Annotated in this window: 112 protein-coding genes and 1 pseudogene (2 of these 113 running past the window's edge); 37 read left to right on the top strand and 76 right to left on the bottom strand. The window is 67.9% G+C overall.

Annotated elements, in window-relative coordinates; all coding sequences use genetic code 11:
- From ACW173_RS07990 to ACW173_RS07970, 5 genes are all read left to right on the top strand, one after another.
- On the top strand, positions 1-514 hold the 3' portion of the coding sequence (locus ACW173_RS07990; protein WP_492084427.1) for an NAD(P)H-dependent glycerol-3-phosphate dehydrogenase. The gene continues 482 nt to the left of window position 1, outside the view; only the last 514 of its 996 coding nucleotides appear in the window; its start codon lies beyond the left edge, outside the window; the stop codon is at positions 512-514.
- Positions 515-532: 18 nt separating this feature from the next.
- Positions 533-817, top strand: a complete 285-nt coding sequence (locus ACW173_RS07985) for a YciI family protein (RefSeq protein ID WP_492084425.1) — start codon at positions 533-535, stop codon at positions 815-817.
- A gap of 14 nt (positions 818-831) precedes the next feature.
- On the top strand, positions 832-1,197 hold the full coding sequence (locus ACW173_RS07980) for a Rieske (2Fe-2S) protein (RefSeq protein WP_492084424.1): 366 nt from the start codon (positions 832-834) through the stop codon (positions 1,195-1,197).
- 45 nt (positions 1,198-1,242) lie between these two features.
- A complete protein-coding gene (locus ACW173_RS07975) occupies positions 1,243-2,022 on the top strand; it encodes a class I SAM-dependent methyltransferase (protein WP_492084423.1) in 780 nt (259 codons plus the stop codon).
- Positions 2,023-2,137: 115 nt separating this feature from the next.
- On the top strand, positions 2,138-3,934 hold the full coding sequence (locus ACW173_RS07970; protein ID WP_492084421.1) for a methyl-accepting chemotaxis protein: 1,797 nt from the start codon (positions 2,138-2,140) through the stop codon (positions 3,932-3,934).
- Here the strand turns inward: ACW173_RS07970 and moaC are convergent.
- The 5 genes from moaC to moaA are packed head-to-tail and all read right to left on the bottom strand — an operon-like array spanning position 3,931 to position 6,675.
- Positions 3,931-4,398 carry a cyclic pyranopterin monophosphate synthase MoaC gene (moaC, locus tag ACW173_RS07965; protein WP_492084420.1) on the bottom strand — a complete coding sequence of 156 codons (468 nt, stop codon included), beginning with the start codon at positions 4,396-4,398 and terminating at the stop codon, positions 3,931-3,933. The genes ACW173_RS07970 and moaC overlap by 4 nt on opposite strands.
- Positions 4,395-4,946, bottom strand: coding sequence for a molybdenum cofactor biosynthesis protein B (moaB, locus tag ACW173_RS07960; RefSeq protein WP_492084419.1), 552 nt, complete (start codon positions 4,944-4,946; stop codon positions 4,395-4,397). The genes moaC and moaB overlap by 4 nt, the downstream gene beginning before the upstream one ends.
- 11 nt (positions 4,947-4,957) lie before the next feature.
- Complete coding sequence (locus ACW173_RS07955; RefSeq protein WP_492084417.1) at positions 4,958-5,401, bottom strand: molybdenum cofactor biosynthesis protein MoaE; 444 nt, start codon at positions 5,399-5,401, stop codon at positions 4,958-4,960.
- Entirely contained in the window at positions 5,398-5,637 is a 240-nt protein-coding gene (locus ACW173_RS07950; RefSeq protein WP_492084415.1) for a MoaD/ThiS family protein, read from the bottom strand. The genes ACW173_RS07955 and ACW173_RS07950 overlap by 4 nt, the downstream gene beginning before the upstream one ends.
- 3 nt (positions 5,638-5,640) lie before the next feature.
- Positions 5,641-6,675, bottom strand: a complete 1,035-nt coding sequence (gene moaA / locus ACW173_RS07945; RefSeq protein ID WP_492084414.1) for a GTP 3',8-cyclase MoaA — start codon at positions 6,673-6,675, stop codon at positions 5,641-5,643.
- A 30-nt stretch (positions 6,676-6,705) separates the two neighbouring features.
- Here moaA and ACW173_RS07940 point away from each other — a divergent pair, with 30 nt between their 5' ends.
- A complete protein-coding gene (locus ACW173_RS07940) occupies positions 6,706-7,326 on the top strand; it encodes a nucleotidyltransferase family protein (protein WP_492084413.1) in 621 nt (206 codons plus the stop codon).
- A gap of 47 nt (positions 7,327-7,373) precedes the next feature.
- Here ACW173_RS07940 and ACW173_RS07935 read toward each other — a convergent pair whose 3' ends face one another.
- From ACW173_RS07935 to ACW173_RS07915, 5 genes are all read right to left on the bottom strand, one after another.
- Positions 7,374-7,598: a hypothetical protein gene (locus ACW173_RS07935; RefSeq protein WP_492084412.1), complete on the bottom strand. Its 225-nt coding sequence runs from the start codon at positions 7,596-7,598 to the stop codon at positions 7,374-7,376.
- A complete protein-coding gene (locus ACW173_RS07930; protein WP_492084410.1) occupies positions 7,576-8,013 on the bottom strand; it encodes a hypothetical protein in 438 nt (145 codons plus the stop codon). Before ACW173_RS07930 ends, ACW173_RS07935 begins: the two co-directional genes overlap by 23 nt.
- 166 nt (positions 8,014-8,179) lie before the next feature.
- Positions 8,180-8,680, bottom strand: a complete 501-nt coding sequence (locus tag ACW173_RS07925; protein WP_492084409.1) for a helix-turn-helix domain-containing protein — start codon at positions 8,678-8,680, stop codon at positions 8,180-8,182.
- Between the two features lie 62 nt (positions 8,681-8,742).
- The gene (locus tag ACW173_RS07920) at positions 8,743-10,920 is read right to left on the bottom strand and encodes a xanthine dehydrogenase family protein molybdopterin-binding subunit (RefSeq protein ID WP_492084407.1); all 2,178 of its coding nucleotides are present in this window, start codon (positions 10,918-10,920) and stop codon (positions 8,743-8,745) included.
- Complete coding sequence (locus ACW173_RS07915; protein WP_492084406.1) at positions 10,917-11,447, bottom strand: (2Fe-2S)-binding protein; 531 nt, start codon at positions 11,445-11,447, stop codon at positions 10,917-10,919. Before ACW173_RS07915 ends, ACW173_RS07920 begins: the two co-directional genes overlap by 4 nt.
- Before the next feature lie 185 nt (positions 11,448-11,632).
- Here ACW173_RS07915 and ACW173_RS07910 point away from each other — a divergent pair, with 185 nt between their 5' ends.
- Positions 11,633-11,959: an MliC family protein gene (locus tag ACW173_RS07910; protein WP_492084404.1), complete on the top strand. Its 327-nt coding sequence runs from the start codon at positions 11,633-11,635 to the stop codon at positions 11,957-11,959.
- 16 nt (positions 11,960-11,975) lie between these two features.
- A complete protein-coding gene (locus ACW173_RS07905) occupies positions 11,976-12,866 on the top strand; it encodes an NAD(P)-dependent oxidoreductase (RefSeq protein WP_492084403.1) in 891 nt (296 codons plus the stop codon).
- 8 nt (positions 12,867-12,874) lie between these two features.
- Here the strand turns inward: ACW173_RS07905 and ACW173_RS07900 are convergent, their stop codons facing one another.
- From ACW173_RS07900 to ACW173_RS07880, 5 genes and pseudogenes are all read right to left on the bottom strand, one after another.
- Positions 12,875-14,515, bottom strand: a complete 1,641-nt coding sequence (locus tag ACW173_RS07900) for an MFS transporter (protein ID WP_492084401.1) — start codon at positions 14,513-14,515, stop codon at positions 12,875-12,877.
- A 69-nt stretch (positions 14,516-14,584) separates the two neighbouring features.
- Positions 14,585-17,281 carry a PAS domain-containing hybrid sensor histidine kinase/response regulator gene (locus tag ACW173_RS07895; protein WP_492084400.1) on the bottom strand — a complete coding sequence of 899 codons (2,697 nt, stop codon included), beginning with the start codon at positions 17,279-17,281 and terminating at the stop codon, positions 14,585-14,587.
- Between the two features lie 101 nt (positions 17,282-17,382).
- Positions 17,383-18,066: a Fe2+-dependent dioxygenase gene (locus ACW173_RS07890; protein WP_492084399.1), complete on the bottom strand. Its 684-nt coding sequence runs from the start codon at positions 18,064-18,066 to the stop codon at positions 17,383-17,385.
- 202 nt (positions 18,067-18,268) lie between these two features.
- Positions 18,269-20,575 carry a TonB-dependent receptor gene (locus tag ACW173_RS07885; RefSeq protein WP_492084398.1) on the bottom strand — a complete coding sequence of 769 codons (2,307 nt, stop codon included), beginning with the start codon at positions 20,573-20,575 and terminating at the stop codon, positions 18,269-18,271.
- A 492-nt stretch (positions 20,576-21,067) separates the two neighbouring features.
- Positions 21,068-21,168: pseudogene (locus tag ACW173_RS07880) on the bottom strand (hypothetical protein); the annotation flags it as partial.
- Positions 21,169-21,419: 251 nt separating this feature from the next.
- Here ACW173_RS07880 and ACW173_RS07875 point away from each other — a divergent pair.
- Positions 21,420-22,052, top strand: coding sequence for a LysE family translocator (locus tag ACW173_RS07875; protein ID WP_492084396.1), 633 nt, complete (start codon positions 21,420-21,422; stop codon positions 22,050-22,052).
- A gap of 60 nt (positions 22,053-22,112) precedes the next feature.
- Entirely contained in the window at positions 22,113-22,820 is a 708-nt protein-coding gene (locus ACW173_RS07870; protein WP_492084395.1) for a ribonuclease T2, read from the top strand.
- Positions 22,821-22,850: 30 nt separating this feature from the next.
- Here the strand turns inward: ACW173_RS07870 and ACW173_RS07865 are convergent, their stop codons facing one another.
- The 16 genes from ACW173_RS07865 to rimP all read right to left on the bottom strand — a co-directional run bounded on the left by ACW173_RS07865 (position 22,851) and on the right by rimP (position 38,565).
- Complete coding sequence (locus ACW173_RS07865; protein WP_492084394.1) at positions 22,851-23,687, bottom strand: alpha/beta fold hydrolase; 837 nt, start codon at positions 23,685-23,687, stop codon at positions 22,851-22,853.
- A 127-nt stretch (positions 23,688-23,814) separates the two neighbouring features.
- A complete protein-coding gene (locus tag ACW173_RS07860; RefSeq protein ID WP_492084392.1) occupies positions 23,815-24,426 on the bottom strand; it encodes a hypothetical protein in 612 nt (203 codons plus the stop codon).
- Positions 24,423-24,722, bottom strand: a complete 300-nt coding sequence (locus tag ACW173_RS07855) for an autorepressor SdpR family transcription factor (RefSeq protein ID WP_492084391.1) — start codon at positions 24,720-24,722, stop codon at positions 24,423-24,425. The genes ACW173_RS07860 and ACW173_RS07855 overlap by 4 nt, the downstream gene beginning before the upstream one ends.
- A 204-nt stretch (positions 24,723-24,926) precedes the next feature.
- A complete protein-coding gene (locus ACW173_RS07850; RefSeq protein ID WP_492084389.1) occupies positions 24,927-25,274 on the bottom strand; it encodes a hypothetical protein in 348 nt (115 codons plus the stop codon).
- A gap of 128 nt (positions 25,275-25,402) precedes the next feature.
- Positions 25,403-27,553: a polyribonucleotide nucleotidyltransferase gene (pnp, locus tag ACW173_RS07845; RefSeq protein WP_492084388.1), complete on the bottom strand. Its 2,151-nt coding sequence runs from the start codon at positions 27,551-27,553 to the stop codon at positions 25,403-25,405.
- A 280-nt stretch (positions 27,554-27,833) separates the two neighbouring features.
- Complete coding sequence (gene rpsO / locus ACW173_RS07840) at positions 27,834-28,103, bottom strand: 30S ribosomal protein S15 (protein WP_454713536.1); 270 nt, start codon at positions 28,101-28,103, stop codon at positions 27,834-27,836.
- 14 nt (positions 28,104-28,117) lie between these two features.
- Positions 28,118-29,050, bottom strand: a complete 933-nt coding sequence (gene truB, locus ACW173_RS07835; protein ID WP_492084386.1) for a tRNA pseudouridine(55) synthase TruB — start codon at positions 29,048-29,050, stop codon at positions 28,118-28,120.
- Between the two features lie 3 nt (positions 29,051-29,053).
- Positions 29,054-29,521, bottom strand: coding sequence for a 30S ribosome-binding factor RbfA (gene rbfA, locus ACW173_RS07830; RefSeq protein WP_492084384.1), 468 nt, complete (start codon positions 29,519-29,521; stop codon positions 29,054-29,056).
- A 100-nt stretch (positions 29,522-29,621) separates the two neighbouring features.
- The gene (locus ACW173_RS07825) at positions 29,622-30,407 is read right to left on the bottom strand and encodes a dienelactone hydrolase family protein (protein WP_492084382.1); all 786 of its coding nucleotides are present in this window, start codon (positions 30,405-30,407) and stop codon (positions 29,622-29,624) included.
- A gap of 42 nt (positions 30,408-30,449) precedes the next feature.
- Positions 30,450-30,812 carry a YciI family protein gene (locus ACW173_RS07820; protein ID WP_492084381.1) on the bottom strand — a complete coding sequence of 121 codons (363 nt, stop codon included), beginning with the start codon at positions 30,810-30,812 and terminating at the stop codon, positions 30,450-30,452.
- 72 nt (positions 30,813-30,884) lie between these two features.
- The gene (locus ACW173_RS07815; RefSeq protein ID WP_492084379.1) at positions 30,885-31,463 is read right to left on the bottom strand and encodes a hypothetical protein; all 579 of its coding nucleotides are present in this window, start codon (positions 31,461-31,463) and stop codon (positions 30,885-30,887) included.
- A complete protein-coding gene (locus ACW173_RS07810) occupies positions 31,460-31,975 on the bottom strand; it encodes a DUF2939 domain-containing protein (protein WP_492084378.1) in 516 nt (171 codons plus the stop codon). The genes ACW173_RS07815 and ACW173_RS07810 overlap by 4 nt, the downstream gene beginning before the upstream one ends.
- A 115-nt stretch (positions 31,976-32,090) precedes the next feature.
- Positions 32,091-35,216: a translation initiation factor IF-2 gene (gene infB / locus ACW173_RS07805; protein WP_492084376.1), complete on the bottom strand. Its 3,126-nt coding sequence runs from the start codon at positions 35,214-35,216 to the stop codon at positions 32,091-32,093.
- Positions 35,217-35,509: 293 nt separating this feature from the next.
- Positions 35,510-36,160, bottom strand: coding sequence for an RNA-binding protein (locus ACW173_RS07800; RefSeq protein WP_492084374.1), 651 nt, complete (start codon positions 36,158-36,160; stop codon positions 35,510-35,512).
- An 84-nt stretch (positions 36,161-36,244) separates the two neighbouring features.
- Positions 36,245-37,972 (bottom strand): transcription termination factor NusA, encoded by a 1,728-nt coding sequence (gene nusA, locus ACW173_RS07795; RefSeq protein WP_492084372.1) that lies wholly within the window; start codon positions 37,970-37,972, stop codon positions 36,245-36,247.
- Between the two features lie 2 nt (positions 37,973-37,974).
- Positions 37,975-38,565 (bottom strand): ribosome maturation factor RimP, encoded by a 591-nt coding sequence (gene rimP / locus ACW173_RS07790; protein WP_492084371.1) that lies wholly within the window; start codon positions 38,563-38,565, stop codon positions 37,975-37,977.
- 258 nt (positions 38,566-38,823) lie between these two features.
- Here rimP and ppa point away from each other — a divergent pair, with 258 nt between their 5' ends.
- Together ppa and ACW173_RS07780 are read left to right on the top strand one after the other, a co-directional pair.
- Positions 38,824-39,357 (top strand): inorganic diphosphatase, encoded by a 534-nt coding sequence (ppa, locus tag ACW173_RS07785; RefSeq protein ID WP_013077233.1) that lies wholly within the window; start codon positions 38,824-38,826, stop codon positions 39,355-39,357.
- A gap of 9 nt (positions 39,358-39,366) precedes the next feature.
- The gene (locus tag ACW173_RS07780) at positions 39,367-39,777 is read left to right on the top strand and encodes a DUF5990 family protein (protein WP_492084369.1); all 411 of its coding nucleotides are present in this window, start codon (positions 39,367-39,369) and stop codon (positions 39,775-39,777) included.
- On the opposite strand, the gene trmB is transcribed toward ACW173_RS07780, so the two are convergent.
- The 14 genes from trmB to ACW173_RS07710 form a co-directional block, all read right to left on the bottom strand.
- Positions 39,767-40,447, bottom strand: coding sequence for a tRNA (guanosine(46)-N7)-methyltransferase TrmB (gene trmB, locus ACW173_RS07775; RefSeq protein ID WP_492084368.1), 681 nt, complete (start codon positions 40,445-40,447; stop codon positions 39,767-39,769). The genes ACW173_RS07780 and trmB overlap by 11 nt on opposite strands.
- A gap of 92 nt (positions 40,448-40,539) precedes the next feature.
- Positions 40,540-41,763: a methionine adenosyltransferase gene (metK, locus tag ACW173_RS07770; RefSeq protein ID WP_492084367.1), complete on the bottom strand. Its 1,224-nt coding sequence runs from the start codon at positions 41,761-41,763 to the stop codon at positions 40,540-40,542.
- A 134-nt stretch (positions 41,764-41,897) separates the two neighbouring features.
- Complete coding sequence (locus tag ACW173_RS07765; protein WP_492084365.1) at positions 41,898-42,326, bottom strand: helix-turn-helix domain-containing protein; 429 nt, start codon at positions 42,324-42,326, stop codon at positions 41,898-41,900.
- Between the two features lie 34 nt (positions 42,327-42,360).
- Entirely contained in the window at positions 42,361-43,953 is a 1,593-nt protein-coding gene (lnt, locus tag ACW173_RS07760) for an apolipoprotein N-acyltransferase (RefSeq protein ID WP_492084364.1), read from the bottom strand.
- Entirely contained in the window at positions 43,950-44,876 is a 927-nt protein-coding gene (locus tag ACW173_RS07755) for a transporter associated domain-containing protein (RefSeq protein ID WP_492084363.1), read from the bottom strand. Before ACW173_RS07755 ends, lnt begins: the two co-directional genes overlap by 4 nt.
- A gap of 8 nt (positions 44,877-44,884) precedes the next feature.
- Positions 44,885-45,358, bottom strand: coding sequence for an rRNA maturation RNase YbeY (gene ybeY / locus ACW173_RS07750; RefSeq protein WP_492085944.1), 474 nt, complete (start codon positions 45,356-45,358; stop codon positions 44,885-44,887).
- Positions 45,359-45,392: 34 nt separating this feature from the next.
- Positions 45,393-46,337 carry a PhoH family protein gene (locus ACW173_RS07745; protein WP_492084361.1) on the bottom strand — a complete coding sequence of 315 codons (945 nt, stop codon included), beginning with the start codon at positions 46,335-46,337 and terminating at the stop codon, positions 45,393-45,395.
- Complete coding sequence (miaB, locus tag ACW173_RS07740; protein ID WP_492084359.1) at positions 46,334-47,686, bottom strand: tRNA (N6-isopentenyl adenosine(37)-C2)-methylthiotransferase MiaB; 1,353 nt, start codon at positions 47,684-47,686, stop codon at positions 46,334-46,336. Before miaB ends, ACW173_RS07745 begins: the two co-directional genes overlap by 4 nt.
- Before the next feature lie 64 nt (positions 47,687-47,750).
- The gene (locus ACW173_RS07735) at positions 47,751-48,158 is read right to left on the bottom strand and encodes a Fur family transcriptional regulator (RefSeq protein ID WP_125158899.1); all 408 of its coding nucleotides are present in this window, start codon (positions 48,156-48,158) and stop codon (positions 47,751-47,753) included.
- A 45-nt stretch (positions 48,159-48,203) separates the two neighbouring features.
- Complete coding sequence (rimI, locus tag ACW173_RS07730) at positions 48,204-48,656, bottom strand: ribosomal protein S18-alanine N-acetyltransferase (RefSeq protein WP_492084358.1); 453 nt, start codon at positions 48,654-48,656, stop codon at positions 48,204-48,206.
- Positions 48,653-49,300 (bottom strand): tRNA (adenosine(37)-N6)-threonylcarbamoyltransferase complex dimerization subunit type 1 TsaB, encoded by a 648-nt coding sequence (gene tsaB, locus ACW173_RS07725; protein WP_492084356.1) that lies wholly within the window; start codon positions 49,298-49,300, stop codon positions 48,653-48,655. Before tsaB ends, rimI begins: the two co-directional genes overlap by 4 nt.
- Before the next feature lie 4 nt (positions 49,301-49,304).
- Positions 49,305-49,946, bottom strand: a complete 642-nt coding sequence (locus tag ACW173_RS07720; RefSeq protein ID WP_492084355.1) for a DUF1131 family protein — start codon at positions 49,944-49,946, stop codon at positions 49,305-49,307.
- Between the two features lie 75 nt (positions 49,947-50,021).
- A complete protein-coding gene (locus ACW173_RS07715; RefSeq protein ID WP_492084354.1) occupies positions 50,022-50,609 on the bottom strand; it encodes a malonic semialdehyde reductase in 588 nt (195 codons plus the stop codon).
- Between the two features lie 84 nt (positions 50,610-50,693).
- On the bottom strand, positions 50,694-51,290 hold the full coding sequence (locus ACW173_RS07710) for a NifU family protein (protein WP_492084352.1): 597 nt from the start codon (positions 51,288-51,290) through the stop codon (positions 50,694-50,696).
- A 124-nt stretch (positions 51,291-51,414) separates the two neighbouring features.
- Between ACW173_RS07710 and ACW173_RS07705 the strand changes: the two genes are divergently transcribed.
- The gene (locus ACW173_RS07705) at positions 51,415-52,683 is read left to right on the top strand and encodes a cytochrome P450 (RefSeq protein WP_492084351.1); all 1,269 of its coding nucleotides are present in this window, start codon (positions 51,415-51,417) and stop codon (positions 52,681-52,683) included.
- A 162-nt stretch (positions 52,684-52,845) separates the two neighbouring features.
- Here the strand turns inward: ACW173_RS07705 and ACW173_RS07700 are convergent, their stop codons facing one another.
- The 5 genes from ACW173_RS07700 to ACW173_RS07680 all read right to left on the bottom strand — a co-directional run bounded on the left by ACW173_RS07700 (position 52,846) and on the right by ACW173_RS07680 (position 58,254).
- Entirely contained in the window at positions 52,846-53,349 is a 504-nt protein-coding gene (locus ACW173_RS07700; RefSeq protein WP_492084350.1) for a universal stress protein, read from the bottom strand.
- Positions 53,350-53,395: 46 nt separating this feature from the next.
- On the bottom strand, positions 53,396-54,442 hold the full coding sequence (gene trpS / locus ACW173_RS07695) for a tryptophan--tRNA ligase (protein WP_492084348.1): 1,047 nt from the start codon (positions 54,440-54,442) through the stop codon (positions 53,396-53,398).
- An 81-nt stretch (positions 54,443-54,523) separates the two neighbouring features.
- Positions 54,524-54,571: a hypothetical protein gene (locus ACW173_RS07690; protein ID WP_492085942.1), complete on the bottom strand. Its 48-nt coding sequence runs from the start codon at positions 54,569-54,571 to the stop codon at positions 54,524-54,526.
- 32 nt (positions 54,572-54,603) lie between these two features.
- Positions 54,604-56,238, bottom strand: coding sequence for a murein biosynthesis integral membrane protein MurJ (gene murJ, locus ACW173_RS07685; protein WP_492084347.1), 1,635 nt, complete (start codon positions 56,236-56,238; stop codon positions 54,604-54,606).
- 66 nt (positions 56,239-56,304) lie between these two features.
- Complete coding sequence (locus ACW173_RS07680; protein ID WP_492084345.1) at positions 56,305-58,254, bottom strand: DNA/RNA non-specific endonuclease; 1,950 nt, start codon at positions 58,252-58,254, stop codon at positions 56,305-56,307.
- Between the two features lie 221 nt (positions 58,255-58,475).
- Between ACW173_RS07680 and ACW173_RS07675 the strand changes: the two genes are divergently transcribed.
- Complete coding sequence (locus tag ACW173_RS07675; RefSeq protein ID WP_492084344.1) at positions 58,476-60,917, top strand: glycoside hydrolase family 9 protein; 2,442 nt, start codon at positions 58,476-58,478, stop codon at positions 60,915-60,917.
- 7 nt (positions 60,918-60,924) lie between these two features.
- Here the strand turns inward: ACW173_RS07675 and ACW173_RS07670 are convergent, their stop codons facing one another.
- From ACW173_RS07670 to mutS, 3 genes are all read right to left on the bottom strand, one after another.
- Entirely contained in the window at positions 60,925-61,095 is a 171-nt protein-coding gene (locus tag ACW173_RS07670) for a hypothetical protein (RefSeq protein ID WP_492084343.1), read from the bottom strand.
- Between the two features lie 68 nt (positions 61,096-61,163).
- On the bottom strand, positions 61,164-63,986 hold the full coding sequence (locus ACW173_RS07665) for a [protein-PII] uridylyltransferase (RefSeq protein ID WP_492084341.1): 2,823 nt from the start codon (positions 63,984-63,986) through the stop codon (positions 61,164-61,166).
- Between the two features lie 20 nt (positions 63,987-64,006).
- On the bottom strand, positions 64,007-66,712 hold the full coding sequence (mutS, locus tag ACW173_RS07660; protein WP_492084340.1) for a DNA mismatch repair protein MutS: 2,706 nt from the start codon (positions 66,710-66,712) through the stop codon (positions 64,007-64,009).
- 128 nt (positions 66,713-66,840) lie between these two features.
- Here mutS and ACW173_RS07655 point away from each other — a divergent pair, with 128 nt between their 5' ends.
- The gene (locus tag ACW173_RS07655) at positions 66,841-67,059 is read left to right on the top strand and encodes a hypothetical protein (RefSeq protein ID WP_492084339.1); all 219 of its coding nucleotides are present in this window, start codon (positions 66,841-66,843) and stop codon (positions 67,057-67,059) included.
- Positions 67,060-67,068: 9 nt separating this feature from the next.
- Here the strand turns inward: ACW173_RS07655 and dnaJ are convergent, their stop codons facing one another.
- From dnaJ to ACW173_RS07640, 3 genes are all read right to left on the bottom strand, one after another.
- Positions 67,069-68,229: a molecular chaperone DnaJ gene (gene dnaJ, locus ACW173_RS07650; RefSeq protein ID WP_492084337.1), complete on the bottom strand. Its 1,161-nt coding sequence runs from the start codon at positions 68,227-68,229 to the stop codon at positions 67,069-67,071.
- Between the two features lie 160 nt (positions 68,230-68,389).
- A complete protein-coding gene (gene dnaK, locus ACW173_RS07645) occupies positions 68,390-70,291 on the bottom strand; it encodes a molecular chaperone DnaK (protein WP_492084335.1) in 1,902 nt (633 codons plus the stop codon).
- Between the two features lie 329 nt (positions 70,292-70,620).
- Positions 70,621-73,155: a M1 family metallopeptidase gene (locus tag ACW173_RS07640; RefSeq protein ID WP_492084334.1), complete on the bottom strand. Its 2,535-nt coding sequence runs from the start codon at positions 73,153-73,155 to the stop codon at positions 70,621-70,623.
- 210 nt (positions 73,156-73,365) lie between these two features.
- Here ACW173_RS07640 and ACW173_RS07635 point away from each other — a divergent pair, with 210 nt between their 5' ends.
- The gene (locus ACW173_RS07635) at positions 73,366-73,977 is read left to right on the top strand and encodes an alpha-ketoglutarate-dependent dioxygenase AlkB (protein ID WP_492084332.1); all 612 of its coding nucleotides are present in this window, start codon (positions 73,366-73,368) and stop codon (positions 73,975-73,977) included.
- A gap of 4 nt (positions 73,978-73,981) precedes the next feature.
- On the opposite strand, the gene ACW173_RS07630 is transcribed toward ACW173_RS07635, so the two are convergent.
- Positions 73,982-74,380 (bottom strand): winged helix-turn-helix transcriptional regulator, encoded by a 399-nt coding sequence (locus tag ACW173_RS07630; RefSeq protein ID WP_492084331.1) that lies wholly within the window; start codon positions 74,378-74,380, stop codon positions 73,982-73,984.
- A 74-nt stretch (positions 74,381-74,454) separates the two neighbouring features.
- On the opposite strand from ACW173_RS07630, the gene ACW173_RS07625 reads away from it, so the two are divergent.
- Positions 74,455-75,051, top strand: coding sequence for an NADPH-dependent FMN reductase (locus ACW173_RS07625; RefSeq protein WP_492084329.1), 597 nt, complete (start codon positions 74,455-74,457; stop codon positions 75,049-75,051).
- A gap of 88 nt (positions 75,052-75,139) precedes the next feature.
- On the opposite strand, the gene dnaA is transcribed toward ACW173_RS07625, so the two are convergent.
- The 5 genes from dnaA to mutM all read right to left on the bottom strand — a co-directional run bounded on the left by dnaA (position 75,140) and on the right by mutM (position 80,763).
- Positions 75,140-76,612 (bottom strand): chromosomal replication initiator protein DnaA, encoded by a 1,473-nt coding sequence (gene dnaA / locus ACW173_RS07620; protein WP_492084328.1) that lies wholly within the window; start codon positions 76,610-76,612, stop codon positions 75,140-75,142.
- A 405-nt stretch (positions 76,613-77,017) separates the two neighbouring features.
- Complete coding sequence (gene rpsT, locus ACW173_RS07615) at positions 77,018-77,293, bottom strand: 30S ribosomal protein S20 (protein WP_165258625.1); 276 nt, start codon at positions 77,291-77,293, stop codon at positions 77,018-77,020.
- 195 nt (positions 77,294-77,488) lie between these two features.
- On the bottom strand, positions 77,489-78,277 hold the full coding sequence (locus ACW173_RS07610; protein WP_492085941.1) for an enoyl-CoA hydratase: 789 nt from the start codon (positions 78,275-78,277) through the stop codon (positions 77,489-77,491).
- A 468-nt stretch (positions 78,278-78,745) separates the two neighbouring features.
- A complete protein-coding gene (locus tag ACW173_RS07605) occupies positions 78,746-79,720 on the bottom strand; it encodes a sensor histidine kinase (protein WP_492084326.1) in 975 nt (324 codons plus the stop codon).
- Positions 79,721-79,899: 179 nt separating this feature from the next.
- Positions 79,900-80,763, bottom strand: a complete 864-nt coding sequence (mutM, locus tag ACW173_RS07600) for a bifunctional DNA-formamidopyrimidine glycosylase/DNA-(apurinic or apyrimidinic site) lyase (protein WP_492084324.1) — start codon at positions 80,761-80,763, stop codon at positions 79,900-79,902.
- An 83-nt stretch (positions 80,764-80,846) separates the two neighbouring features.
- Between mutM and ACW173_RS07595 the strand changes: the two genes are divergently transcribed.
- Both ACW173_RS07595 and ubiB read left to right on the top strand, forming a co-directional pair.
- Positions 80,847-81,605 carry a class I SAM-dependent methyltransferase gene (locus ACW173_RS07595; RefSeq protein ID WP_492084323.1) on the top strand — a complete coding sequence of 253 codons (759 nt, stop codon included), beginning with the start codon at positions 80,847-80,849 and terminating at the stop codon, positions 81,603-81,605.
- Between the two features lie 4 nt (positions 81,606-81,609).
- Positions 81,610-83,124, top strand: coding sequence for a 2-polyprenylphenol 6-hydroxylase (gene ubiB, locus ACW173_RS07590; RefSeq protein WP_492084322.1), 1,515 nt, complete (start codon positions 81,610-81,612; stop codon positions 83,122-83,124).
- On the opposite strand, the gene ACW173_RS07585 is transcribed toward ubiB, so the two are convergent.
- A complete protein-coding gene (locus tag ACW173_RS07585) occupies positions 83,121-83,681 on the bottom strand; it encodes a hypothetical protein (protein ID WP_492084320.1) in 561 nt (186 codons plus the stop codon). The two genes, ubiB and ACW173_RS07585, sit on opposite strands and share 4 nt — an antisense overlap.
- 143 nt (positions 83,682-83,824) lie before the next feature.
- Between ACW173_RS07585 and coaBC the strand changes: the two genes are divergently transcribed.
- Together coaBC and dut are read left to right on the top strand one after the other, a co-directional pair.
- Positions 83,825-85,021 carry a bifunctional phosphopantothenoylcysteine decarboxylase/phosphopantothenate--cysteine ligase CoaBC gene (gene coaBC / locus ACW173_RS07580; protein WP_492084318.1) on the top strand — a complete coding sequence of 399 codons (1,197 nt, stop codon included), beginning with the start codon at positions 83,825-83,827 and terminating at the stop codon, positions 85,019-85,021.
- Positions 85,022-85,085: 64 nt separating this feature from the next.
- Positions 85,086-85,556, top strand: coding sequence for a dUTP diphosphatase (dut, locus tag ACW173_RS07575; protein WP_492084316.1), 471 nt, complete (start codon positions 85,086-85,088; stop codon positions 85,554-85,556).
- A gap of 1 nt (position 85,557) precedes the next feature.
- Here the strand turns inward: dut and ACW173_RS07570 are convergent, their stop codons facing one another.
- The gene (locus ACW173_RS07570; RefSeq protein ID WP_492084314.1) at positions 85,558-85,692 is read right to left on the bottom strand and encodes a hypothetical protein; all 135 of its coding nucleotides are present in this window, start codon (positions 85,690-85,692) and stop codon (positions 85,558-85,560) included.
- Positions 85,693-86,082: 390 nt separating this feature from the next.
- On the opposite strand from ACW173_RS07570, the gene ACW173_RS07565 reads away from it, so the two are divergent.
- The 4 genes from ACW173_RS07565 to ACW173_RS07550 all read left to right on the top strand — a co-directional run bounded on the left by ACW173_RS07565 (position 86,083) and on the right by ACW173_RS07550 (position 91,311).
- Complete coding sequence (locus tag ACW173_RS07565; RefSeq protein ID WP_492084313.1) at positions 86,083-87,873, top strand: methyl-accepting chemotaxis protein; 1,791 nt, start codon at positions 86,083-86,085, stop codon at positions 87,871-87,873.
- 131 nt (positions 87,874-88,004) lie between these two features.
- Entirely contained in the window at positions 88,005-89,108 is a 1,104-nt protein-coding gene (locus ACW173_RS07560) for an HlyD family secretion protein (RefSeq protein WP_492084311.1), read from the top strand.
- A gap of 15 nt (positions 89,109-89,123) precedes the next feature.
- Complete coding sequence (locus ACW173_RS07555) at positions 89,124-90,701, top strand: DHA2 family efflux MFS transporter permease subunit (RefSeq protein WP_492084310.1); 1,578 nt, start codon at positions 89,124-89,126, stop codon at positions 90,699-90,701.
- 1 nt (position 90,702) lies between these two features.
- Positions 90,703-91,311, top strand: coding sequence for a TetR/AcrR family transcriptional regulator (locus tag ACW173_RS07550; RefSeq protein ID WP_492084308.1), 609 nt, complete (start codon positions 90,703-90,705; stop codon positions 91,309-91,311).
- A 13-nt stretch (positions 91,312-91,324) separates the two neighbouring features.
- On the opposite strand, the gene ACW173_RS07545 is transcribed toward ACW173_RS07550, so the two are convergent.
- The 5 genes from ACW173_RS07545 to ACW173_RS07525 all read right to left on the bottom strand — a co-directional run bounded on the left by ACW173_RS07545 (position 91,325) and on the right by ACW173_RS07525 (position 94,989).
- Entirely contained in the window at positions 91,325-92,140 is an 816-nt protein-coding gene (locus ACW173_RS07545; RefSeq protein WP_492084306.1) for an enoyl-ACP reductase FabI, read from the bottom strand.
- Positions 92,141-92,214: 74 nt separating this feature from the next.
- On the bottom strand, positions 92,215-92,496 hold the full coding sequence (locus tag ACW173_RS07540) for a hypothetical protein (protein ID WP_492084305.1): 282 nt from the start codon (positions 92,494-92,496) through the stop codon (positions 92,215-92,217).
- An 18-nt stretch (positions 92,497-92,514) separates the two neighbouring features.
- A complete protein-coding gene (fabB, locus tag ACW173_RS07535) occupies positions 92,515-93,729 on the bottom strand; it encodes a beta-ketoacyl-ACP synthase I (protein WP_492084303.1) in 1,215 nt (404 codons plus the stop codon).
- Between the two features lie 77 nt (positions 93,730-93,806).
- On the bottom strand, positions 93,807-94,322 hold the full coding sequence (gene fabA, locus ACW173_RS07530; protein ID WP_492084302.1) for a 3-hydroxyacyl-[acyl-carrier-protein] dehydratase FabA: 516 nt from the start codon (positions 94,320-94,322) through the stop codon (positions 93,807-93,809).
- Positions 94,323-94,464: 142 nt separating this feature from the next.
- Positions 94,465-94,989: an SH3 domain-containing protein gene (locus ACW173_RS07525; protein WP_492084300.1), complete on the bottom strand. Its 525-nt coding sequence runs from the start codon at positions 94,987-94,989 to the stop codon at positions 94,465-94,467.
- A 72-nt stretch (positions 94,990-95,061) separates the two neighbouring features.
- On the opposite strand from ACW173_RS07525, the gene ACW173_RS07520 reads away from it, so the two are divergent.
- Positions 95,062-96,048 (top strand): 2-hydroxyacid dehydrogenase, encoded by a 987-nt coding sequence (locus tag ACW173_RS07520; protein WP_492084299.1) that lies wholly within the window; start codon positions 95,062-95,064, stop codon positions 96,046-96,048.
- A 298-nt stretch (positions 96,049-96,346) separates the two neighbouring features.
- Positions 96,347-98,146: an alpha/beta hydrolase family protein gene (locus ACW173_RS07515; RefSeq protein ID WP_492084297.1), complete on the top strand. Its 1,800-nt coding sequence runs from the start codon at positions 96,347-96,349 to the stop codon at positions 98,144-98,146.
- Positions 98,147-98,150: 4 nt separating this feature from the next.
- On the opposite strand, the gene ACW173_RS07510 is transcribed toward ACW173_RS07515, so the two are convergent.
- Together ACW173_RS07510 and ACW173_RS07505 are read right to left on the bottom strand one after the other, a co-directional pair.
- A complete protein-coding gene (locus tag ACW173_RS07510; protein WP_492084295.1) occupies positions 98,151-99,107 on the bottom strand; it encodes an alpha/beta fold hydrolase in 957 nt (318 codons plus the stop codon).
- Positions 99,108-99,168: 61 nt separating this feature from the next.
- The gene (locus ACW173_RS07505; protein WP_492084294.1) at positions 99,169-99,906 is read right to left on the bottom strand and encodes a HesA/MoeB/ThiF family protein; all 738 of its coding nucleotides are present in this window, start codon (positions 99,904-99,906) and stop codon (positions 99,169-99,171) included.
- Between the two features lie 20 nt (positions 99,907-99,926).
- On the opposite strand from ACW173_RS07505, the gene hslV reads away from it, so the two are divergent.
- The 3 genes from hslV (at position 99,927) to hslU (ending at position 102,728) form a co-directional block, all read left to right on the top strand.
- A complete protein-coding gene (gene hslV / locus ACW173_RS07500; protein ID WP_492084292.1) occupies positions 99,927-100,526 on the top strand; it encodes an ATP-dependent protease subunit HslV in 600 nt (199 codons plus the stop codon).
- 85 nt (positions 100,527-100,611) lie between these two features.
- A complete protein-coding gene (locus tag ACW173_RS07495; protein ID WP_492084291.1) occupies positions 100,612-101,439 on the top strand; it encodes a DUF4440 domain-containing protein in 828 nt (275 codons plus the stop codon).
- Positions 101,436-102,728 carry an ATP-dependent protease ATPase subunit HslU gene (gene hslU, locus ACW173_RS07490; RefSeq protein WP_492084289.1) on the top strand — a complete coding sequence of 431 codons (1,293 nt, stop codon included), beginning with the start codon at positions 101,436-101,438 and terminating at the stop codon, positions 102,726-102,728. The genes ACW173_RS07495 and hslU overlap by 4 nt, the downstream gene beginning before the upstream one ends.
- On the opposite strand, the gene ACW173_RS07485 is transcribed toward hslU, so the two are convergent.
- Entirely contained in the window at positions 102,718-103,635 is a 918-nt protein-coding gene (locus ACW173_RS07485) for a methylated-DNA--[protein]-cysteine S-methyltransferase (protein WP_492084288.1), read from the bottom strand. The two genes, hslU and ACW173_RS07485, sit on opposite strands and share 11 nt — an antisense overlap.
- A gap of 43 nt (positions 103,636-103,678) precedes the next feature.
- Entirely contained in the window at positions 103,679-104,155 is a 477-nt protein-coding gene (locus tag ACW173_RS07480; protein ID WP_492084286.1) for a DUF2244 domain-containing protein, read from the bottom strand.
- 71 nt (positions 104,156-104,226) lie between these two features.
- On the opposite strand from ACW173_RS07480, the gene nth reads away from it, so the two are divergent.
- Positions 104,227-104,934, top strand: coding sequence for an endonuclease III (gene nth / locus ACW173_RS07475; protein WP_492085939.1), 708 nt, complete (start codon positions 104,227-104,229; stop codon positions 104,932-104,934).
- Positions 104,935-105,055: 121 nt separating this feature from the next.
- Here nth and ACW173_RS07470 read toward each other — a convergent pair whose 3' ends face one another.
- Positions 105,056-105,916, bottom strand: coding sequence for an ATP-grasp domain-containing protein (locus ACW173_RS07470; protein WP_492084284.1), 861 nt, complete (start codon positions 105,914-105,916; stop codon positions 105,056-105,058).
- 148 nt (positions 105,917-106,064) lie between these two features.
- On the opposite strand from ACW173_RS07470, the gene ACW173_RS07465 reads away from it, so the two are divergent.
- The 6 genes from ACW173_RS07465 to ACW173_RS07440 are packed head-to-tail and all read left to right on the top strand — an operon-like array spanning position 106,065 to position 110,122.
- Entirely contained in the window at positions 106,065-107,054 is a 990-nt protein-coding gene (locus ACW173_RS07465) for an adenosine kinase (protein ID WP_492084283.1), read from the top strand.
- An 8-nt stretch (positions 107,055-107,062) separates the two neighbouring features.
- Positions 107,063-107,653 (top strand): imidazoleglycerol-phosphate dehydratase HisB, encoded by a 591-nt coding sequence (hisB, locus tag ACW173_RS07460; RefSeq protein ID WP_492084281.1) that lies wholly within the window; start codon positions 107,063-107,065, stop codon positions 107,651-107,653.
- 9 nt (positions 107,654-107,662) lie between these two features.
- Positions 107,663-108,304, top strand: a complete 642-nt coding sequence (gene hisH, locus ACW173_RS07455; protein WP_492084279.1) for an imidazole glycerol phosphate synthase subunit HisH — start codon at positions 107,663-107,665, stop codon at positions 108,302-108,304.
- Positions 108,292-109,026 (top strand): 1-(5-phosphoribosyl)-5-[(5-phosphoribosylamino)methylideneamino]imidazole-4-carboxamide isomerase, encoded by a 735-nt coding sequence (hisA, locus tag ACW173_RS07450; protein ID WP_492084278.1) that lies wholly within the window; start codon positions 108,292-108,294, stop codon positions 109,024-109,026. The genes hisH and hisA overlap by 13 nt, the downstream gene beginning before the upstream one ends.
- On the top strand, positions 109,026-109,802 hold the full coding sequence (hisF, locus tag ACW173_RS07445; RefSeq protein ID WP_492084276.1) for an imidazole glycerol phosphate synthase subunit HisF: 777 nt from the start codon (positions 109,026-109,028) through the stop codon (positions 109,800-109,802). Before hisA ends, hisF begins: the two co-directional genes overlap by 1 nt.
- Positions 109,799-110,122 carry a phosphoribosyl-ATP diphosphatase gene (locus tag ACW173_RS07440; protein WP_492084274.1) on the top strand — a complete coding sequence of 108 codons (324 nt, stop codon included), beginning with the start codon at positions 109,799-109,801 and terminating at the stop codon, positions 110,120-110,122. The genes hisF and ACW173_RS07440 overlap by 4 nt, the downstream gene beginning before the upstream one ends.
- Positions 110,123-110,132: 10 nt before the next feature.
- Here ACW173_RS07440 and ACW173_RS07435 read toward each other — a convergent pair whose 3' ends face one another.
- Together ACW173_RS07435 and mltA are read right to left on the bottom strand one after the other, a co-directional pair.
- Positions 110,133-110,714 carry a Smr/MutS family protein gene (locus tag ACW173_RS07435; RefSeq protein ID WP_492084273.1) on the bottom strand — a complete coding sequence of 194 codons (582 nt, stop codon included), beginning with the start codon at positions 110,712-110,714 and terminating at the stop codon, positions 110,133-110,135.
- A 1-nt stretch (position 110,715) separates the two neighbouring features.
- Positions 110,716-111,016: the end of a murein transglycosylase A gene (gene mltA / locus ACW173_RS07430; RefSeq protein ID WP_492084271.1), read on the bottom strand. 878 nt of this gene lie beyond the right edge of the window; only the last 301 of its 1,179 coding nucleotides appear in the window; its start codon lies beyond the right edge, outside the window — the gene reads right to left on this strand; it ends in the stop codon at positions 110,716-110,718.

The following is a 111,016-nucleotide window of genomic DNA, read 5'->3' as shown; positions in this document are numbered from 1 at the left end:
CGCCATCGCCGAGGCCATCGCCATCCCGACCTTCCGCCCGTACACGGCCAATGACCTGATCGGGGCCGAGGCCGGCGGGGCGGTCAAGAACGTCCTGGCCATCGCCTGCGGCATCGTCGAGGGCAAGGGCCTGGGCCGCAACGCCCACGCCACGGTGATCACCCGCGGCTTCGCCGAACTGACCCGCCTGGCCGTGACCCTGGGCGCCAAACCCGAGACCGTCGCCGGCCTTTGCGGCCTGGGCGACCTGGTGCTCACCTGCTCCAGCCCGCAGTCGCGCAACATGAGCGTCGGCCTGGCCCTGGGCCAAGGCCTGACCCTGGAACAGGCCCTGGCCGGCAAGGTCTCGGTCGCCGAGGGCGTCGCCTCGGCCCCAGCCGTGCGCGCCCTGGCCCGCAAGGTCGGCGTCGAGGTTCCGATCTGCGAGGCTGTCGCCGCGATCCTGGCCGGCGAGGTCGCGGTCGACGCCGCCATCGCCGGGCTGCTCTCGCGCCCCCTCAAATCCGAAGCCTGACCTCATAAGGACCGCCGCATGGCCCTCTTCGTCATCGTCTGCAAGGACAAGCCCGGCGCGCTCGACACGCGCATGGCCACCCGCCCGACCCACCTCGACTATCTGAACGCCGCGGGCCTGGTGAAGGCCGCCGGTCCGCTGCTGAGTGACGCTGGGGACCCGATCGGCTCGCTGCTGATCGTCGAAGCCGAGGACAAGGCCGCCGTGCAAACCTTCCTCGACAACGACCCCTACACCCTCGCGGGCATCTTCGAGAGCGCCGAGATCCAATCCTGGCGCGTCGGCGTCGGCTCGCTCGGCTAGCCCAAAGCTCCATTGTGCGCACCGACCCGGACAACCCCGCCCGGCCGGCCGCCGGCACGGTCCTCTGCGCGCTGGACGAGATCCCCTCGCCCGGCTCGAAAGGCTTTCGCTGGCGGCGGGGCGATGCGATGTTCGCCGGGTTCGTGGTCCGCAAGGATGACCTCGTCTTCGGCTATCTGGACAGTTGCCCTCACGCCGGCTGGCCACTGGCCGGGTTCGCCGGACGCTACCTGACCCGCGAGAACGATCTGATCCTGTGCGCCGGCCACGCGGCCCTGTTCAAGATCGAGGACGGGGCCTGCGTCGCCGGCCCCTGCCCCGGCGACAAGCTGTTTGCCTGGCCCGTCACGGTCCGCGACGGTCAGATCATCGTCGCTTAAGACGTTTGGCCTAGGCTCCCGCCAACGATTGCGGGAGATCAAGCCATGGCCGATGGTGTGGACATGCACTTCGACGCCGAGACGGTGACGCACCGTGGCGGCCTTGCCAAGTTGCGCTCGCTGACCAAGGTCAATCCGCGCCTAGCCGCCAACTTGGCCAGGACCATGCTGGGCGGCCAGCGCGACCACGCCGTGGTCGACGCCTTCAATGCCCACGCGGAAGCGGCCGGTTTCGAGTTCACCTCGACCTGGGCCAGCAACAACATCCCGTTCGTGGCCCCGCTGCTGCGCGACTTCGCTGGCAAGCGCCCCGAGGGCGAGACGATCCGCTATATGGAGATCGGCGCCTATGAGGGTCGCAACCTCGCCTTCATGGACTGGCTGCTGCCCAGCCGCCTGGCGGTCACGGTCATCGACCCCTGGTTCGACGAAGCCCTGAACCCCGAAGAGAAGTACCACGCCGTCGAGCCGCGCTTCCGCCGCAACATGGCCAAGTGCGGCTTCCGCAGCCTTGACACCCACAAGGGTTTCTCGACCTACGTCCTGCCCCAGATGCTGGAGCGCGACGAGCAATTCGACCTGATCTATGTCGATGGCAGCCACACGGCCCTGGCCGTGCTGATCGACCTGTGTTTCTGCGCCAGCCTGCTCAGCGTGGGCGGCATGATGGTGCTGGACGACTACTGGCACGACATCAGCGAAATCGGCGGACCGGGCGTGAAGCAGGCCGTCGACCAGTTCCACGCAGCCTTCGGCCGCTATTTCGAGATCGCCGCCGTCTATCGCCAGGTGGCCCTGGTCAAGACCGCCGAGATCCCGCGCTAGTTTCAGCGCGCGACGTTATGTCACCCGCCCAACACGGTTACGGTTAAGAGCCGTTAGACACCTCGCCCGGCATCCTTCTCCCCGATTTGCGGCCATCCGCACGGAGAAGAACGACATGGCGTCCTTGGGTCAGAAGGTCATGGGAGCCGCCGCCGGCGCGGCGCTGCTGTGCGCGGCCACGGCCGGCACCGGCCTGTGGGTTGCCATCAGCCTCGATTCCGCGCTCACCCGCTCGGAAGCTTCCGCCAGGATCCTGCGCCTGCACATGCATGCCGACATGATGCACGACGCTCTGCGCGCCGACGTCATGGGCGGGATCATGTCCTCCGACCCGGCGCTGGGCGTCGACCTCAAGACGGTTCGCGCCGACTTGGCCGAGCACGTCCAGGCGTTCAAGGAAGACATCGCCTCCAGCGGCAAGCTGGCCAGCGACCCGGCGGTCAAGGCCGCCCTGACCGAGGTCGAGACCCCGCTGACCGCCTATATCGCCTCGGCCAGCGACATCGTGGCTAGCGCCGACACCGACGCGGCCGGCGCACGTGGCAAGCTACCGGACTTCGCAAAGCAATTCTCGGCGCTCGAGGACAAGATGGAAGGCGCCTCGACCAAGATCGAGGCCGCCGCCACCCGCGACGCCGAAGCCGCCCAGTCGCTGGGCTTCCTGGGCCAGGCGGTCATGGGCGCCCTACTGCTGACCGCCGCCGCCTTCGCCGCCTTGCTGATGTTGGCCGCCAAGCGCGGGCTGGTCGCACCGCTGGTCGCCATCACCCACGCCCTGCGCCGCCTGTCGGCCGGCGACCTTTCGGTCGTGCTGCCCAAGAAGATCAGTAACGACGAGATCGGCCAGATGACCGACGCCCTGCAGACCTTCCACGACACCGTGGAAGCGCGCCGCAAGGAACTGGAAGCCGCCGACGTGCGCGACACGCTGGAGATCGAACGCCGGGAGGCCGAGAAGCGCCGCGACGAGGCCGAGGTCACTCAGAGGGCCGTCGTCGAGAGCCTGGCCAAGGCGCTCAAGCACATGTCGGAGGGCGACCTCAGCCACCGAATCACGCACGCTTTCCCGGCCGGCTACGAGAAACTCCGCGTCGACTTCAACATCGCCGTCGAGAAGCTGTCGGGCGTCATCGCCGCCTCACTGGGCGCCGTGACGGCCATCCATGGCGGCACCGCCGAGATCACCGCGGCCGCCGACGACCTGTCCGGCCGCACCGAGCGCCAAGCCGCCAGCCTGGAAGAAGCTGTCGCCGCCCTGGACGAGATCACCAGCACCGTGCGCCTGACCGCCGAGGGGGCCAGTCGCGCCCGCAAGGTGGTCGAGCGCGCCCGCAGCGCCGCCGACGCCTCGGGCTCGATCGTCAGCCAGGCTGTCGAGGCCATGGGCGCCATCGAAAAGTCCTCGAGCCAGATCGGTCAGATCATCGGCGTCATCGACGAGATTGCTTTCCAGACCAACCTGCTAGCCTTGAACGCCGGGGTAGAGGCCGCCCGCGCGGGCGAAGCCGGTCGCGGCTTCGCGGTCGTCGCCCAGGAAGTGCGGGCGCTGGCCCAGCGCTCGGCCGACGCCGCCAAGGAGATCAAGACCCTGATCAGCGCCAGCACGGCCGAGGTCGGCCAAGGCGTGGAATATGTCGGCAAGGCCGGCGAGGCTCTGCGCGCCATCGCCAGCGAGGTCGACCAGATCGATGGTCTGGTCGGCGAAATGGCCGCCTCGACCCAGGAGCAGGCCCGCGGCCTGGCCGAGGTCAACACGACCATGAACCAGATGGACCAGGTCACCCAGCGCAACGCCGCCATGGTCGAGGAGACCACCGCCGCCAGCCATGCCTTGGCCCAGGAAGCCACGCGCCTGGCCCAACGCATGGGTGAGCTGCGGATCGGCGGCGAGGCTCAGCGTCGGGCGGCTTAAGCCTTCCAGTCGCCCGACTTGCCGCCGGTCTTCTCGAGCAGGCGGACGGCTTCGATGACCATGCCCTTCTCGGCGGCTTTCAGCATGTCGTAGATCGTCAGGCAGGCGATCGAGGCGGCCGTCAGGGCCTCCATCTCGACGCCGGTTGGACCGGTGGTCTTGACCCGCGCCGTCACGGCCAGCCCGCCTTCGCCTGGCTCGACCTCGACGACCACCTTCGACAGCGCCAGCGGGTGGCACAGCGGGATCAGGTCCGAGGTCTTCTTGGCGGCCATGACACCGGCCAGTTCGGCCACGGCGCGGACGTCACCCTTGCGGCCCGAACCGGACACGGCCAGCGCCAGGGTCTCCGGGCTCATGCGCACGAACCCGGTCGCCACCGCCTCGCGCGCCGTCGCCGGCTTGTCGGAGACATCGACCATGCGAGCGCGGCCCTCGCTATCGATGTGAGTCAGCTTGCTCACTGTTCCAGAAGCCTCGGCATCAGCTCGACCATGTTGCAGGGCTTGTGGCGACTATCGAGCTGGGCGGCGATGACCTTGTCCCAGCCGTCCTTCACCGCGCCGTTGCTGCCCGGCAGGCAGAAGATGAAGACGCCGTCGATCAGGCCAGCCGTGGCCCGCGACTGCAGGGTCGAGAGGCCGACCGTGGCATAGGACACCAGGTGGAAGATCACCGAGAAGCCGTCGATCTTCTTGTCGAACAAAGGCTCAAGCGCCTGAACCGTGACGTCGCGGCCGGTTAGGCCGGTGCCGCCGGTCGTGACGATGGCGTCGACCGTCTTGCTGTCGATCCAGTCGCGGACCTGGGCGCGTATCGCCTCGACGTCGTCGCGGATCACGGCGCGGCCGGCGAAGTCGTGGCCGGCGTCACGCACACGGTCGATCAGGATCTGGCCCGAGGTGTCGGTGCTTTCGTCACGAGTGTCCGAGACGGTGAGGACGGCGATCCGCACCGGCTTGAACGGCAGTTCCGGCTTGATCCCGCCGCCCGGCTTCAGGCCTTCCGACATTGCGTCACTCCTCAGTCCCAGCGTTGCGCGTCGGTCCTATCGCGGTCCGTCGGCTCGATCCAGCGCGCGCCGTCCGGGCCGTGCTCCTTCTTCCAGAAGGGCGCCCGGCTCTTCAGATAGTCCATCAGGAAATCACAGGCTTCGAAGGCCTCGCGGCGATGGCCAGCGGCGGTGGCGACAAAGACAATCGCCTCGCCCGGCGCGATACGGCCGGTGCGGTGGACGATGTGGACGTCGTGCAGTTTGAACCGCGAGATCGCCGCCTGGGCGATTTCGCCGATCGCCATGTTGGTGAAGCCGGGATAGGCCTCCAGCTCCAGGGCCGCCGCCGCGCCCTTCTCAGCCCGCGCCAGGCCCACGAAGGTCGCCACCGCCCCGGTCTCCTCGCGCCCCGCGCAGAAGGCCGTGACGAGCGCGCCGGGTTCGAATGGCTGATCCGTCAGGGTGACGATCATCCGCCGCTCATCGGGGGAAGGAAGGCGACCTCGGTCGTGGCTGTCAGGGCTGCCTCGCCCCGGACGATGGCCTTGTCGACCGCGACCTGGACACCGGGCGCGGCCAGCGCTTCGCCCAGGTCCGGATCAGCGGCCGCCAAGGTCGCGCGCAAGGCCGCGAGATCACCGGCCTCGACCACGCGGGCGCGCCAGCCGGCCTGGTCGGCCAAGCGTCCGAACAGCAGCACCCGCGCCATCGCCTAGCCGCCCGTCGTGGACATATGGCGCGCCACGGCCGGACGCGCGGCGGCGATCTGGAAGTCGTGACCCCGCGGCTTGGCGCCGATAGCCTCGAAGATCGCGTCGTTCAGCTGGACGTCGCTCGCCCCGCCGCGCATCACCGCCCGCAGGTCGCTGGCGTCGTCGCGGCCCAGGCAGGTGTGCAGCGTGCCGGTGCAGGTCAGCCGCACCCTGTTGCAGGTGTCGCAGAAGTGGTTGCTGAGCGGGGTGATCAGCCCCAGCCGTCCGCCCGTCTCGGCCACCCGGACATAACGCGCCGGGCCGCCGGTGGCGTGGTGGATGTCCTCCAGCGTCCAGAACGATGACAGGTCGCGGCGGACGTCCCGCAGCGACAGATATTGGTCGGTGCGGTCCTGGTCGACCTCGCCCAGCGGCATGGTCTCGATCAGGGTGATGTCACAGCCGCGCCCGTGGGCCCACCGGATCAGCTCCGGCAGCTCGGCGGCGTTGTCGGCCTTCAGGGCCACCGCATTGATCTTGACCGCGATGCCGGCCGCGAGAGCCGCGTCGATCCCGGCGATCACCTGGCCCAGAACGCCGCCGCGCGTCAGGGTGCGGAAGAGATCGGGCTTCAGCGTGTCCAGAGAGACGTTGATCCGCCGCACGCCATGGCGGGCCAGATCAGCGGCGTAGCGCTCCAGCTGGGTGCCGTTGGTGGTCAGGGTCAGCTCGTCCAGCGCGCCCGAGCGCAGGTGGCGCGACAGGCCGCCGACCAGCTCCATGAAGCCCTTGCGCACCAGCGGCTCGCCGCCGGTCAGCCGCAACTTGCGCACGCCCAGGGCCACGAAGGCCGAGGCCAGGCGGTCCAGCTCCTCCAGCGTCAGCACCTCGGCCTTAGGCAGGAAGGTCATGTGCTCGGACATGCAATAGAGGCAGCGCAGGTCGCAGCGGTCGGTGACGGAGACACGCAGATAGGTGACGGCGCGCCCGAACCCGTCGATTAGCCGGGGGGCGGTGAAGACGGCTTGCCTAGGGCTATCGTCATAGGGCGTCATATCCATCTTCTAGAATAGGCGCTGAGAGCCATGACGGAAAGGGATACGACGTCGCTGGAAGCGATCGTGCTGGCGGCTGGCGCCGGCGCCCGGTTCGGCGGCGCCAAGCTGCTGGCCCGGCTCGATGGCGCTCCGCTGGTCGCGGGGGCCTTGCTGACGGCCTTCCTGTCGCCCGTGCGGCGGGTCCATGTGGCGGTCGCAAGCGAGGCCGTTCGCAAGGCGGTCAAGGCGACGGCCGAGCGGCTAGTCGCCAGCGACCGTCTGTCGATCGTCCCCGTCGAGGACGCCGCCGAGGGCATGGGCGCCTCGCTTCGGGCCGCTGCCCGGGCGCTGTCGGACGACGCGGCGGGCGTCTTCGTGTTCCTCGGCGACATGCCGAGGGTCGATCCGGCCACCGTCACCCGACTGGTCCGGGCCCTGACCAGTCCTCACGATATCGTCGCCCCGACCTATCTGGGCCGCCGAGGCCATCCGGTGCTGTTCGGCGCATCCTGGTTCCCGGCCCTGCGCGCCCTGTCCGGAGACGAAGGCGCCCGCGTCCTGCTGGAGAACGCGGGCGCCCAGCTGGCGCGGATTCCCGTCGAGGATCCGGGGATCCACCTTGATGTGGATCGACCCGAAGACCTCACCCGCGCCGTCGAAGGCCGCTGAGGGCCGGACACCTCCCCCGAAACGTCCGGCCACGACCTTCGCCCGTCCTAGTGCAACGCTCCCTCCTCGCGGGTCACCAGCTGCTTGATCTCGGCGATGAGTCGCAAGGACCCGGCGGAGTCGCCCCGGTCCTCCAACGCCACCAGCCTGGGGACCAGGATCATGAGAATGCGACGATGATGCTCGCCGAGCATCGCGTAGCCGCGCCGGAACTCGGCGACGTCCTCCTCGTCGGCGATCGCGTCGAGGTCAGAGCTGAAGAGCGCCTTCATCGGCCCGTCCCCGGGCGCGAACGGTCAGCCCGGTGGCCACCAGCATCACGATGAGTTGGAACACGGCCACGACGTTGTTGGCCGCCAGGTTGTTGTATCTGTGGATGCCCCGGTCGATCAGGCTCACGATCGGAATGATGGTGACGACGATCGTCAGGGCGGACAGTATCGCGCACCACACCCGCCGCCACCGCGTGGAAATCCAGATGAAAATCAGGGCGGCATTCGTGTCGATGATCGTCACCGGATAGTCCAGGCTGGTCCGGCTGCCGTTGCTGACGAGCGGCGAAAGCGCCCAGCTGACGATCAGGACCACGGCCGCGATCCGCAGCGGTCGGTCGCCCTGCCAGTACGCCAAGCCACAGATCACCAGGGCGATCAGATAGGCGATGTAGGGAACCAGCGTTACCGGCAAGCGCGACCCTCGATGCGACCGGCGGCCTGCTCGGCCCGTCGCCTCCAACCGCATTCGACGATGTAACGCATGATCGCTGCATGCAAAGAAAATCCTGTCGCGCGGCGGGGGCCGCGCGTTGTTGAACACTGCGATGAGAAGAACGTTGGGGTTTGGCGCCAGTCGGTCAGCGGTGGGTGATGCGCTGGACCGCCAAGATGAACTCATGCACGCCGATCGCGATCACGGCCAGGAGCACGGCGGTCAGGGCGGTAATCCCAAGCACCAGGCCGAGCCACTGAAGGTTGCTCAGCTCATGACGCCAGTCCCGTCGCGCGGTCGAACGTCCATGGGCACGGCGGTTGGGTTCTGATACGCGGTCATGGTCACTTCCGATCTCACGATCAGAAGGGAGCGGGTCCGGAAGCGCTGCCATCCCGCCTGGTTGCCTACGGTAGTCGCTACCGGGGTCGCCGCCCTCCCAGGCCACGAAAGCCAGGGCGGCGTCGCGGCGACTCATGCCCGACAGACGCCGGCGGGCGCTGAGCACGTGCATCTCGACGGTCTTGGGCGACAAGCCCAGCGCTCGCGCGATCTCCTTGGACTGGAGATGCGCGGCGATGAGCCGGAGGATCTCCCGCTCGCGGGGGGTAAGCTTCTCGAAAGCGGTACTGACGCGATCCACCATACACGCAAGATGCTAGGCCGCTCGGTTCCCGTCTAGCGAGCGAAACGGGTAATCCGAAACTATCAGGTTTCCGAGCGAACGAACGGCAAGCGCGTGGTGGGGACCTTGTCCAGGACCAGCAGGGCGTTGGCCACGGCCGGACCGATCACCGGCGTACCCGGCTCGCCCACGCCACTGGGCGGATTGCCGGACGGCACGATGTTGGTCTCGACGGTCGGCGCCTCGTTGATCCGCAGCACGCGGTAGGTGTCGAAGTTGCTCTGATCGACCTTGCCGTCGGTCAGGGTGACCTCGCCGAACATGAAGCCCGACAGTCCATAGCAGGTCCCGCCCTCCATCTGGGCCGCGATCTGGTCGGGCGAGACGGCGACGCCGCAGTCGATGGCGGTGACAACCCGCCCGACGCGGGGCGCCCCGTTCTCCAGCTTGACCTCGGCCACCTGGGCCACGACCGAGCCGAAGCTCTCATGCACCGCCACGCCGCGCGTCCAGCCGGCGGCCGCCTTGGGTCCGGCCTTTTCGACGGCCAGGTTCAGCGCCGCCAGGTGCCGGTCAGCGCCCGCCTTGGTGTACAGCGTCCGGCGGTACTCGATCGGATCCTTGCCGGCCTTGGCGGCCAACTGGTCGATCGTGTGCTCCATGACGAAGGCCGTGTGGGTCGCGCCCACCGAGCGCCACCAAAGCACCGGCACGCCGACGTCCGGCAGCGCAACCTGGGCGTCGACGATCGGCGTGGCCTTGAGATAGGGCGAGCCCGCCGTGCCTTCGATCGCCGTCTGGTCGGGCCCCTTGCCGCCCATCGGCGACCCCTTCATGATCGACTGGCTGACGATCCGGTGACGCCAGGCGGCCGGATAGCCGTCCTTGTCCAGCTGGACCTTCACGGCGTGAACGGTCAGCGGCCGGAAATAGCCGGCCTGCATGTCGTCCTCGCGCGTCCAGACCAGCTTCACCGGCCGGCCCTTGCCGATCTTCTTGGCGATGTGGACGCACTCGGCGACGTAGTCGGACTGGAAGTTGGCGCGCCGCCCGAACGAGCCGCCGGCGAACAGGGTCTCGATCTCGACGGAACCCGGCAGGCAGCCGACGATCTTGGCCGCCGCCAGCTGATCCAGGGTCTGGCCCTGCGAACCGAAGGTCAGCTTGACCTTGCCGCCGTCGACGGCGGCCACGCAGTTCATCGGCTCCATGGTGGCGTGGGCCAGATACGGGAACTCGTAGGTCGTTTCGAACACCCGCTCGCCCTTGGCGGATTCGAGCGAAGCGGCGTCTCCGCGTTGGTCGAAGGCCTCCCACTTGGTCTCGGCGTTCTTGCCCGCCGCGACGTCCTTGAACAGCTGGGCTATGGCGGCCGAGCCACGCTTCTCGCCCTTGTCCTCGTCCCATTCCAGTTTCAGCGCCTCGCGGCCCATGCGAGCGGCATAGGTGCTCTGGGCGACGACCGCGATCCCAGTCGGGATCTCGAAAACGTCGACCACGCCGGCGACCTTCTTGGCGTCGGCGGCGTCGAAGCTTTTGACCTTGGCGCCGAACAGCGGGGCGTGAGCGACCACCGCCGTCAGCATGTCGGGCAGGCGGACGTCCTGGGTGTAGCGGGCCGTGCCGTCGCTCTTGGCCTGGGAATCCTTGCGACGCACCCGATCGGTGCCGATCAGGGTGAAGGCCTTGGGGTCCTTCAGCTTGACGTCCGCGGGGGGCGGAACCTTGGCCGCGTCGGTCAGCAGCTCACCAAAGGTCGCGGTCTTGCCCGAGGTGTGGGTCAGGACGCTGTCCTTGACCGTGATCTCGCCGACCGGAACGTTCCATTTGTTGGCGGCGGCCTGGACGAACATGGCCCGCGCGCCCGCCCCGGCCTTGCGCAGCTGGTCCCACGAGTTGGAGATCGCCGACGAGCCGCCGGTCAACTGCGCGCCCAGGGCGCCGTTGGCGTAGAGCTTGGCGTTGGCGGGGGCCTGCTCGACCTGGACCTTGGTCCAGTCGGCGTCCAGCTCCTCGGCGACGATGGCCGCGAGGCCGGCGTGATTACCCTGGCCGAACTCGACGTGTTTGGAGATCACCGTGACCACGCCGTCCGGCGCGATCTTGACGAAGGGTCCGAAGGCCCCGACCTCGACCTTCGAACCGGCGCTCATCAGGTCGGCCGGCGAGCAGCCGACCAGCAGCGAACCGCCGACCAGGGCCGAGGCGACGACCACGTCGCGACGGCTAGGGGCGTTCGCGGTTTTGAAAGGCGCGTTCATCGGCCAGCTCCCCGGTTGGTCGCGCCCGAACCGGCGACGATGGCCTCGTCGATATCGGCATGCGGCTCACCCATCGGCGGACCGGTGTCGGCCGCGTCCTTGATCGCCGCGCGGATGCGCTGATAGGCGCCGCAGCGGCAGATATTCCCGGACATGGCGTTGTCGATGTCCTCGTCGGTCGGCTTCGGCTTCTGGGCCAGCAAGGCGCAGGCCGACATGATCTGGCCCGACTGGCAGTAGCCGCACTGCGGCACGTCGTGGCGCACCCAGGCCTGCTGCACCGGATGCTGGCCGCCCAGGCCCTCGATGGTGGTGATCTTGGCCGTCCCGACCGCCTCGATCGGCGTCACGCACGCGCGGATCGGCTGGCCGTCCAGATGGACCGTGCAGGCGCCGCATTGGGCGAGGCCGCAGCCGAACTTCGTGCCCGTCATGCCTAGCTCGTCACGCAGCACCCACAGCAGTGGGATCTCGGGCGCGGCCTGGACCGATGTCGGCTTGCCGTTGATATCGAGGGTTACGGCCATGCGTCTTCGCCTCCAACGAAAAGGGACGCCCCGCGCCCCGGTCGAAACCTAACACCGTTCACACCCGGCTTGGCCAGAGGATTTCGAGCGGCGCGGTTGGCAGGAAACGCGCGGCGGCTGAAAAACGCTGCCGCACTTGCGAAGGCCCGCTATGCTCCTGTTCGCAACCGCCCGGAGGCTTCGTCTTGCGCCGCGTCCTCGTTCCTCTCGCCGTTCTGGCCGTGACGCTTGTTACAGTTTTGGCCGGCTGCGCCACCGTGGCCCCGATGGATTCGACGGACGCGCCGATCCGCTACAGCTGCGAAGGCGGCAAGCGGTTCACCAGCGCCTACGCCTTGCACGGCAAGAAGGCGGTGGTCACCGCCGGCGGCGTCACCAAGACCCTGAAGCTGGCCCGTTCGGCGTCCGGCGCGCGTTACACGGCCGGTGACGCCGAGATCTGGAGCAAGGGCGCCGACGCCATGCTCAAGGGCTTCCCCGGCGGCCCGTACGCCGATTGCCGATCGCAATAGTTCAAGGGACGTCGTGTTGGATTCCTTCCCCGCCTATTTCCCTCTGGCCGGCCGCAAGGTGGTGATCGCCGGCGTCGGTGACGCGGCCGAGGCCAAGGCCCGGCTGTTCGAGGGCTCGCCCGCGACCCTGGTTCGGCTCGAGGGCCACGACGCCTATCTGCCGGGGGCCTATACCGGCGCGACCCTGGCCTTCATCGCCAGTCCCGACGAGGTCTTCGTCCAGGCCGCCGCCAGCGCGGCGCGGGCGGCGCGGGTGCTGGTCAATGTCGTCGACCGGCCCGAGCTGTGCGACTTCAACACGCCCGCGGTGATCGACCGCGGCGAGGTGGTGGCGGCGGTCGGCACCGGCGGGTCGGCCCCGGTGCTGGCGACCATGCTGCGCAACGACATCGAGGCCCAGGTGCCCGAGGGCATGGGCCGCGTCGCCGCCCTGCTGCGGAAATTCCAGAGCGAGGTGCGCGGCGCGCTGCCAGCGTTGCACGAGCGCCGGGCCTTCCTGCGTGACGCCGTCATGGGCGAGGCCGCCGCCGCCGCCAAGGCCGGCGACATGGACCGCGCCGGCCAGCTGTTCCGCGAAGCCCTGGCCAAGGGCACGGCCCGCAAGGGAACGGTCCGCTTCATCGCCGGCAAGGGTCCGGTCGACCTCTTGACCCTGCGCGCCTCGCGAGCCCTGGGCGCGGCCGACGTGCTGGTGCTGGACGGCGACGCCGATCCGGAGATCGTCAAGATGGCCCGCCGCGACGTCGAGCGGGTCGCGGCGGAAAAGGCCGACGCCGAACACCTGATCCAGCTGGCCCGCGAAGGCCGCCAGATCGTCCGGCTGATCACCCACGCCGTCGACCCTGCCCTGATCCACGCCCTGACCCAGGCCGAGATCGCCGTCGAGGTGGTGCCCGCCGCGAGCTAAAGAGTCCGCTAGTTGAGCGACCGCCCCTTGGTCTCTGGCAACAGGAACGCCGTGGTCAGCACGCTGATCAGGGTGAAGACGACCGGGTACCAGAGGCCCGCATAGATGTCGCCGACGGCCGTTACGATGGCGAAAGCGAAGAACGGCACGAAGCCGCCGACCCAGCCGGTGCCGATGTGATAGGGCAGCGACAGGGCGGTGTAGCGAACCCGGGTCGGGAACAGCTCGACCAGGCAGGCGGCCAGCGGGCCGAACAGGGCCGTGGCGGCGATCACGAAGACGAACAGTACGCCCAGGATCAGCGGCTTATTCATCCGCGCCGGATCGGCCTTCGCGGGGTAGCCGGCCTTGGCCAGGGCCGCCTTGATCTGGGTCTCGACGCCGGTCTTCACCGCCTTGACCCGCGCCTTGGACAGACCCTTGGCGCTCTGGGAGACGACTTCCACGCCGCCGACCTTCATCACCGCCGTCGCGCCGGCCGGAGCCTTTTCGTTGGCGTAGGAGACGCCGGCATTGGCCAGAGCGCCCTTGACGATGTCGCATGATGTGACGAAGGCGGCCTTGCCGACGGGATCGAACTGCAGCGAGCAGTCGCCCGGATCAGCCACGACGACGACGGGCGCCTTGGCCGACGCTTCGGCCAGCGCCGGGTTGGCGGCCTTCTCCAGGATGTGGAAGCCGGGGAAGTAGAACAGCAGCGCCAGGGTCATGCCGCCCAGCATCACCGGCTTGCGGCCAACCTTGTCCGACAGCCAGCCGAAGACAACGTAGAAGATCGCGCTGATCGCCGTGGCGGTCATCATCAGTTCGTTGATGGTCACCGGATCGACCTTCAGGAACTTCTCCATGAAGGTCTGGACGTAGAAGAAGCTGGTGTACCAGACGGCGCCCTGGGCGCACATCATCGACAAGAAGGCCAGGATGACCAGCTTCAGGTTCTTCCACTGGCCGAAGGCCTCGGCATAGGGCGCCTTGGAGGCCTGGCCCTCTTCCTTCATGGCGGCGAAAGCGGGGCTCTCGGTCAGCTTCATGCGCATCCAGACCGAGACGGCCAGCAGGCCGATCGAGACGGCGAACGGGATGCGCCAACCCCAGGCGTCGAAGGCCTCGACACCGACGGCGGCGCGGGTGATCAGGATGACCAGCAGCGCGCCGAACAGGCCAAAGGCCGCGGAGGTCTGGACCCACGACGTCGACCAGCCGCGCTTATCGGTCGGTGAGTGCTCGGCGACGTAGATCGCCGCCCCGCCGTATTCGCCGCCCAGGGCGAAGCCCTGCACGCAGCGCAGGATGATCAGCAGGATCGGCGAGATGATCCCGGCCTGCTGGTAGGTCGGCAGGAAGGCGATGGCGAAGGTCGCGCCGCCCATCAGCAGCACCGTGGCCAGGAAGGCGCCCTTGCGCCCGGCCTGGTCGCCGATCTTGCCGAAGACCAGCGCGCCCAGCGGCCGGAACGCGAAGCCGACGCCGAACAGGGCCAGGGCCGCGATATAGCCGGCCGCGTCGGGCAGGCCGGTGAAGAAGGTCTTGGAGATGACCTGGGCCAGGCTGCCGAAGATGAAGAAGTCGTACCACTCGAAGGCCGTGCCGGCCGAAGAGGCCGCGACCACCGTGCGCATCGACGCGCCTTGCTGACTTCCGTCGGCCATTCCGTTCCCCCGTCTTTCGCCCTGCTTAGCGTGGTTCAGGGGCGGCAGAAAGGGGGCGGAGGAACAGGGTTAGGCGACGGCGCCCCGCCTTTCGGGGCCGGCCCGCGACAGGCGGACGATCTCGGCGACCAGGGCGGCGGGCGAGACCGGCTTGGCGGCGACGCCATCCATGCCGGCGGCGTGGTACGAGGCGCGCTGGTGGGCCATGACATTGGCGGTCAGGGCTATGATCGGCGCCTGAGCGGCGGATCCTGGCAGGGCGCGGATCCGGCGAGCGGCCTCCAGCCCGTCCATCCCTGGCATCTGCACGTCCATCAGGATGAGGTCGAAGCCGCCGTCGCGCGCGGCTTCCACGCCCGACGCGCCGTCGTCGGCGACACTGACGGCCGCGCCCAGCTGCTGCAGGATTCGGCGGGCGACCAGTTGGTTGGTCGGGTTGTCCTCGACGACGAGCACCTTGAGGCCCGCCAGGAGATCGTCGCCATGGACCTCGACCGGGCCTGGCGCGGTGGCGACCGGCGCGGCGATCGTCAGGGTGAAGGTCGAACCCTCGCCCGGGACCGAGGTGAACGAGACCTCGCCGCCCAGCATCTGGGCCAGCTTGCGAGTGATGGCCAGGCCCAGACCCGAACCGCCGAAGCGGCGGGTGGTGCTGGCGTCGGCCTGCTGGAAGCGCTCGAACAGGAGGGCCTGGGCTTCCAGCGGCACGCCCACGCCGGTGTCGATCACATCGAAGACCAGGCGATCGGCCTCCCTGTGGGCCCGGACGGTCACCGAGCCCTTCAGGGTGAACTTCACCGCGTTGCCGATGAGGTTGAAAAGGGCCTGGCGGACGCGGGTCGGGTCGGTCTCCACCCAGCCCAGGTCGTCGGTGATGTCGAGTTCCAGCCGCAGCCCCTTGTGCGTGGCCTGGCCAGCCAGCAGACGCGCCACGCCCCGAACCAGCTCGCCCGGGTCGACCGGCTCGCGGTTCAGGTCCAGGCGTCCGGCCTCGATGCGCGAGATGTCGATGACGTCGTCCAGCAGGGTCGACAGCATATGGCCGGCCGCCAAAGCCTCGCCCAGCAGATCGGCGCTGTCGCCAGGGGGCAGCTCGCGCTTGAGCACATGCATGACGCCCAGCACCCCGTTCATCGGCGTGCGGATCTCGTGGCTCATATTGGCCAGGAATTGGGCCTTGGCCTCGTTGGCCGCCTGGGCCGCGCGCTCGGCGGCGACCAGAGCGAGCTCGGCCTTCTTTTTTTCGTCGATGTCCAGGACAAGCCCGAATGCCTTGCGGGCCCGACCCGAGGCGTCGCGGCGTACGTCGTGAAAGACTCGCGCCCAGCGCGGTTCGCGTCCCGGCGACACCAGCCGCACGTCGTACTCGTGCGGCCCCCATTCGCCCGTCCGTCGCCACTCGGCCGCGGCGGCGTAGAGCTGTTCACGATCGTCGGGGTGGATCATGGGCCAGACGGCCTCGCGGACATCCTCGTAGCCGACCCGACGGCCCATCATGCGATGGAACTCGGGCGAGCCCCAGAAACCTTGAGACTCGTGGTCGATCTCGTAGACCCCGGCCCGCGCCGCCCCCAGGGCGACCTTCAACCGTCGGGCGTTGATCCGGGCCTCGCGCCGCGCCGCCGCCAGGGCGGTGACGTCGTCCATGTAGGTGATAACGCCGGCGATCTCGCCCGCGGCGTCCAACCACGGCCGCGCTTCCCAGCGGAACGAACGCTCGACCCCATCGGCGTCGTCGAGGCGGTCCTCGCGGCGGGTGACGATTTCACCGGACAGCGCCCGGGCCACGCCGGCCACGAAGCGGCGGCGGCCGCCATGGGTCAGCTCGGTCAGGGTCTTGCCGATGACCTGGGCCTCGGTCGAGCGGAAGATCTCCAGGAAGCGCGGGCTGACCAGTCGCAGCCGCATGTCCAGGTCGTAGACCGCCACGGCGAACGGGGCGTCCTCGACCAGACGGCGGGCCCGGCGCTCGCTCCAGATGGCCTTGTCGCGGCTGCGGGCCACGTCGGTGATGTTCTGGGTGATGCCCTTGAGGGCGAACAGCGGCCCCGGCCGCGCCTCGGCGCGATAGGTGCTGCGGAAGGTCAGCCAGCGACCGTCATTGCCGCGCAGGTGGAACTCGACCGTGCCGCCCTCGCCCGTCCGGGTCGCCTGGCGAAAGACCGCGTGCACGGTCTCGCGTCGATCTTCGGGTAGACGGCCCAGGAATTTCTCGGCGGTGTCGACGTCGCCGGGCCGGAGACCCAGCAGGGCCAGGATATCCGGCGACCAGGCGATATGTTCGCCTTCGGGCTCGTAGCTCCAGACCCCGATGCCGGCCTCTTCGGAAAGCAGCGCTTGGGTGCGACGGGCGGCTTCAAGCTCGGCCCGGGCTTCGACCTCGGCCGAAACGTCGTGCAGCATGCCAACCAGTTCGCCGTTGGGTCCCAGGCGCCCTCGGCCCTGCAGCCAGATCCAGCGGCCGTCCTTGCGGCGGACCTTCAGCTCGGTGGCGGTCGCGCCGGTCTCGTTCATGCGCCGGGAGATGTCGAGCAGCTCGGGCTGGCTGTCGGGATGCACGAACTTGATCGCCGGCTGGCCGATCGTCTCCTCGGTCGTCCAGCCGGTCAGGGCGCTCCAGGCGGCGTTGACCGTGACGAAACGGCCCTCGGCCGACACGATCGTGAAGAGATCGCTGGCGTTGTCGAAAAACCAGCGCGCCGCCTCCGCCGCGCCGAAGGGCGTGGGGGCGCTGGAATTCGCATCTGTGCTCGACGCCGTGGACATCCGGTCTCCGCGAGGTTGGGCGGATCGTGGAGCGCAACCGTAAACTTTAGGTTCCAGTCGCGTAGCTATGTTCCGTGAACGCGATCTTCCGCGATCGACCCTCAGACCTCGGCCCATTGCCTGAGCAGGTTGTGATAGACGCCGGTCAGCGACAGGATCCCCGGCTCGTCGGCCTCGACCTGGCGGGCCAGGCGCTGGATGGCGACGTCCATCTCCAGCAGGATCGTGCGGCGGGCGTCGTCGCGGATCAGGCTCTGAATCCAGAAGAAGCTGGCCGTGCGGACGCCTCGGGTCACCGGCGTGACGTGGTGCAGGCTGGAGCTGGGATAGAGGATCATGTCCCCCGCCTCCAGCTTGACGACGTGGTCGCCATAGAGGTCGTTCACGACCAGCTCGCCGCCGTCATAGTCGTCAGGCTCGGCCAGGAAGAGGGTCGCCGACAGGTCGGTGCGCAGACGCTGGCCGCTGACCGGATCGCGGCGGATGGCGTTGTCGACATGGTCCTTGAAGCCCATGCCCTCGCCATATCGGTTGAACATCGGCGGCAGAATGACTTGAGGCAGGGCCGCGGAGACGAACAGCGGATTGGCTTCCAGCGCCTGCAGGATGGTCGCCCCCACGCCGCGGGCCGCGTCGCTGTCCTGCGGCAGCTGCTCGTTGGCCTTGGCCCGCGCGGCCTGGAAGCCCGAGGTCAGATTGCCGTCCACCCACGGACCCGCGTCCAGGATCGCCCGGCATTCGGCCACCTGGTCCTTGGTCAGCACTTGCGGGATCTGCAGCATCATGGAGGCGGCTCCTTCGTCCTTTCATCGGCCTAGCCGATGCGACGTCTTCTCTCTTTGATCCGGGTCAGGCCGAAAAATAAAGCGCCCCGCTCGTCGTCCGAGACGAGCGGGGCGCTAAAGTAAAGCTCCGCCGAGCCTGCCTTGGCGGGCTCGGTCCCGAGCGCCGGGAACCTGATGGTCATCATGTTCCCGGAGGGAGGGGTCAGTACTTCACGGCAAGGGTCAGGATCGCCTGACGGCCCGGCGCCGGGTCGGCGTGGTGCACGCCGTTGGTGCGCAGGATGTACTGCTTGTCCGTCAGGTTCTGCACGTTCAGCTGCAGGTCGATCTTGTCGTTGACCTTGTACGAGGCGAAGGCGTCGAAGCGGGTGTACGACGGCGCGAACACCTTGTTGGTCCCGCCGCCGGCGCCGCCCTGGTTGCCGCCGAAACTCTTCGAGACATAGTAGGCCCCGCCGCCCACCGACAGGGCCGGGATCACGCGATAGGTCGTGAACAGGCTGAAGGTGTTCTTGGGCGTGTTGGCCAGCGGGTCGCCGATATTGACGCTGGTGTAGGGTCCCTTCACCAGCTCGCTGTCCATGTAGGTGTAGCCGCCGAAGACCTGCCAGGCGCGGGTCACGTAGCCCGAGACACCAAGCTCCAGGCCCTGGACGCGGACTTCACCAGCCTGGGCGACTTCCGTGGCGCTGAGCGCGATCTGGGCGTTCTTGCGCTCGGTGCGGAAGACAGCGGCCGACAGGGCCAGCTTATCACCGAACACATTGGCCTTGGCGCCGGCCTCGATGCTGGTGGTGTCTTCCGGATCCAACACGACCTGGGCCGCGGTGGCCGCGGTGTTCTGGTCGCCGCCGGCGATGTTCGGCGGGGTCGAGGAGGTGGCGTACGAGACGTACAGGCTGCTCGAGGCGGTCGGCTTATAGTTCAGGCCGACCTGGTAGTTGACGAAGTCCCAACCGCCCTTGGGCAGGCTCGTATAGGTCACGCCGGTGACGACGCCGTTCGCCTGGGTCGCCGTGGCGTTGACGCCCTGGGTCGAATAGTCGTCGTAACGGACGCCGACGTTCAGCAGCAGCTTCTCGGTCAGGTCGATCGTGTCGAAGGCGTAGATCGAGCCATTGCGCGTCTTCGACGACGACAGCGGGCCGCGATTGATCACGCCGGTCCAGGCGTCGCCCGGATTGGGGGCGTACAGACGCGTGCAGCCGACAGTCGCGCCGGTGAAGCCGGTCGGGCAGGCCGAACCGCCCGTGGTGAAGAAGGTGTAGGTCGTGTTGTCGTTGACTTCACGCGACAGCTCGATGCCGACGTTGAAGCGGTTCTTGAACGACCCCGCCATGAAGTTGCCGGTCACATCGGTGACGAAGGCCGTGGTGGTGGCCTCGTTCCAGCGCGACTTGACACCGCGCAGCATCCACCATTCGCCGGCCACGAACTGGGCCGCGCCGCCGTCGCCGGGGTTGGTGACGAAGTAGTCGTTCAGGGTCTTGCCGTAGCGGATGACCTGACGGATCGCGAGGTTGTCGCTCACCTCGTGACGGATGGCGAAGGTGGCGATGTCGGCCTTCGTCTTCATCCAGTCGCGGTCGAGGCCATAATAGGCCGAGCGATCCACATCCAGGATGCCGCTGGCGGGACGTGCGCGGTTGTCCGTGCCAGCCACGCCCCAGGTGCGCTTGCTGGCCAGCGGGATGCCATAGTCCGGATCCTGGTCGGTATCCAGGTGATAGAAGCTCAGGGTCGCTTGCGTGTCGGTGTCGATGCCGACGGCGACCGACGGGGCGAAGCCCCAGCGCTTGAACTGGACGTGATCACGGCCGGGCGTGTCGCCGCCGGTGGCCATCAGGTTCAGGCGCAACGCGGCGTTCCGGCCGAAGGTGTAGTTGCCGTCGGCGGTGACGCGATAATATTCATCGGTGCCGGCGGCGGCCGACCCGGCCGCGAAGTTGCGGGTCTTGGGCGACTTGGACGACAGGTTGATGCTGCCGCCGCCCGAACCGCGGCCGCTGTAGACCGAGTCCGGCCCCTTCACGACCTCGACCTGCTCCAGGTTGAAGACTTCACGGGTCTGGCCGCCGGTGTCGCGGACGCCGTCGACGAAGATGTTGTTGCCCGAGCTCTGACCCCGGATGAATGGGCGGTCGGCCAACGGCTGGCCGCCTTCGCCGGCGCCGAAGGTGATGCCGGGCGAGGTGCGCAGGATGTCTTGCAGCGACGTGGCGGCGGTCTGCTCGATGATCCGCGAGGGGATGACGGTGACCGAGCGCGGCGTGTCCAGCAGCGGGGCGGTGAACTTGCTCGATGACGGGTCGGCGGTGCGCTTGGCGTCGATCTTGACGCCCGAGACTTCGGTGCTGTCGGCCGGCGCGGTGGCGACGGGAGCATCAGCGGCGTCCGGCGCGGCGAGAGCGGCTTGCGCCAGGCCCAGGCCCGCCAGGCCAGCGACGGCGGCGACGCCCAGGGCGCGACGGGGCCGGCTCGTGACACCGGCGGAGTTCAGCTTACGCATTGTTGGTCCTATCCCCAGCAGGCGCCGCCAGGGACGCCTTGAAATTGCGACGCGTTCTTAGCCACGATGCGAAGCTGTCGCAATGATAATCGTTCTCAATTGCGGCGGATATGTCCGAAAAGCGACGCTTTGGCCGCGGACGGCGGCAAGACACGGCGATTCAGCCTCACGCCAGAGCGGCGGCGAGGGGATTCGGAAAGGGACGCGGAGCGCCGGGCCACGCCCGGAGTTTAAGTAGTTTGGTACCGTTTCGACGAAGCCAGACGCTCCGCGCGATCGTTATCCGGAAGCGTGACGTCCCGACGCTGTTCGCGCCTTGCCGCCCTTGAAGCCTCCGACGGGCGGGCCTGGCCGCGAAGCCTGGTCCCGGTCAGGAGCCTTTCGACTCCCCTGTCGCTCTCCTCGGCCCGCATCCACCGTCGTTTCTGTGTTCCAGGGTCGACTACCTCGGGGATGGCGCGGTCGCGGAGTCACCCCCGCGCCGACGAGCGCGCCCGCTCGATCGCCCCCCGTCGCCGCAACGGTCGCTGGCCATGCGCCCTTTCCTCGCGACGAGGTGGGTAGACTGTACGGCGGGTTTTAAGGCCGGGGATAAGTTGGCGTGAATGCTCTTCGGTTCCCCTTCTCCCCTCGCGGGAGAAGGTGGCCGCCGAAGGCGGTCGGATGAGGGGTCGTGCAGGCCTAACCGCTTGCGCCGCAACGCTATTCCGACAGGCTATCAACCCCTCATCCGGCGCTGCGCGCCACCTTCTCCCGCAAGGGGAGAAGGATGAACACCCATCCCCGTCGCTGCGTTCGCCCCTACATGCTAAAGCTCCACCGCACCCTCACGGAGCCCGCGCCCATGCCCGACGCCAAGACCTGGATCGCCTTCACCCTCGTCTGCCTCGGCATGGCCCTGACGCCGGGGCCGAACATGCTCTATCTGGTCAGCCGCTCGATCTGCCAGGGCCGCTGGGCCGGGATCGTTTCGCTGATCGGCACGGCGGCGGGGTTCGTCGTCTATCTGCTGTGCGCGTCGCTAGGCATCACCGCCCTCTTGATGGCCGCGCCGATCGCCTATGACGTCCTGCGCTTCGGCGGCGCGTTGTATCTGGCCTGGCTGGCCTGGCAGGCGATCCGTCCGGGCGGCGCCTCGCCGTTCCAGGTGCGCGAGCTGCCCAAGGACAGCCCCGCCAAACTGATCACCATGGGCTTCGTCACCAACATCCTGAACCCCAAGGCGGCGATGCTGTACCTGTCGCTGCTGCCGCAGTTCATCAAGCCCGAGCACGGCGGGGTCTTCACCCAGTCGCTGGTGCTGGGCCTCAGCCAGATCGCCGTCTCGTTGAGCGTCAACGGGGCCATCTGCTTCATGGCCGGCGGCATCGCCACCTTCCTGGCCACGCGCCCCAGCTTCGCCCTGATCCAGCGCTGGCTGATGGCCACGGTGCTGGGCGGCCTGGCCGTGCGGATGGCCACCGAGGCGCGTCGCTAGACGTTGTCTTGACGACCGGCGCGGCGCGGGGCCTATCCGCGTCGTAGACCGGAGCTCGACATGAAGACCGCCCTCGCCGCCGCCGCCGCCGCCGCCGTTCTCACGCTCGCCAGCGGCGCCCAGGCCTCCAGCCTGAAGTCGTGCGCGGTCCCGCCGGTGGTCACTCCGGCCCCGGCCGAAGTCCCGCCGGCCGACGAGATCCACCCCGACGTACCGATCGCGGCCTACCTCCTGGCCCTCTACTGGTCGCCGGAGGCCTGCCGCGCCGGCATCCCCGAGTCGGACAAGAAGATCCAGTGCCAGACCAACCGCTTCGGCTTCACGGTGCACGGCCTGTGGCCCAACGGCCCGGACAAGGTGCATCCACGCTACTGCAAGCCTAGCCCGCCGATGAGTCCGGCCACGGTGAAGGCCAATCTGTGCATGACCCCCTCGCCCTGGCTGCTGCAGCACGAGTGGCAGGCTCACGGCACGTGCAACTGGGCGACGCCCGAAGATTATTTCAAGAAGGCCCAGAAGGTCCGCGAGGGCCTGAACGTACCTGATCTCGATCCGGGCGCGGACCAGGTGATGACCGCCGGCGAGATCCGCCAGGCGTTCCTGTCGCGCAATCGCGGCGTGCGGGCCGAGGGCCTGAACGTCCGCGTCAAGAATGGCCGGCTGACCGAGGTCTGGGTCTGCATGGACATCAAGTACAAGTGGGCCGCCTGCCGGGGCGGCAATGGCGCGCCGGACCAGGCGGTCGTGACGGTGACGCCGAAGGGGTAAGGGCCGCGCCTTCCGACGCGGCCCTCCGGCTTAGCCCTGGATAAAGGCCAGCAGGTCCTTGTTGATCGTCTCGGCCTGCGTCGTCGCCATGCCGTGCGGGAAGCCCGGATAGGTGATCAGCGTGCCGTTCTTGACCAGCTTGATGGCCAGGCGGGCGCTATCGTCGATCGGCACGATCTGGTCGTCCTCGCCGTGCAGGATCAGCACCGGAACGTCGATGGCCTTGAGGTCCTCGGTGAAGTCGGTCTCCGAGAAGGCGGTGATGCAGTCGTAGTGAGCCTTGGCGCCGCCGGCCATCCCCTGGCGCCACCAGTTCTCGACGACGGCCGGCGACACCGTCGCGCCTTCGCGGTTGAAGCCGTAGAACGGACCGGCGGCCACGTCGTGGAAGAACTGGGCGCGGTTGGCGACCAGGGCCTCGCGGAAGCCGTCGAAGACTTCTTTCGGCAGGCCGCCCGGATTGGCGTCGGTCTTCAGCATGATCGGCGGCACGGCGCCGACCAGCACGGCCTTGCCGACCCGGCCAGACTCGGCGCGGGCCACGTAACGGGCGACTTCGCCGCCGCCGGTCGAGTGGCCGATATGGACGGCGTTCTTCAGGTCCAGATGCCTGGCCAGCGCGATCACGTCGGCGGCGTAGGTGTCCATCTCGTTGCCCGTGTCGGTCTGGTCCGACCGGCCGTGGCCGCGACGATCATGGGCGATGACGCGGAAGCCCTTGAGCGCGAAGAACATCATCTGCGCGTCCCAGTCGTCCGACGACAGGGGCCAGCCGTGGTGGAAGACGATCGGCTGGGCGTCCTTGGGACCCCAATCCTTGAAGAAGATCTGGACGCCGTCGGTGGTGGTGAAGAAGCCGCTGCTCATGTCCGTTGTCCCTCGCTTGGCTAGGCCCCCATCAGGCCGTTACCGCCGTTTGATGACGAGAGATTGCCCGCGACGGATTGGCGCGGATACGGAAATGATCGAAACTCATTGTTTCTATTATTCGCCCCTAGGCGCCGAGCCGCGCCGTCGCCTTGCGCTGGGCCTGACTGACCATCAGCACCAGGAAGAACGCCCCTCCCAAGGCCGCGATCACGCCCGAAATCGGCAGCAGAATGGCGCAGGCCGCCAAGGCCAGACCAGTGACGAACAGGATGATCGCCGAGCGTCGCGCGGTCCGCGACCAGGCGCCCAATGCGTCTTCGGGCGGCGACGGCAGCTTGGCGAAGAAATTGCCGCGCACGCTCATGCCCAGCCCCATGAAGGCGGCCAGCAGGCGGGTGACATATTCGCGGTCGGGAACGGCGCCGCCCAGATAGACCAAGGTCATCCAGGCCTGCATCGCCGCCAGCAGGGCGAAGTGGGTGATCAGGGTCAGGCCTACGAAGCCGGCTTCGTAGCGACCGGGCTCGCGGCCGGCCTGAGCGTTGATCGAGAAAGCCAGGAGGCCGGCCATCACGAACGGCATGGCCAGAAGGATCACGGCGCGGACCGGCTTGGGACCCGCGAACACCGCCGCGACGTCGCCCGCCTCGCGCCAGCGCCAGGCCAGGGCGCCGACCGCGCAGACCAGGGACGCCAGGGTGATCAGGGTCAGGACGGATCTGACGTGGCGGTTCATCGAGGCGCCTCCCCCTTCAGCTCGCCCGCGCTCGCCAGGCCGATGCCGAAGGTCTCGGCGAAGGCCAGCAGAGCGTCTTCCAGCACCGAGAGCCGCAGGCTGTAGGTGATGGTCACCCCGCGCTTGTCGGCGGCGATCAGCCCAGCCTCGCGCAGCACCGAGAAGTGCGCCGACAGCGTGGCCTTCGAGCTCGAGAAGCGCCCCGCCAGCTCACCCGCCGTCATCGGCCGCTCGCGCAGCAGCTGCAGCACGCGACGGCGCGTCGGATCGGCCAGCGCCTTGAAGACCTCGCTCATGGATCGATATTTAGCTAAATAACGAAATAAGAGTCAAGACGGCGCTGGTCCTGGCCGGCCAGGCCCCAAACGCGAAACGAAAAAGGGCGGCGCCGGGAACCGCCCACTCGCTAAGTCAGCCAGAGGCTCTCGTGCTTGGGCACAGGTGCGTCGTCGCGCACCTCGATGGACGGCGCTCAAGCCAGCGGGGCCGCCAACGGCGGTTCAGTAGAAAGCCTCATCCTGAGCTTGTCTTCGGGCTGGCGAAGCCGAACCCGGGGGGACGAGGCTTTCGGCTCCCGCGTCTGATTGTCGATTGCCCACGCGCAGCACCCAGTCGTAGCGGTCGCACGCCCTGTACCCAAGCGCCGCGTTGCTCTGGACGATCTGGCGCAGATTTTCGGGCAGATCGCGCATGACGACGTCGATCAGGGCGCTGCGGGCCATCTGGATGGCCTCGGCCTTCGGCGCGGTCCGCGCGCAAGCGGGACATTTTACGACATCCCCGCCGTGCGCGAGCACAACACGGACATCGACCCGGCAGGCGCCGCATTGCACGACCTGGTCAGCCATCGCCCATCTCCATTCCACAACTCAGGATGGAACAAATGGAGAACAACGGCAACCCCAAAACGCAAAACGGGCGGCCCCTTTCGGAACCGCCCGCTCGCTAGTCACTCAGCTCGGAGAGCCGTTCACCCTCAGGTGTTGACGGCGTCTTCCGGAGCCAGTTCGGCCTTCTTCGACAGGTCTTCGCCGGTCTCTTGATCGACGACCTTCATCGACAGCTTGGTCTTGCCGCGATCGTCGAAGCCCAGGAGCTTCACCTTGACGATCTGGCCTTCCTTCAGCACGTCCGACGGCTTGGCGACGCGTTCGTTGCTGATCTGGCTGACGTGGACGAGGCCGTCCTTGGCGCCGAAGAAGTTCACGAAGGCCCCGAAATCGACGACCTTCACGACCTTGCCGTCGTAGATCTTGCCCACTTCGGCTTCGTCGGTGATCGACTTGATCCAGTCGATCGCAGCCTTGATCTTGGCGCCGTCCGAAGCCGAGACCTTGACCGTGCCTTCGTCGTTGATGTCGACCTTGGCGCCGGTGGTGGCGACGATCTCGCGGATCACCTTGCCGCCCGAACCGATCACTTCACGGATCTTGTCGGTCGGGATGGTGATGGTCTCGATCTTCGGCGCGTAGTCGCCCACGTCTTCACGCGGAGCGTCCATGGCCTTGTTCATTTCGCCGAGGATGTGAGCGCGGCCTTCCTTGGCCTGGGCCAGGGCCTGCTCCATGATCGCGGGCGTGATGCCGGCGATCTTGATGTCCATCTGCAGCGAGGTCAGGCCTTCGCTGGTGCCGGCGACCTTGAAGTCCATGTCGCCCAGGTGATCTTCGTCACCCAGGATGTCCGACAGAACCGCGAAGCCGTCCTTTTCCAGGATCAGGCCCATGGCGATGCCCGAGACCGGACGGATCAGCGGCACGCCGGCGTCCATCATGGCCAGCGACGAACCGCAGACCGTGGCCATCGAGGACGAACCGTTCGACTCGGTGATCTCCGAGACCAGGCGGATCGTGTAGGGGAAGTCTTCCTTGGCCGGCAGCATCGGGCGCAGGGCGCGCCAGGCCAGCTTGCCGTGGCCGATTTCGCGGCGGCCCGGGCTGCCCATACGGCCGGTTTCACCGACGCTGTAGGGAGGGAAGTTGTAGTGCAGCAGGAAGGATTCCTTATAGGTGCCTTCCAGGGCGTCGATGAACTGCTCGTCGTCGCCGGTGCCCAGGGTGGCGACCACGATCGCCTGGGTTTCGCCGCGGGTGAACAGGGCCGAACCGTGGGTGCGCGGCAGGATGCCGACTTCGCCCAGGATCGGACGGACGGTGCGGACGTCACGGCCGTCGATGCGCAGGCCGGTGTCCAGGATGCCGCGACGCACGACGTCGGCTTCCAGTTCCTTGAAGATCGCGCCCAGCTTTTGCGGGTCGTAGCCGGCCGGGTTGGTGTCCGACAGGCCGAGGGCCGCGACGGCCTTCTTCTTGGCGGCGCCGATCGCTTCGTAGCGGTCTTGCTTCTTGGTGATCTTGTAGCCGGCGGCGATGTCGGCGCCGACGAGGCCCTTCATCTCGGCCTTGATCGCGTCGGTGTCTTCCGGCTCGAACGCGAAGGGCTCCTTGGCGGCATGCTCGGCCAGCTCGATGATCGCGTCGATCACGGTCTGCATCTGCTGGTGGGCGAAGTTGACGCCGCCCAGCACGATCTCTTCCGAGAGCTCCTGGATTTCGCTTTCGACCATCATCACCGCGTCGGTGGTGCCGGCGACGACGAGGTCCATCTTGCTTTCCTTCAGCTCGTCGAGCGTCGGGTTCAGCACGTAGCCGTCATTGATCCAGCCGACGCGGGCCGCGCCGATCGGGCCCATGAACGGGGCGCCCGACAGGACGAGGGCGGCCGAGGCGGCGACCATGCCCAGGATGTCGGGATCGTTCTCGAGGTCGTGCTGCAGCACGGTGACGACGACCTGGACTTCGTTCTTGAAGCCCTTGACGAACAGCGGGCGGATCGGACGGTCGATCAGGCGGGAGACCAGGGTCTCCTTTTCCGACGGACGGCCCTCACGCTTGAAGAAGCCGCCGGGGATCTTGCCGGCCGCGAAGGTCTTTTCCTGATAGTTGACCGTCAGCGGGAAGAAGTCCTGGCCCGGCTTCTGGGTCTTGGCGAACACGGCGGTGGCCAGGACGACGGTTTCGCCCATGGTGGCCAGAACGGCGCCGTCGGCTTGACGGGCGATGCGACCGGTTTCGAGGACCAGCGTCTTGCCGCCCCACTCGATCGTCTTGCGCTTGATATCGAACATTTTTCGTCTTTCGGTTCCCGCGAGCGGATTCTCGTCGGGGCGGACAGGGAAGGACGGCTTCAGCTTGAAGAGCTGTTGGGAGCCGGCCCGATGATCCTCATCCAGTTCGACAGGCGGGTTTGAGGACGTGAACCCTCGGACGGACGAACGGTTCTGGCCGAGCTCCCCGAAAGGAATGGGCCGAACCGCCTTGGGATCCCGACGAACGGCCTGTCTCGACCGCCGGGCTCCAAATACGCGATCCGCCGCCCCGCGTGAGCGGGGCGGCGGACCTAGTGCCTTAGCGACGCAGACCCAGCTTTTCGATCAGGGACTGGTAACGGGCGACGTCGGACTTCTTCAGGTGGTCGAGAAGCCGGCGACGCTGGGAAACCAGCTTCAGCAGGCCACGACGGCTGTGGTTGTCCTTCTTGTGCGTCTTGAAGTGCTCGGTCAGGTTCGAGATGCGCTCCGAGAGGATCGCGACCTGGACTTCAGCGCTGCCGGTGTCGCCAGTGGTGCGGGCGTGTTCGGCGATGAGCGCGCTCTTGCGCTCGATGGTGATCGACATCGGGTTGTCTCCGCTCAGGTGAGTTGGAAGACCCGCACCGGATTGAGCTTCCCGGCGCGCATCTCGCACAAGGCCACCAGCCGATCCCCCGACATGGCGGAAACGGTGCGATCACCGGGCGTGAGCTCGGTTTTCAGCGTTTCCACCTGCCTTGGGAGCAGGACGATGGCGCGTCCCTGTGCAAGTCGAAAGGCGTCTTCGTCGGTCACGGCCAACGCCGGGATGTCGTCCAGCGCGGTCTCGACCGGAAGCAATGCCTCCGACAGCCGGGCCTCATAGCTCAAATTCTCGAGAGTTTCCAGCGATATCGAGGTCGCCTCGGTAAACCCGCCCACCCGGGTGCGGCGCAGCTCGGCGACGTGGCCACAGGTTCCCAGCGCCTTGGCCAGGTCGCGGACCACGGCGCGGACATAGGTGCCCTTGCCGCATTCCATCTCCAGGGTGACGTGGTCCGCGTCGGGCCGCGCCACGACCTTCAGGTCGAAGATCTTCACTTTCCGGGTCGGCAACTCGAACTCGACCCCGTCGCGGGCCAGGTCATAGGCGCGCTCGCCGTCGACCTTGATGGCCGAGAAGTTCGGCGGGATCTGGTCGACCTCGCCGATGAAGGCCGGCAAGGCGGCTTCCACCTGCTCGCGGGTCGGACGCACGTCGGAGGTCCCGGTGGTCTCGCCCTCGCGGTCCAGGGTGGTGGTGTCCCGCCCCCAGGCGATGGTGAAGCGGTAGGCCTTGTCGGCGTCCATCAGGAACGGGACGGTCTTGGTCGCCTCGCCCAGGGCGATCGGCAGGATGCCCGTCGCGAGGGGGTCCAGCGTGCCGGCATGGCCGCCCTTCTGGGCGTTGAACGCCCGGCGCACGCGGGAAACGGCCGTGGTCGAGGTCAGGTCGTAGGGCTTGTCCAGGCACAGCCAGCCCGAGACGGCGTCGCCCTTCTTGCGGCGGGCCATGCCTCAGTCCTCGTCGTCTTCGCCGGCGACGTCCGCGAGGGTACGAACGTCCTGCCGCACGCGCGGGTCGTCGAACAGCCGGTCCATATGGGCCGCGGCGCCGAAGCTCTCGTCGTGAATGAACTTCAGGTCGGGCGTGAACTTCATGTCGATTAGCTTGCCCAGGCGCCCGCGCAGGAAGCTCGCTCCCCGGTTCAGGGCCTTGATGACCTCGACGATGTCCTCGTCCTTGCGGCCCGCCTCGCCCCTCAGGCCGGCGCCCAGCGGTTCGACGAAACAGACGGCGTGCCGCAGGTCCGGGCTCATCCGCACTTCGGAGACGGTGATCGAGACGCCGACCAGGACCGGATCGGCCAGGCCTTCCTCGCGGAAGACATCGACCAGGGCGTGGCGGATCAGCTCGCCGGCGCGCAGCTGGCGTTGCGAAGGCCCCGTCGGGGCGCTCTTCTTGGTCTCGGTAGTGCGCTTCATGGCGCGGTATCCTTGCGGCCCGGCCGGCGGATCGAACGCCGGTGCGCGGGGAAAATCGGAAGGCGGGGTGTCTAGGCCTGTCGGGCCCGGAAGTCCAGCCTTACGCCCCCACCCGCGCCTTGAAGAACGCGATCACCTTGTCGCGGGCCCGCATGCTGCCGCTGTCGGGGGCCGAGCGATGCAGGTGCAGGGTCAGCACCGAGTGCGGGGCCATGGGCACGCCGGGCGCGGCGTCTTCGTCGTCCAGCTCGACCACCTCGACCTTGTCGCCGAACTCGGCCTTCAGGCGTTCGAAGCGGGCGTTGGGCGCCAGTCGGTCGGAGGAAAAACGCAGGGCCAAAAGCGACAGGTCCTCGTCCTTGAACCGCTTCCTGGCGCAGGCCAGTTCCGACGCCGAACAGTCCAGGCCACCGGGCTTGTTCAGCGGCAGCGACGGCTGGGACATCACGGGCGCCACGACCGAAGGCTCGGTCATCATCGCCAGGGCGAAGCCGCCGGTGAAACACATGCCGACCGCGCCGACGCCCTTGCCGCCGCATTCGGCGTGGGCCTGGCGGGCCAGCGCCCGCAGCCAGTCGACGATCGGGCTGGAGCGGCCGTCCTTCAGGGCGACGAACTCGCGGCGCACGCAGATGTTCTTGAAGATCTCGCCGATCGCGTAGCCCCGGGTGACCGGCTTGGCGGGCTGGCCGAACAGGCTGGGGCAGAAGGCGGTCAGGCCAGCGTCGGCCAGGTCGCGGGCGAAGGCCAGCACGCCTGGATGCAGGCCGGGCACCTCGTGGATGACGATCACCGCCGGCCCCGCGCCGATGCGGAAGACCTCGCGCGTCCAGCGCCCGTCGTCGAACGCGAACCGCTCGAACCCCGCCAGCACATCGTTGACCATGCCCGCCCCCTCTTTGTTTCGGGAAGGCTAGACCGCGTGGGATCAGAACGCCATCGCCCGCTCCCAGGCAGGACGGGGCCGGCCTTGGACCGGGCGCTCGGAGAGGTCGCCGGGTTCGAGCAGCAGGCGGATCTCGATCTCGGACGAGCCATCAGCCGGCGCGGGGCAGCGGCGCACCCAGGCGGCGGCGTCCTCGCGGGAGTCGAGGTCGAAGACCCAAAAGCCGGCGACGGTGCGGCCCTCGCCCGTCAGGGTCGCTTCCGGCGCGGTGCGCGCGCCCCGGGCCGACAGCCTGGTCCGGTCGGCCACCCCGGCCCGGACCAGTTCGGCGTCATAGGCCCGCATCGCCCGGTTCAGTTCGAGACCAGGCTGGGCCTCGACCTTCAGAAGCACCATGAAGCGCATCACCCATCTCCCGTTCCTCTCTTCAAAGACGCGGGAGGCCGGTCGGATGCGACACGACCGGCGAAAAATTATCTAGTTGGTCGTGTCCGGGTGCTGGGGACTGTCGGTCCAGTCGCTCATCGGATCGGGCGCGCGGTTCTTGGGCAGCCGCCATTCGCCGCGATACGAGAAGTCCAGCGTGCCGCACAGGCGAGCCTTCTTCTCCCCATTCGGGGCTTCAGCCTTGGGATCATCGCCAAACGCCTGGATGCGCAGGTCGCGGCGGATCGCGATGGTGCTGAACGACAGCCACAGCCGCGTCGAGCCGGGACAGAAGGCGCGGACATAGACCTTGCCCTGGGCGGCCTTGGCGTCGACCTCGAACAGCATGGCGTCGGCGTCGACGCCGTCCATGGCGGCGAGGCCGCCGGGGCCGAGGTCCTTCTGGCGTCCGTCCCTAAGCCGCGCCTCGGCCGGCACGCCGGTGGCCAGCACCTTGACCGGCCGGCCCGAGCCCAACAGGCCCTGGTTGAACAGGATCGTCACGCCGGCGCCCGTCAGCCGCTTGGCGTCCGGCGAGATCGGGTCGTACGAGAACATCCGCGTCTCGGCCCGGGCAGTCGTCACTGCCAGCAGGGCCAGGGCCACGCCCCCCCAGATGGCTTGCTTCATCGCTTGAAGTGCAGGTTCGCGGCTTGAGGATCAAAGCCCGACAGGCGCCAGCGGTCGCCTTCCAGGCTGAAGGTCAGCAGGCAGGGTCCGTCCTTCTTGGCCGCGCAGACCCGGCCGTCGCCGACCGGACGCAAGGTGCTGGCGATGGCGATGCGGCCCGGGATCGGACGGTCGGGCGTGTAGCCGTAATAATTGGCGGCGGCGTGGAAGGTCTCAGGCCGGATCAGCGCCTCGCCAGCGACATCGGCCAGTGGGCCCGCCGCCAGGGCGGCCAGGGCCATGACGCCATTGCTCTGCCCGCCGCGCTGACGAGCCTCTTCCATCAGGCGCGACTCGATCTGGTACTTCAGCGCCCGCCGGTCGACATGGGCGTCGAAGGTCGCCCGGTCGTTGTCGCGGATGGCGATCAGCAGGGCGTGCACGTCGCCGGCGGCGTCGTAACGGGTCGCGGTCGCGCAGGCCCCGAGCGAGGCGGCGGCGACGGTCAGAGCAAGAAGAGCCTTGATACGCATGCGGAATGGGTACCCCCGGAATGGGGCGATTTCCAGTCTGGGTTCACGAGCCCCCAACGACAAAGGGCGCGGACCTTGCGATCCGCGCCCCCTGACTTTCGATTTCGCGGCGGCCCTAGTCGAGCTGGCGCTTGATCTCTTCGACGGTGAAGCACTCGATGGTGTCGCCGACCTTGATGTCCTGGAAGCCGGCGAACAGCATGCCGCACTCCTGGCCGACCGGGACTTCGTTGACCTCGTCCTTGAAGCGCTTGAGCGTCGCCAGGGTGCCCAGTTCCAGGACGACGATGTCCTGGCGGATGATCCGGACCTTGGCGCCCTTGCGGACCACGCCTTCGGTGACCTTACAGCCGGCGACCTTGCCGATCTTCGAGATGTCGAAGGCCTGCAGGACCTCGGCGTTGCCGAGGAAGGTTTCGCGCTGGATCGGGGCCAGCATGCCCGAGAGCACGCCTTTGATGTCGTCCAGCAGGTCGTAGATGATCGCGTAGTAGCGGATCTCGACCCCTTCGCGTTCGGCCAGGGCTCGCGCCTGCGCCGAGGCGCGGACGTTGAAGCCGATGACCGGCGCGCCGGCGCCCTTGGCCAGCATGACGTCGCTTTCGCTGATCGCGCCGGCGCCCGACAGGATGATCCGCGCGCGGACCTCGTCGGTGGCCATCTTGTCCAGCGAACCGATGATCGCCTCGGCCGAACCTTGCACGTCGGCCTTGATGATCAGCGGAAGCTCTTTCAGCTTCTTGTCCTGCAGCTTGGCCATCATGTCGGCCATCGAAGCGCCGGCGCCCACCGGGGCCAACGACTTCTCGCGCTTCAGGCGGATGCGGTACTCGGTCAGCTCGCGAGCGCGGGCTTCGTTCTCGACCACGGCGATGGCGTCGCCCGGCGAAGGCACGCCGTCCAGGCCGAGGATCTCGACCGGGGTGGCGGGACCGGCTTCGGTCAGCTGCTCGTTGCGCTCGTTGAGAAGCGCGCGGACGCGGCCCCACTGGCTGCCGGCGACGACGATGTCGCCGCGCTTCAGCGTGCCGCGGTTGACCAGGACGGTCGAGACCGCGCCGCGGCCCTTGTCCAGCTTGGCCTCGATCACGACGCCGTCGGCGCTGCGGTCGGGATTGGCCTTCAGGTCCAGCACTTCGGCCTGCAGCAGGATGCCTTCCAGCAGCTCGTCCAGGCCGGTGCGGGCCTTGGCCGAGACCTCGATGATCTGGGTGTCGCCACCCAGGCTTTCGACGACGATCTCGTGCTGCAGCAGCTCGTTGACCACGCGGGTCGGATCCGAGCCCGGCTTGTCCATCTTGTTGACGGCGACGATGATCGGCACGTCGGCGGCCTTGGCGTGTTTGATCGCCTCGATCGTCTGGGGCATGACGCCGTCGTCACCGGCCACCACCAGCACGACGATGTCGGTGATGTTGGCGCCGCGGGCGCGCATCGACGAGAACGCGGCGTGGCCGGGCGTGTCGAGGAACGTCACGCGCTGGCCGTCCTTCAGGCGAACCTGATAGGCGCCGATGTGCTGGGTGATGCCGCCGTGTTCGCCGGCCGCCACGTCCGTGGAGCGCAGGGCGTCGAGCAGGCTGGTCTTGCCGTGGTCGACGTGACCCATGATCGTCACGACCGGGGGTCGCGGCTCCATGTGATCGTCGATGTCCTCGGCGCCGATGAAGCCTTCTTCGACGTCGGCTTCCGACACGCGCTTGACGGTGTGGCCGAACTCGGTGGCCACCAGCTCGGCGGTGTCGTTGTCGATGACGTCGTTGATCTTCAGCATCACGCCCTGACGCATCAGGAACTTGATGATGTCGACGCCGCGCACGGCCATCCGGTTGGACAGTTCCTGCACGGTGATGACGTCGGGAATGACCACTTCACGCGCGACACGGGCCTGTTCGGCCACGCCGCCGCGGCGCTTTTCCTTTTCACGTTCGCGAGCCCGGCGGACCGAGGCGAGCGAGCGCATCCGATCGGCGGAATCCCCGTCGCCGGCCACGGCCTGGATGGTCAGGCGACCTTCGCGGCGTTGCGGCGCGCCCTTGACGCGCGACACGGCCTTGTTGGGGGCGTTCGCGGCCTTGCGGCGATCGTCATCCTCGTCGGGACGGCGGCTGACTTCGCCACCGGGACGCGGGGCCGAACGCATGGCGCGCTGGATTTCCGGCGTGGCCGGAGCCGAGGCCGGAACACCAGGACGCGGACCGCGCGGCGGACCGCCAGGACCACGCGCGCCCGGGGCCGGACGCGGCGCGAGGGCCGAATAGCGGACGGTCTGCTGCGGACGGTCGCCTTGCGGACGATCACCACGGTCGCCGCCTTGGGGGCGGTCGCCACGATAGCCGCCGCGATCGCCTTGCGGACGATCACCCTCGGGGCGCGGACCGCGCGGACGGTCACCCTCGGGGCGCGGCGCCCGTTGGCCGAAATTGGCGCCGGCGTCGGGACGCGGCGCGCGTTGGTTGAACGGGCGGTCGCCTTGCGGGGCCGGGCGATAGGTCGTCGTGCTGGGACGATCGTCGCGGCGCTCGCGGCTGGGCTCGTAGGTGCGGGTCTGGCCGGGCGCGGCCTGACCACGCGGACCATCATGACGGGGGCCGTCGTGACGCGGGCCCTCATGGCGAGGACCTTCGTGACGGGGCGCATCCTGGCGCGGAGCCTCGGCGCGCGGCGCGGCCGGGGCCGGAGCCGGGGCGACGGGGCGCGGAGCCGGGGCGGCCGCCGCCGGCGGCGGGGTCACCGGCGCGGCGGGCGCGGCCGGAGCCTGAGCGGCGGGAGCAGGAGCAGGAGCAGGAGCCGGGGCGGCGGCGGCGCGTTCGGCCGCGGCCTTGGCGGCGGCTTCGCGCTGGGCGGCTTCCTGAGCGGCGCGGGCGCGGGCTTCGGCGGCGGCCTGATCGGCGGCTTGGCGGGCTTGGTTTTCGCGAGCGGCGTCGACGACGCGCTGACGGGCGCGCAGTTCTTCCTGCGACAGGCCGCCAGCCGAACCGCCGCCACCGCCGCCTTGCGACTGCTGCGGGCGCGGAGCCGGGGCGTCCGGCGTATGGCGACGCTCTGCCGAAGACGGCGCGGCAAGATTGCCGGACGCGGGCGCGTGAGGACGCGTGCGTTTGGTTTCCACAACCACCGTCTTGGTCCGGCCGTGGCTGAAGCTCTGCTTCACGACTCCAGCGCTCACCGAGCCCTGGCGGGGCTTCAGCGTCATCGGGGGTCGATTGCCGGGACGGCCGTTTTCGTTTTCGTCGCTCATGCGCTCGCTTGTACTTCCGCCGGGCGGTACCCGGCTAAAAAACCGTTCGTTCCATGTGAGAAAGGGGCCTGGACGTACCTCCAAAAAGGAAGCGCGTTTCCCGACCCTTCGCTCACGAACGCGACCCGAATAGCCGCGTCCAACATCAAAGATTCTAGAGCTTTTCCATCGCACCGGCGGTTCCCCGGTGGGATGCAAAAACCCTAGAGCCTGTTTCGATCGGCCGGCCAACCCGGGCGAACAGGCTCGCCCTCTTTCATAAGAGCCCTCACCCGCCGACGGCGGAAAGGCCTCTAGCCATCCTCGCGTCCGTTCGCCGACCATTCGGGAGGCAAAAGCGGGCGGAAACCTGACAAACGTTCGACATCCAAGGCCCAACGTTCGATGCCGCGCCCGGCAAGGAGTGCGGTGTGTATCACATTCTCCCCGCCCAAGGCCAAACTCAATTCATCCGAATTGAATGCGCCCAGCAAACGGGGCGCTGTCGGGGCCTTTCGGGCGGCGTTCAGGATCTTTCGGCGACCGTCGGCGGCCGCGTCGGACGCCTCGATCAGCCAGGCGACCTGACCCGTCCCCAGGGCCGCGACCACCTTTTCGAAGCCTGAGATAATGGTCCCCGCCTTCCGCGCAAGACCCAGGCTGTCCAGGATCCGGCGGACCAGCAGGGCCTCGACTTGGTCGGCTAGGTCGGCGGGGGCGGTCAGCTTGGTCTTGGCCGCGCGTGAGAACAGGCCCTTCTTGGCGGCGGTCGTGATCGAGTCCCGGTCGGCGGCGACCCAGATGCCCCGGCCTGGGAGCTTTCTCGCCACGTCGGGCGTGACCACGCCGTCCGGCCCCGCCACGAAGCGGACCAGGCGCGCCTCGTCCGTCGCCTCGCCCAGGACGATGTCCTTGCGCAGGCGGTTGGCTTCGGCGTGGGTCTTGGGCGTGGCGGCTTCGGTCATGTCTCGCTTGGCTAGCAACGGTCCACAATGGCGAACGGCCCCGCGGATCGCTCCGCGAGGCCGTCACGCGTTCGTCGGAGGCCCTTAGGCTTCTTCTTCCGTGGCGGCGTCTTCCGAAGCGACCTCGGCGGCTTCCTCGGTAGCGGCGTCCCCAGAGGCGGCATCTTCGGCGACGTCTTCGGCGACCTCTTCGGGTTCACCCTCGTATTCGCCTTCGTATTCGGCTTCCGGCTCGTATTCCGGTTCCGGCGGGGCCTCGACCCAGCCCATGACGATACGAGCGCGCATGATCAGCGCCTCGGCGTCTTCCGGCGACAGGTTGAAGCTTTCCAGGATGCCCGGCTCGCGCACGCGCTCGCCGCCCTTGTTCTCGAACCAGCCGCGCATGTCGTCGGGGACCAGACCGGCCAGGTCTTCCACCGTCTTCACGTCGCCTTCGCCCAGGGCCACGGCCATGGCCAGGGTCACGCCCTCGACGGCCAGGACCTCGTCGGCGACACCCAGTTCCAGACGCTTGGCGTCCAGGGCGGCGGCTTCCTTGTCGAGGAATTCGCGGGCGCGGGCCTGCAGTTCCTCGGCCGTCTCCTCGTCGAAGCCTTCGATCGAAGCGATTTCATGCGGCTCGACGAACGCCACGTCTTCCACCGCGGCGAAGCCTTCGGTGACCAGCAGCTGGGCGATGACTTCGTCGACATCCAGGGCTTCCTGGAACAGCGACGTGCGCTCGGAGAACTCGCGCTGGCGGCGCTCGCTTTCCTGGCTTTCGGTCATGATGTCGATCTGCCAGCCGGTCAGCTGCGAGGCCAGGCGGACGTTCTGGCCACGGCGGCCGATGGCCAGCGACAGCTGCTCGTCCGGCACGACCACTTCGACGCGCTCGTCCTCTTCGTCCATCACCACCTTCGACACCTCGGCCGGGGCCAGGGCGTTGACGATGAAGGTGGCCTCGTCTTCCGACCACTGGATGATGTCGATCTTCTCGCCCTGCAGCTCGGCCACGACGGCCTGCACGCGCGAACCGCGCATACCGACGCAGGCGCCGACCGGGTCGATCGAGCTGTCGTTCGAGATGACGGCCATCTTGGCGCGCGAGCCCGGATCGCGGGCCACGGCGCGGATCTCGATGACGCCGTCGTAGACTTCCGGCACTTCCTGGGCGAACAGCTTGGCCATGAAGCCGCCGTGCGCGCGGCTCAGCATGATCTGCGGGCCCTTGGTCTCGCGACGGACGTCGTAGATGTAGGCGCGGATGCGGTCGCCGACGTTGAAGTTCTCGCGCGGGATCGACTGGTCGCGGCGCATGATGCCTTCGCCGCGGCCCAGGTCGACGATGACGTTGCCGTATTCGACACGCTTGACGCTGCCGTTGACGATCTCGCCGACACGATCCTTGTACTCTTCGTGCTGACGCTCGCGCTCGGCTTCGCGGACCTTATGCATGACGACCTGGCGGGCCATCTGGGTCTGGACGCGGCCGATCTCGAACGGCGGCAGGTTCTCTTCGTAGACCTTGCCGATCTCGGCGTCGCGCCAGGTGCGCTTGGCGATCGACAGCTGGACCTTGCCGATCTCGCCTTCGAGTTCGGTGTCGTCGGCGACGACTTCGATCACGCGCTTCTGCGTCGTCTCGCCCGTACGCGGGTCGATCTTGACGCGGATGTCGTGCTCGGCGCCGTAGCGGGCGCGAGCGGCCTTCTGGAGCGCGTCCTCGATGGCCTCGATGACGACTTCCTTCTCGATGCCTTTTTCACGCGCGACCGCGTCGGCGATCTGCAGGAGTTCGAGTCGGTTGGCGGCGATGCCGATGGCCATGGTCAGTCCTCTTCACTTTCGGACAGGTCGTCGTTGTCGGATTGGTCGTTTTCGGATTGCAGGCGGGCGGCCCGTTGCTTGGCCCCCCGGTCCATCAGGGCGTCGGTCAGGACGAGCTTGGCGTCGATGATCCACGCGAAGGGGAAGTAGACGGTGACGTCGTCCTCGCCCTCGATGTTCAAACCCACCTGGTCGTCCTCGACACCGGCCAGCTCGCCCTTGAAGCGCTTGCGGCCCTCGGCGACACGGTCGAGCTCGATGCGAGCCTCCAGACCGGCGTAGTCTTCGAAGTCCTTCAGGCGGGTCAGGGGGCGGTCGATGCCGGGGCTCGAGACTTCCAGCGTGTATTCGCCGGAGATCGGGTCGGCGGGATCCAGCACCTCGGACAGGCCGCGCGACAGGCGGGCGCAGTCCTCGACGTTCATGTCGCCGCCGCTGCCGTCTTTCCGCAGCGGGTGCTCGGCCATGATCTGCAGCCGGCGCTGCTCGGCGCCGCCCATCAGGCGAAGGCGAACGATCTCGTAGCCGAGGCTCTCGGCGACGGGATCGAGCAGTTCGATCAGATCACGGTCTTCCTGCGTCTTGCCGCGCACGGTTCTCTCAACTCATTCGGGCCGACCAGCTTCGCCGCCGATCAGCCAAACAAAAAGCGGCAGCCTTTCGGCCGCCGCTCGAAAGCGCCATCTAGCGCTAACGGACGATGTAGAACGCTTTATAGGCGAACTGATGGGCGCTGTCGACTCGGAGTCGGGAAATCTCCTGAGTCCGGCTTCCGCACCGCGGCAATTATCGCCTATAAGCCAGCCCGCGCAGGCCGCCTCCCCGCGGTCCTCATAAGACGAAGAGTCACAATGGACCTCTCCAAGATTCCGACCGGGGCCAACCCGCCTTACGACCTCAACGCCATCATCGAGATCCCGCAGGGCGGCGAGCCGGTGAAGTACGAGATCGACAAGGAAAGCGGCGCCCTGATGGTCGACCGCTTCCTGCACACGGCGATGTTCTACCCGGCCAACTACGGCTTCATCCCGCACACCCTGGCCGATGACGGCGACCCCGCCGACATCATGGTCGTGGGCCCGACCCCGGTGGTGCCGGGCGCGATCATCCGCTGCCGCCCGATCGGCACCCTGATGATGGTCGACGAAGCCGGCTCGGACGAAAAGATCCTGGCCGTGCCGGTCGACAAGCTGCACCCGTTCTACACCGGCGTGTCCAGCTGGCGTGACCTGCCGACCATCCTGACCGAGCAGATCGCCCACTTCTTCCAGCACTACAAGGATCTGGAAAAGGGCAAGTCGACCAAGATCAGCGGCTGGGCCGACATTGAAGAGACCGCCGATATCATCCGTACGGCGATCAAGCGTTACAACGAGACCTACTAGGCGGGACCCATGGCCAGGATCGATCTGACACTGCGGATCATCCTGGCCGACCCGCCGCCCGGCGTGGTGTTTTCCAAGCAGGACGCCAAGAACCATCCGGTCGATCCGGTCCGGGCCGAGGGCGACCTCTCCTTCGACATCCCGATTACGCTGACCCCGACGCCGAACGGCCTTCGCCCCGGCGGCGGCTTCGTGCGCGCCGACGGCCGGGGGCGGTTCGCCTACATCGCCTCGGGCCGCGCGGCGGGCGACCACCAGACGGACTGGCAGCGACGCCTCAAGGTCTACCTGCACGACCTGCCGACCGACGTCGCTTCGGGCGACGTGCTGGAAGCGACCATCGCCGGCCGCGCCAAGGACGGCGGGCCGGCCTGCGCGACCGTCCCGCTGGTCAAGGGCTGGACCCGCGTTACCGCCTGACGAAGTCCAGGAACACCGGGGCGCAGTCGCCCAGCTTTTTTTCCTCGTAGCGCGTCGTGACGTGGTCGGCCGGGATCGCATCGCGGTCGGCCGTCTCGTCGGCGAAGCGGAAGTTCGGATCGGCCAGCACCCGCTCGGTCGTCCACTCGCCATAGTCCGCCCAGTCGGTGGCGAAGCGCAGGGCCGCGCCCGGCTTCATCACGCGGGCCAGGCGGGCGACGAATTCCGGCTGGATCAGGCGGCGCTTGTTGTGGCGGGCCTTGTGCCAGGGATCGGGGAACATGATGAACACCCGGTCCAGGCTGGCGTCGGGCAGCCAGTCCACGACATCACGGGCGTCGCCCTCGTGCACGCGGACGTTCTTCAGCGCCTGTTCCTCGATGTGACGCACGGCGCTGGCCACGCCGTTCACGAACGGCTCGGCGCCGATCACCAGGGTCTCGGGGTTGCGGCCGGCCTGGGTGGCCATGTGCTCGCCGCCGCCGAAGCCGATCTCGAGCCACACGGCCTTGGCGCCCGGCATCAGGTCCAGCGGCTGGAACGGGCCGTTGGGCACGGCGATCTCGGGCAGCAGGGTGTCGAGCAGGGCCTGCTGGCGCGGCTTCACCGGGCGCGCCTTGATGCGGCCGAACGAGCGCAGCGGGCCGTGGGGAATGGGAGGGGAAGTCATGGGCGGCGTCTTAATCGGTTGAGCGTGAAATGAAAACGGGCTCCGACCCGGGAAGGATCGGAGCCCGTTTCGAAAGGGTCGAAGGGTAAGGCTTACGCCAGGCCCTTCAGCTCGCTCACGAGGTCGGTCTTCTCCCACGAGAAGCCGCCTTCGTTGTCCGGCGTGCGGCCGAAGTGTCCGTACGCCGCGGTGCGGGCATAGATCGGGCGGTTCAGTTGCAGGTGCTCGCGGATGGCGCGCGGGGTGGCGCCGCCGATCAGCTGCGGCAGGATCTTTTCCAGCACGGCCGGATCGACCTTGCCCGTGTGGTGCAGGTCGACATGGAACGACACCGGCTTGGCGACGCCGATCGCGTAAGCGATCTGGATGGTGCAGCGATCCGCCAGGCCCGAGGCCACGACGTTCTTGGCCAGGTAGCGGCAGGCATAGGCGGCCGAGCGGTCGACCTTGGTCGGATCCTTGCCCGAGAACGCGCCGCCGCCGTGCGGCGAGGCGCCGCCGTAGGTGTCGACGATGATCTTGCGGCCGGTCACGCCGGCGTCGCCGTCCGGGCCGCCGATCTCGAAGCGGCCGGTCGGGTTGACCAGCCACTGGGTCTTCTTGGTCAGCAGGCCGTCCGGGAACACCGGCAGGATGTGAGGCTTGATCAGGTCCAGCACGCGCTTGGAGGTCGCGGCCTTGCCGCCGATCTTCTTGGCGTGTTGGTGGCTGACGACGATCGAGACGACGCGCACCGGGCGGCCGTCGCCGTCATATTCCAGGGTCACCTGGCTCTTGGCGTCGGGCTCCAGCTCGGACAGTTCGCCCGAGTGGCGCAGCTCGGCCAGGCGCTTGAGGATATTGTGGCTGTACTGCAGGGTCGCCGGCATCAGCTCGGGCGTCTCCGTGCTGGCGTAGCCGAACATGATGCCCTGGTCGCCCGCGCCCTCGTCCTTCTTGTCGGTGGCGTCCACGCCCTGGGCGATGTGCGCCGACTGGCCGTGCAGGTAGTTGGCGAACTTCGCCTTCTGCCAGTGGAAGCCCTTCTGCTCGTAACCGATGTCCTTGATCGCCGCGCGGACCTTGGGTTCCAGCGAGCCCAGGATGTCCTTGGTCAGCTGCTTGTTGGCCTTCTTGTCGCCGTCCGGCTTGCCGGCGCGGACTTCACCCGCCAGCACGACGCGGTTGGTGGTGACCAGGGTCTCGCAGGCCACGCGGGCTTCCGGGTCGACCGTCAGGAAGGCGTCGACGACGGTGTCGCTGATGCGGTCGGCGACCTTGTCGGGATGGCCCTCGGAAACGCTCTCGCTGGTGAAGATGTAGGACGAACGGTTCAAGAGACAGCTCCGGCCTTGAGGATGCGCGGACGCGCACGGGCGCCCAGTTCGGCGTCCAATTAGACCGGAACCATATAAAGATATGTTTATACGATCAAGGCGAGAGAACCTGGGGCCGCTTTAAGCGATCCAGATCAATCCTCTTCGCCGACGTTCGCCTCTTCCTCGGCCATCGACCGGACCAGCTCCAGGATCCGGCGGCGGACCTTGGCGCGGCTGATCTTCGGGAACAGCGCGGCCAGCTCCAGGCCTTCCGAGGTCATCAGGAAGTCGTGGACGAAGGGCTCGCCCGTCTCGGCCACGCCCTCGGCGGTCGGATCGGCCAGGCCTTCGAAGAAATAGCCGACCGACGACTGCAGGCTCTTGGCGATCTCGTAGAGCTTGCTGGCGCTGACCCGATTGGCCCCGCGCTCGTACTTCTGGATCTGCTGGAAGGTCAGACCCAGGTCCTCGGCCAGCCGCTCCTGGCTGACACCCAGAATCTTTCGGCGCATGCGGATCCGGGCGCCCACATGCAGATCGACGGGATTGGGGTGACGCTCGGCGTCCGACGGCTCGCTCATACCTACGCTTGATAGCTGAAATTGCGGTTTTAATTCAGCCTAAGTCTTTCACACGTGCAATAGAAGAAAAGGACTTACCCCTCGGTCGGCGAGCTGACGCAACCGCAGATATCAGTAGAAGCGCGAAAAACGCGAGATCACCGAAGTCGTCGAAGGGTGTAAGCTCACCCTTACCTGGTATAACGGTGTCGATCACTCCACTTTTTCCTAGATCCATCCGGGTTCCAGGGATGATTCGACCACGCGCGTCGATGACAGCGCTGACTCCGGTGGGTGTCGCCCGCAGAATCGGCTTGGCGCTTTCAATGGCCCGGTAGCTGGCGAGGTTCAGGTGCTGTAACGGCCCCGACGTCACGCCAAACCAAGCGTCGTTCGAGACGTTGATTAGGACCCGGACCTCTGGATCAGGCTTGGCCAGGCCCGGAAACAGGCTCTCGTAACAGATCAGCGGCTGGGTCAGCAGACCGTCGCCGACTTTCAGCGGCGCTGGGCGCGGGCCGGTAGCGAAGCCGTCGCCCAGGTGCGCCAGGCTCTTGAAGCCGATGGCGGTCAAGAATTTTTCCGCCGGCAGATATTCGCCGAACGGCACGAGGCGGTGCTTGTCGTAGATCCCGACGACCTCGAGGTCGCTCTCCGTGCGACGCAGGGCGATCAGGCTGTTGTAGTAGACCGGGCTCCGCGCCGATCCTTCATAACGGTAGCCGCCGATCAGCAGGGTCTGGCCGGGCTGGAGGCTGTCCACGATCGCCTGTCGGACCCAGGTCCCAGGGGCCAGATAGTCGTTTAGCGCCGCCGGCAGGGCGCCCTCGGGCCAGATCACCAGGTCGGCCGGCTTGTCGGCATAGGGCCTAGCCGTCAGCGAGACATAGGACTGGACGATCCGGGAGAAGCTGGCCGCATCCCATTTGACGTCCTGCTGGATATCGGCCTGGACGATGCGCACGGAGACCGGCGGCCCCTTGGCCAGCGGTCGTGACACGGCCGCCGCGCCATAGCCGTGCAGGGCGACGAGGCCCGCGACGCTGGCGCCCAGCGCGACCTTACCGGCTCCGCCCTCGCGCCATACGGCCGGCGCGGCGGCGATGGCCAGCGTGATCCACGTCAGGCCGTAGGCGCCCACCAGCGCGGCGGCCTGGGACGGCCAGGATCCGGCCCGCCAGGTCTCGCCTGGCAGGTTCCACGGAAAGCCGGTCAGCACATGGCCCCGCGACCACTCCAGCGCCGCGAAGGCGCCGGCGAAGGTCAGCACCCGCCAAGCGCTGGCGGGGCGACCGATGCGATAGAGCAGTCCCGCCCCGCCCCAGAACACGGCCAGGCCCGAGGCCATGGCGGCGATAGCGAACGGCGCCATCCAGCCCTGGTTGGCGACATCGACCATGAAGGCCTCGCCGATCCACCAGGTGCCGAGACCGAAATAGCCGACGCCGGCCAACCAACCGCGCCAGAACGCCGAGCGCAACGGCTTTAGGTCGTTGACGTCGTCCAGCAGATGGAGCAGTCCAGCATAGCCCAGCATACCGGGCAGCAGACCGAAGGGCGGATGAGCCAGGGCGGCGGCGAGGCCCGTGAGCAGCGCCAGCACCGGCCCGCTCCAAGGCTTCGCGCGGAAGCGACTCCAGACGCTCACGAGGCCCCAATGGTCCTTGGGACGTTCTCGGCCGTCGGCGCGCGAGACGTCGCCGGCGACGGACCGCCGCGCATCCGCACCCGGCGCACCCGGCGCGGATCGGCCTCGACCACCTCGAACTCATAGCCGTCGGGATGGGCGATCACCTCGCCCCGCTGCGGCACACGGCCGGCCAGGGCCACGACCAGGCCGGCGACGGTGTCGATGTCTTCTTCCATGTCGGAGGGGGCCAGGCTGCGGCCAACCGCGGCTTCCAGCTCTTCCAGCGGCGCGCGGGCCTCGGCCTCGAAGATCCCGCCGGGGCGGGCCACGATGGCCGCGGCCGCCGCGTCGTCGTGCTCGTCGTCGATTTCGCCGACCACCGCCTCGATCAGGTCTTCCATCGAGACCAGGCCGTCGGTGCCGCCGAACTCGTCGATGACGAGGGCCATGTGGATACGGCTGGTGCGCATGCGGAGCAGGAGGTCGGCGGCCTTCATCGAAGCGGGCACATACAACGCATCACGGCGCAGCTTGTTCAGCACCTGATCGCCGGCGGCCGGACGCTTCTCGTCGTCGGACAGCAGGCGGAAGATGTCCTTGACGTGGACGACGCCCACCGGGTCGTCCAGCGTTTCGCGATAGATCGGCATGCGCGAGTGCTCGGCCTCGGCGAACTGGGCCACCACCGCTTCGAACGGCGCGGAAAGCTCGATGGCCACGATGTCGGCGCGTGGGGTCATCACGTCGGCGACCCGCAGCATCTGGAACGCTTCGGCCTGGTCGACCATGTCGACGGCGCCGGTCGCGGGCGGCGGTTCGGGCGCGCGCGCGGATTGGCCGCCGCCAGTCAGCTGCTTGCGCATGCGTCGGAAGAACGCCCGCACGCCCCGGCTTCTTCGAACCGGAGCGGCGGGCTGTTGACTAGGCTCGTCGCTGGGCATGGCCCTGTTTAGCGCCCCTCTTCATCGCCAGAAACAAGATCTGGTTCGGCATAAGGATCAGGAACATCCAGACCCGCCAGGATTTCGCGTTCGAGCGCTTCCATGGCTTCCGCCTCGTCGTCGCCCTCGTGATCGTATCCTAAGAGATGTAGCACGCCATGCGCCACCAGATGTTGCAGATGGTGACCCAGGGGTTTGCCCTGCTCGGCCGCTTCGCGCGCGCAGACGCCGTAGGCCAGGGCGATATCGCCAATCTGGCCCTCCGGGTTGGGCGGCGACGGGAAGGACAGGACGTTGGTCGCGTGGTCTTTCTGGCGGAAGTCGCGGTTCAGGGCCTGGACGCTGTCGTCGTCGGTCAGCAGGATCACGATGCCCTGGCCTTCGATGTCCTCATGGGCATCCAGCACGGCCTGCGCCGCGCGCCAGACCAGGGCCTCGGTCTCGGCTTCCGCCGTGGTCCAGGCCTCGTCCTCGATCTCGATGTCTACGGTGATGGTCATTTAACGGGGAGTGCTCTTATCTCGGCGTGCTTTGGGCCGCGTCCGCGTCATAGGCCTTGACGATCCGTTCGACGAGCGGATGGCGCACGACGTCCGACGAGGTGAAGCGCGAGATCGACACCCCCTCGACCCCTTCCAGGATCGAAACGGCGTGGGCCAGACCCGAGTCTCGCGGGTTCAGCAAGTCGACCTGGGTCGGGTCGCCGGTGACGACCATGCGGGCCCCCTCGCCGATCCGGGTCAGGACCATCTTCATCTGCAGGCGCGAGCAGTTCTGGGCCTCGTCGACGATGACGAACGCATGAGCCAGGGTGCGGCCGCGCATGAAGGCGATCGGGGCGACCTCGATCTCCAGCTTTTCGCGGCGGCGGCGCAACTGGTCGGCGCCCATGATGTCGGTCAGGGCCTCCCAGACCGGAGCCATGTAGGGGTCGACCTTCTCGTTCAGGTCGCCCGGCAGAAAGCCCAGCTTCTCGCCGGCCTCGACGGCGGGACGGGTGACGATCAGGCGATCGACCTCGCCGCGCATCAGCATGCCGGCCCCGTGGGCCACGGCCAGGAAGGTCTTGCCGGTGCCGGCGGGACCCAGGCCAAAGGACAACGGATGGGTGGCCATCGCCTCCATGTAGTGGGCCTGGCCCTTGGTCTTCGGCGAGACATTGCCCTTGCGCACCGCGCGGGGCGAGGCCTGGCCGCCGGTCTCGTGGGCCGAGCCGATGGCGATGCGCACGTCAGCCTCGACCACTTCCTCGCGGGCGTCGGCGCGGGCGGCCAAGGTCTGCAACACCCGCTTGGCGCCGGTGCGGCCGCGCGCGTCGCCGGTGATGGTGACGCCGCCGCCCGGGGTCTCGATCAACACCTTGAAGGCGTCCTCGATCAGGGCGGCGTGACGGCCCGACGGACCGGAAACAGCGACGACGGCGTCGTCGGACAGCGGCAGGAATTCAGGCGTACGACTCAAGCGGTCTCCAGAGCGGGATTGGTTTCGAGCACCCCGCCCAAGCTCATCTTGGCGGCGCTCTCGATACGGACAGGCACGATCGTCCCGATCAGGCTTTCGGGGCCTTCGGCATGGACGGCCTGCAGATATGGGCTGCGACCCACGATCTGGCCAGGGTGGCGGCCCGACTTCTCGAACAGCACCGGCATGACCTTGCCGACCTGGCTGGCGTTGAAGGCGCGCTGCTGCTCGTCCAGCAGCTGGTTCAGGCGCTCCAGGCGCTCGGCCTTGACCGCCTCGTCGACCTGGCCGGGCATGGCCGAGGCGGGTGTGCCCGGGCGGCGCGAATATTTGAACGAGAAAGCGCTAGCGAAGCCGACCTCGCGGACCAGCTCCAAGGTCTTTTCGAAATCGCCGTCGCGCTCGCCAGGGAAGCCGACGATGAAGTCGCCGCTCATGGCGATGTCGGGACGGGCCGCGCGGATCTTCTCGATCAGCTTCACATAGCTTTCGGCCGTGTGGTCACGGTTCATGGCCTTGAGGATCTTGTCCGACCCCGCCTGCACCGGCAGGTGGAGGTAGGGCATCAGCTCCGGCAGCTCGCCGTGGGCCTCGATCAAGTCCTCGCCCATGTCACGCGGGTGGCTGGTCGTGTAGCGGATGCGGTCCAGGCCATCGATGTCCGCCAGCCGGCGAACCAGCTTCGCCAAAGAAGAGCCGTCGCCGTCATAGGCGTTGACGTTCTGGCCCAGCAGGGTGACCTCGCGCACGCCCTTGCCGGCCAATTGCTTGGCCTCCTCGACGATGTCGTTCACCGGCCGCGACCACTCGCCGCCGCGCGTATAGGGCACCACGCAGAAGGTGCAGAACTTGTCGCAGCCTTCCTGCACGGTCAGGAACGCGGTGACCCCGGTCACGTGGCGCTCGGCCGGCAGGGCGTCGAACTTCTCGTCGGCGGCGAAGTCGGCGGCCAGTCGCTCACCGGTCGCCCGGTGGGCGCGGGCGATCAGCTCGGGCAGCTGGTGATAGGCCTGGGGCCCGACGACCAGATCGACCGCCTTCTGGCGATGCATGATTTCCTTGCCCTCGGCCTGGGCCACGCAGCCGGCCACGGCGATGGTCATGCGACCGCCGCTCTCGGCCTTCCGGTCCTTCATCTGCTTGATATAGCCGAGCTCGGAATAGACCTTCTCGGTGGCCTTTTCGCGGATGTGGCAGGTGTTCAGCACCACCAGGTCCGCGCCTTCGGGGTCATCGACGACGCCATAGCCCAGCGGGCGCAGGACATCGGCCATGCGCTCGCTGTCATAGACGTTCATCTGACAGCCGTAGGTCTTGATAAAGAGGCGCTTTTGCGGGGTCTCGCTCATCCGGCGAGGTTATGGGGTCGGGAGCCCCGCCGCGCAAGGTCGCGGAGGTCACACCTCCGCGCGCTTAGTCCTCCAGCGGCACGCCGTAGAGTTCGAGCCGGTGGTCGATCAGCTTGTAACCAAGCTTGCGGGCGATCGCGTTCTGCAGGGCCTCGATCTCCTCGTCCACGAACTCGACGACCTTGCCGGTCTTCATGTCGATCAGGTGGTCATGATGGTGATCGGGCGTCTCTTCGTAGCGCGAGCGGCCATCACGGAAGTCGTGGCGCTCGATGATGCCGCTTTCCTCGAACAGGCGGACGGTGCGGTACACCGTGGCGATCGAGATGTGCGGATCGATGGCGTGGGCGCGACGGTGCAGCTCTTCCACGTCCGGATGGTCGTCGGCCGACGACAGCACGCGCGCGATCACGCGGCGCTGGTCCGTCATGCGCATGCCTTTTTCGATACAGGCTTTTTCGAGTCGATCCACGGCGGAGCCTCCGTCTGAGTCGCCGGCAAGATAGGCGGTCGCTTGCTAAGTGTTAAGCGCCCGGCGCATGACAAGCGCGTCCTTTGCCCCATCGGGATGGGGATAATAGCCCTTGCGAACGCCGACCTTGGCGAAACCGGTCGCCTGATAGAGGGCGACAGCCGCCAGATTGTCGGCGGCGACCTCCAGGAACATCGCCTCGGAACCGGTCTCGGTCGCGATCCCGGCGGCGATCTCGACCAAGGCCGCGCCCCAGCCACGCCGGCGAGCGGCGGGATCGACGGCGATGGTGAGGATCTCGGCCTCGCCGGCGATCGAGCGGCACAGGATGAAGCCCTTGGCCTCCGCAGGCTCGCCGGCCTCGCCCAGGATGGCGAAGGCGCCGGGCGATTTCAGCAGTTCGTCGAATTCCAGCGCCGTCCAGGGCCGGGGAAAGGCCTTGTCGTGCAGGTCGGCGAGATCGAACGCGGCTTCCGAGCCGACAGGACGCAGGTTCATGTTTCGACTTGGGCGGCGGGCAATGTCGCGTAGGGGGCGCGCAGATACAGCGGCCGGGGCGAATGGGCGGGCGCGGACTTGGCGGCGGCCAGGCGGGCGACGGCGACGGGATCCGGCGCGGCCGGGGTCAACACCGTCGCGACGCTCAGCGTATCGGCCAGCAACGGCGCGCCTGAGCCGACCAGGGTCGCGGGTCCGCCAGAATAGAGCTCGGCCAGGCGCGCGGCGGCTTCGCCCAGGTCCAGGGCGTCGGGCGCCATCAGCGAGACGCCGTCGGCGAACACCTGGATATAGACTTGGCTCATCCGCGCATCGATGACGGCGGCGACGAAGCCCCTATGCCCGTAGGCCAGGCTCTCCAGCGTGTTGACGCCCACGCAGGGTATCGACAGCGCCGTCGCCAGGCCCTTGGCGAAGGCCAGGCCCACGCGCAGGCCGGTGAACGAACCCGGCCCGACCGTGACGCCGATGCGCTTGAAGTCGGCGAAGGCCACGCCGGCCTCGGCCGCGACCTCGCGGGCGATGATCCCGATGCGCTCCTGGTGGCCGCGGGTCATCGGCTCGCCGCGGGTCGCCAGCACGCGCTCGCCGTCGAGCACGGCGACCGAGCTGGCGCCGAGGCAGGTGTCGATCGACAGGATCACGAGGTCAGCCGGCGCCGACCACGGCGGCCTCGGCCGGGCGCCAGACGAATTCGTTCAGCTGGGCCTTGGCCTTCAGGGTCGCCTCGGGGGGAACGCCGCCCTTGGTCCAGCCGGGCACGCCGAACACGTAGGACACGGTCGCGGCCTCGGGGCGGACGCAGATGACGGCGTTGACCTCGCGGCCCTCGCCGGCGCGGCACTGGTCGGCGGTGAAGCCGAGATCCGCCCACTTGGCCAGCAACTGCTCGTCCCTGGGACCGCGCGCGTCGCCGGCATTGACCCGGACATAGGCGATCTCGCCTTCATCCGTCTTGCCGATCTCGGCCAGCGGGACATTGTCCTGCTCGATATTGATGATCGGCTGGGCCGGGCCTTGGCCGAAGTGCAGGAAGGCCTGATCGACCTTGGCCTTCGGGAACAGGGCCTTGAAGGTGGCGAGATCGAAGGCGGTCGAGCCATTGATCGGCCCGACGCCGTCCTTGGTCACCTTCAGCGGGCCGCCCGAGTAGGGCGCGATGGCGACGGTGACCGGCGGCTTGTCGCCGGCCGGAGCGGTCGGCGTGGCGGCGGTCTCGTCCTTCTTGGCCGGCCCGCAGGCGGCCAGCAGCACGAGCGGCAGGGCGAGGAGAGTGTGGCGGAGGGTCATGAGAGCGTTCTAGCCCGACGTCCCTCCGCCGTCACCCAACCTGTCGGCAAAGCCGACAGGAGAGCGTCACTTAAGTCAGAGGATCTTGGCGGCCTCGTCGAAGTCCAGGCGCGGGTTGCGCGGGAACAGGCCTTCTTCCGTGCCGTGGCCGATCGAGACGATGAAGTTGCTCTTGATGTTCGTGCCCGCGAAGAACTCGGCGTCCACGCCGGCGTTGTCGAAGCCCGACATCGGGCCGACGTCCAGGCCCAGGGCCCGCGCGGCGAGGATGAAATAGCCGCCCTGCAGCGAACTGTTGCGCAGCGCGCCCCACTCGCGGGCCGTCATGTCGTTGAACCAGTCCTTGGCGCCCGGGGCGTGCGGGAACAGCTTGGGCAGGGTTTCGGGGAAATCGAGGTCGTAACCGACGATCACCGTCACCGGCGCCTGGCGGATCTTCGGGGCGTTCGAGCCCGAGGAATGCTTGGCCAGACGCGCCTTGGCGTCGTCCGAGGTCAGAAAATAGAAGCGGGCCGGGGTCGAGTTGGCCGCGGTCGGGCCGAACTTGGTCAGTTCATAGAGCTCACGCAGGACGCTTTCCGGCAGCGGGGTGGGATCCCAGCCATTGCGGGTGCGCGCCTCGGTGAAGAGCTGGGCGAGCGTGGCGTCTTCGAGCTTGGCCATGAGCGATCCTTGAGGAAGCTATTTGCAACTATGATAGTTACAGTAAGGACTTCCGCCGCGTCGCGCAAGCTTGGCCGCCGAGATCTAGCCCAGCGTCTGCTCGACCCGCGTCACTTCCGGCACATAGTGCTTGAGCATGTTCTCGACGCCCGATTTCAGGGTCGCGGACGAGGACGGGCAGCCCGAGCAGGCGCCGCGCATGTGCAGCCAGACAACGCCCGTCTGCGGCTCGAAGCGCGAGAAGACGATGTCGCCGCCGTCCTGGGCCACGGCCGGACGGATGCGGGTGTCGAGCAGCTCCTTGATCTCGGCGACGATCTGCGAGGTTTCCTCGTCATAGACGCCGTCATCGTCGTGCCCGCCGTCGGCGCTCGGAGTCGCGTCCAGCAGCACCGGCCGGCCGCTGGTGAAGTGGTCCATGATGGCCGCCAGGATCGGCGCCTTCAGGTGCGGCCACTGGGCGTCCTCGCCCTTGGTCACGGTCAGGAAATCGGGACCGAAGAACACCCGCGTCACGTCGCCCAGGTCGAACAGCGCCTTGGCCAGCGGCGAGGCTTCGCCTTCTTCGGGCGTGCGAAACTCACGAGCGCCGCCCCCCGAAGTATTTGGGCCCAGCACTTCGCGGCCTGGCAGGAACTTCAGGACCTCGGGGTTCGGGGTGGTTTCGGTCTGAATGAACATGGCCCTGAAATGGACCTCGCGGCCTCGTGACGCAAGAGCGAGCGAACCGTGCATTTTGAAAGTGACACAGGCGTCATTTTCTGGCGTCATACCCGCGGAACAACGATCCGCGGGAGGATCCCAGATGAGCGATGGTTCGGTTGACCTTAAAGAGGCGGCCCGCGCGAAGGCCTATTCCATTCCGCTCGAGGACTATCACGTCGCCGACCCGGCCCTGTTCCAGGCCGACGCCATGTGGCCCTATTTCGAACGCCTGCGGAAAGAGGATCCGGTCCACTATTCCAGGGGCGACGAGGAGATCGGGCCGTACTGGTCGATCACCCGCTACAACGACATCATGACCGTCGACACGACCCACCAGGTCTTCTCGTCGGACGCGCACCTGGGCGGCATCACCATCCGCGACTTCGACGAGGACTTCGTCCTGCCGATGTTCATCGCCATGGACCAGCCCAAGCACGACATCCAGCGCAAGACGGTCAGCCCGATCGTCTCGCCGCAGAACCTGGGCCGGCTGGAAGGCATCATCCGCGAACGGGTCTGCCAGATCCTGGATACGCTTCCGATCGACGAGCCGTTCGACTGGGTCGACCGGGTCTCGATCGAGCTGACCACCCAGATGCTGGCCACGCTGTTCGACTTCCCCTGGGAAGAGCGCCGCAAGCTGACTCGCTGGTCCGACGTCGCCACCGCCTCGCCCGAGAGCGGCCTCGTCGAGAGCGAGGACGCCCGCCGCGCCGAGTTGCTCGAATGCCTGGGCTACTTCACCAATCTCTGGAACGAGCGGGTCAACCAGACCGAGCCCGGCAACGACCTGATCTCGATGCTGGCCCACGGCGAGGCCACTCGCGACATGCCGCCGATGGAGTATCTGGGCAACGTCATCCTGCTGATCGTCGGCGGCAACGACACCACCCGCAACTCGCTGACCGGCGGCCTCTACGCCCTGTCGAAGAATCCGCGGGAAGAAGCCAAGCTGCGCGCCGATCCCAGCCTGATCCCGAACATGGTCTCGGAGATCATCCGCTGGCAGACCCCGCTGGCCCACATGCGCCGCACCGCCCTGGAGGACTTCGAACTCAACGGCAAGACCATCAGGAAGGGCGACAAGGTCGTGATGTGGTACGTCTCGGGCAACCGCGACGACACGGTCATCGAGGACGCCGACGCCTTTATCATCGACCGCCCGCAAGCCCGCCGCCACCTGTCGTTCGGCTTCGGCATCCACCGCTGTGTGGGCAATCGCCTGGCCGAGATGCAACTGAAGATCGTCTGGGAGGAGGTGCTCAAGCGCTTCCCCAAGATCGAGGTCCTGGAAGAACCCAAGCGCGTCTACTCGACCTTCGTGAAGGGCTACGAGCGAATGATGGTCAGAATTCCCGAACGCACCTGATCCCTCTCCCCTTGCGGGAGAGGGTGGCCGCCGAAGGCGGTCGGGTGAGGGGTTGAAGACAGAAGCCGCCGCGACAGCCTGACCGCCGTTGCGGCGGTTTTGGTCTGCGCGACCCCTCATCCGGCGCTGCGCGCCACCTTCTCCCGCAAGGGGAGAAGGAAACTAAGCCAGCTCCTCGATCTCCTCATCCGTCAGGTCCCCCGGCACCACGGTCACCGGCAGCTTGCGCCCCGCGAAGCCGACGCCTTCCTTGGCGATGGCCGCGATCAGGGGGCCCGGGCCACGACCGGCCGTCGAGGTCGCCAGGATCAGGATCTTGATGCTGGGATCGGCGGCGACCACCGCCTTCAGCGCCGTCCGCGTGCTGTCGGCGTGCTTGATGATGAATTCGGGCGGCAGGCCGGTCTCGGCCACGACCCGCGCGGCCAGGGACTGGAGCAGGACCTCGGCCTCCTCGCGCTCCTGGCGCTCGATCTCCTCGCGCACGCCGCTCCAGTGCTCGAACTCGGCCGGCGAGATCACCTTGAGCAGGGCCACGTGGCCGTCGGTCGAGCGGGCGCGGCGGCAGGCGTATTTCAGCGCCGCGGCGAACTCCGGGCTGTCGTCGGCGACGACGAGGAACTTGCGGCGGCCCTGAGACAAAGAAGGGGAAGCGGCGTCGGTCATTTCGCGAGATGACGCCGCTTCAAGCCGAACCTCAAGTCTCGGTTTTCTAGGCCCCCCAGAAGCCGACCAGCTTCTTGACCTCGGCCAGGGTCGGGGCGGCGGCTTCGCGAGCCTTCTCCGCGCCCTTGGCCAGGATGGCGTCCAGCACCGCCGGATCGCCCAACAGGCCGCGCATGCGCTCGCCGACCGGAGCCAGGGTCTCGACCGCCAGGTCGGCCAGGGCCGGCTTGAAGGTCCCAAAGCCCTTGCCGGCGTATTCGGTCAGGACCTCGGCCTTGGTCCGGCCGGAGAGGGCCGCGAAGATGCCGACCAGGTTGTCGGCCTCGGCGCGGGCGCTCAGCTCCTCCAGGGTTTCCGGCAGCGGTTCCGGATCGGTGCGGGCCTTGCGGACCTTGGCGGCGATGTCGTCGGCCGTGTCGGTCAGGTTGATGCGCGAATAGTCCGACGGGTCGGACTTGCTCATCTTGGCCGAACCGTCGCGCAGGCTCATGACCCGCGCGCCCGGCCCCTGGATCAGCGGCTCGGGCTGCGGGAAGAAGGCCGGCGCGCCGCCCGGGACGCCGAAGTCGTGGTTGAACTTGCCGGCGATGTCGCGGGTCAGTTCCAGGTGCTGCTTCTGGTCCTCGCCGACCGGCACATGGGTAGCCTTGTAGACCAGGATGTCGGCCGCCTGCAGCACCGGATAGGTGTAGAGGCCCACCGAGCTGCGCTCCTTGTGCTTGCCGCTCTTCTCCTTGAACTGGGTCATGCGGTCCAGCCAGCCTAGGCGGGCCACGCACTGGAAGATCCAGGCCAGCTCGGCGTGCTCTCGCACCGCCGACTGCGGGAAGATCGTCGCCTTGTCCGGGTCCAGGCCCGAGGCGATGTAGGCGGCGGCGATCTCGCGGGTCTGCTGGGCCAGCAGCGCCGGGTCCTGCCACACGGTGATGGCGTGCAGGTCGGCCACGAAGATGAAGGTGTCGATCTCGTGCTGCAGGCGGGTGAACTTCACCAGCGCGCCGAGATAGTTGCCCAGGTGCAGGGCGCCCGAGGGCTGGACGCCCGAGAGCACGCGGGACGGACCCGTATAGGTGACGGGAGCTTGGTCGGTCATGGCTTCAGCCTTGGCTGTCGAATTCGAAGGATTTGGCGAGCGCGCAGAGGCGCGAACCGCGTCGAGACGCGGAGATCAAGGTCAGAGAGAGCCGCGCCATCGCGGCGCGAGGAGACCGATCGGAGCCATGCCCCGCTGGTTAGCCTCCTCGCGGGCATGGATCAAGCCTTGCTCCGGCGCAGGACCGCCTTCAGCTCGGCCGGCTTGACCCCGCCGAACAGGAACAGCAGCGGCGGATAGACCAGAACACCGGCCAGGCAGGTCAGCGCCAGGGCGAACTCCTTGGCGCCGATCGCGTGGCCAGTCAGGCCCAGGCTCCGCAACGGCGCCTCGATCAGGTCGCGGTAGTGCGAGGCGGCGGCCATCAAGAGGCCCATGCCGAGGCTGGCGACCAGGATCCGCGCCAAGCGCGACCAGGTTTCCGGCGAGGGGCCGTAGTCCTTCCTGGCCGAAAGCGCCCAGGCCATCTGGCCGACATTGATCCACGAGGCGATGGCGGTCGCGGCCGCGATGCCCTTGACCCCGACCAGCTGGAACAGGACCACGCCGAAGGCGATGTTCACCGCCACCGAGATCAGGGCGAACCGCATCGGGCTCTTGGTGTCGCCGCGCGCGAAGAAGGCTCGCGAATAAAGCTGCTGCAGCACGAAGGCCGGGGTGCCCAGGCCGTAGAAGAACAGCGCCGCCGCCGTCTGGCTGGCGTCGAAGGCGGTGAACTGGCCGCGGGTGTAGAGGCCGTCCGACAGGAAACCCGGCATGGCGATCAGGGCCGCGGCGGCCGGCAGGGTCAGGGCCATGGCCAGGGTCACGCCCTGGTCCATGGCGCTCTGGGCGTCGGCCTTGTCGCCCGAATGCACGGCGCGCGACAGGCGCGGCAGCAGGGCCACGCCGATGGCCACGCCCACCAGGCCCAGCGGCAGCTGGTAAAGGCGATCGGCGGTGGCCAGCCAGGTGCGGCCGCCCGGGACGTGGCTGGCCAGGTTGCCGGAGATGAAGATGTTGACCTGGGTGGCGCTGGCCGCCAGGGCGCCGGGGATGGCCTTGCCGATCAGCTCGCGCACTTCCGGCGTCAGGCGCGGCAGCCGCCAGTGGACCTTGGCCCCCGACTTGTTGACGCCCCAGACCAGCAGGGCGGCCTGGGCGACACCGGCGACCACGACGCCGATCGAGCCCCAGGTCGCCGCGCCCACGGCGCTGGTCTGGGGCAGGATGAAGATCAGGGTCGAGATGTTCAGCAGGATCGGCGCGCCGGCCGAAAGAATGAAGCGGTCGCGGGCGTTCAACACGCCCGACAGGTGCGCGACGATGGCCATGCACGGCAGGTACGGCATGGTGATCTGGGTCAGCAGCACCGCCAGCTTGTATTTCTCGGTGCCCCAGCCGAAGCCCGGGCTGATCAGCATCATCAGCCACGGCATGGCCAATTGGCAGATCACGGTGATCAGGATGGTCGAGGCCGCCAGGGTGGCCATGGCGTCGGCGGCCAGGATGTCGGCCTTCTCCTCGCCGTCGCGCTGCAGCGACTTGGCGTAGGCCGGCACGAAGGCCGCCGCGAAAGCGCCTTCGGCGAAGAACCGGCGGAACAGGTTCGGGAAAGCCAGGGCCGCGTTGTAGGCGTCGGCGGCCGGGGTGGCGCTGGCCCCCATCCGGTACGAGACGGCCAGGTCCCGCGCGAAACCCATGAACCGGCTGACCAGGGTCAGGCCGGAATAGATCGCCGACGACTTCAGAAGCCCGCCGCCCTTCTTTGGCGCGGAGTCTTCAGCGGGAGCGGCGGGGGGGACGGTGTCGGTCACCAGCGGCTTCTGTGACGGCGCCGAGGGGGCGTCAAGAGCCGGCGCGTCCGGATCATCCCCGACAGGCTAGATCGCGATCTCGCTGGCGTCGCGGATCCAGCGTGTCCGCCGCGTCGATTCCAGCGAACCCTGGGCGTCGATGGCCCGCACGGCCGAGAAATCGAGCCCGGTCTCGGCCTGGATCGCCGCGACGGTCGTCTGGATGTGGCGGCTGCGCATCTCGTCCACCGTGTAGGGCTTGAGGCCCGAAAACACCTTGGCCTCGTACAGGGCCTGCACGTACTGGGTCTGGCCGACGATGAAGGCCGCCGCCGTCGCCTTGGCGTCGGTCTTCTGCAGCACCGCGATCTTCCAGAACGACAACGGAATGCGCCACGGCCCGCCCTCGCGGCCCTCGCCGTACCACGGGTCGTCGTCGCGATAGATCGGCCCCGTGAAGATCGTCAGCCGCCGCTCGGTGCGTTGGGCGCGATCCAGCAGGTAGTCTTCGAGATTGCCCCAGTCGATGTCGTTATAGCCCTGAACCTGGGGCGCGGCGTTGGTGTAGTGGAAGGTCTCCTCGGCATTGGCCGCCGCTTCCGCCTTGTCGGCGCCCCAGCACGGATCGAGCAGCCGCACCTGGTGGCCACGGCTGAACTGGACCGGATCCGTGCCCTTGTTCTTCTCATAGAAGTTGCCGGCCGGCTGATATTCGTCGGCGATCCGCGCGTCGCGCCGCCAGGTGTTCTTGCGCTCGCCGGGATGGATCAGCCGCGCCCCGTCGATATTGACCACGGTCAGGATCGGGAACTTCCGCGCCTTGTGGATCACCGACGAGTAGTGGCTGTAGTCGAGGATCTCCCCGCCGTTCAGCAGCGGAGCCACCAGGCCCAACGCCCGCATCGGCGCGATGACCTGATTGAGGTCGATGCGCACACTGAGGAAGTCCGGATCGTAGCCGGTGACGTCCGCCCAGCGTGAGACCGGAAGCGGCGAGCGGTCGGCCTCGAGCAGGCCCGCGCTCTCGCCCTGGCCCTTGGGCATCGGCGACAGGCCCAGCGACCCCTCCAGCCGATCCAGCACGACGCCGGCCTGGGGCGTCTGGAAACGGTTGGCCTCCAGGTGGCGGAAGATCGCGCTGACCCGCACGCCCTCGTTGGCGATGAAGACCGGCTCGGCGCCCAGATCGGTCAGGCTGGCGGGATCGGGCACCGCCTTGTGGTGCAGGGCCAGGACCTGCCACTGGTCGTTCATCACCGGCGCGCCGGACGAGCCAGGTTCGGTGTCGGTCGAATAGTGGATGAAGGCGTCCAGGTCGACGCCGGCCGCCGCCGCGGGATCCAGGTCCAGGATCTGGCTGGCGTGGATCGCGATCTGCTTGGCCTCGCCGCCGGGGTGCTGGATGATCGACACCCACTCGCCGTCGACGGCCTTGCCCGAGATCGGCAGCAGTGGCAGTCGGCCGAAGCGCGCCAGCGGCACGCCGTCATCCGACAGCGGCGTCACGCCGATGAAGGTGAAGTCCATTTCGGCGTTGGTGTAGAACACCTCGTGCGGGCGCAGGTTGAAGCTCACCGGCTCCTGCAGGACGCCGTCCAGATCGTGCTCGTAGGCGAACTCGGCCTCGGCCTGGCTGGCTTCGTCTGGACTGGCCAGCACGTGATGATTGGTCAGCAGCAGGCGCGGCCCGACCAGGAAGCCGGTGCCGTACCAGGCGCCGCCGTCGGCTGGGACCTTGATGCGGCAGACGGCGGCGGCCGCGCGCCGGCCCCGGTCCAGGAAGTTGATCGACAGCAGGTCGCTGGCGCCGATCATGCGTTCGAAGCCGTTGGGATCGGCCGAACTGGGCTCGATCAGCGTCTTGCGCGCCAAGAAACGTTTGTCGGATCGCGCCGAGGCCGCTCGCTGGGCCCGCGCGTTCGGCGCCACATAGGCCGGCGTCTTGTCGACGGCCTTGGCGACCGCGTCCGACAGGGCGGTCGAGGACGTCGCGACGATGTCGCGGCGAGGTCCGGTGTCGCGATCGGCATCCGTCATGGCGCTCTCCCCGAGGCGTGTCGGCGCGCCGAGCATGGACGGCGCGCGCGACACGTCCGTGACGATCTTGGGATTAATGTCGCGAAAACACAACCATTGGGGGCGCGACGCTTTCGACGATGATCCTACAAATGTGACCGGTACCAATTTTTCGTTGACGGCGCTGTCTTCCACCCGCAACCCTAGCGGCAAGGCTCGCGTCCGACGGGCCAGGAGGAAACATGATGCGCGGAGCCCCGCTCGCCCTTTCGCTCGCCTGCCTGCTGTCCGCCACCGCCATGGCCCAGACCGCGACGCCCCCGATGAAGCTGACCGAGGCCGGCTACTACGCCACGCCGGGGGCCGAGGTGCTGGTGTTCAGCAACTGGTACGACAGCCTGTTCAGCGACGCCAAGATCAGCGGGGTCGAGCTGGTCCAGCGCGGCGTGCGCACGGCCACCAACGGCGACGTCCGTCTCTCGCCGACGCCAGGCCAGTGGGACCCGATCGGCAAGCTGGTCGACCGCAAGGCCGATCCCAAGACCGGCGTGGTCGAAGCCACCCTTGAGTACGCCGAGCACGGCTTTCGCTATGTGATCCGATCCGAGCCACGCGGCGGCGACGTCGTGGTCGGCATCGTGCTGGACAAGCCCCTGCCTCCGGCGCTGGAGGACAAGGCCGGCTTCAACCTGGAATTCCTGCCGTCCGCCTATTTCCGCAAGACCTTCATGGCCGACGGCAAGGCCGGCGTCTTTCCGCTGTACCCGGCCAGCGACATGGCGGCGGGCGCGGGACAGGACGGTCGCGCCGAGCCCCTGCCCCTGGCGCGGGGCAAACGCTTCGTGCTGGCTCCGGAGGACAAAGCCCATCGCGTCACCCTGACCTCGTCGGCGCCGATCGCCCTCTATGACGGCCGCAACCAGGCCCAGAACGGCTGGTTCGTGGCGCGCGGCCTGCTGCCCTCGGGCAAGGCCGGCAAGGTGCTGGAATGGACCCTCTCGCCCCAGGGCGACCCCGCCTGGGTCCGACCGCCGATGATCGCCCACTCGCAGGTCGGCTACGCCCCGAACCAGGCCAAGACGGCGGTGATCGAGCTGGACCCGGCCGACAAGGCCAAGACCACCGCGCGCCTGCTGCGGATCGCCGACACCGGCGCCTTCACCACCGCCCTTGAGGGGCCTGTGAAGCCCTGGGGTCGTTACCTGCGCTACAACTACGGCCGCTTCGACTTCAGCGGCGTGAGACAGCCCGGCGCCTATGTCGTCGAGTATGGCGGCGTCCGCGGCGCGCCGTTCCGCATCGGTCCGGACGTCTACACCGACACCTGGCATCCGACCCTGGACGTCTATTTCCCGGTCGCCATGGACCACATGTTCGTCAACGAGGCCTATCGCGTCTGGCACGGCGAGGCCCACAAGGACGACGCCCTGCAAGCCCCGGTCGACCACGAGCACCTGGACCTCTACCGCCAGGGTCCGACCACCGACACGCGTTTCAAGCCGCTGGAACACATCCCCGGCCTGAACATCGGCGGCTGGTTCGACGCCGGCGACTTCGACATCCGCACCCAGACCCAGTACGCGGTCGTGCGCAACATGGTCGAGACCTGGGAAACCTTCCGCCCGACCCGCGATCAGACCAGCGTCGACGACGCCGCGCGCCGGGTCGAGATCCACATCCCCGACGGCAAGCCCGACCTCGTCCAGCAGATCCGTCACGGGACCCTGCAACTGGTCGCCCAGCACAAGGCCGTCGGCCACGCGATCAACGGCATCGTCGAGCCGGATCTCGACCAATATACCCACCTGGGCGACGCCGTGACCAAGACCAACGGGATCCCTGGCGACAAGGACGACCGCTGGGCCTTCACCAACAAATCCACGGCCCTGAACTACGGCTCGATCGCCGCTCTCGCCGCCGCCAGCCGCGCCCTGCGCGGAGCCGACGACGCCCTGGCCGACGAGAGCCTGACCATCGCCAGGCGGGTTTGGGACGAGGAGCACGCCCATGCCCCCGACGACTTCCGCCATGGCAACACCACCGGCGGCCACCTGACCGACGAGGAGTTCGACGCCACGGTCGAGCTGCTGATCACCACCAAGGAGCCAAAGTACGCCCAGCGCATCGAGGCGATGTGGCCCGAGGTCGAGAAACGCTTCGCCTTCAACGCCCGTACCGCGGTCCAGGCGATCCCGGTCATGCCGGCCGCCTACAAGGCCCGGATGGAGCCCGCCGTTCGGGCATGGCTGGCCGAGGACGCCAAGCTGGCGACGGCCAATCCGTTCGGCGTCTTCATCGGAACCGCCGGCTGGGCCGGCAGCGGCCAGGTGGTCGAGGCGGGCCTGACCCACGCGGCCCTGCGCAAGGCCTTCCCGGCCATTGTCCCCGTCGACGGCGTCCACCGCGCCCTCGACTATCTGTACGGGACCCATCCGGGCTCGAACCTGTCGCTGGTGTCCGGCGTCGGGACCCAGTCCAAGGAAGTGGCCTACGGCGCCAACCGCGCCGATTTCAGCTTCATCGCCGGCGGCGTCGTGCCCGGCGTGCTGATCATCAAGCCCGACCTGCCCGAGAACAAGGAGGACTGGCCGTTCCTGTGGGGCGAGAACGAATACGTGGTCAACGTCGCCGCCAGCTACATGCTGCTGGCCCTGACAGCGGACGTGATCGCCAAGGGACGCTAGGGGCGGCTCAGGACTTCGGCGCGAGGTCCGGCCGCGAGGCGAGGAAGGCCGCGCGTTCCTCGTCGGTCAGCACCTTGGCGGTCTTGCGGCGCGCCACCTTCGGGGTGGGCCGCGCATAGGCGCCGGCGGCCGGGGACGATGGCTTGAGATCGGCCAGGCGCTTGATGGGCGGCTTCATGTCGTTTCCCTAGCTCGCGTGACCCGGCGAGATTATCCCCCGGCCCGTGACGATCTCGCGAAGCCGGCCTAACGCGCCACGCTGGCCCGCGCCTTGCGCAGGCCCGCGCGCGCGGCCGGGGCCGTGGCTTCGTTCTGCTCGAGGGCGGCCAGCAGGTCGGCTTTCAGCGCGCCCACCTTGCGGGTCTCGGTGACCTTCCCACCCTCGGCGGTCTGGACGTAGAAGGCGTCGACGGCGCGCTCCCCATAGCCGTCGATATGGGCCGACTGGATGGAGAGGCCGCTCTCGGCCAGGGTCTTGGCCAGGGCGTGCAGCAGGCCCGGCCGGTCGCGACCCGAGGCCTCGACCACCGTGGCGTCGTTGGAGGCGTCGTTGTCGACCACGACCGTGGGGGCGATGGCGAAGGCCGCGGCGCGCGATTGCTCGGCGCCCCGGCGCGGCTCGACCGACAGCGCCTCGCCCCGACCCGCCGCCTCCAGCGCGTCGGCCAGGCGGCGCAAAGCGCGCGGGTTCTCGCAGCCGAACGGCGCGCCGGTCACGTCCTGAACATGGAAGACATCCAGGGCCTGGCCCTGGCGAGAGGTGAAGACCCGCGCCCCGACGACATTGCCGCCCAGCGACGAGATGGCCAGCGCCAGGTCGGCGAACAGGCCACGACGGTCCTTGGCCGCCACCACGATCTCGGCGGCGTTCTGGCCCTGACGCACACGACCCTCGGCGGCGGCTCCGCCCTGGATGGCCGCGCGGCGCGCCAGGGCGGCGTGCTCGAACAGGTCCTCTTGATTGAAGGCGCTGAAATAGGCGTTTTCCATCGCCGTGGCCCAGCCCATGGCGGCCGGGTCGGTCTCCAGCAGAGCCGCGCGGGCGGTCTCGGCGGTGATTTCCTGGTGGCGCTGGACATTGGCGGCGGCGTCGCTGCCGCGCCCACCCCGGAACACGGCTTCGGTGGCGTTGTAGAGCTCGCGCAGCAGCTGGCCCTTCCAGCCGTTCCAGACCCCCGGCCCCACGGCGCGGATATCGGCGACGGTGATCACCAGCAGCAGGCGCAGACGCTCGGGGTTCTCGACGATCCGCGCGAAGGCCCCGACGGTGCCGGGGTCGGAGACGTCGCGCTTCTGAGCGAAGTCGCTCATCACCAGGTGGTTCTCGACCAGCCAGGCGACCAGCTCGACCTTGACGCGCTCGACGCCCAGACGTTCGCAGGCGCTGCGGGCCGAGCGGGCCCCGGCCTTCTCCTGGCCGCCGACCCCGCCCTTGCCGGTGTCGTGCAACAGCATGGCCAGGAACAGGGCCTCGCGATCCTCGATCAGCGGCATGATCGAGACCGCCAGCGGGTGATCCTCCACCAGACGTCCGGCCGCCATGTCGCCGATCAGGCCGACGGCCCGCAGGGTGTGCTCGTCCACCGTGTACGAGTGGTACATGTTGAACTGCATCTGGGCCACGATCCGGCCGAACTCCGGCACGAAGCGGCCCAGCACCCCGGCGTCGTTCATCAGGGTCAGGGTGCGATAGCTGCGCTTGCCGCGCGCCAACAGGTCCAGGAACGCCCGGCAGGCGTCGGGATCGCGGCGCACGCGCGAGGTGATCAGCGACAGGCCGCGGGTCACCGCCGTGAAGGCGTCCGGATGCAGATCCAGATCGCGTTCGTCGGCGATCTTGAACAGGCGGATCAGGTTGACGGGATCGGCCTCGAAGACCTCCTGCCCCTCGATGTTCAGGCGCCCGTTGTCCTCGAAGAACCCCTCGACATCCAGCGCCTTGCGCTTGGGGCGGCCGCCCGGCAGGAACCGCGAGATGCCCTTGGGCTCGTTCTTGAAATGCTCGGCTTCCAGCTTGGCCGAGAAGGCGCGGGTCAAGGCCCCGACCTCCTTGGCGATCAGGAAATAACGCCGCATGAACCGCTCGACCGCCGGCGCGTCGCCCCGGTCGCCATAACCCATGCGGCGGGCGATCTCGGGCTGCAGGTCGAAGGTCAGGCGCTCTTCCGGACGACCGGTCGTGAAGTGCAGGTGGGCCCGCACGGCGTGCAGGAAGTCGAAGGCGCGGATGAAGGCCTTGGTTTCTCTCCCTGAGAACACCTCCATCTTGAAGACGTCCTCGGGACGATCCACCGGATGCAGATATTCGGCGATCCACATCAGGGTGTGCAGGTCGCGGAGCCCCCCCTTGCCTTCCTTGACGTTGGGCTCGACCATGTAGCGGCTGGCGCCGGCCCGGGCCTGGCGGTCGTCGCGCTCCTTCAGCTTGGCGGCGACGAACTGGGCGCCGGTGCCCTTCATGACGTCATCGCGGTAGCGCTTCTTCAGGTCCTCGGCCAGGCGCTCGTCGCCGGTCAGCCGGCGGGCCTCCAGGATCGAGGTTCGGATCGTGAAGTCTTCCTTCGAGAGGCGCACGCACTCCTCGATCGTCCGCGAGGCGTGGCCGACCTTGAAGCCCAGATCCCACAGCGCATACAGCATGTACTCGATCACGCTCTCGGCGTGCGGCGTCTGCTTGTAGGGCCGCAGGAACAGCAGATCGATGTCGCTGAACGGCGCCAGGGTCCGCCGGCCATAGCCGCCGACCGCCAACAGGCAAAGGCGTTCGCCCTCGGTCGGGTTGCGGGCCCGGAACACGTGCACCGTGGTGAAGTCGTAGAGGGCGGTGATCACCTCGTCGGTGACGCCGCTGAGCAGGCGGGCGGTCTCGACGCCGGCGGCCCCGTTCTCCAACCGCTCCTTGGCGATCATCCGGCCGCGAAACAACGCCTGCTTCAGGATCTCGATGGCCCGCGAGCGCTGCTCGGCCTCGTTGCCGATGGAGTCGAGGGCGGCCGCGGACAGGCGCGCGCGCAGGGCGTGCCCGTCGACGACGTGTTCCAGGCGGGTGGGGCGAAGGCGACGGGGCATGTTGATTATATAAGTACCAGCTAGGTCTTCAGCAGACCCTTAAGACGATAGAGCGCCTCCAAGGCCTCGCGGGGGCTCATGCCGTCAACGTCCAGATCCGACAAGGTGTCCTCGACGACACTCGGCGCCGCTTTGGCGGGCGCTTGGACGACCGCCTGACTCACCGCGAACAGCGGCAGGTCGTCCAGCTTGGCCGGCGACTGGTCCTTGCTCTCCAGGCGGTCCAGCACCTCGCGGGCGCGGACGACCACGGGACCGGGCACGCCGGCCAGCTTAGCCACTTGAACACCATAAGAGCGGTCGGCCGGACCCGGCGCGGCCTCGTGCAGGAACACCAGATCGCCGTTCCACTCCTTGGCCCGCAGGGATAGGTTGGAGACGTGCGCTAGCCGCTCCTCAAGGGTCGCCAGCTCGTGATAGTGCGTGGCGAAGAGAGCGCGGCTCTTGTTGGTGTCGTGCAGGGCCTCGGCGCAGGCCCAGGCGATGGCCAGGCCGTCATAGGTGGCCGTGCCCCGACCGATCTCGTCCAGGATCACGAGCGAGCGCGGACCGGCCTGGGTGAGGATGGCGGCGGTCTCGACCATCTCCATCATGAAGGTCGAGCGGCCCCGGGCCAGGTCATCCCCCGCCCCGACGCGGCTGAACAGGCGATCGACCACGCCAAGACGGAAGCTGGCGGCCGGCACGTAGCAGCCCGACTGGGCCAGGATCGCCAGCAGGGCGTTCTGGCGCAGGAAGGTCGACTTACCGGCCATGTTCGGGCCGGTGACGATCGACAGCCGCGCGCCGGTCTCGCCCGAGGCGTCCAGGCAGCAGTCATTGGGCGTGTAGGGGTCGCCGGCGCGCTTGACGGCGGCCTCGACCACCGGGTGGCGGGCGCCCTTGGCGTCGAAGGCGTAGGACTTGTCGACGACCGGCCGCACGGCGTCGGCGTCCTCGGCCCATTCCGCCAGCGCCGAGGCGACGTCCAGCCGGGCCAGGGCCTCGGCGGCGATCTGGATGGCGTCGGCCAACAGCCGGGCCTGCTCGCGCCAATCCTCGAAGGCGGCGACCTCCATGGCCAGGGCCCGTTCGGCGGCCTGGGCGATGCGGGCGTCGAGGTCGGCCAGTTCCACGGTCGTGAAGCGCACCTGGTTGGCCAGGGTCTGACGGTGGATGAAGGTCGCGTTCAAAGGCGGCTGGAACAGCGGGTCGGCCTTGCCGGCCGTGGCCTCGACGAAATAGCCCAGCACGCCGTTGTGGCGGATCTTCAGCGGCACGCCGCTGTCGGCGGTCAGCTGGGCCTCCAGGGCGACGATGACCTTGCGGCTGTCGTCGCGCAGGCCGCGCGCCTGGTCCAGCTCCGGACGGATGCCGGCGGCGACGAAACCGCCGTCGCGGGCCAGGGCCGGGAGATCCGAACCAAGGCCCTGCTCCAACACATTGAGGAACTGCGACAGGCCCTCGTGCAGCGACGGGGTCAGGGCCTTGAAGGCGTGCTCCAGCTCGAACGGCGGCGGCGACAGCGGATCGGGCGAACCGCCCGCCATGCCGGCCAGGCGCTCGCCGACCTTCAGGGTGTCGCGCAGGCAGCCCAGGTCGCGCGGGCCGCCCCGACCGAGGGCGAGACGGGAAAGCGCGCGGGCCATGTCGCCCGAGCCCTTCAGCACCTCGCGCAGGCGCTGTCGCAGCTGGCGGTGCTCGACGAACCACTCGACGGCGTCCAGGCGCTGGTCGATCGCGGCGACGTCGAGCAGCGGACGGGCCAGCCGCGAGGCCAGCATCCGCGCGCCGCCGGCGCTCACCGTGCGGTCGATGCAGGCCAGCAGCGAGCCGTTGCGGTCGCCGGTCTGGGTGCGATCGATCTCCAGACTGCCGCGCGTGGCTGGGTCGATGGCCATGACGTCGGCGTCGGCGGCCCGCCGGGGCGCGCGGAGCGCCGGCAGCTTGCCGGCCTGGGTCATTTCCAGGTGGGCGGCGATCAGGCCCAGGGCGCCGATCTCGGCCGGGGTCAGCCCGCCGAAGCCGTCCAGGGTGTCGACGCCGTACAGGCGCTTCACCCGGGCTTCCGAAGCCTGTGGCTCCGACAGGGCCGAGGGCATCGGCTGCACCAGGCCGCCGCAGATCTTCAGGGTCTGGGACAGGCTCTCGTCCGCCAGCAGCCGGTCGGCGACCAGGGTTTCGGACGGGGCCAGGGCCGCCAGGATCGGGGCGACCGCTTCCTTGGCCAGGGCGAAGACCTCGACCTCGCCGGTCGACAGTTCGACCGACGCCACGGCGGCCTGTCCGGCGCGCACCGCCACGGCCGCCAGACGGTTGGCGCCCCGCGCGTCCAGCAGGCCGTCCTCGGTCAGGGTGCCCGGCGTCACGACGCGGACGATGTCGCGGCGGACGACCGACTTGGAGCCGCGCTTCTTGGCCTCGGCCGGGTCTTCCATCTGCTCGCAGACGGCGACCTTGAAGCCCATGCGGATCAGCTTGGATAGATAGGCCTCGGCCGCGTGCTGCGGCACGCCCGCCATCGGAATCGGCTGGCCCGCATGCGTGCCCCGGAACGTCTGGCTGATGCCCAGCGCCGCGGCGGCCTTGTAGGCGTCGTCGAAGAACAGCTCGTAGAAATCGCCCATGCGGAAGAAAATCAACGCATCGGGCTGCCGCGCCTTCATCTCGAAGAACTGCTGCATCACCGGCGTCGCGCCGGTGGGGTCGAGCAGGTGCGCGGGGGTCGGCGTGGCGTGGGCGTTCATGACGCCCGAAACTACAGAGCGTCGCGGGTGGCGTTAAGGGGCGGCGTTAAGGAAATACGGGGATGAAGCGGGACGAACAGCCATTTTGCGCGCTTGACCCGCGTCGCCCGTTCCGTTGAGCTTTCTCGATGACCGACAAGCGGCCCGCGAAGCCGGACAAGTCCGAAGTCACCCTGCTGGAGCTTCCGGGCTTCAAGGTCAGCCTGGCCAACGAAACCGGACTATCGGCCCCGGCCAAGCTGCGCGACGACGCCTTCATCGGCGGATGGGTCGTGGGCGCGATCATCGCGGCGATCATCCTCGGCGGCCTGGTCGTGGCCCTGGAACGCGTCAGGCAAGGGGGCTAAGGAAACGCCCTAGTTCCCCGTGACCTCTTCCCAGAACCTCTTGGCCTTGCCGACGAAGTTGGCGGACTTGGGGTTCTGTTTCTCGCCGCACAGGCCGGCCAGTTCGCGCATCAGTTCCTTCTGACGAGCGGACAGGTGGGTCGGGGTTTCGACGAACAGCTCGACCACCAGATCACCGCGCTGGCGGCTGCGCAGGGACGGCATGCCCTTGCCCTTGAGGCGGACGGTCTTGCCCGTCTGGGCGCCTTCCGGGACCGTGACCGAGATCTTGCACTGGCCATCGCAGGTCTCGCCGCCCAGCAGGCAGGGGGCCTCGATCTCGCCGCCCAGGGCGGCCGTGGTCATCGGCACCGGCACGGTGCACAGCAGATCGAGACCGTCGCGCTCGAACAGCTCGTGCGGGGTCACCGACAGGAAGATGTAGAGGTCGCCGCGCGGACCGCCGCGCGCGCCCGCGTCGCCCTCGCCCGCCAGGCGGATGCGGGCGCCGTCGTCGACCCCGGCCGGGATGCGGACCGACAGGATGCGCTCGCGGCGCACCTGGCCGTGGCCGTGGCAGTTGGTGCAGGGATCCAGGACCAGACGGCCCGAGCCGCCGCAGCGCGGACAGCCGCGCTCGACAGCGAAGAAGCCTTGCGTCGCCCGGACCCGGCCGGCGCCGCCGCAGGTGCCGCAGACGGTGGGATTGGTGCCGGGCTTGGCGCCCGAGCCCTCGCAGACCTCGCAGGTCATGGCGGCGGGCACCTTGATCTCGACCTCGGCGCCGGCATAGGCCTGCTCGAGGGAAATCTCCAGATCGTAGCGCAGGTCCTGGCCGCGCTGGGGACCGTTCGACTGGCGACGGCCGCCGCCGAACATCTCGCCGAACACGTCGCCAAAGACGTCGTTGAAGATGTCGCTGGTGTCGAAGCCCTGGCCGCCGAAGCCAGCGCCGCCCCCACCTTGGCCGCCATTGACGCCAGCATGGCCGAAGCGGTCATAGGCCGCGCGCTTCTGGGGGTCGGAGAGGACCGAATAGGCCTCGTTGATCTCCTTGAACCGCCCGGTCGCGTTCTCGCAACCGCCATTGCGGTCAGGGTGGTGTTCCATCGCCAGTTTGCGGAACGCGGACTTCAGACCAGCATCATCGATGGTCCGGGTCACGCCGAGAATTTCGTAATAGTCGCGCATCGTCAGCGTCTGGCGCCCAAAAGGCCCACGAAAGTGGCGTTGATACAGGGAGAGGTGGGATAGCACGCGGCCCGGCGCAAGGCGTCCTGGGGCGGCGAGACAAGACGTCGCGGCCGGGGAACAGACCTATCGAGAATGTTCCCCGGCGCGCGCATGGCGATTAGTTCGCCGGCTTGTTGTCGTCGACTTCCTCGAACTCGGCGTCGACGACGCCATCGTCCGCGGCTTCGGCGCCGTCAGCGCCGTCGTCCGAGCCTTGCTGCGAGGCGTACATGGCCTCGCCCAGCTTCATCGACGCCTGGATCAGGGCTTGAGTCTTGGCCTGGATGGCCTCGACGTCCTCGCCTTCCAGGGCGGTCTTCAGTTCGGTGATCCCGGTCTCGATCGCGGTCTTTTCAGGCGCGCCGACCTTGTCGCCGTGCTCGGCCAGGGCCTTCTCGGTCGAGTGCAGGATCGCCTCGCCCTGGTTCTTGGCCTCGACCAGCTTCTTCTTGGTCTCGTCCGCGGCCTTGTTGGCCTCGGCTTCCTTGACCATGCGCTCGATGTCGCTGTCCGAGAGGCCGCCATTGGCCTGGATGCGGATCGAGTGCTCCTTGTTGGTCGCCTTGTCCTTGGCGTGGACCTGCACGATGCCGTTGGCGTCGATGTCGAAGGTGACCTCGATCTGCGGCACGCCGCGCGGCGCCGGCGGGATGCCGACCAGGTCGAACTGACCCAGGATCTTGTTGTCGACGGCCATCGGGCGTTCGCCCTGGAACACGCGGATCGTCACGGCCGACTGGTTGTCGTCGGCGGTCGAGAAGGTCTGCGAGCGCTTGGTCGGGATCGTGGTGTTGCGTTCGATCAGCGGGGTGAACACACCGCCCAGGGTCTCGATGCCCAGGGTCAGCGGGGTCACGTCCAGCAGCAGCACGTCCTTGACGTCGCCTTGCAGCACGCCCGCCTGAACGGCGGCGCCGAGCGCCACGACTTCGTCGGGGTTCACGCCCTTGTGCGGCTCGCGACCGAAGAAGTCCTGCACCGCCTGCTGGACCTTGGGCATGCGGCTCATGCCGCCGACCAGGATCACTTCGTCGATGTCGCTCTTCTTCAGGCCGGCGTCCTTCAGGGCCTGTTCGCACGGACCGATGGTGCGCGAGATCAAGTCGTCGACCAGGGCTTCCAGCTTGGCGCGCGACAGCTTGATGTTCAGGTGCAGCGGACCCGAGGCGTTCATGCTGATGAACGGCAGGTTCACTTCGTACTGAGCGGTGCTCGACAGTTCCTTCTTGGCCTTTTCGGCCTCTTCACGAAGGCGCTGCAGAGCCAGCTTGTCCTTGCGCAGGTCGACGCCCTGCTCCTTCTTGAACTCGTCGGCCAGGTAGTCGACGATCCGAAGGTCGAAGTCCTCGCCGCCCAGGAACGTGTCGCCGTTGGTCGACTTCACTTCGAAGACGCCGTCGCCGATTTCCAGGATCGACACGTCGAAGGTGCCGCCGCCCAGGTCGTAGACGGCGATCTTCTTGTTGTTATCCTTGTCCAGGCCATAGGCCAGGGCCGCGGCGGTCGGCTCGTTGATGATGCGCAGGACTTCCAGGCCGGCGATCTTGCCCGCGTCCTTGGTCGCCTGACGCTGGGCGTCGTTGAAATAGGCCGGAACCGTGATGACCGCCTTGGTCACCGGCTCGCCCAGATGGGCTTCGGCGGCTTCCTTCATCTTCTGCAGGATGAAGGCCGACACTTCTTGCGGGCTGTAGTCCTTGCCGTGCGCCTTGACCCAGGCGTCGCCGGTCGGGCCCTTGACGATGTCGTAGGGCACCATGCCCTTGTCTTTTTCCACGACCGGGTCGCTGGCGTTGCGGCCGATCAGGCGCTTGATCGCGAACAGCGTATTGGTCGGGTTGGTCACGGCCTGGCGCTTGGCCGGCTGGCCAACCAGGCGTTCGCCATCTTCCATGAAGGCGACGACCGACGGCGTCGTGCGAGCGCCTTCGGCGTTCTCGATCACCTTCGGATTCTTGCCGTCCATGATGGCGACGCACGAGTTCGTGGTGCCAAGGTCGATGCCGATAATCTTGCTCATTTTGGTACCTGTTCGCTCCTTTAGGCGGACGGTGGTGACTAGGGCCTTCTCGGAAGCGCCCCGGTTTTTCTCGTTCCCGTCCCCGATGGGTTCGTACGCTCTACGGTTGGGTCCGCATCCTGTTCCGTCGGCGAAAACCAAACGGGCAAAATGCGTTGTGCGAAGTTGACGAGCCCGTCAACCCCGCTTCGAAGCCGGATATGGGGGATGGGCGGCAGGGCGCAAGCCCATAACCCCTCGGAAGGAGGGGGAATCTGGTCCCGCGAACAAGAAAAATGGCCGCGCCCCTCTCGAAGCGCGACCATTGAAAGTTCTGGATTATTCGAGAATTAGCCGGCCTTGGCGACCCAGGCGGTGATCGCCGGCAAGCGCTGCTGGCGGATCTGGGCGCGGTTCATCACGGCGGCGGCGGCCTTGTCGCCTTCCTTGCGCGAACCTTCCGCCAGATTGGCGGCGGCCCAGGCCTTGATCTTCTCGGCGGTGGCCGGGTTCGACGAAGCCTGGCCCAGGCCCGGGATGAACCGGGTGCGCGAGGTCGAGTCGACCTTGTCGTTGACCGCGTCCTTGTTGGCCACGGCCCAGTCAAAGGTCATGTCCGGATGCAGGCTGGCGACCTTGGAGATCATGGTCGACGACAGGGTCTCGCCCGGCTCGGTGGTCAGGGCCAGTTCCAGCGCCTTCCTGGCCAGGGCTTCGTCCTCGGCCGAGGCCAGCAGGGTGTAGAGCTGGGCGCGGACCAGCGGAGTCTTCTCGGCCCGAGCCTGGGCGCGGATCGCATCCCAGGTCGCCTGGTCGGCATGCTTGGCCACCACGCCCAACACGGTCTTACGCAGCGGGCCGGGGATCGCGGACGGGTCGGTCTTGTCGGCGTTGAAGCGACGGGTGGCTTCCGCCACGACCTCCGCGTCGCCCAGGCCGCCCAGCGCCCCGATCAGGTCGGCGCGCAGGATGGCGACATTGTCCGGCTCGCCGGTCTTGGCGGTCCAGCCCACCTTGGCCAGCAGCGGCCGCAGCTGGCCGATGGCGACCTTGCGGAACGCCGCCCGCTCGGTCGGCGCGTCGCCGTAATAGCCGTCGATGGCCGACATCACGCTGGACACCTTGGACAGCACCTGCGGATCAGCGTCGGCGGGCGTGGCCTTGGCCAGGTCAAGGAAGTCGGTGGCGGGCTGGTAGCCGGCCAGGCCCATCGACCAGGCGTCGCTCATCACGCCCAGCTGGTCGATCGCCGGCAGCTTGGCGAAATTCTGGACGATGCCGGTGAAACGCTCCGCGCCGTACAGAGTGCGGAAGTAGCCGCTCTGGCCGGCATTGACGACCACCGGGCCGCAGCCGTCGACGGTGACCGCGCCTTGGCCGCCGGTGACCAGGGTCTTGGCCGTCCCGCCACCGATGGCCCGGACGGTGACGGGCACGCGCCAGGTCAGGGGCTTCTTGTCCGGGACGTCCTTGCTGAACTCGCCCTGGGTCAGGGAGAGCGTGGTCTTGCCCGCCGCGCAGGTGGCGTTGCCGACCGTGATCAGCGGCACGCCCGGCTGCAGGGTGAAGTCGTGGGCGATGGCCTTGATCGGCTTCTTGGCCGCCGTCTCGACCGCGCCCCACAGGTCGTCGCTGACCGTATTGCCGTGGGCGTGCGCCTTCATGTAGGCGCGCACGCCGTCGCGCCAGGCGTCGTGGCCCACATAGCTTTCCAGCATGCGGATGACGGCCTCGCCCTTCTGGTAGGTGATGGCGTCGAAGGCCTGGCTGGCCTGCTCGACGGTCTCGACGTGCTGCACCACCGGGTGGGTTGTCCGCAGGGCGTCCAGGCCCATGGCGTATTCACGGCCGTTCACCGCGCTGACGGCGGCGTTCCATTCGGGGTGGAAGAGTTCGGTCGCCCGGCCTTCCATCCACGAGGCGAAGCCCTCGTTCAGCCACAGATCGTCCCACCAGGCCATGGTCACCAGGTCGCCGAACCACTGGTGGGCCATCTCATGGGCCACGGTGGTGAAGACGTTCTGGCGGTCGGTCTCGGTCGAGATCGCCGGGTCCAGGTTCATGGCGTATTCGAAGTAGAAGATCGCGCCCCAGTTCTCCATGGCGCTGAAGAACTGGCTGCGACCCGGGGCGGCGATGTTGTCCAGCACCGGCAGCGGATAGGGCGTGCCGAAATAGTCGTTGTACCAGGGCAGGATGTCGGCGGCGGCCTTCAAGGCGAAGTCGGCCTTGGGGGTGTCGCCCTTCTTGGTCACCACGCCGACGTCGACGCCGGCCGACTTGACCGAGGCGCGGTCGAACTCGCCCAGGCCGAAGAACAGCAGATAGGTCGACATCTTGGGCGAGGTGGCGAACTTCACGACGGTCTTGCCGCCGCCGAGATCCTTGGACGACGCGATCGGCATGTTGCCCAGGGCCATCTGGCCGGTCGGGATCGTCGCCTGGACGTCGTAGGTGGCCTTGTAGAACGGCTCGTCCCACGAGGGGATGAAGCGGCGAGCATCGGAGTTCTCGAACTGGGTGTAGATCGCCCGCTTCTTGCCGTCCTGCGTCTCGTAGTCGAGGGCGAACAGGCCGGCGGCCTGCTTGTAGATCTTGCCGGCATAGTCGATCGACAGAACGTACTTGCCCTTCGGCAGGGTCTTGCCGAACGTGAAGGCGGCGGTCTGGGCCTCTTCGTCGACCTTGATCTTGGCCGCGCCGACTCCGGCGATCTCGGCTTTCGAGAACGTCAGGTCGGCGGCCTGCAGGGTCACGGTCGCGGTCGGCTCGACCACCTCGATGGCGATCTTCACCTGAGCCGTGAAGGTCATCTTGTCGGCGTCGGGCGTGAAGGCCAGATCATAGTGGACGGGCCGGACGTTGCGCGGCAGCTGGGTCGTCACGGTCGCGAACGTCGCGCCTTTCGTGCCGATGGAAGCCGGCGCATGAACCGCGGCGGAAGCGCTTCCGGCGGCCAACAAAATCACGGCCATGGCCGCTGAGGACATAAGACGACGCATGTTTGGTCCTAGACTGGAAAAATTATCCGGCCCCCTCAGCCGGTGGCGCAAACCAACACCTTCCGCCCCTATGGCGCGCGTTAAGTTTCAGTAATGTTTCAGCCCCTGACCGTCATTCCGGGTTTCGACCTGTGGCCCGGCTTCCTGGACCCCGCCGTCCAGCGCGCTCTGGTCGACGCCGTCATGGCGGCCGCCGAGGTCGCGCCCTTCGCCAACTACGGCACGGCCTATGGTAAGCCGATGAGCGTAGCGATGACGGCGTTCGGCCCGCTGGGCTGGACCAGCGACGGGGCGGGATACCGCTACGCCGAACGGCATCCGGGCACGGATCAGCCCTGGCCGGCCATGCCGCCCGTCCTGCTCGACCTCTGGGCCAGGCTCGGCGATCCGGATGCGCCGCCGGACTCGTGCCTGATCAACCTCTATCGCGATGGCGCCCGCATGGGCCTGCACCAGGACCGCGACGAGGCCTATCCGCGGTTTCCGGTGCTGTCGATCTCGCTGGGCGACACGGCGGTGTTCCGTATCGGCGGGACGTCGCGGAAAGATCCGACGCGCGGCCTGAAACTGAGCTCGGGGGATGTGTGTCGGTTGTCGGGACCCGCGCGGCTGGCCTTCCACGGCGTGGACAGGATCCTGGCCGGTTCGTCGGGCCTCGTCCCGGGTGGCGGACGGATCAATCTGACCCTGCGCCGGGCCCGGTAGCCGGCTATTCAGCCGCCCGGCGGGCCGCGTAGCTGATCTTCGCGGCGTCCATGCGGGCCGAGTTGGCGACCACCCACTCGGCCAGGGCCTTCACCGGCGTCAGCAGATCGTGGCCCAGGTCGGTCAGGGCGTATTCGACCTGCGGCGGCGTCGTATGGGTCACGGTGCGCGAGACGAAGCCGTTCTCCTCGAGATCGCGCAGCGTCGAAGCCAGCACCTTCTGGCTGATCTCGCCGATGTCGCGGCGCAGGGCGTTGAACCGCCTCGGCCCGTAGCCCAACGTCCGCACGACCAGCAGGGTCCACTTGTCGCTGATCCGCGCCAGCAGGCGGCTGATGTGTTCGCAGTGCGAGGCGTCGCCCTGGCAGGGGGTGGTTTCCTCGCGGTTATCTAGTGCCGACAAAGTGCCTCCTTACGCGGTCACGGACAACTTTCGTAATCTGGTTTCTATCAGAAACTAGCATACCCAAGGTTATCATGACGACCAAACCCCGCATCGCCGTGATCGTCGGCTCGACCCGTCCAACCCGCTTCGCCGACGTTCCGGCGCAATGGATGCTCAAGCAGGCCCAGGCCCGCGGCGACCTGGACGCCGAGCTGGTCGACCTGCGCGATCATCCGCTGCCGCTGTTCGACGAGATCGCCTCCAACCGCTGGATGCCCAGCCAGAGCCCCGAGGCGGTGCGCTGGCAACAGACGCTGGCGCGCTTCGACGGCTTCATCTTCGTGGTCGCCGAGTACAACCACTCGATCACCGGCGTGCTCAAGAACGCGCTCGACCAGGCCTATGCGGAGTGGGAGCACAAGCCGTTCACGGCGATCGGCTATGGCGGCGTTGGGGCCGCGCGCGCCGTCGAGCACCTGCGGGGCATCGGCTCGGAGTTGCAGATGGTCTCGACCCGCGGCGTCGTCCATATCGGCGGCGCCGACTTCATGGCCATCCACCCTGGCCTGGGCGGCAAGCAGACGATCGAGGACATCGAGGGTCACCTGCTTCCGTCGGCGACCGCCGCGCTGGACGAACTCGTCTGGTGGGCCAAGGCGACCATGGCCGCGAGAGCGTCGGCCGCCTGAGGCGGTCCGACCTTAGGCCCGAACCCAAAAAGGCCGCTCCGGATGGAGCGGCCTTTCCTTTGGATCACGTCTGGAAAGCTTCGGCGGATCAGCCGCGCAGCTTGCGGGTGATGACTTCCAGGTCGTGGTTCAGGGTGCTGTCCTCGGCGCGCAGGGCCTCGATGCGGCGCACGGCGTGCAGGACCGTGGTGTGGTCGCGGCCCCCGAAACGACGGCCGATGTCCGGCAGCGACCGGGTGGTCAACTGCTTGGCCAGCCACATGGCGGCCTGGCGCGGACGGGCCACGGCGCGGTTGCGGCGCTCGCTGAGCAGGTCGGCCTGCTTCATGCCGTAGTGCTCGGACGTCGCCTTCTGAATGTCGTCGATGGTGATGCGCTTCTCGCCCGACCGCAGGTGCGGACGCAGGACCGCCTGCACCTCGTCCAGGGTCAGGCGCGACAGGCCTTCGCCGGCGCGGGCCGACAGGGTGTTCAGCGCGCCTTCCAGCTCGCGGACGCTGTCGGTGAAGCGGTCGGCCAGGAACTGCAGCACGTCCGGACGCATGGTCGGATCGAAGCCGTGCGCGGCGGCCAGGGTCTGGATCTTGCGCTCCAGGATGCCCATGCGCAGGTTGCGGTCGGCCGGCTCCAGGCCGCAGACCAGCCCCGCCGACAGATGCGACCGCAGGTGCGGATCCATCTCGGTCATGGCCGATGGCGGACGGTCCGCCGAGAACACGACCCGGCCGCCTTCGCCAACCAGGGCGGTCAGGGTGTGGAACAGCTCTTCCTGGGTCGACTGCTTGCCGGCGATGAAGTGCACGTCGTCGATGATCAACAGATCAGCCGCGCGCAGCTCTTCCTTGAAGGCCGCCGTCTGGCGATCCATCAGGGCGCGCACGAAGGTCGACAGGAAACGCTCGGCGGTCAGATAGACCACGCGCTTTTCGGGCGCGTTGCGCATGGCTTCCCAGGCCAGGGCGTTCAGCAGGTGCGTCTTGCCGAAGCCGTAGGGGCCGTGGAACAGCACGGGATTGAAGTGGCCGTCGGCCCAGTTGGCGATCCGGCGCGCCACGGCGTGGGCGAACTCGTTGGCCGGACCCGGGACGAAGGTCTCGAAGGTGAAGCGTTCCTGCAGGCCCTGGGTGCGAGGCGACTTGGCGCTGGGAACCACGACGGCCGGCGCGTCGGTCGACACCGGCAGCACGATCTCGATGGGCTCGGCCGCGGCGGCCTTCGGGGCGGCCTCGACATAGGCGCCAGCCGAAGCCTCGAATTCCAGGCGCGACTTCAGGTCGATGCGACGACCGGTCGGGTCGTTGGCCGCCCAAAGTTCGCCGATGCGACGCCAAGCGCTGCGACGGATCCAGTCACGAGCAATGCCCGTGGGCGTGACCAGGACGACATCACCGGCCGCGGCCTCACGCAGCATCGCCGGCGCGATCCATGACCCGAAGGCCGCGTCGCCCAGCTCGCGTTTCAAAGCCACGGTCACCTTCGACCACACGGTCGCCGCCGGCTCGCAAGCCGTCGTGATCGCCGCCGAAAAATCTTGGCTGGCCACCCCGCCCTTCATCGTCATTCGTCCACCGCCTTCGCACAAAAACAACCGCCGCAAACCCACTTCAGTCGCCCGCCCCCCATGGCGTACGACCGGTTACTCAGCGCACACAGGTTCTTACTCGGCGACCGCATTGGGTCCGCCGCCGCCTTGTTTTTTCCAAGACTGGAGAAGCGCTGAGACGCTTAAACTAGCCAGCGGAGGGGGCCGGTCAAACGGAAAACTTGCGTCCGAGCCCGGATATTTCTGTTGACTCGCGAGAGCCCCTCGCCTGGCAAGGGAATAGTGAAGCCAACCCCTCAGATCACAGATTGCAACGCGAAAAATAGAGCGTTGGATTCAAAGCAAAAGCCGGTCAGGCGGACCTGACCGGCTTTTGTAAATACTTGTAATCGTTGAACGAACGACGTTCGTCCAAGATCTGGACTAGGCGGCGGCCTTATCCAGCTTCTTCAGACGAGCCGCCAGACGCGACACCTTGCGCGATCCGGTGTTCGGATGAACGACGCCCTTCGAGACAGCGCGCATCAGCTCCGATTGAGCCTCGATGAACGCGGCCTTGGCGACGGCGACGTCACCCTTGGCGATGGCGTCGTCGAACTTGCGCAGGAAGGTGCGCACGCGCGAGCGACGAGCGGTGTTGACTTCGGTGCGGCGGGCGATCTTGCGGATCGCCTTCTTGGCGCCGGGATTATTGGCCATGGGTCGGACCTTCAAACGGACAGCCGCGCGGCGACCGCGAAGCAGGGAAAATAGAGCGCGCGGATATACGGGAAGCGCTCGCCGGGGTCAACGGTCCACAGGCAGGAATCCCGCGGGCCATTTTGGCGCAATCGTTTCCGAGCGTGACAGCCAAAAGTGGGAACCGGTTTTGGCGCCCGTCATGCGACCAAAAAACTACTCGCCTTTGAATGCCGGCTTTCGCTTCTCGACGAAGGCCGCCATGCCTTCCTTCTGATCCTCGAACGCGAACAGCGAATGGAACAGGCGGCGCTCCAGAGCGACCCCCGTCGTCAGGGTCGTCTCATAGGCGGCCTCGACCAGTTCCTTGTTCATGGCCACGGCCAGCGGCGACTGGGCGGCGATCTTGGCGGCCACGGCCAGCACCTCGTCGACCAGCGTGTCGGCCGGGAAGATCCGCGACACCAGGCCCGAACGCTCGGCCTCCTCGGCGCCCATCATCCGGCCGGTCAGGATCATGTCCATGGCCTTGGACTTGCCGACGAACCGGGTCAGGCGCTGGGTGCCGCCGATGCCGGGCGCGACACCGAGGTTGATCTCGGGCTGGCCGAACTTGGCGGTGTCGGCGGCCAGGATGAAGTCGCACATCATGGCCAGCTCGCAGCCGCCGCCCAGGGCGTAGCCGGCGACGGCGGCGATGATCGGCTTGCGACACTGCTCGATCGCCCGCGCGCCGGCGGTGAAGAAGTCGGCCTTGAACATCTGGGCGTAGCTCTTGTCCGACATCTCCTTGATGTCGGCGCCGGCCGCGAAGGCCTTGGCCGAACCGGTCAGCACGATGCAGCCCACGGCGTCGTCAGCCTCCGCGACCGCCAGCGCCTGGGCCAGCTCGCCCAGCAGCTGGGTGTTGAGGGCGTTCAGGGCCTCGGGCCGGTTCAGGCGGATCAGGGTCACGCCCGGAGCCTTGTCCGGCGCTTCGACGATCAGGGTCTGGTACTCGGCCACGTCTTCAGCCATCGGGGCGGTCTCCTGCTTGAACGGTGCAGTTATAGAGAGGCGCGCGGCGTTGGGGAGCCCTCTAACCGCCACGGCGTCGCCGCTTCACGCGGCGTGGCCGCTGAAGGTGTGGAAGGGACGCGGAGCGCCGGACGACGCCTTCCCGAAGAAAGGCCGGCGAGCGCTACCCGCTCGACCACCCCGACAGCCGTCACGATCGCCGGCCGGACGCCCCTTCCAAGCCATCGGGTGAGGAAGAGTATGGGGCGGGGTTGAACGCGGATCATTCGGCGGCGTGTAAAATCGACAAGCGATTGATTTCGCTGCGTTCTATCTTGCGAATTCCGGGGATGCAGCGCGCCCAATCCCCTCTTTCCATGAAAGAGGGATTCGACAGCGACCCCGCCCGGAACTTCGTACGGCCGGCTATCGGGACCTGAGCCCCGCGGCCCTGATGGGCGCCCGCGACGAGACTGACTAACCCGAGGTCGACGGCGCCAAGGCCGCCAAAATCGTGCAAACAAGTCCCTCCGGTCTGTAGTCCAGGTTGACCGGACCCCGTAGATCCGCGGCAAGGCTGCGCTGCAGAAGGCGGACACCAAAGCCTTGCCGCTGGGGCGGAGCGACGGTGGGGCCGTCGTGTTCTTGCCACACGATCTCGACCGTCTGCGGATCAGGACAAGACCATCGAATATCGATGTAGCCCCGCTCGTTCGACCATGCGCCGAACTTCGTCGCATTCGTGGCCAGCTCGTGCAGCGCCATCGACAGGGCCAAGGCAAGGGGAGGATGCAGCGAGACCGTCGGACCCGCCAAGCGCAGTCGCTCAGCGTCGACAATGTTGGGCAGAATGACCTCGCGCGCGATTTCCGCGAGCTGGCTACCTTCCCATTGCTGCCGCGTCAGGACGTCGTGCGCCTTCGAGAGCGCCATCAACCTCGCCGTGAAAGCCGCCCGGGCCGCGGACAGGTCTTCAGTGCCCCGAAAGGTCTGCGCCGCGAGAGATTGGACCGTGGCCAGGTTGTTTTTGACCCTGTGATTCAGCTCCCGGACCATAAGTTCAAGCTGCTCAATACCGCGCTTTCGCTTGGTGACATCGCGATAGAGCAGCACCAATCCTTCGGCCGTTGGCAGAATGCGCAGCTCCATCCATGCCAGCCCACCGCCGCGTATTGGCCACTCTCGCTCCAAGGTTACGGGCTCACCGGTCTTGATCGCTTGTCGGTAGAGATCTCTCAGGGGTTCGAAATAGGCCTCCGGCCAGGCCCGCTCGTGAGACAAGCCCAATATGTCTTGGGCTCGGCGCCCCTCCATCGCCAGCGCCGCCCGGTTTATCAGTAGGACCGTGAGGTTTCGGTCGAGCAGGATGAATCCGTCGACGAGGCTGTCCAAAATACTGGCGGCCAGATGTGGTGACAGCGATGGAGCCGAGGCGGACACGGATTTCGTCATGATCTGCTCCACAGGGCAGCGCCCTCGCACAGTAGACGGCATCGCGCGCGGCGCCCACGCCCACGAACACTGTTCCACGGCATCAGTCTCCGCGTGGGCGCCGAAGCCGAAGTCGCGCGCCTCGGCGCAGCCCATCCATAGGCACGTCAGCTAAAAACCCAGCGCGACCTCGACCGCCCTCACACCTGGCACACCGGACAGAAGAACGTCGACCGCCCCGCCTGGACCTCGCGGGCGATGACGCCCTTGCAGCCGGGGGTGGGGCATGGCTCGTCCTCGCGGTCATAGACGCGGAAGCGGTGCTGGAAATAGCCCAGCGCGCCGTCGGCGGCGGCGAAGTCCTTCAGGGTGGAGCCACCGACCTCGACGGCCTCGGCCAGCACGTCCTTGATCGCCGTGGTCAGCGGACCAAGCCGCTTCTTGGCGATGCCGCCCGACGGCTTGAACGGCGAGATGCGCGCGCGGTGCAGGGCCTCGCACACATAGATATTGCCCAGGCCCGCCACGGTCTTCTGGTCCAGCAGCAGGGTCTTGGGGCCCTGCTTGCGATTGGCGAAGGCCTTTTCCAGAGTCTTGACGTCGAAGCCGTCGCCCAGCGGCTCGGGCCCCATGGTCGCGAACCAGGGGTGATGGCTGACGCGATCGGTCGGGATCAGGTCCATGAAGCCGAACCGGCGCGGGTCGTAATAGGTGACCAGCGCGCCCTCCTCCGTCTCGAAGACCACGTGGGCGTGCTTGTCGTCGGGCGTGACCTCGCGGGCGAAGTCGCCGGGCCTGATCGAGCCCACTGGCGAAGCAATCTCAAAACGGCCGGTCATGCCAAGGTGCATCACCAGGGTGTCGCCGCGATCCAGCGGGGCCAGGATATATTTGGCGCGGCGGTCCAGCCGCAGGATCTTCGCCCCCGTCAGCCGCTGGACGAAGCCGTCGGGCAGCGGGAAGCGCAGATCCGGCCGGTTGGCGCGGACGCGGGCCAGGCGCGCGCCGGACAGCACCGGCTCCAGGCCCCGGCGGACGGTCTCGACTTCGGGCAATTCGGGCAAGGATCATTCCTTAAGGCGATGACGCGGCGCGAGGCGCAAGCTAAGAGCGTCCTGTCATATAAAGAGCGCGGCCCAAAGACGTCATGAGCAACACCTCCGCCAGCTTCGGTTTCACGGATGTCGACGCCTCGCTGAAGGCGGGCCTGGTGCGTGGGGTCTTCGACCGCGTCGCCAAGAACTACGACATCATGAACGACCTGATGAGCGGCGGCGTGCACCGGCTCTGGAAGGACGCCGTGGCCGCGCGCCTCAATCCGCAGCCGGGCGAGGTGATCGTCGACTGCGCCGGCGGCACCGGCGACATGGCCCGCCGCTTCGCCAAGATGGCCCGTGGCGCCCAGGAGCGCCGTGGCGGTCCGGACGCGACCATCAACATCGTCGACTACAACGCCGAGATGATCATGGCCGGCATCGAGCGTGGCGGCGAGCCGGAGATCACCTGGACCGTCGGCGACGCGCAAGCCCTGCCGCTGCCCGACGCTTACGCCAACGCCTATGTGATCTCGTTCGGCATCCGCAACGTCACCGACATCGACGCGGCCCTGCGCGAGGCGCGCCGGGTGCTCAAGCCCGGCGGCCGTTTCCTATGCCTGGAGTTCTCGCGCCCGGTGACCGAAGCTCTGGCCAAGGCCTATGACGCCTACAGCTTCAAGGTCATCCCGCAGGTCGGCGAATGGGTCGCCAAGGATCGCGACGCCTATCAGTACCTGGTCGAGAGCATCCGTCGTTTCCCCGACCAGAAGACCTTCGCCGGCATGATCGAGAACGCCGGCTTCAAGCGGGTCAGCTACACGAACTTCACCGGCGGCGTCGCGGCCCTGCACCAGGGCTGGGCGCTCTAGGACCGTGGCCAACCTGTCCGCCTTCTGGCGCCTGACCGGCGCGGGCTGGGCCCTGGTCCGGGCCGACGCCCTGGTCCCGCGCGAGGTCGAGCCGCTGCTGCCGGCCCCCGCAAAATGGGCCGGCCGGCTGCTGCGCCTGTTCGCCGGTGGAGCCGCCCGGCACGGCCGGCCGGGCGAGCGCCTGGCGCGGGTGCTGGAAAAGCAGGGTCCGGCCGCGATCAAGATGGGCCAGTTCCTGTCGACCCGGGCCGACATCTTCGGGACCGCCTTCGCCGAGGACCTCTCGCGCCTGAAGGACCGGCTGGCGCCATTCCCGCTGGCGGTGGCTAAGGCCGAGATCCAACGCAATCTCGGCAAGCCGCTGGGCGAGATCTATCTCGAGATCGGCGAGCCGGTCGCCGCCGCCTCGCTGGCCCAGGCCCATCCGGCCGTGCTGGTCGACGGCCGCGAGGTCGCCGTGAAGGTGCTGCGCCCCGGCGTCGAGCGCCAGGTGGCCCAGGACAGCGCCGTGCTGCGCCTGGCCGCCAAGCTGGCCCAGCACCTGGTCCCGGCCTCGCGCCGCCTGCGCCCCACCGAGTTCGTCGAGGTGGTGATCCGGTCGCTCGACCTGGAGATGGACCTGCGCTTCGAGGCCGCCGGCTGCGCCGAGCTGGGCGAGGCCATGGCGACCGATCCTTATATGCGCGCGCCGCTGGTCTGCTGGGAGGGTGTCGGCAAGCGCGTCCTGACCCTGACCTGGGCCGAGGGCGTGCCGCTGTCGGACGCCGCCGCGCTCGATCTCCCCGGCCTGGACCGCAAGGCCCTGGCCGAGAATGTCACCCGTGGTTTCCTGGCCCAGGCCCTGGACCACGGCCTGTTCCACGCCGACCTGCACGAGGGCAACCTGTTCGTCGCCGCCCCGGCCGAGGTCGTGGCCGTCGACTACGGCATCGTCGGGCGCCTCGGTCCCGGCGAGCGGCGCTACCTGGCCGAGATCCTGTACGGCTTTCTCAATCGCGACTACGCCAGGGTCGCCAAGGTCCATTTCGACGCCGGCTACGTGCCCGCCCACCAGGACGTCGACGCCTTCGCCCAGGCTCTCCGCGCCGTCGGCGAGCCGGTCTTCGGCCGTAACGCCCGCGAGGTCTCCATGGGCCGCCTGCTGGCGCAGCTGTTCGAGATCACCGCCCTGTTCGACATGGCCCTGCGGCGGGAGCTGGTGCTCCTGCAGAAGACCATGGTCACGGTCGAGGGCGTGGCCCGCCGCATCGACCCGACCCACGACCTGTGGGCCGCCGCCGACCCGGTGGTGCGCCGTTGGATCGGGAGAGAGCTGTCACCCGCCGCCAAGGCCCGCGACTTCGCCGAGGAAGCCCTGCGCGCCATCAAGGCCCTGGCCCGCTTGGCCGAAGCCCCGCCTCCGACCGCCGCCGTGGTGGTCGAGCGCCAGCAGCACACCTGGCCGCTGCTGTGGTTCCTGGTCGGCGCGGCGACGTCCGGCGCGGCCTTCGTCACCGGCATGCTGCTGGCCCCGCGCTAGCTCTCCGTCTGCTCCCGCGGCTTCGCCGCCGAGGCCCGGCGCGCCTCGCGGGTCTTCTGTTCGTCCCAGTAGGCAGCGCCCTCGTCGGGCTTGAACATCGTACGGGGCGCGCCCTCGCGCGAGACCACCGCGAAGACATTGTCCTTGGGGTCGTAGATCAGGAGGTCGCCGTTCGAGCGCTTCAGCGTCTCGGCGCCCTTGGGCGGGTCGCTGACGAAGGCGTGAACCTTGGCGACATAGTCGTCGGTCGACTTGGCCTCGAACGTCGCGCCGTTGCGCTCGAACGAACGCTGGGCGTTCTCCTCGGCGCTGCGGGTGCGGTTGGCGGCCCAGTAGGGCTTGCCCGAGACCAGCTTGACCGGCGCGTCGCGCGGATCGCCGCGGCGGCCGCCGTCCTCTGGCAAGCCGCCCGTCTCCGCCGCCAGCGCGGATTCCGTCTGGGCCCGCTCGCCAGCCTTGGGCGCCTTCACCGCCGAGGCGCCGCTGTCACAGCCCGCCAAGGCCGCGAGGGCCAGGACCGTCGCCACACTGTACGCAACTTGTCGTGCAAACTTCATGATCGTATCCGCCCTTTCATTCTACTTTGACGATTACTGAACGAAAGCGGAACGCGAGTCGAGTCCCTATCTTTACGGCTGGCGCTTTGCCGTCGGCATGGGCATGTGCAGGGACGATAGCGAACGCGGAAGCGGAGCACGGCGTGAACGGCAAGCGGGTTCTTCTGATCGTCGGCGGCGGGGTGGCGGCCTACAAGGCGCTGCTCCTGACGCGGCTCCTCCGCAAGGCGGGCGTCGGCGTGCGGCCGATCCTGACCAAGGCCGGCGCCGAGTTCGTGACGCCGCTGTCCCTGGCGGCGCTGGCCGAGGACAAGGTCTATCAGGAGCTGTTCTCCCTGACCGACGAGCACGAGATGGGTCACATCGAGCTGTCGCGCTCGGCCGACCTGATCGTGGTCTCCCCGGCGACGGCCGACCTGATCGCCAAGGCGGCGAACGGTTTGGCCGGAGACCTGGCCTCCACCACCCTCTTGGCCACCGACAAGCCGGTGCTGATGGCCCCGGCCATGAACGTGCGGATGTGGCTGCACCCCGCCACCCAGCGCAACATCGCCACCCTGAAGGCGGACGGCGTCAGCTTCGTCGGCCCCGACGAGGGCGCCATGGCCTGTGGCGAGTTCGGGCCGGGCCGCCTGGCCGAGCCGGAAGAGATCTTCGCCGCCATCGTCGCGCAGTTGGAAGGCCCCGCCGCCCGTCCGCTGGCCGGCAAGCGCGCCCTGGTCACCGCCGGCCCGACCTTCGAGCCGATCGATCCGGTGCGCGGCATCACCAACCGTTCCAGCGGCAAGCAGGGTTTCGCGATCGCCGAGGCGCTGGCCAAGCTGGGCGCCGAGGTCACGCTGATCGCCGGTCCCGTCGCCCTGCCCACCCCGGTCGGGGTCAAGCGGGTCGATATCGAGACCGCTCGCCAGATGCTGGCCGCCAGCCAGGCGGCTTTGCCCGCCGACGTCGGGGTGTTCGTGGCCGCCGTCGCCGACTGGCGCGTGGACGAGGCGTTCGGGACCAAGCTGAAGAAGGAAAAGGGCGGCCCGCCGGCCCTGACCTTCGTCGAGAACCCCGACATCCTGGCCACCCTGTCGGCCAGCGGCCCTCAACGGCCCAAGCTGGTCATCGGCTTCGCGGCCGAGACCGACCACGTCGAGGAACACGCCCGCGCCAAGCTGGCCCGCAAGGGCTGCGACTGGATCATCGCCAACGACGTCACCGAGCCGGGCGTGATGGGCGGGGGCGAGAATGCCGTGCTGCTGATCACCCAGGGCGGGACGGAGCGCTGGGACCGAGCGGCGAAGGACCAGGTCGCGGCCCAGATCGCGCAACGGATCGCGGCCCATCTGGCTTAGGGGGCTCTGGTCTGACGCCCGGCAAATCAGCTACAGCCGGGCCACCCTAGAAAGGAACGCCCGCATGTCCGCCATCCCCGCCGGTCTCGCCATCCGCTTCAAGCGCTGGGAAGGTCAAGCCGACCTGCCGGTTCCGACCTACGCCACGGCCGGCGCGGCGGGCTTCGACCTGCGGGCTCACGTGCCGGAAGACGCGCCGATCGTGCTGAAGCCGGGCTCGCGCTGCATGGCCCCGACGGGCTTCTCGGTGGCGATCCCAGACGGCTGGGAGATGCAGGTGCGCCCGCGCTCGGGCCTGGCGTTCAAGAACGGCGTCACGGTGGTCAACGCGCCGGGCACCGTCGACAGCGACTATCGCGGTCAGGTCTGCGTGCTGCTGATCAATCTGGGCGAAGAAGATTTCACGATCCGCCGCGGCGACCGCATCGCCCAGGGGATCATCGCGGCGGCCCCGCAATGGCCGCTGGTCGAGGTCGACGACCTGGACGCCACCGACCGTGGCGCGGGCGGCTTCGGCTCGACCGGTTCGAAGTAGTTCAGAATCCTGGAGCCGCGTGAACGGCCTTGAGGCCGATCATCAGATAGCCGCCGAAGCCGGCCGCGAAACCGGCCGCCGCCATCCACAGCACCGGGCGGATCATGTCGAGCGGCGTTTGGGTCTGGGTCTTCATCTGAAGGTAACTCCTGCGACCGTGAGCGGGGGCCAGCGGGAACTCGCGCTGGAGGAGATACGCGCTCCCGCGCCGTTGGTTGCGTTGGGGAGCGGCTTTTACTTTGTCGTGATTCCGACGCAAGCGGAAATTGCGACCGGACGCCGCGGGTGGTTTTTCGCCTCAAAGTAGAGAGGAGATCATCCGTTTACTGACGAATTTCGGCAAGAGTAGTTTGAAGCATAGATGCCTGCGTCAACTTGACGCGCGGCGGTCGGATTCCCGATTTTTACTGGCCTTGGAAGCGGCTTCCCGCGCCTGGATTCCAGTGAACATTGGTATTGGCGTCATTCCTTTGATTTTATTAACCGTACCGCGACAGCTTTTGGCTCGATTACGGAGCCGAGAACCATGTCTAACCTGAAGGTCGCTCACAAACTGCTGTTCGCGTTCGCCGTGCTCGTGGCCGGCGTCATCATCGCCGGCGCGCTGGTCGCCGCCAGCATGGCCTCGATTCAGAAGATCACCGCGCTGAACGAGCACAGCTACGGCTATGTCGACGCGATCAGCGACACGACCGGGGCCTTGGTCGAGGAGCAGAACGCGGTGCGCGGCTACGTCGCCAGCCTGGACCCCTCGTTCCTGAAGAAGCGCGCCAAGTATCACGAAGAGTACGAGGCGGCGTTCAAGCGCATCGCCGCTGGGATCGAGGACGCGGACGAGAAGGCCCGGGCCGACGCGCTGACGGCCGCCGTCGCCGTGTTCGAAGCCGAGACCGCCAGGCAGATCGCCGACGCTGACAATCCGGCCATGCTGGAACAGGCTCGCAAGGAGATCGCCTCGACCGGCCGTCTGACCAACATCCGCAAGGTGCTGGAGGCCATGACCAGGATCGAGGACCAGCAGCTGGCGCAGCGCCGCGTCGAGCAGACCCGGGCCTTCCGCGGCGGCCTCTTCACCCTGGCCGCCGGCGGCGCCGTGGCCGTGGGCGTGGCGATCCTGATGGGCTGGCTGCTGTCGAACGCCATCGCCGCCCCGGTCACCGCCATGACGGCGGCGATGCGGCGTCTGGCCGGCGGCGACAACGCCGTCGCCGTGCCCGCCGTGGGCCGCAAGGACGAGATCGGCGGCATGGCCGCCGCCGTGCTGACCTTCAAGGAGGCCGCCGTCGAGAAGATCCGCCTGGAAGGCCTGTCGGCCGAGCACCGGGCCGAGGCCGAACGCACGCGCGAGGCTGGCGAGGTCGAACGCGCGGCCAACGCCCGCGAGCAGTCGGTGGTGGTCGGCCGCGTGGGCGAAGGGCTGGAAGCCTTGGCCGGCGGTGATTTGACCTTCCGCCTGAACGAGGCCTTCCCGCCCGCCTATCGCAAGCTGCAGGCCGACTTTAACGCGGCCATGGACACGCTGGCCCAGACCATGACGGTGATCAACGGCGCGGTCGGCGGCATCCAGGCCGGTTCAGGCGAGATCAGCCACGCCGCCGACGACCTGTCGCGCCGCACCGAGCAGCAGGCCGCCAGCCTGGAAGAAACCGCCGCGGCCCTCGACGAGATCACCGCCACGGTCCGCAAGACGGCCGATGGCGCCGACAGCGCCCAGCGCACCGTCGCCAACGCCCGCCATGACGCCGAGAAGGGCGGAGAGGTCGTCGACCGCGCCGTGGCCGCCATGGGCCAGATCGAAAGCAGCTCGCGCGAGATCGGCGCCATCATCGGGGTGATCGACGAGATCGCCTTCCAGACCAACCTGCTGGCCCTCAACGCCGGCGTCGAAGCGGCTCGGGCCGGCGAGGCGGGTCGTGGCTTCGCGGTCGTGGCCCAGGAAGTCCGCGCGCTGGCTCAACGCTCGGCCGAGGCCGCCAAGGAGATCAAGGCCCTGATCAACGCCTCCACCGCCCAGGTCGACGAAGGCGTCGGCCTGGTCGGCGAGACCGGCGAGGCCCTGCGACGGATCATCGCGGGCGTGCAGGACATCAACCGTATCGTCGCCGAGATCGCCGCCTCGGCCCAGGAGCAGTCGACCGGCCTGCAACAGGTCAATACGGCCGTGAACCAGATGGACCAGGCCACCCAGCAGAACGCCGCCATGGTCGAGGAAAGCACGGCCGCCAGCCATGCGCTGTCGAACGAGGCGCGTGAACTGGGCCGGCTCGTTGAGCGGTTCCGGCTCGCGGACGGCCGGAACGTCCGCCGCGCCGCGTGATCCAAAACCCTGACTGAAAACATCGGTCGCTGTTAATTGAAAATTGGACGACTGCGTCCATTTATCCCTTGAAGCGCGCGCCGGACGGGACTATCCGGCGCGCTTGAAGCCTATTTGCAAGGGTCTGGGTCATGGCGACGCCGGGTAACAAGAAGCTGGTTCCGATGATCGTCGGCGGGGTCGTCCTCGCCGGGGTGGTCGTCGGCGGGACCCTGTGGTTCCTGGACAAGCAACGCTACGAGGCCACCGACAACGCCTTCGTCCAGGCCGACACCGTGTCGGTCAGCCCGCAGGTCTCCGGCTATGTGGCCGAGGTGCTGGTGGCCGACAACCAGCGGGTCGAGGCCGGCCAGGTGCTGGCCAGGATCGATCCGGCGACCTTCCAGGCTCGCGTCGACCAGGCGATCGCCAACGCCGGCGCCGCCGACGCGGCCATTCGCGCCGTCGACGACAAGAACAGCCTGGAACAGGCGATGATCGCCCAGAAGGCCGCCGGCGTGACCAGCGCCCAGGCCGACGCGGGCCGCGCCAAGGCCGACCTCGAGCGCTACGACGCCCTGGCCAAGCAAGGCTGGGTCTCGCAGCAGAAGGTGCAGACCGAGCGCGCCGCCGCCACCCAGACCACCGCCGGCGTCGCCAGCGCTCAGGCGGCCCTGGAAGCCGAACGCCGCGCCGCCCAGTCGCTGGGCTCGGCCAAGGCCCAGGCCGTCGCCCAGGCCGCCGCCGCCCACGCCGCCGTGGAACAGGCCAAGCTGGACCTGGAGCGCACCGTGATCCGCGCGCCGGTCGCCGGCGTGGTCGGCGCCCGCTCGGTCCGTCCGGGCCAGCTGGTCCAGCCGGGCGTCGCGCTGATGTCGGTCGTGCCGCTGGGCCAGGCGTTCATCGTCGCCAACTTCAAGGAAACCCAGGTCTCGCGCATCCGGGTCGGCCAGCCGGTCGAGATAAAGGCCGACGCCTTTGGCAAGCAGAAGATCGTCGGCAAGGTCGACAGCTTCGCCCCCGCCACCGGCCAGGAGTTCGCCCTGATCCCGGTCGAGAACGCCGTCGGCAACTTCACCAAGATCACCCAGCGCCTGCCGGTCAAGATCGTGGTCGACCGCAGCCAGCTGGGCGCTGCCCTGCGTCCGGGCCTGTCGGTCGAGATCAAGGTCGACGTCCGCGACCGCTCGGGCCCCTCGTTCGCCGAGGCCGGCCAGGCCACGCCGCGGATCGCCCGCCAGGGCGTGGACCGCTAGTCGAGGCGTACGGTCATGACCGACGCCGCCACACCCGCCGCCGCCACATCGACCCAGGTCGACTGGACCAAGCTGTTCCTCGGCTTCGGCGCGATGGTCATCGGCCAGTTCATGGCCATCCTGGACATCCAGATCGTGGCGGCCTCGCTGCCGCAGATCCAGGCCGGGGTCGGGGCCAGCACCGATCAGATCAGCTGGATCCAGACCGCCTATCTGATCCCCGAGGTCGTGATGATCCCCCTGTCGGGATATCTGTCGCGCCTGTGGGGGACCCAGCGGCTGTACCTGATTTCCTGCGCCGGCTTCATCGTCATGAGCGTGCTGACGGGCCTGTCCACGTCGATCGACATGATGATCCTGACCCGGGCCCTGCAGGGCTTCATCGGCGGGGCGATGATCCCGACCGTGTTCGCCGTGGCCTTCACCGCCTTCCCGCCCGAGCGGCGGGTGACGGCCAGCGTGATCATGGGCCTGATCGTCACCCTGGCCCCGACCGTCGGTCCGACCCTGGGCGGCCACCTGACCGAGGCCCTGTCCTGGCGCTGGCTGTTCTTCATCAACGTTCCGACCGGCCTGATCGTGCTGTTCGGCGTCTATCGCTGGGCCGATTTCGACAAGGGCGATCCCAGCCTGGCCAAGGGCTTCGACTGGTTCGGCCTGGCGGTGATGGCGATCTTCCTGATGAGCATGCAGTTCGTGCTGGAGGAAGGCGCCAAGGATGACTGGTTCGACGACAGCGGCATCCTGTGGCTGACCGTGGTGGCGGTGATCGGCGGCGGCCTCTTCATCTGGCGACAGCTCACCTACAAGAACCCCATCGTCGAGCTGCGCGCCTTCGCCAATCGCAACTTCACCGTCGGCGTGCTGATGACGGCCGTCTCGGGCGCCAGCCTGTTCGGCGGCACCTTCCTGCTGCCGCAGTTCCTGGGCCGGGTGCGCCACTATTCGGCGTCGGAAGTCGGCACGACCATGGTGGTCTCGGGCCTGTCGATGTTCCTCACCGGGCCGATCGCTGGTCGGCTGGTGCGCAAGACCGACCCGCGCGTGCCGATGTTCATCGGCTTCCTTCTGGCCGGCTGGGGCATGTACATGGCCCACGGCGTGACCAAGGACTGGGGATTCTGGGAGTTCGCCGGCGTTCAGGCTTGCCGCGGCGTCGGGGTCATGATCGCCATGATCGCGACCCAGCAGATCACGATGAGCACCCTGCCCCCGCACATGGTCAAGAACGCCTCCGGCCTGGTGAACCTGTCGCGCAACACCGGCGGGGCGATCGGCCTCGCCCTGCTCGCCACCTCGATCACCCAGCAGACCGCGCTGTACTACGACGACATGACCTCGAAGGTGATGCAGGGCGGCGCGACGGCCAACATGATGGCCGGCCTGACCGAACGCATGATGCAGCTTGGTGTCACCGATCCCGCCGGCGCGGCGCGCAAGGCCATCGGTGGGATGATGCAGCAGCAGGCGACGGTGATGGCCTTCGGCGACAGCTTCACCCTGCTAGCCATCGGCTGCTTTGTCGCCGCCGGCGTCTCGCTGCTGGCCGCGCCGGTCAAGAACGCCCCGCCGCCGCCTTCGGACGCTCACTGATATGCCCCGCGTGCCTGGACAAATCGACGTCGCCAAGACCGAAGCCATCCTCGACGCCGCCGTCGAGGTGATCGGCGAACGCGGCCTCTCGGCCCCGATGGAGGCGATCGCCCGCCGCGCCGGGGTCTCCAAGCAGACGGTCTACAATCACTACGGTTCCAAGGCCGACCTGATGCGGGCCCTGATGAACCGTCGGGTCGAGGCCATCACGGCCTCCCTTCGGGAACCGGGGGCCATCGAGAACCCGACCGAGGCCCTGGAGGCCTATGCGCGCTCGGTGCTGGAGACGGTAATCACCAGCAAGAGCTACTCGATGATGCGGGTGATCATGCTGGGCGCGGGCGAGATGCCCGACGTGGCCAGGGAGGTGTTCGAGGCCGGCCCGCTCAGCGCCCGCCGCCAGCTGGCCGCGTTCCTGAAGACCGAAACCGAGCTTGGCCGGATGAAGGTCGAGAATTTCGACCAGGCGGCGGAGTTCTTCTCCGGCATGGTCATGGGCCACGGCCAGCTGCGCTCGCTGCTGCGCCTGCCGTCCGACAAGACCCCAGACGAATACGGCCGCCTCGCGAGGGAGGCGGCCGTTCGTTTCATGCGGGCTTACGCGCCGTAACCCCAAGGCAGCCTTATGCCTCTTCGGCGTCCGGCATGCCCATCATGTGGAAGCCGGCGTCGACGTGAACCACTTCGCCCGTGGTCGATTTGCCGAGATCCGAGGCCAGCCACAGGGCGCAGCCCGCGACGCCTTCCATCGAGGTGTCTTCCTTCATGGCGCTGAACGCCCGGCCCTGGGCGATCATGCCACGGCCGCCAGAGATGCCGGCCAGGGCCAGGGTGCGCATGGCGCCGGCCGAGATGGCGTTGGCGCGGATGCCCTTGGGGCCCAGGTCGCGGGCGATGTAGCGGGTCGAGGCTTCCAGAGCCGCCTTGGCCACGCCCATGGTGTTGTAGTTCGGGATGGTCCGCTCCGACCCCAGATAGGTCATGGTGATCAGCGAACCGCCGTTCGGCATGATCTTCGAGGCGCGCTTGGCGACGTCCACGAAGCTGAAGGCCGAGATGTTCATGGCCAGCAGGAAACCCTCGCGGGTGGTGTTGTCCACGAACGAGCCCTTCAGCTCGTTCTTGTTGGCGAAGGCCACCGAGTGGACGACGAAGTCCAGCGTGCCGAATTCCTGCTCGATGATCTCGAAGGCCTTGTCCATCGAGGCGTCGTCGGTGACGTCCGCCGGGATCAGAGTCTTGACGCCAATGCTCTCGGCCAGCGGCCGAACACGGCGCTCAAGCTCTTCGCCTTGATAGGTGAAGGCCATCTCGGCGCCCTGGGCGGCCAGTTGGCTGGCGATGCCCCAGGCGATGGAATTGTGGTTGGCCACGCCCATGACGAGGCCCTTCTTGCCCCGCATCAGCTCGCCCTTGGGGAACGCGTAATCGTCGGCCATGTGTCGGGCCCCTTCTGAAGTCGTTGCCCGTGGTTAGCAGGGGCCGGGGCGGTGCGGAACCCTCTCCGCTCGGTTCAGTGGCGAGCCAGGCCGGTCAGCGCCGCCTCGTCTCGCCCGAGCGCGGTCAGGGCCAGGACCCGCGCCAACAGTAAGCCGGGCCGCTTACCATCGAGCGCCAAGCCAGCGTCCAGGGCTTTCAGAGCGCCTTCCGGCTGATCCAGGCCCAGCCGAGAGACGCCGGGAATATGCCAGGCCTCGACGCTGGGCGCATCGATCACCAGCCGCTCGCACAGGGCGGCGGCCTCGGCCAACCGGCCGGCCTTGTAGAGATCGAAAGCCTCGCGAGCGGTCGTCAAAGCGACCGCCCCCGAGCCTTAGTCAACGCGGCTGAAGATCAGCGTGCCGTTGGTGCCGCCAAAGCCGAAGCTGTTGGACATCACCGTTTCCAGCGGCTTGTCCGAGCGCTCGAGCAGGATCGGCAGGTCGGCGAACTCGGGGTCCAGCTCCTCGATGTGGGCGCTCTTGGCGGCGAAGCCGTTGTTGAGCATCAGGATCGAGTAGATGGCCTCCTGCGCGCCGGCGGCGCCCAGGCTGTGGCCGGTCAGGGACTTGGTCGACGAGATCAGCGGAGCCTTGTCGCCGAACACGTCGCGCACCGCGCCCATCTCCTTGCTGTCGCCGACCGGCGTCGAGGTGCCGTGCGGGTTCAGATAGTCGATGGCCCGGTCGCCAGCCTGAGCCATGGCCAGCTTCATGCAGCGCGCCGCGCCCTCGCCCGACGGGGCGACCATGTCGAAGCCGTCCGAATTGGCGGCGTAGCCGACCAGTTCGCCGTAGATCTTGGCCCCGCGCGCCTTGGCGTGCTCGTACTCTTCCAGCACCACCACGCCCGCGCCGCCGGCGATGACGAAGCCGTCGCGGTTCTTGTCGTAGGCGCGGCTGGCGACGGCCGGGTTATCGTTGAAGTGGGTGCTCATCGCGCCCATGGCGTCGAACAGGTTCGACAGCGTCCAGTCCAGTTCCTCGCAGCCGCCGGCGAAGATGATGTCCTGCTTGCCCATCTGGATCTGTTCGGCGCCCGCGCCGATGCAGTGGGCGCTGGTCGCGCAGGCCGAGCTGATCGAATAGTTGATCCCGCGGATCTTGAACCAGGTCGACAGCACCGCCGACGGGCCCGAGCTCATGGCCTTGGGCACCGCGAACGGACCGATCCGCTTGGGACCCTTCTCGATCGTCGTGGCCGCGGCCTCGACGATGACGCTGGTCGAGGGCCCGCCCGAACCGACGATCAGGCCGGTGCGCTCGTTTGAGATGTCGGCCTCTTCCAGCCCGGAATCGGCGATCGCCTGCTCCATGGCGATATGGGCATAGGCCAGGCCGGGCGACAGGAAACGCGCGGCGCGGCGGTCGACCAGCGCCTCCCACTCGATCTGGGGCGCGGCATGCACCTGGCAGCGGAAACCACGCTCGGCGTATTCCGGCGCGGCGACCACGCCGGACTTGGCTTCCCGCAGGGACGCCAACACCTCATTGGCGTTGTTGCCGATGGACGAGACGATCCCCAGTCCGGTGACGACGACGCGACGCATATCGTAAATCCTCTTCTCCCCCGGGGAGACCCGCCGTTCTTTGGGCCGGCTCTCGAGGGCCAGTCTCGTCTAACGGATCAAGAAGCCATCTGTTCGGGCGTGAACAGCCCGACCTTCAGGTCCTTGGTTTCGTAGATGGGCTTGCCGTCGGCTTCCAGGACGCCATCGGCGATTCCCATGACCAACTTACGCATGATCACCCGCTTCAGGTCGATCTTATAGACGACTTTCTTGACGTCTGGCGTCACCTGGCCGGTGAATTTCACCTCGCCCACGCCCAGCGCGCGGCCACGGCCGGGACCACCCGACCAGCCCAGGAAGAAGCCGACCAGCTGCCACATGGCGTCCAGGCCCAGGCAGCCGGGCATGACGGGATCGCCGATGAAGTGGCAACCGAAGAACCAGAGGTCGGGATTGATGTCGAATTCGGCCTCGACATAGCCCTTGCCGTACTTGCCGCCCTCGGCCTCGATACGGACGATGCGATCGAACATCAGCATCGGCGGCGCGGGCAGCTGAGCGTTGCCGGGGCCGAAAAGCTCGCCGCGACCGCAAGCGAGGAGTTCTTCGAAGGTATAGGCGTTCTTCTGCATAGGGACGCCCTAGCACGGCGGCGGGTCAGGTCTCAACGTTTCCCTGACGCCGTATGTTCCGGGAGCCCGTTCCTCCGAACGATCTCCCGTTTGCTCTGCGCGCGACGGGCGCCGAAACCGCTGACACTTTCGGCTGTCGCGCTCAGCCCTTGCGACACTGGATGGCGGGATCGGCGCCCCAGATGTCGATTTCGCGCGCCCAGCCCGACGAGCCGTCAGCCCGCAGCCGGCACCAGCCGTCCTCGCACTTGTCCAGGCTGGCGACGGAGCGTCCCTTCAGATAGGCGCTGACCTTGGCCCCCGCCTTGGGGGCGCTCAGCAAGGCCAGATTGCTGGGCTGCACCCGCATCGCCGAGCGGCGGCCATCGATCACCCGGCGATGCACCCAGGCCAGGCCGCCCTCGGGATCGCAGATCCGCCGCCACTCGCGCGTCTCGGCCACGATCTGCACCGGCAAGCCCTTGGCATGATAGATCCACAAGAGCTGGTGAGCCTCATCCGGGCCGTTGCGCGCGTTGACCTCGGCATATTTCAGCGACACGTAGCGCGGCACCTCCAGCCCAGACGGCGTGATCCGGGGGCCGTCGGCCAGGGCCGGGCCCGCCAACAGGGCGCAGATCGCCCCAAAGATGAAATGAAACGAACGATGTTCTGTTTTCGACGGCATGTTGCTTGGCCCCCTGGGGCCCCTTTGCTACAGCTTTCAAACGCCCGTCAGTGAGAGCTTTTCAAACCGCCCATGGCCGCTCGCAAGCTCAAAGTCATCGTCACCCGCAAACTCCCCGATCCGGTGGAGACGCGGATGTGCGAACTGTTCGACACCGAACTGAACGTCTCCGACAAACCCTTGACGGCGGATGAACTGGTCGACGCCATGAGCCGGGCCGACGTGCTGGTGCCGACGATCACCGATCGTATCGACTCCCGCCTTCTCTCGCGATCCGGCGATCGGCTCAAGCTGATCGCGAATTTCGGCGCCGGTGTGGACAATATCGACGTCGCCACCGCCAACGCCCGCGGCATCATCGTCACCAATACGCCGGGCGTCCTGACCGAAGACACCGCCGACCTGACCATGACCCTGATCATGGCCACCTCGCGCCGGGTCGTCGAAGGCGCCGAGGTGGTCAAGGCCGGCGGGTTCCACGGCTGGTCGCCGACCTGGATGCTGGGCCGGCGCCTGTGGGGCAAGCGGATCGGCATCATCGGCATGGGCCGCATCGGCCAGGCCGTCGCCCGCCGCGCCAAGGCCTTCGGCATGCAGGTGCACTATCACAACCGCAAGCCCGTCAGCCCGCGCATCGCCGAGGAGCTGGGCTGCACCTACTGGGAAAGCCTGGACCAGATGCTGGCCCGGATGGACTTCGTCTCGGTCAATTGCCCGCACACGCCCGCCACCTATCACCTGCTGTCGGCCCGCCGGCTGAAGCTGCTGCGGCCGCACGCGGTGATCGTCAACACCGCCCGGGGCGAGGTCATCGACGAAGGCGCCCTGGCCAACATGCTGGCCAAGGGCGAGATCGCCGGCGCGGGCCTCGACGTCTACGAGCACGAGCCGGCCATCAATCCCAAGCTGCTGAAGCTGCCCAATGTCGTGCTGCTGCCGCACATGGGCTCGGCCACGGTCGAGGGCCGCATCGACATGGGCGAGAAGGTCATCGTCAACGTCAAGACCTTCATGGACGGTCACCGGCCGCCGGATCGCGTGATTCCTTCGATGCTCTGATCTCCACGGTTGCACTGCAAAACAACCTCCACCAAGAATAGCTGGCGTTGGGGAGTTGGAGTGTAGCTTGAGAGAGAACTTTACGGGGCGCCACCGCGCGTCCGGCATTTCCCGGCGCGCCGTCGTGGCGGTCTCGGCGGCGCCACTTTGCGCTGCGACGACCGAACTAACCGTGGCCGATCCGAAGCTGGCGATCCGCCAAAAGTTGCTCGCCCAACCTAGCCTGCGGGATGCCGCCTTGTCCCCAAACGGGCGGCGGGCGGCGACCTGCGGCGTCCGAGGACGCGAGGCCGATCGCATGGCGTTTGTGTTGAGCTTCGACGCCGAGAAGCCCGAGACGCCTAAAGCCAACATTCCGATCGGCGACTGCGAAATCGAGCGTATCGCCTGGGTTGGTGACGAGCGCCTGCTGGTTTGGGTGCTGCTGGACAAGAACAAGAAGGGCCAAACCACGGGAATCCGCTGGAAAGGCGACGTTATCCGGCAGTTCACCCGACGCGTCATCGCCATGGATGCCGATGGCCAGAATCAGGTCATCCTGTTTGGCAATCAGAAGTCCACCTTGAGCAGCCGGCGAAACCTCGGCGATGTGGTCGACTTCTCCAGCGAGGATGGCAACAGCATCCTGATGCAGGCTTGGGACAGCCAATACAACTGCCTGGCGCTGCACCAGGTCGACGTCACCACGGGCAATGCGACGCTCCTAGAGCGCGGGGCTAGCGCGACCGATGGCTGGCTGACTCAGAAGGGCGTTCCGGTCATACGGCTCGACTCGACGGGTTCGACGGTGTCGGTCCAGACGCGCGCGCCCGGCCAGACCGAGTGGACCTTCTACAAGAAGTACAGACGCAACGAGGCCGCCAAGCTGGATGGCATCGACTTCCTCGGCTCGACCCCCGAGCCTGGGATCATGCTGGTCGCCACGACCTTGGACGGCGAAGACACCCAATCGATCCGAACCTTCGATGTCCGCGACCTGCAGTTCAAGACCAAGGTGGGCGGGCGCTCCGACCGCGACATGAGCGGCTGCGTCGCCGATCGCGCGCGTCGCCTTGTCGCCACGACCTGGATTGATGACCGCCTGAACTACGAATTCGTCGATCCCGATCTGGCCCGGCACTACCGGAGCATTGGCGGCTTTTTCAAGAACGACTGCAACGTCGCCATCCGGAGCATCAGCCTCCAGCAGGATCGGCTGCTCGTCTACGTGTCCGGCCCGCGCCACGCGGGATCCTACTGGCTGTACGATCGGACGAAGGCCAAGCTGCAACCACTGGGCGCTGCCTATTCGGGCCTGTCTCAAACCCCGCTGGCCGGAATGGAAGCCATCAAGCTGGTAAGCCGTGACGGTCGCACTTTGGCCGCCTACCTGACGACGCCCACGAAGGCGACTGGCAAGCGGCCACTGATCGTGCTGCCGCACGGCGGGCCCGAGACCCGCGACATCTATGATTTCGATCCGCTAGTCCAGGCCCTGGCGTTGGAGGGCTGGATGGTTCTGCAGGTCAACTTCCGCGGCTCGTCCGGCTATGGACGCGCTTTCGCCGACGCCGGTCGCAAGCGTTGGGGCGATCTGATGCAGAACGATGTCGAGGACGCTGTTCAGACCGTGCTCGACCGCGGCGAAGTCGACCCAAGCCGGATCGCCATCTGCGGCATCAGCTACGGGGGCTACGCGGCCTTGATGGGGGCGGTGAAGACCCCCGATCGCTACAAGGCCGTGGTCTCGATCGCCGGAGTCAGCGATCTCATGAAGATGCTAGGCTTCGTTCGCGACATAGAGGGTTCCTCGTCGATGGGCTACGAGTATTGGCTCAAGACGATTGGCGACCCCTCCAACGACCGCAAGGCGATCGCGGCGGCCTCACCGGCCTTGCGAGCCAAGGAGATCAAGGCTCCGGTCCTCCTAATGCATGGTGATCTGGACGGCGTCGTCGGTGTCGAGCAGTCGCGGATCATGCGCAATGCGCTGAAGGGCGCTGGCCGTCCAGTCGACTATGTTGAGGTCCCAACGGAGGGCCACCCCAATTGGGGCGAGGACAACCACCAGATGATGGTGACCCGGACGATCGAGCACATCCGTAAAGCCTTCGCCTGACCTTTCAGCTCTTCACCGGATGCGCCGCCAGCCAGGCCTTGAGATCGGCGGCGGAGCGGGCCGGGATCTGCTCCATCGGCACGTGACCGACGCCCGGATAGAGGATAAGGGTCGCGCCCGGTATGGCCTTGTGGAACTTCTCGGCGTCGGCGGGCGGGATCAGCCGGTCGTCCTGGCCGAACATGATCAAGGTCGGAACGTGGATGGTCGACAGGTCCGGCGCCGTGGCCACGCGACGCGGCCGCTGGCCCAGCAGGACCGTGCGATGCCCGGGCGCGCGCGCCAGGTCGACATAACGATCGATCAGGGCGGGCGTGACGAGCTTCGGGTCGCCATAGGCCGCCCGCAGCGCTTGGGTCATCAGGGGACGGATCTCGATCTCCTTCAGCACGCGCCGGCCCACCGGATTGCCCATGAACTTGAAGATCGTCGCCCCGCCGCGCCCCTTGGTCGGCCAGCCGGCGGCGTCGACTAGGATCAGGCGCCGGACGCGGTCAGGATGATCCAGGGCATAGGTCCAGGCGACCTCGCCGCCCATCGAATTGCCGCCCAGGGTGAAGCCGGTCAGGCCCAGGCCCCGGGTCACGCCGTCGACCACGCCTTCGAAGCTGTCGGGCTTGACGACATAGGCCCCGCCCGTGCGAGTCAGGCCGTGGCCGGGCAGGTCGAGCACCACCACGCGGTAGTCGCCCGACAAGGCCTTCACCCAGCCGTCCCAGGCATGGGTCGAGGCGGCGAAGCCATGGACCAGCACGATGGCCGGCGCGTCGCGCGGACCGACATCGCGGTAGTGCGCCCGCACGCCGCCCGGCAGGTCCATGTAGCGCGAGTCCCCATAGCCATACTTCGCCTCGAGCGTGGCGTAGGGGATGTCCGGCCGCTGCAGCAGCAGCCAGCCCACCGTCGCCAGCACGACGATCAGCACCAGGGCGGTCGCGAGACCGCGCAACAGCGTCTTCATCCACCCTCCCCCGAGAGACCCCATCAAAAACAAACGAACGAACGACGTTATCCGAAAGCCGTCAAGCGCCGCACGACGGACAATGGGGATCGGCCCCGATCCTGACCGTCCGGGTCTCGGCCGCCAGGGCGTCGTGGATCAACAGCTTGCCGGACAAGGGCTCGCCGGCCCCGGCGACCAGCTTGACCGCCTCCAGCGCCATCATCGCGCCGATCACCCCGGCCAAGGCCCCGACCACGCCCACCAGCGAGCAGGTCTCGGCGTCCGGCGGGACCTCGGGCACCAGGCAACGGTAGCAGGGCTTGCCGTGGAACACCCCGACCTGGCCAGTCCAGCGTCCCAGGGCCCCGCTGACCAGCGGCTTGCCATGGGCCAGACAGGCGTCGCTGACGGCGAAGCGGGTGGCGAAGTCGTCCGTGCCGTCCAGCACCAGGTCGTACCGGGAAACGATGTCCCCGGCATTGGTCGCGTCCAGCCATACCGAGTGGGTTTCGAAGTGGGTGTGCGGATTGAGGGCGCCCAGGCGCTCGACCGCCGCCTCGACCTTGGGCCGGCCGACATCGGCGGTGGCGTAGAGCACCTGCCGTTGCAGGTTCGACAGCGAGACGGTGTCGGGATCCACCAGGCCGATGGTCCCGACGCCGGCGCCGGCCAGGTAAAGCGACGCCGGCGCGCCCAGGCCGCCGGCCCCGACCACCAGCACCCGCGCGGCCTTCAACCTTTGTTGGCCCGGGCCGCCGATCTCGCGCAGGACCAGGTGGCGCGCGTAGCGCTCGACCTCGGCCTCTGAAAAGGCCATTGGGGAAAAACTCATGGCGCTTGACCCTCCGGCCCGGCCTCGCCACATGCGAAGCCATGCAAAGCAGCAATTCCTTCCCCGACTGGCACGGCACGACCATTCTGGCGGTGCGCAAGAACGGACAGACCGTGATCGCCGGCGACGGACAGGTCTCCATGGGGCCAACCGTCGTCAAGGGCAACGCCCGTAAGGTGCGGCGCCTGGCCGGCGGCAAGGTGGTGGCGGGTTTCGCCGGCGCCACGGCCGACGCCTTCACGCTCATCGAGCGTTTGGAAGCCAAGCTGGAGCAGTATCCCGACCAACTGGCCCGCGCCTGCGTCGACCTGGCCAAGGACTGGCGGACCGACCGCTACCTGCGCAGGCTGGAAGCCATGCTGCTGGTGGCCGACAAGACCGCCATCTACACCGTCACCGGCGTCGGCGACGTGCTGGAGCCTGGCGAAAGCGCCGACGGCAACGCCGTGGCGGCCATCGGTTCGGGCGGCAACTACGCCCTGGCGGCCGGCAAGGCCTTGATCGACCAGGATCTTTCGGCCGAGGAGATCGCAAGACGCGCGATGGGCATCGCGGCCGAGATCTGCGTCTACACCAACGGCAATCTCACCGTCGAAAACCTCTAGGGCGAAGTCCTGTGGGCTTTCGTCGCATTCGGGGTGCGGACGATCTTCCGGCGGCGCTTGATCGCGGCCGGGAGGATCTTTCGCCATGCTCGCTGCCGCTCTATTCGCCCTGGCCCTGGCCTCGACGCCCTCGACGCGGACGGGGGCCGCCCAGATCGAAGCCGCCGAGCGCGCCTTCGCCGCCGATGGGCTGACGCTGGGGATCAGGGGCTCCTTCCTGAAGCATATGGCCGGCGACGCCATCGTCTTCGAGCCGACCCCGGTCAACGCCAAGGCCCTCTACGGCGCTCGCTCCGGCGAGGGCGAGCCGAAGCTGGAATGGTGGCCCGCCTGGGTGGTGGCGGCCAGGTCCGAGGACTTGGGCCTGTCGATCGGCCCCTCGGCGATCAACGGCAAGCGCGCCGGCTGGTACGCCAGCATCTGGCGCAAGGACGCCGACGGGATCTGGCGGTGGATCTATGACGGCGGCGCCCAGGCCGACTCGATCTCGGTCCAAGGCCCGGACGCGCCGGCCGTGCAGGGTCCGATGGTCAAGGTCGGCGAAACCAGCCCCGCCAAGGCTTTCGACGCCGTTCGGGCGGCCGAGCAAACACTGAGCGAAATGGCTAATCGTGACACGGGCCAAGCCTACAAGGCTTTTCTGGCGACCGACGCCCGTCTGCTGGGTCCGCGCGGGACCCGAGCCTTGGCCCCGACCGCCCTCGATCAACGCCTGGCGTTGCGTCCAGCGACCATGATTCTGACCCTGCGCGGCGGCGGCGCATCCAAGGCCGGCGACTTCGTCTGGACCCATGGCGAGGCCATCTGGGGCGAGACGGGTCAAAAATCCGCCCAAGCTCACTATATGCATGTCTGGCAAAGGCGGCCCGACGGGTGGCGCCTGATCTTCGAGACCCTGATCAACGACCGATGACCGAGTTTTCCCCCCGCGAGATCGTTTCCGAGCTGGACCGCTATATCGTCGGCCACGCCGAGGCCAAGAAGGCCGTCGCCGTCGCCCTGCGCAACCGCTGGCGCCGCCGTCGCGTGCCGGCCGACCTGCGTGACGAGGTCACTCCCAAGAATATCCTGCTGATCGGCCCGACCGGCGTGGGCAAGACCGAGATCGCCCGCCGCCTGGCCAAGCTGGCCCAGGCCCCGTTCCTCAAGGTCGAGGCCACCAAGTTCACCGAGGTCGGTTATGTCGGCCGCGACGTCGACCAGATCGTCCGCGACCTGGTCGAGAGCGCCCTGGCCATGGTCCGCGACAAGCGCCGCGCCGCCGTGAAGGCGAAAGCGGAAGCCGCCGCCGAGGACCGTATCCTCGACGCCATGACCGGCCCCGGCTCGACCGCCGCCCGCGACAGCTTCCGCAAGAAGCTGCGGGCCGGCGAACTGGACGACAAGGAGATCGAGCTGCAACTCGCCGACACCGGCGGCCAGAGCTTCGAGATCCCCGGCCAGCCGGGCGCGGCGGTCCTGAACCTGTCGGAGATGATGAAGTCGTTCGGCGGCGGTCGCACCAAGACCCACAAGACGACCGTCGCCGCCGCCTGGACCCCGCTGATCGCCGAGGAAAGCGATAAGCTGCTGGATCAGGAGGCCCTGACCCAGGAAGCCTTGGAGCTGGCCGAGAACCACGGCATCGTCTTTCTCGACGAGATCGACAAGGTCGCCAGCAGCTCGCAGCGTTCGGGCGCGGACGTCAGCCGCGAGGGCGTGCAGCGCGACCTGCTGCCGCTGATCGAAGGCACGACCGTCTCGACCAAGTATGGCCCGGTCAAGACCGACCACATCCTGTTCATCGCCTCGGGCGCGTTCCACGTCGCCAAGCCGTCGGACCTGCTGCCCGAGCTGCAAGGCCGCCTGCCGATCCGCGTGGAGCTGAAGGGCCTGTCGCGCGACGACATGCGCCGCATCCTGACCGAGCCGGAAGCCAACCTGATCCGCCAGCACCAGGCCCTGATGCTGACCGAGGGCGTGACCCTGACCTTCTCGGACGAGGCGATCGACGCCCTGGCCGACGCGGCCGTGGCCGTGAACGGCTCGGTCGAGAACATCGGCGCCCGCCGCCTGCAGACCATCATGGAAAAGGTGGTCGAGGAGATCAGCTTCTCGGCCGCCGACCGCGGCGGCGAGACCGTGGCGATCGACGCGGCCTATGTGCAGGAGCGCATCGGCGCCCTGGCGGCCAACGCCGACCTGAGCCGGTTCATCCTCTAGGGCTGCAGGAGGCGGCCGCGACCGCCTCCATGCCCAGGATCGCGGCTTTCCGCGCCAAGCCCCAGTGGTAGCCGGTCAGCTTGCCGCTCTTGCCGATCGCCCGGTGGCAGGGGATCAGCAGCGAGATCGGGTTGGCCCCAATGGCGCCGCCGGTGGCCTGGAAGGCCTTGGGCTTGCCGGCCCAGCAGGCGACCTGGCCATAGGTGGCCGTCTCGCCGGCCGGGATCTGGAGCAGCGCCTTCCAGACCTGCACGTGATAGGGCGAGCCGATCAGCACCACCGGCAGCGGCCCGTCCCCGCCCGTGAAGGCGTGCAGGGCCGTGGTCTGGGCCGCCGCGTCGTCGCGGGTCCAGTCGGCGGCCGGAAACCGGCGGTGCATGTCGGCGAAGCTCGCCTCGTCGTCGCCGTCCGAGAACGCGAGGCCCGCGAGGCCCCGATCAGCCATCACGAACAGCCCCCGGCCGAACGGCGTCGGCGCCCAGCCCCATCGCAACCGCATGCCCGCGCCGCGCCGGCGCACCTCGCCCGGGGTCGCCGCCTCCTGGGCGATGAACAGGTCGTGCAGGCGCGAGGGGCCCGACAGTCCGGCGTCGAAGGCCGCGTCCAGCACCGTGCCGCCGGCCTCCAGCGAACGCCGAGCCTCGGCGTGGGCGATGGCCGAGACGAAACTCTTGGGGCTGACCCCGGCCCAGCGGGTGAATATGCGCTGGAAGTGGAACGGCGACAGGCCCACCGCCTGGGCCGCCTCATCCAGCGAGGGATGATCGGACCACCGCTCGGCCAGCCAGTCGAGCGCCTTGGCCATGCGGTGATAGTCGACCGAGCGTTCGGCCAGACGGACCAGTTCCTGACTGGCCGCTTCCGGGATCGCCGTCGACATGAAGGATGCGTCGTATGCCATGGTCATAGGTTATGGCGCTCGCATAACGGTGTCCGCCCGGTTCTTGCTGTCATGACCACCGCTCGTTTCTGGCCTTGCGAATGGCCTCCCGCAGGGCGTTGGCGAAGGACATCCGCTCATCGGGGCTGAGCGAGCGGGCCAGGGTCAGGCGCCTGCGATAGATCATCAGCCGCACGCGGATGTCGTGTTCACCCGGCTGGTCGACGCCGACGCGGGTGAAGGCGGTGGGCGAGGTCCAGACGGTGCGGGCGCCCTTCTCGTCCTCGCGGCTGACCGTGACGGCCTCGGCGGTGACCTGGACGCGCTCGACGCGGCGGGCGGCGCGATCCGAGGCCCGCAAGGCCAGCCACAGGGCCAGGACGTCCAGGCCCAAGAACGGCAGCACCGGCGGCGCGCCGACGACCAGCAGGAAGATCGCCACCAGCACGTTGAAGGCCATCACCACGCCCAGCACCGCCACCGCCCCTCGCGGCGTCAGTGAGCGATGCGGCGCGATCACGCGGTCCATGTACATCGGCGGGGCCATGATCGAGGAATTTAGGCGCGCCTTCCGCGCTTGGCGAGCCACCCTTCTTGGCGTTTTGGCCGCATCACGGCATGGTCGCGCCGATGGTCAAAGCCCCCGCTCCGAAGAAGAAAAAACCCGCTCAAAAGCGCATCGGCCCGGCCGAGGGCGAACGGGTCGAGATCCTTTTCGAACGTTTCGAGAGCCTGGAGCCGCATCCCAAGACCGAGCTGAACTATTCGAACCCCTACGAACTGGTCACCGCCGTGGCGCTGTCGGCCCAGGCCACCGACGTCCAGGTCAACAAGGCCACCGGCCCGCTGTTCCAGGTCGCCGACAGCGCCGAAAGGATGCTGGAACTCGGCGAAGAGGGGCTGATCAAGTACATCGCCTCGATCGGCCTGTTCCGCACCAAGGCCAAGAACGTCATCGCCGCCGCCCACATCCTGATGGCCAAGCACGGCGGCCAGGTCCCGCTGAACCGCGTCGACCTGGAAGCCCTGCCGGGCGTGGGCCGCAAGACCGCCAGCGTGGTGTTGAACGAGCTGGACATCGAACCGGCCATCGCCGTCGACACCCACGTGTTTCGCGTCTCGCACCGGCTGAAGCTGTCGGCGGGCAAGACGCCGGACGCGGTCGAGCAGGACCTGATGCGGATCGTCCCACCGCCCTACCAGACCCGGGCGCACCACTGGCTGATCCTGCACGGGCGCTATGTCTGCGTGGCGCGGAAACCGAAATGCGAGATCTGCAGGATCAGTGATCTGTGCCCGTCGCGGGAGTTGTTTCTGGGGGCCTGACTTGCCCCCTCCGCGCCTGCGGCGCTCCTCCCCCGGAGGGGGAAGAAGAAGGTTCCAGGCCTTCTGCCCCCTATGGGGGCGGACGACTTCGCGAAGCGAAGTCAGGTGGGGGCCTGCTGAGCTAGCCGATCGCCCGCGCCACCGCCGCCGCGAACGCCTCACCCTTGTCGTGCGCGTGCTCCAGGAACAGATCCGGCTCGATCACCTCCAGCTCCATCAACTGCGGCGTGTGCTCCAGGCCTCGGATGAGATCGACGCGGGCATAGGTCAGGACCTCACCCGCCGCCTCCAGCACCATCTCGGCCGCGCGCAGGGCCTCGGGCTCCGGGGCGATCTCACTGACCTGGCCGCCGAACTGCGGCTGGACGCGGAAGTCGCCGGCGACGGCGACCTTGGTCACGGCGTGGCTGAACTGGCCGTCGAAGTAGAACAACGACAGCTCACCCTCCTCGCCCACCGCCGGCAGGAACGGCTGGATCAGGGCCGGGCCGCTGGGGCCGCCCGCCAGCGAGCCGCCGTGGCGCTTGACCCGGATGGTCTCGTGCGAGCCGGCCGAGACCTGCGGCTTGACCACCAGTTCGTCGACTCCGAAGGCGTCGAAGGCGTCGCGGACATGTTCTCGGGTCAGCAGATCATGCGCATGGGTCGGCACCACTGGCGCGCCCTTCGCAGCAAGCTCGACCAGATAGGTCTTGGTCGAGTTCCAGCGCATCACGCTCACCGGATTGGCGACACGCACGCCCTCGCGCTCGAGCCTGTCAAGAAAGCCGAACCACTCGTCCTGCCGGCCGTGATAGCCCCAGGCCAGAGACGGCATGACCAGCCGCGCCTGGCCCTTCTCGACCCGATCGGTCCAAGGCCGCGACGCCACGCTCAGCCCCTTGTCCCGCAGCGGCGCGGCCAAGCGTTCGAACAGGGGGCTCCAGCTGTTGGCGAAGCGAGCCTCGTCGCGGGCGGGAACCAGGATCAGGACGTCGACCATCGTCTCACTCAAGCTTGATTAGGAAGTTCGCAGCTATGATGTCGCGACCTTCGGAACAAGGCTCGCGTTGCCTTGAGCCCCTACTTCCTTTAATCGCCAAAGTGTTTTCGGCTGCTTGGCCCGTTCTTTCAAAGGTTTGTTCCGCCCCATGACCGCGCTGTACGACGTCGCCGCCATCGGCAACGCCATCGTCGATGTCATCGCCCAATGCGATGAGGCCTTCCTCGAACGCGAAGGCCTGGTGAAGGGCTCGATGGCCCTGATCGATCCGACCCGCGCGGCCAGCCTGTACGACGTGATGGCCGCGGCCATCGAGGCCTCGGGCGGCAGCGCCGCCAACACCGTCGCCGGCGTCGCCAGTTTCGGCGGCAAGGGCGCCTTCATCGGCAAGGTCGCCGACGACCAGCTGGGTCGCGTGTTCCGCCACGACATGAAGGCGATCGGCTGCGTATTCACCACCCCGCCCCTGGCCGAAGGCCCGGCCACGGCGCAGAGCCTGATCAACGTCACGCCCGACGCCCAGCGCACCATGTCGACCTATCTGGGCGCCTGCGTGGAGCTGACCCCGGCCGACGTGGATCCCGAGATCATCGAGGCCGCCCAGTATTCTTATCTGGAAGGCTATCTGTTCGACCCGCCCGAAGCCCGCCGCGCCTTCGCCAAGGCCGCCGCGCTGAGCCATGGCGCCGGTCGCAAGATCTCCATGACCCTGAGCGACAGCTTCATGGTCGACCGCCACCGCGGCGCCCTGCTGGGCTTCATCGAGACCCAGTGCGAAATCGTCTTCGCCAACGAGGCCGAGGTCTGCTCGCTGTTCGAGACCACCGACTTCGACGCCGCCGTGAAGGCGCTGGCCGAGCGCTGCGAGATCGCCGCCGTCACCCGAGGCGAAAAGGGCTCGGTGGTCGCCTCCAATGGGCGGCTTCACGAAATCTCGGCCTACCCCGTGGAAAAAGTCGTGGACACGACCGGCGCGGGGGACCAATACGCGGCCGGTTTCCTCTATGGCCTGTCGCAGGGTCGCCCGCTGCCGGTCTGCGGCCAGCTGGGCTCTCTCGCCGCCGCCGAGGTGATCGACCACTATGGTCCGCGCCCGCAGGTCAACCTGCGTGAGCTGGCTGAAAAGAACGGACTTTAAGGACTCAGATGGCCCGCACCGCTGAAGTGGTCCGCGAGACGAAGGAGACCCAGATCCGGGTCTGGATCGATCTCGACGGGACCGGCGCCTCGACGATCTCCACCGGCATTGGTTTCTATGACCATATGCTGGAGAGCTTCGCGCGCCACGGCGGCTTCGATCTCAAGGTCGAGACCAAGGGCGACCTGCATATCGACATGCACCACACGGTCGAAGACACCGGCATCGTGCTGGGCCAGGCGATCAACAAGGCGTTGGACGGCTTCAAGGGCATCCGGCGCTTCGGCTCGGCCTATATCCCGATGGACGAGACCCTGACGCGCTGCGCCATCGACCTGTCGAACCGGCCGTACCTGATCTGGAAGGTCGAGTTCAAGCGACCCAAGGTCGGCGAGATGGACACCGAGCTCTTCAAGGAGTTCCACCACGCGTTCGCGATGAACTGCGGAGCGTGCGTGCATCTGGAGACCCTGTACGGCGACAATACCCACCATGTGGCCGAAAGCGGCTTCAAGGCCCTGGCCCGGGCGCTGCGTCAGGCGGTCGAGTTCGACCCGAAGACCGGCGGCCAGGCTCCGTCCACCAAGGGCGTGCTGTAAGGACATTCCATGCAGACCGTCGCCCTGATCGACTATGGGTCGGGCAACCTGCGTTCGGCCGAAAAGGCCCTGCGTGAGGCGGCCCGCCGCCGCGCGCTCGACGCCGACATCGTCGTCACCGCCGATCCCGACCTTGTCGCCAAGGCCGATCGTGTCTTCTTGCCCGGCGTCGGGGCCTTCGCCTCTTGCCGCGCCGGCCTGGACGCCACCGGCGTGTATGAGGCGATGAACCAGGCCGTGCACGGCCGGGGCGTGCCGTTCATGGGCATCTGCGTCGGCCACCAACTGCTGGCCACCGAAGGCCTGGAGTTCGGCGTCACCCCCGGCCTCGACTGGATCGCCGGCCAGGTGAAGAAGCTCGAGCCGAACGACCCTTCGCTGACCATCCCGCACATGGGCTGGAACGCCATCGCCTTCACCCGCGCTCATGCCCTGTTCGCGGGCATCGAGGACGGCGCGCACATGTACTATGCCAACTCGTTCGCCCTGAACGCCGCCGATCCCGCCGACGTGGTTGCGATCACCGACCACGGTGGTCCGTTCACCGCGGCGGTGGCCAAGGGCAATGTCGCGGGCGTACAGTTTCACCCCGAAAAGTCACAAGCTTCAGGGCTCGCCCTGCTCGCCAACTTCCTGGAATGGCGCCCATGATCCTCTATCCCGCCATCGACCTGAAGGACGGCCAGTGCGTGCGCCTGCTGCACGGCGACATGGAGAAGGCCACGGTCTTCAACACCTCGCCCGCCGACCAGGCCCAGCGTTTCGTCAAGGACGGCTTCTCGTGGCTGCACGTCGTTGATCTGAACGGCGCCATCGAGGGCAAGTCGGTCAACACCGCCGCCGTCGAGTCGATCCTGGAGTCGATCTCGATCCCCGTGCAGCTGGGCGGCGGCATCCGCACCCTGGCCGGCGTCGAGGCCTGGATCGAGGCCGGCGTCTCGCGCGTGATCCTCGGCACCGTGGCCGTGCACGACCCCGAACTGGTCAAGAAGGCCGCGCGCCTGTGGCCCGAGCAGATCGCCGTGGCCGTCGACGTCCGTGACGGCAAGGTCGCCATCGACGGCTGGACCGGCCTCTCGGACCTTTCCGCGATTGACCTGTCGCGTCGTTTCGAGGACGCCGGCGTCGCGGCCCTGATCATCACCGACATCAGCCGCGACGGCGCCCTGACCGGCGTCAATGTCGAAGGCGTGGGCGAGCTGGCCGACGCGGTCTCTATTCCCGTCATCGCCTCGGGTGGCGTGGCCGCGGTCGCCGACATCGAGCGCCTGAAAGCCCGCGAGGGCGTCGAGATCGCCGGCGCCATCCTGGGCCGCTCGCTCTATGCCGGCACGATCAAGCCGTCCGAAGCCCTGATCGCGGCGGCCGTCTGATGCTGAAGACCCGGATCATTCCCTGCCTCGACGTGAAGGACGGGCGGGTGGTCAAGGGGGTCAACTTCGTCTCCCTGCGCGACGCGGGTGATCCGGTGGAGCAGGCGCGGGCCTATGACGCCGCCGGGGCCGACGAGCTGATGTTCCTGGACATCACCGCCTCCAGCGAAGGCCGCGGCCTGATCCTGGACGTCATCTCGCGCACCGCCGAGGTCTGTTTCATGCCCGTCTCGGTGGGCGGGGGCGTGCGACAGGTGTCGGACATGCGCCGCCTGCTGCTGGCCGGGGCCGACAAGGTCTCGACCAACACCGCCGCCGTCGAGAACCCCGACCTGATCGCCGCCGGCGCCGACGCCTTCGGGGCCCAGTGCGTGGTCGTGGCCATCGACGCCAAGCTGCGCGAGGACGGCTCGGGCTGGAACGTCTGGACCTATGGCGGCCGCAAGGACACCGGCCTGGACGTGGTCGACTGGGCCGCCAAGGTGGTCGAGCGCGGCGCGGGTGAGATCCTGCTGACCTCGATGGATCGCGACGGCGCCAAGATCGGCTACGACATCCCGCTGCTGCGGGCCGTGACGGGCGCCGTGAACGTACCGGTGATCGCCTCTGGCGGCGCCGGCAAGACCGAGCACCTGGTCGAAGCCGCCCGCGACGGCCACGCCGCCGCCGTGCTGGCCGCCTCGATCTTCCACTTCGGCGAAATCAGCATCGGCGAAGCCAAGCAGGCCATGGCCGACGCCGGCATCCCCGTGCGCCTGGACCGGAGCGCCGCATGAGCCGCCTGACCGAGGTCCTGGACCGCCTGGCCGCCACGATCGAAGGCCGCAAGGGTGGCGATCCGTCGGTGTCCTACACCGCCAAGCTGCTGAACGACCCCACCCTGGCCGCCAAGAAGCTCGGCGAGGAAGCGGTGGAAACCGTGATCGCGGCGGTGGCCCAGGGGCCCGAGGCCCTGGCGGCCGAGAGCGCCGACCTGCTCTACCACTGGCTGGCGCTGATGGCGGCGGCTGGCGTGCCGCTGGACGCGGTGGCCGAGAAGCTGGAGGCCCGTGAAGGGACTTCCGGCATCGCCGAGAAGGCTTCGCGCCCCAAATAGGCGGGAAGAACTAACCCTTCCGCTTCAGCGCCACATAAAGCGCCCCGTCGCCGCCGTGCCGCCGGTCGGCGATCGACACCCCGGCGATCATCTCGCGCACACCCGGTCCCGCCAGCCATTCCGGCGTGCGCTGCTTCAGCACGCCGTGGCCGACCTTGCCCTTGCCGGTGATGACCAGCACCGCGCGGTGGCCGTCGTCATAGGCGCGGCGGATGAAGCCTTCCAGGGTCGCCCGGGCCTGGTCCTGGTCCAGGCCATGCATGTCCAGGCGCGCGCCGATCGGATCGTGCTCCTTGGCGATCCGGCGCTTGCGGTTGGGCTCGATGCGATCGGGCGCGTATTTCAGGGTCTTGGCCGGGGCCGGCTTCAGCTCCTCGGGCGACACGCGGAGCGGCGCGATCGAGGCCAGGTGGGTCGGCGTCTCGACCGGAATGGCCGTGGCGGACTTCACCGACCGGATCCGGGCCTTGGACCGCATCTTCTCGGGCTTTTCCGCCGCGCGGGGCGTCACGGTCGAGGCGACGAGCTTCCAGAGGCGCTTGTCGTCCTCGGGCCTATCCTCCGCGGGTTTGGGCGGCGGTTTCTTGGCCACCTTACCGCGGGACCAGCCGGTAGAGGCGCAGGGCGTGGCGCACGCGGCCAGCCTCGGCCCCGGCGGCGGCCCCGCTGCCGATATAGAGGTCGGCCCGGACCTCGCCCTTGATCGCCCCGCCGGTGTCCAGCGCCACGGCCAGGCGGCGATAGGCCGGGAAAGCCCCTGATAGCTTCGGCGCGGCGGCGTCCAGCCAGTAGAGCCCGCCCATGGCGTGCTTGCTGGGGTCGACGGCGATGGCGCGACCGGCTGGCAGCGGAATGCCGGCGGCCCCCACGGCTTCCTTGCCGTCGTCGGCGGCC

Source organism: Caulobacter sp. ALps2 (assembly GCF_058681635.1).
Note: the sequence above shows the minus strand (reverse complement) of the source record. Positions and strands in the feature narration are given on the sequence as shown.

Coding starts and splice junctions, on each gene's coding strand:
- infB (WP_492084376.1), bottom strand. CDS start 35,216: ATGAGCGACGAAAACGAAAACGGCCGTCCCGGCAATCGACCCCCGATG.
- ACW173_RS07545 (WP_492084306.1), bottom strand. CDS start 92,140: ATGGCCGACGATTACGCGTTCCCCAAGGGCGAGCTGATGCGGGGCAAG.
- mutS (WP_492084340.1), bottom strand. CDS start 66,712: ATGAACGCCCACGCCACGCCGACCCCCGCGCACCTGCTCGACCCCACC.
- hisB (WP_492084281.1), top strand. CDS start 107,063: ATGGCCCGCACCGCTGAAGTGGTCCGCGAGACGAAGGAGACCCAGATC.
- ACW173_RS07720 (WP_492084355.1), bottom strand. CDS start 49,946: ATGACCCTCCGCCACACTCTCCTCGCCCTGCCGCTCGTGCTGCTGGCC.
- ACW173_RS07975 (WP_492084423.1), top strand. CDS start 1,243: ATGGCCGATGGTGTGGACATGCACTTCGACGCCGAGACGGTGACGCAC.
- ACW173_RS07875 (WP_492084396.1), top strand. CDS start 21,420: ATGCCCGACGCCAAGACCTGGATCGCCTTCACCCTCGTCTGCCTCGGC.
- ACW173_RS07550 (WP_492084308.1), top strand. CDS start 90,703: ATGCCCCGCGTGCCTGGACAAATCGACGTCGCCAAGACCGAAGCCATC.
- rimI (WP_492084358.1), bottom strand. CDS start 48,656: ATGAACCTGCGTCCTGTCGGCTCGGAAGCCGCGTTCGATCTCGCCGAC.
- hisA (WP_492084278.1), top strand. CDS start 108,292: ATGGCGCCCATGATCCTCTATCCCGCCATCGACCTGAAGGACGGCCAG.
- trmB (WP_492084368.1), bottom strand. CDS start 40,447: ATGACTTCCCCTCCCATTCCCCACGGCCCGCTGCGCTCGTTCGGCCGC.
- truB (WP_492084386.1), bottom strand. CDS start 29,050: ATGGCCCGCCGCAAGAAGGGCGACGCCGTCTCGGGCTGGCTGTGCCTG.
- ACW173_RS07555 (WP_492084310.1), top strand. CDS start 89,124: ATGACCGACGCCGCCACACCCGCCGCCGCCACATCGACCCAGGTCGAC.
- ACW173_RS07470 (WP_492084284.1), bottom strand. CDS start 105,916: ATGGTCGACGTCCTGATCCTGGTTCCCGCCCGCGACGAGGCTCGCTTC.
- ACW173_RS07815 (WP_492084379.1), bottom strand. CDS start 31,463: ATGAAGCAAGCCATCTGGGGGGGCGTGGCCCTGGCCCTGCTGGCAGTG.
- ACW173_RS07895 (WP_492084400.1), bottom strand. CDS start 17,281: ATGTCCACGGCGTCGAGCACAGATGCGAATTCCAGCGCCCCCACGCCC.
- ACW173_RS07565 (WP_492084313.1), top strand. CDS start 86,083: ATGTCTAACCTGAAGGTCGCTCACAAACTGCTGTTCGCGTTCGCCGTG.
- ACW173_RS07480 (WP_492084286.1), bottom strand. CDS start 104,155: ATGGCCCCGCCGATGTACATGGACCGCGTGATCGCGCCGCATCGCTCA.
- ACW173_RS07970 (WP_492084421.1), top strand. CDS start 2,138: ATGGCGTCCTTGGGTCAGAAGGTCATGGGAGCCGCCGCCGGCGCGGCG.
- moaA (WP_492084414.1), bottom strand. CDS start 6,675: ATGACGCCCTATGACGATAGCCCTAGGCAAGCCGTCTTCACCGCCCCC.
- ACW173_RS07765 (WP_492084365.1), bottom strand. CDS start 42,326: ATGAGCGAGCCGTCGGACGCCGAGCGTCACCCCAATCCCGTCGATCTG.
- hisH (WP_492084279.1), top strand. CDS start 107,663: ATGCAGACCGTCGCCCTGATCGACTATGGGTCGGGCAACCTGCGTTCG.
- ACW173_RS07865 (WP_492084394.1), bottom strand. CDS start 23,687: ATGAGCAGCGGCTTCTTCACCACCACCGACGGCGTCCAGATCTTCTTC.
- ACW173_RS07515 (WP_492084297.1), top strand. CDS start 96,347: ATGGCGTTTGTGTTGAGCTTCGACGCCGAGAAGCCCGAGACGCCTAAA.
- moaB (WP_492084419.1), bottom strand. CDS start 4,946: ATGTCGGAAGGCCTGAAGCCGGGCGGCGGGATCAAGCCGGAACTGCCG.
- ACW173_RS07510 (WP_492084295.1), bottom strand. CDS start 99,107: ATGAAGACGCTGTTGCGCGGTCTCGCGACCGCCCTGGTGCTGATCGTC.
- ACW173_RS07955 (WP_492084417.1), bottom strand. CDS start 5,401: ATGATCGTCACCCTGACGGATCAGCCATTCGAACCCGGCGCGCTCGTC.
- dnaK (WP_492084335.1), bottom strand. CDS start 70,291: ATGAGCAAGATTATCGGCATCGACCTTGGCACCACGAACTCGTGCGTC.
- dnaJ (WP_492084337.1), bottom strand. CDS start 68,229: ATGCGCGACTATTACGAAATTCTCGGCGTGACCCGGACCATCGATGAT.
- fabB (WP_492084303.1), bottom strand. CDS start 93,729: ATGCGTCGCGTCGTCGTCACCGGACTGGGGATCGTCTCGTCCATCGGC.
- ppa (WP_013077233.1), top strand. CDS start 38,824: ATGGACCTCTCCAAGATTCCGACCGGGGCCAACCCGCCTTACGACCTC.
- hslU (WP_492084289.1), top strand. CDS start 101,436: ATGACCGAGTTTTCCCCCCGCGAGATCGTTTCCGAGCTGGACCGCTAT.
- ACW173_RS07860 (WP_492084392.1), bottom strand. CDS start 24,426: ATGAACCGCCACGTCAGATCCGTCCTGACCCTGATCACCCTGGCGTCC.
- ACW173_RS07915 (WP_492084406.1), bottom strand. CDS start 11,447: ATGGCCGTAACCCTCGATATCAACGGCAAGCCGACATCGGTCCAGGCC.
- ACW173_RS07920 (WP_492084407.1), bottom strand. CDS start 10,920: ATGAACGCGCCTTTCAAAACCGCGAACGCCCCTAGCCGTCGCGACGTG.
- ACW173_RS07595 (WP_492084323.1), top strand. CDS start 80,847: ATGAGCAACACCTCCGCCAGCTTCGGTTTCACGGATGTCGACGCCTCG.
- ACW173_RS07505 (WP_492084294.1), bottom strand. CDS start 99,906: ATGGCCTTTTCAGAGGCCGAGGTCGAGCGCTACGCGCGCCACCTGGTC.
- ACW173_RS07855 (WP_492084391.1), bottom strand. CDS start 24,722: ATGAGCGAGGTCTTCAAGGCGCTGGCCGATCCGACGCGCCGTCGCGTG.
- dnaA (WP_492084328.1), bottom strand. CDS start 76,612: ATGACGATGAAGGGCGGGGTGGCCAGCCAAGATTTTTCGGCGGCGATC.
- ACW173_RS07935 (WP_492084412.1), bottom strand. CDS start 7,598: ATGAAGGCGCTCTTCAGCTCTGACCTCGACGCGATCGCCGACGAGGAG.
- pnp (WP_492084388.1), bottom strand. CDS start 27,553: ATGTTCGATATCAAGCGCAAGACGATCGAGTGGGGCGGCAAGACGCTG.
- ACW173_RS07850 (WP_492084389.1), bottom strand. CDS start 25,274: ATGGCTGACCAGGTCGTGCAATGCGGCGCCTGCCGGGTCGATGTCCGT.
- ACW173_RS07700 (WP_492084350.1), bottom strand. CDS start 53,349: ATGACCGACGCCGCTTCCCCTTCTTTGTCTCAGGGCCGCCGCAAGTTC.
- rpsO (WP_454713536.1), bottom strand. CDS start 28,103: ATGTCGATCACCATCGAGCGCAAGAGCGCGCTCATCGCCGAACACGCC.
- ACW173_RS07710 (WP_492084352.1), bottom strand. CDS start 51,290: ATGTTCATTCAGACCGAAACCACCCCGAACCCCGAGGTCCTGAAGTTC.
- ACW173_RS07800 (WP_492084374.1), bottom strand. CDS start 36,160: ATGACCGAAGCCGCCACGCCCAAGACCCACGCCGAAGCCAACCGCCTG.
- ACW173_RS07755 (WP_492084363.1), bottom strand. CDS start 44,876: ATGCCCAGCGACGAGCCTAGTCAACAGCCCGCCGCTCCGGTTCGAAGA.
- ACW173_RS07675 (WP_492084344.1), top strand. CDS start 58,476: ATGATGCGCGGAGCCCCGCTCGCCCTTTCGCTCGCCTGCCTGCTGTCC.
- ACW173_RS07465 (WP_492084283.1), top strand. CDS start 106,065: ATGACCGCGCTGTACGACGTCGCCGCCATCGGCAACGCCATCGTCGAT.
- ACW173_RS07940 (WP_492084413.1), top strand. CDS start 6,706: ATGACGGAAAGGGATACGACGTCGCTGGAAGCGATCGTGCTGGCGGCT.
- ACW173_RS07520 (WP_492084299.1), top strand. CDS start 95,062: ATGGCCGCTCGCAAGCTCAAAGTCATCGTCACCCGCAAACTCCCCGAT.
- ACW173_RS07780 (WP_492084369.1), top strand. CDS start 39,367: ATGGCCAGGATCGATCTGACACTGCGGATCATCCTGGCCGACCCGCCG.
- ACW173_RS07495 (WP_492084291.1), top strand. CDS start 100,612: ATGCTCGCTGCCGCTCTATTCGCCCTGGCCCTGGCCTCGACGCCCTCG.
- ACW173_RS07655 (WP_492084339.1), top strand. CDS start 66,841: ATGACCGACAAGCGGCCCGCGAAGCCGGACAAGTCCGAAGTCACCCTG.
- ACW173_RS07525 (WP_492084300.1), bottom strand. CDS start 94,989: ATGCCGTCGAAAACAGAACATCGTTCGTTTCATTTCATCTTTGGGGCG.
- ACW173_RS07560 (WP_492084311.1), top strand. CDS start 88,005: ATGGCGACGCCGGGTAACAAGAAGCTGGTTCCGATGATCGTCGGCGGG.
- ACW173_RS07885 (WP_492084398.1), bottom strand. CDS start 20,575: ATGCGTAAGCTGAACTCCGCCGGTGTCACGAGCCGGCCCCGTCGCGCC.
- ACW173_RS07605 (WP_492084326.1), bottom strand. CDS start 79,720: ATGACGAAATCCGTGTCCGCCTCGGCTCCATCGCTGTCACCACATCTG.
- nth (WP_492085939.1), top strand. CDS start 104,227: ATGGTCGCGCCGATGGTCAAAGCCCCCGCTCCGAAGAAGAAAAAACCC.
- ACW173_RS07625 (WP_492084329.1), top strand. CDS start 74,455: ATGACGACCAAACCCCGCATCGCCGTGATCGTCGGCTCGACCCGTCCA.
- ACW173_RS07820 (WP_492084381.1), bottom strand. CDS start 30,812: ATGCGCTTCATGGTGCTTCTGAAGGTCGAGGCCCAGCCTGGTCTCGAA.
- ACW173_RS07680 (WP_492084345.1), bottom strand. CDS start 58,254: ATGACGGATGCCGATCGCGACACCGGACCTCGCCGCGACATCGTCGCG.
- ACW173_RS07570 (WP_492084314.1), bottom strand. CDS start 85,692: ATGAAGACCCAGACCCAAACGCCGCTCGACATGATCCGCCCGGTGCTG.
- trpS (WP_492084348.1), bottom strand. CDS start 54,442: ATGACCGACCAAGCTCCCGTCACCTATACGGGTCCGTCCCGCGTGCTC.
- ACW173_RS07925 (WP_492084409.1), bottom strand. CDS start 8,680: ATGGTGGATCGCGTCAGTACCGCTTTCGAGAAGCTTACCCCCCGCGAG.
- ACW173_RS07585 (WP_492084320.1), bottom strand. CDS start 83,681: ATGAAGTTTGCACGACAAGTTGCGTACAGTGTGGCGACGGTCCTGGCC.
- ACW173_RS07810 (WP_492084378.1), bottom strand. CDS start 31,975: ATGCGTATCAAGGCTCTTCTTGCTCTGACCGTCGCCGCCGCCTCGCTC.
- ACW173_RS07635 (WP_492084332.1), top strand. CDS start 73,366: ATGTTTCAGCCCCTGACCGTCATTCCGGGTTTCGACCTGTGGCCCGGC.
- dut (WP_492084316.1), top strand. CDS start 85,086: ATGTCCGCCATCCCCGCCGGTCTCGCCATCCGCTTCAAGCGCTGGGAA.
- nusA (WP_492084372.1), bottom strand. CDS start 37,972: ATGGCCATCGGCATCGCCGCCAACCGACTCGAACTCCTGCAGATCGCC.
- ACW173_RS07900 (WP_492084401.1), bottom strand. CDS start 14,515: ATGGCCGACGGAAGTCAGCAAGGCGCGTCGATGCGCACGGTGGTCGCG.
- ACW173_RS07665 (WP_492084341.1), bottom strand. CDS start 63,986: ATGCCCCGTCGCCTTCGCCCCACCCGCCTGGAACACGTCGTCGACGGG.
- ACW173_RS07485 (WP_492084288.1), bottom strand. CDS start 103,635: ATGACCATGGCATACGACGCATCCTTCATGTCGACGGCGATCCCGGAA.
- hisF (WP_492084276.1), top strand. CDS start 109,026: ATGCTGAAGACCCGGATCATTCCCTGCCTCGACGTGAAGGACGGGCGG.
- ACW173_RS07705 (WP_492084351.1), top strand. CDS start 51,415: ATGAGCGATGGTTCGGTTGACCTTAAAGAGGCGGCCCGCGCGAAGGCC.
- ACW173_RS07950 (WP_492084415.1), bottom strand. CDS start 5,637: ATGGCGCGGGTGCTGCTGTTCGGACGCTTGGCCGACCAGGCCGGCTGG.
- ACW173_RS07870 (WP_492084395.1), top strand. CDS start 22,113: ATGAAGACCGCCCTCGCCGCCGCCGCCGCCGCCGCCGTTCTCACGCTC.
- ACW173_RS07825 (WP_492084382.1), bottom strand. CDS start 30,407: ATGGTCAACGATGTGCTGGCGGGGTTCGAGCGGTTCGCGTTCGACGAC.
- ACW173_RS07440 (WP_492084274.1), top strand. CDS start 109,799: ATGAGCCGCCTGACCGAGGTCCTGGACCGCCTGGCCGCCACGATCGAA.
- fabA (WP_492084302.1), bottom strand. CDS start 94,322: ATGCAGAAGAACGCCTATACCTTCGAAGAACTCCTCGCTTGCGGTCGC.
- ACW173_RS07715 (WP_492084354.1), bottom strand. CDS start 50,609: ATGGCCAAGCTCGAAGACGCCACGCTCGCCCAGCTCTTCACCGAGGCG.
- miaB (WP_492084359.1), bottom strand. CDS start 47,686: ATGAGCGAGACCCCGCAAAAGCGCCTCTTTATCAAGACCTACGGCTGT.
- ACW173_RS07670 (WP_492084343.1), bottom strand. CDS start 61,095: ATGAAGCCGCCCATCAAGCGCCTGGCCGATCTCAAGCCATCGTCCCCG.
- ACW173_RS07890 (WP_492084399.1), bottom strand. CDS start 18,066: ATGATGCTGCAGATCCCGCAAGTGCTGACCAAGGACCAGGTGGCCGAA.
- rpsT (WP_165258625.1), bottom strand. CDS start 77,293: ATGGCCAATAATCCCGGCGCCAAGAAGGCGATCCGCAAGATCGCCCGC.
- ACW173_RS07985 (WP_492084425.1), top strand. CDS start 533: ATGGCCCTCTTCGTCATCGTCTGCAAGGACAAGCCCGGCGCGCTCGAC.
- rbfA (WP_492084384.1), bottom strand. CDS start 29,521: ATGAAGCGCACTACCGAGACCAAGAAGAGCGCCCCGACGGGGCCTTCG.